This window comes from Mangrovivirga halotolerans, assembly GCF_026241165.1.
Taxonomy (GTDB): Bacteria; Bacteroidota; Bacteroidia; order Cytophagales; family Cyclobacteriaceae; genus Mangrovivirga; species Mangrovivirga halotolerans.
On sequence record NZ_JAPFQN010000001.1, the window covers coordinates 57,672 to 173,014 of the forward strand.

Sequence of the window (115,343 nt, forward strand, 5' to 3'; positions counted from 1 at the left end):
TTTTATTCCTTTGATAATCTGTTCGAATCGAAAGCTATCAATATTTACCTCTTGGCCGAGCTTACCAATATCCCAGCCTACAACTGCAGGGCGATTTCCTGAAATTAATTCCACATCGGATCCCAGGTTATACTTCCAGTCAAGACCGTATAAAATATCATCCTGATGCCCGAACATAATTTGGTCCTTATTCAAGGTTCCCAGAAATACGTACAGGTTTTTAGTTTTTCTAGTAGCTTTCTCATCTATAAGTGATAAGCTTGAAGATTGAGCGAACAAAAGACCACTCGATATAAGTCCAACAAGGAAAAATAATATTCTTTTCATAGGAATTGGTAAGTAAAAGCCAGCTCATTTGAGCCGGCCTTTATATTGATTGTGCATTAACCGAATTTCATTATTTTACTCTATCCACGGTAATTGCTCTAAAGGTCCATCTGTAATGGAAATTGCATCTAAATGAGCTTCGTAGTCACCCATAATAGCCCAGTCCTGTGCCATTAATGCAAATTTGATCATCTGGTGATTATAACTGGTTAATGAAAACTCTTTATCCGTTCCACCCCATGATTGATTTGGAAGCGCCAAACCAGGAATTTCTTCTGCTAAGGTTTCATCGTTACTAAACAATCTAGTTAAGCTTACGCTATACAATTTCCATTTACCATTTGTTGCATCCTGTAGAAAAGTGTGATAAGCCCACTCTCCAACTAATCCATCCTCAAATAGTGTTTGAAAATCAATTGTGAGTGCTGCGCTATCTGCACCTGTATTCAACCAGAAATTTAAATGAGGATCTGCCATTGTAGAAAAGTCTATAAGAGCCTCATTATCATTATCCGGATCACTATCCATAGCAGAAGGCCAGTATTTGAAATCATGCCAGTCTCTGGCCGGATCATCTGCAGCCATAACAAGCGAGATATAACTATCACCTTCAACAGCTTCTATTTCGGTGCTACCATTAAATTCAACTTGTCCAGAAGGATTATAGAAATCAGGTGCGAAAGATTCTGTTCCTGATTCGAAATCAATAACCAGACCAATACCATTTCCAACTCCAAAGTCCTGTGCACACTGTGGATCATCAGGGTTTTCAGTACAGAAGCATTCTGGATTATATTTAAATAAACAACAATATTCTGTATCTGTAGTGCCATTATCTCCTGTGGTACAATAGCAATCTACATCCTGAGTAGGAATACAACACTTATTATCAAATGGGTTTGCATCACAAAACGCATCAGGATCAAAATCAAAACATCTTGCATCTGCTGGATTTTCGGCACAAAATTGTTCCGGGTTTGAATCAAAAGTTAGTGGATCATCATCGTCATCACAAGAATTCAATAAGACCATTGTTCCTAGAACAATTGTCAGACTCATCAATAAGGTTTTAAATTTCAATTTCATGATTTATAGGTTTATTTAATTTGTTACTTATTAATTATATCCGGGATTTTGAAGTATACCCCAATCAGCTACCTCGAAAGCTGGAATAGGAAAAACCGGGATAGGGTTTACAATTGTCAAACCTTCAGTTCTTTCTCCTCCAGAAACAAACGAGTGATCTAGAATTACTGAACCGGGAGTTCCATATTTGTTCTCCATAGTGGTGACGTAACGTCCGGTTCGAACCAAATCCCAAAATCTTAGCTGCTCCATGCCAAATTCTCTTCTTCTTTCCAGATAAATAAAATCAAGCAATTCCTGACCAGATGATGGGATAACAGTATTGTCTAAAGGTGAAAAGCCGGTAGGAGTAAATCCTTCAGGATCATTTGCATCATATCCACGAGGGAAAGTACTTTGGCTTGCACGGTTTCTTATTTCAGTTAGTCGGAGTACTACCTGGGAAGGATCACCAGTATAATAGGCTGCCTCCGCATTCATTAAAAGTATATCGGCATACCTGAATTTTCGCACATTATATTCTGAACCCTTTCTCTTGCCATCTCCACCTGATCCCCAAGTACCTGGAGGTAATATTGCCTTTTTTGGATAGTATCCTGTTTGATTTCTTATACTCTCGATCATTTCAATTCCGTAAGCATGCTCTCCAATTGTCAAAGCAGTATTATGCCTTCTGGGATCGTTAGATTCAAAAGAATTTGCTAAATCATCAGTTGGAGTATTAAATCCCCACCCGCCCATAAATTGGGGATGCTGGAAAATAGACCATTCCGAACCAACATAAGGTCCTTCATTATATGGGTCAATATCATTGTCAATGGATTGAATCTCAAAAATAGATTCATTATTGTTTTCACCTATTGGATCAAACAGCTCTGCATAATTAGACACCAGGGAATAACTACCATACAGACCATCAATAAAATTGTTAGTTAAATCTAAAACTTCCTGCCACGTGTGTTGATTCGTATTATCTGTACCTAGCTGATACATGATCGCTCTGGCTAAATAAGCAGCGGCCGCTCCTTTATTAGCTCTACCAATCTCCCTCACCCCTTTTACTGGAAGTTTTTCAATTGCAAATTTAAGATCCTCTTCTATTTGAAGGTATATTTCATTGATAGGAGTGTTTGTAAAGTCCTTGGCATTAATCTGTTCTGGAGTTACGGGTTTGTCAAATAGCGGAACAGGCCCAAAAATTCTTACCAGCAAAAAATAACTATATGCTCTTATGAATTTTACTTCAGCTTCAAGTTCATCAATAACGGACTGGTCAAGAGGAGCATTTTCAAGATTTTTGAGAACAAAATTTGCCCTGGCGATTGCTACATAGTGTTTACTCCACATGACTGACAAATTGCTCGATCCTGCTCCAGAAGTAAAGTTCTTTAGAAAAGTAATTCCGGGTTGATCGCCATTTGTAGATCCTTTTTCGGAATCATCAGTACATATATCTCCAATTATAAATTCATAGGAATGACCACCAGGACCAAGAATAGAGGATTCCCCCCAACCTAATGGATCATATACTGCATTTACAGCCCTGATTGCATTCTCTTCAGAAGTAAAAAAATCTGACTCTGTTATTTCGGTTGTTGGCTCCTCAACAAGATAATCATCACAAGAAGTAATCAACAACAGAAGAATTAAGAATGAATATATTGCTTTCATGAATATTAAAATTTAATGTTCGTACCAAAAATGATAGTTCTGGCTTGTGGATAATTACCGAGGTCCACACCATTCCCAAAGGGATCGCCATTAAACGCCAGCCCGACTTCAGGATCAAAGCCTGAATAATCTGTAAAGGTTAATAAGTTATCTGCTGAGACGTAAAATCTAACTGAGCTTAGCTTAACCTTATTTGTCATCTGATCAGGTAATGTGTATCCTAACTGAATATTTCTTAATCTTAGAAAAGAACCATCTTCAATGTATCTGTCGCTAAACCAATCATTTTGAGTGACGGACTCTGTTAATCTAGGAGTAGTATTTGTTGTGCCAGGACCTGTCCATGCATTGTCAACTCTGGATTTCAAAAGATTATTATCAACAACATCTGAACCTCCATAGTAATAGGTCATAATATTGGCGATTTCATTTCCCTGACTCCCCATAAAAGAAGCACTGAAATCGAAATTCTTGAATCCTGCATTTAAGTAAAATCCGTATGTGAAATCAGGAATTGGGCTACCGAGTAAAACAGCGTCCTGTACAGTAATTTCCCCATCACCGTTGTGATCCAACCATTTTACATCTCCAGGCATTGCCCTTGGTTGAGCACTATGGGCATCTATTTCTTCCTGAGTTTGAAAAATTCCTTGAGATTGTAGTCCATAAAATGCACCGAATTCCCCACCAACTACAGTTCGAGTAGCCGGTATCTGAGTTTTAGGTTCGTATGCTGCACCCTGAATATTATCTGCAGCTCCTATAGCAGTAACTTCATTATCAATAAATGAAATATTTCCACCTATATTAAAAGTAAAGGATTTAATTTCCTGTCTGAAATCAAGAGTGATCTCAAGACCTTTGTTTGTCATTGAACCTGCATTGGAAGTGGGGGCTTGTGCTCCTGCAAATACAGGGGCAGGAACAAACCGTGAATCAACTAATAAATCTTTAGTATCTTTTATGTAATACTCTGTGGTTAAAGACAACCTGTTATCCAGGAAATAAAAATCCAATCCAAAATTTGTCATTCGGGAGACTTCCCATGTGATATTCTCTGAGGGTATAAAGGTCGGGGCGTAACCCTGATAAGGTGAATTATTATCAAAAGCATATTGCCAACCTGGACTCAAAACAGAATAAAAGGCATATGGTTGAATAGGTTCCTGATTCCCCACTTCTCCCCAGCCTGCTCTTATCTTCAATCCTGTAATAATTTTTGTTTGAGGAAAAAATGGTTCTCTATCTACATTCCAGCCTGCAGAAAATGAGGGAAATGTACCCCATCTGTTTTCTTCAGGAAATTTACTGGACCCGTCCCTACGAATAGTTGCTGTCAGCAAATATTTACTATCGTAAGAATATACAACCCTGGCAAAATATGACATCAAATTAAAAGCTCTTTCCCTGTACGGATCCGCTACTCCTACAGAGTCCGCGAAAACTTGCTCAGTAATGTTACTGGCATCACTTTGATAAATTTCAAATCCCAAAACTGCATTTACACTATGACTATTAATTGTCTTATCATAGGTAAGAGTATTAGAATTTTGCAGAACATTTAAATTATTTGTCTGAACCTGAAGCTCTTCGGTAGTATTTGTTTCTTGTGGATTAATAATTGGAACCCCATTATCATCAAGGTTTTTACTTTCTACAGTTGTGTAAACCGGTGTCAGGAAATTCCCAATGATATCTCTCTTATCCCAGGTAACATTACTTTTGAAAGTAAGCGACTTGGTAATTTCATAGGATAGTCCTAAGGTTGGTTGTATTCTTTCAGATTCCTGAAGCCTAAACTGACTTATGTGAGCTAGTCTGGCAGGATTCTCAATGTCTGTTAAATTCGTTCTATCCCAATTGCCGGTAATAGGATCTATAATTGGATTAACAGGGTCTTTTCTAACAGCAGTACCTAAAATGCTCGTATAAGTACCCTGATTATATACAGTATTTTCGTTTAAAGAATACTTTATTCCTCCTGATAATGTGAGTTTATCAGTAGCATTAAACTCCAATTGAATATTTCCCTGTGATCTCTTTCCATAAGAATTTACCACTATACCTTCTTGATTGAAATAGGTTCCTCCAATGCTGTATCTTAATTTTTTAAAACCACCTCTAACACTTACATCATAAGATTGAATTGGTGCGTTTTGGAGTACTTCCTCCTGCCAGTCCGTCCCTTCATTATTCCCGGATAAAGTTTGCTGAATCCAAGACCTTAAATCTTCAGATTCAATTCCACTCAATTGTCCGCCTTTAAGATCAAGATATGTCTTGGCATATCCCTCTGCATCCAGCAAGTCAATTGTTCTCCAGGCTGTTTGCGTTCCGTAGTATGCATTAAACTCTACCTGAACTCCATTTGACAAGCCTTTTTTAGTTGTGACTATCACCACTCCGTTAGCTCCCCTTGAACCATAAATAGCAGTAGCGGAAGCATCTTTTAATATTTCGATATTCTCTACATCATTAGGGGATATATTACTTATGTCATCAGTTAAAAACCCATCAACAACATAAAGAGGGTTTGAGTTAGAAAATGATCCAACACCACGCACTCTGATACTTGCTCCAGAGCCTGGTGCTCCTGAATTCGTAGTAACTTGTACGCCTGCAACCTTTCCTTGAATAGCTCTGCCTACGTCTACAGTTGCAAGTTTTTGAATTTGCTCAGGGTCAACAGATCCTACTGACCCGGTAAGATCACTTTTCTTAACCTCACCATAGCCAACAACAACTACCTCACTGAGCAATTCAATATTTTCCTGAAGGACAATATCAAAAGACGTTTGATCTCCTACTTCTACTCTTTTAGGATCAAATCCAATATAAGTTATTACTAACACTGATTCCTCCGAAGGCACCTCCAAGGCAAAGCTTCCATCGACTCCTGCTGTTGTGCCAATTTGTGTTCCTTCAATATGAATTGTGGCACCAATCAATCCTTCACCTTGCGAATCCCTGACAGTTCCTGAAATTGATCTTTGAGCCCAAATCATTTGTATTTGGAATAACATTAGAATTATGAAAACAGTGTGTTTAAGTTTCATGTTTATAGGTAATTAATGTAAGCAATTAGGGCAATGACAAGACTTAGACCTATTATGAGTAATTCCAGAAGAAGAAGTTTTCTCAACTTTCTCTTATTTGATGCTTCTGAATTTTTCGAACTATTTTTAATGTCCTTCATTTGCTTTTAATAACTGATACAACAATTATACAATCATATCTTGCCTAAACACGAAGGGCTTTTTCCCAATATTAGAGGGTGTATTTTGCAATTATCCAGAAAGGACAGATTTTACAGAAACTGAAATATTTACCCTTGTAAAAGGACTTAAACCAGACTAAAAAGTATTATCAAAAGAAAAGGATGATAAGTTAAGTGAGCCGAAATTTCCTTTTGAAAGGAGATATGAAATTAGATTATTATCAGTTATAAGAATGTGATACTGATTATTCCTCTACTAAGTGTACTAATGATTGAGGTTCCTATACATTATAATAGATCCAGCAGAGCTTTTAATCAATCACCTTTTTAAAATTCTCTTTTATGAAAAAATATCAGAATGAACTTTACTGACAATAAATATTGCAATAAAAGACGACCAGCTAGATACTGCCTTAATAAAAAAGCCCCACAAATATTGTGGAGCTTAATTTTAATGTGGGCCCTGCTGGGCTCGAACCAGCGGCCACCTGATTATGAGTCAGGTGCTCTAACCAACTGAGCTAAGGGCCCGAAAAGCCTTTGTTACATCAGCTTTGAATTGGGAATGCAATGTTACATATTTGCAGTATAAAATCCCAAACTGATTAAAGAAAAATTAATGATTCAAAACATAATATTTGATCTTGGTGGTGTAATCATCAACCTCGACACCGACTTAACCTACTCTAAACTAGTATCTTATTGCAACGGAGATGTCGATGCAGCTAAATCGAGAATTTTTGATTCCAAAATAACAGAAAGATATGAATTGGGTGAATTAACTGATGAACAGTTCCGAGATGAAATGAGGGAGATACTAAATCATAACTTAAGCGATGAAGATCTGGACTATGCCTGGAATGCAATGTTGCTTGATATTCCACATCAAAGAATATCTCTGCTAGAAAAATTAAAGGATGATTATTCCCTGTATCTCATGAGTAATACTTCGCCAATACACATTTATGGAGTTAATGATGTATTAAAACAAACTTCAGGAGTAAATGATATAAGTTCTTTTTTTGACAAAACGTACTATTCATTTACAATGAAAAAAAGAAAACCTAATCCGGAAGTATTTCAGCAAATTCTTGAAGAAAATGAACTGGAGCCTGCCGAAACATTATACTTTGACGATCTGAAACAAAATATTATTTCCGCGAAACAATTGGGAATAAATGCAATTCATGTAGATGGACCTGAAGTCTTAATTAATTATTTTAATCATGACAGATAATCATTTTTCTGCAAAAGATATACTAAAGCATTTATTTTTATTTTTACTGACTTTTGGCGCTACAATTCTGGCCGGGGTATTCTGGGTGAAAGGAAAACCTGTTAGTATGATTGCTGACTGGACAAAAAATGATTGGTATTCCGGCTTCATGTATGCCTGGCCGTTTCTTCTTTTTCTAACGGTCCATGAATTTGGCCATTTTTTTACAGCCATTAAACATAAGGTAAAAACCACTCTACCTTTTTATATTCCCTTCCCTCCTATACCATATTTACTTCCGATTACTATAGGTACAATGGGAGCCGTAATAAGATTAAAAGGATTAGTAAAAAGTCGTAAAGAATATTTTGACATTGGAGTGGCTGGGCCATTAGCAGGATTTATTATTGCTTTTGGTTTACTTTGGTATGGATATTCTCACCTTCCACCTCAAGAGTATCAATTCGAAATACACCCTGAATATAATGTGGAAGGAAAAGGTTTTAACTTCAGACCAGAATCAGACGAGAATACTATTGATATTTTAGTTGGAGATAATCTTTTATCACTATTCTTCGAAAATTACGTTGTTGATAACCCAGAATTGCTACCAAATAAGCACGAACTTTTTCATTATCCCTTTTTATTTGTAGGCTATCTCGCTTTAATATTTACAGCTCTTAATCTATTACCAATTGGTCAATTAGATGGGGGACATGTCTTATTTGGGCTTTTTGGAAGAAAATTACAGGGGAAACTTTCCCTCACTTTCTTTATTTTATTTATTCTATATGCAGGTATTGGATTTATAAACAGCAGGCAGGCTATTTCAGATCTAATGTTAGCTGTACCACTATATCTACTGTTTCTTTATTTCATAATGGGCAGAGTATCTAAAGACCCTATGACAAAGATCATCATTGCTATAGGGATATACAGCATACAATATTTTATAAACTTTTATTTCCCTGATATAAAGGGATATTCAGGATGGTTATTCTTTGGTCTGATTATAGGGAGGTTTATTGGAATATATCATCCACCGGCCCTATACAATAAGCCTTTATCTCCATGGAGAAAAGTAATTGGATGGCTAGCAATATTTATTTTTATTATTAGCTTTAGTCCTCAACCATTAATCATTGAATAATAATATTACTTTTTATCTTAAGAAATAAGAAGGGCATGGCATCGATTTATGACTATTATCGATATTGACTCCATATTGTATAATAAATTCGTGTGAGCCCCTGTTAAACTGATTGAGATCGCTAAATACATAGTCATAAGCATATCCAAAACTCCATTCTCTGGTAGCCTGGATCTGGAAAAATGTAACCAGAGACCTTCCGGTACGATATGATGTTCCAAGATTAAGCCTTCCGTAAAGCACGAAATTCAGGTTAATATCAGTACCTACCGGTGCCCCTTCCTGAACTCTTAAAAGAACGCTTGGTCTTATCAACAGGTTTTGAGATACAGGAAATACATGACCTCCCGTTAAAAAATAATATCTTCTTTCTATTGATTCAGTAACAGTGCTGATGTCATTTTTATCAAAAGTGTTATTGTGAAGAATATAAGGCACAGATAATCCTACGTATGTTGAATTATTATGCCAGTAAGCACCTACTCCAAAATTAGGATTAAATGAATTGTTTACTCCCTGAAGATTAGGATCTGAAATATCATCAAGAGTTAGCCTTGTATAATCTGAATTCAAATTATTAAAACCAGCTTGTAAACCCATAGACAATGTTCCTCCCATTGTCTTAACTTTATAAGAATAGGCTGCATAAACTCCAATATCCGAATGGATTCCCACTCTGTCATTGGTTATCATCAGACCGAGTCCAATATTCTTTTTCGACAGTTTTGAATCAACTGCAAAAGAAAGTGTTTTTGGCGCACCATCCATATTGATCCATTGATCTCTGTAGGAAGCAATTCCATGAATAGTTTCATGCACACCGGCATAGGCCGGGTTAATGGCCATACCGTTGAACATATACTGTGAAAACACAGGTCTTTGCTGAGCTTTCAATCCCATCATTGAAATGAAAGCTATTGCTAATATTAAAGTTGATTTTTTCATTATAATTGCTGGCATTTTTTTATCTCACTAGTTCCAGATAACCATTTTTAGGTTCAGAACCATCTCCTTTATCTATCACGTAAAAATATGTTCCGATTGGTAACTTTTTACCACCTGCATATATACCACGGTTTCCATTTCCTCTAAAATTATTTCCTAAAGAATCATTTGCTGATTGACATTGTGCTTCAGGATCATAATCATTAGTATAACCGTCTGTTTCGTAAACAAGATCCCCGTATCTATTGAATATCTTAACATTATTATTCTCAAAACACTCTATACAATCAACTATAAAGTGATCATTCTTACCATCTTCGTTAGCAGAAACTCCATTGTACACAAAAATGTCTGGTTCTATAGTTACATCAGTTGAGTCTGCACATCCAAAAACGGTAGTAACTTTTACTTCGTATAATCCGGTAGGAATATTGATCAGATCAGAACCAAAACTATAGACTCCTCCCATATCCCAAAGAATAGACTCCACATCTACATCATTTGTAACTACAGCCCTGGCGAAACCATTACTGTAATCACACTCAGCTGGTTTTGCTCTTGTATAGAATTCAGGATACACTCGTTCATCTGGAACAAAGGCATACACTGCTTCACTTCTGCACGATGTAGCTCTATTAATTGACACTACTGTATAATCACCAATATTAAACATATCGTAAGTCTGCCCTGTGTAGTAATGATCTAATGTATCTAATTCATCAGAACCATCAACCAAATCATACCATTCAAATTGATAATCATCCTGATCGTCTACACCTGGAACATAGGCATTTTGGATACCATCAGGCTCAATACAATTCTCTCTACCTTTAATCAATTCTGGTATGACCGTAGGATATACTCTGGCATCTTCAATAGTTACCGTAGTAGTATTCTGACAATAATTCAAATTATTAGTTGCTGTAACCGTATATGTTGAATCAAGTAAATTATATACTTCAGATCCTCTAGCTACTAGGGTTTGATTTCCCTGCTCATCTTTTATTGTCCATTCAAAAGAATGTGTAAAAATATCTCCATTTGTCACTCTGACCTCAGCTTGACCATTTGGATCTCGAGGACTACATACAGTCAACGGACTCGTAGCCTCCGCAATAATTTCAGGATTTTCTTCCAAGTTATCGACTACTACCTCTTCAGATTTACAGTTGTATGCAGGATTACCATTCTCATCTAATTGAATTAGTGAGACTCTATAATCAGATGGAGCAAGTTGCCTGTATAGGTATGTTTGATTAGTTGGATCTCCTGTATATGGTATTACAATTGAATTTCCTGACTCGTCTATACGCTCTAATCTGTATGTAAATTCAAAAGGATAATTAAATTCAGTATTCACCAGAGAAACTGACACACGGCCACTATCTACAAAGCAAAATGGATCATCATGTTTATTAGTTCTTAAAACATACTCATCAAGGGTTGGAATATCAATGAAAGTAACTACACTATCCTGACAGAGATTATTTGGATTCGTAACAATTGCGGAATAATAACCCGAAGGCTGATTATTTAACTGACTTTGAGTGGTATTATTATCTGTCAGATTAAGATCATTAACCGTTTCATCGTTTTCAATATCACCACTAAACCATTGGAAATTATATGGTTGATTCGAAGTAAGGGTTATTCTACCTTCAGCATTTAAGCAGTTAGCATTTAATATACTTTCATCAATTGAATTTGGATAATCTGCGTCATCATCAACGGGTACGGTATAAGGTTCTGATTCACATTCGAATCCAAAACTTTGCTTAGCCACAATGGTATAGTCTCCAGGCTCCAAACCTAAAGCCTCCATACCAGGACCCGTAGCATTTCCGACAAATTCAAAATCTGCTTCTTCTATTATTTTCCTGTTTGTTCCTTCAAAAACATAAAACACATAATCTGTATGCTCCTTATCTGAAGGCATATTAGTGACGTTTCCTATTATTCTACCATTAAATGGAACACATTGATCGGAAGAGAAAGGATTCGCATTAATTTCCGGTACGATAGCATTCACATCGACTGTATAAGGTCTATAGTCTGAACATCCTGAAGCAGGGTCAATTGCTTCAATGACATAATCTCCCGGAGGAACATTTTCAATTTCATCTCCTGTTGCAAACAATCCATCAGTTGGAGGAATATCATTGCCGAAATACCAGTTAAACTCTGCATCTACCACTGGATAACCATTAGAAGAAAACGTTGCTGTAGCGGTCAGAGGAGTAGCAAAACAATCACCTAACCCATTGTTTTGAGGAATTATATCCATTTCCGGAGTATTATCCTCTACTTCAACAGAATCCATATCGCTACAAAGCGTATTTGGATTCACTACGCTTAGGTAATACATACCGGCTTCTAATTGATCAACATTTTGATTATTGCTGATCAAAGTACTTTCTTCATTAGTCCAGGTAAAGTCATAATCCAAAGGATTTTGATCTATACCACCAATCACACGGCCATTAGCAGGATTACAGACTGTTTGAGGTTCTGAATCCAGGTTTAAATTCGGAATCACACGTTGATCAGAAACCGAAGCACTTGTGATTTCAAAACACCCTGTATTTTTATTTATTACTTTTACAGTATAATCTGATTCATCAATGTTTTCTAGTAATTGACCAACACCAACCAGAGTTGTGTTATCCTGTACAAATTCATCATTGTACCAGTAAAAATCAAAATCATCATCGTCTGCAGTTGGAACAGTTGCTCTAAGAGCACCATTTGGACTTACACAATTAGTCAATGGTGATATCTCTTCGATGTCTGCTGAGAAAAATTCAGCTTGTACACCTATTTCTACTTCTACAGTATCAGACTGACATCCAAATCGATCGTTAATTGCGAAGACACTATACGTTCCTTCAGCCAGATTTGGATATGTTCTTTGAGTAAAATCTGCATTACCAGTCACAGGTGTTGGTCCATCGAACCATCGGTAACTATAACCAGTAGTTTGGACATTTCCATTAATAATTACATTTGCCCTTGCAGCTCCATTATCCGGATATGCTGGATCACAATTAATATTATCTTTCAGTTTTTCTGCTTCAAGAGGGAATGGTAAAGCAGGCACAGGCTGTGCACCTATATTATTTGTATAATCTGTTTCTAATATTATTGTGGAAGGAAAATTAATAGGAATTCCACTTGTACCATTATCATTAATGGCAATGTAAAGATCTACGATTGCTTCTCCCGTACCTTCAACCTGAGCATCATTAACAGTAAATACATCATTTTCATTCAAATTATTTATGGGAACGGAAATCGTATTCAACCTCCGTGCCCCACTCCCCGTCGGATCACCATCATAAAAGGTAATATCAAGATTATCATTGAATGGAATATCTGAAAGATTAGTAATATCAAATGAAACGGTAAAATCAGTTTCGGGACATGTTGGAGCATTATAATTAATCGAATTTTCGTCGATGGCTAAATCTAATGCCGAAATCACATCAACAATAATGAAAACTGTTTCTACTGCACCGATTTCATTAATTATCTGTACTTCGACTGTATCTTTCCCGTAATAAGTTTTGGAAGCAGTATAGGTAAAGCATGAATCAGTTGCTGGCGTGAATTGTACTTCTTCGCCCTTACCTGAAGTCCTAACATCATTTACTAGATTAGGCGGAGCACAACTTTCTCCCCAAATACACATATCCACTGTACTTCCCTGCACAACACCCTGATAACCCGGGGTAGCCAAATCAGAATCAAAATCATAAATTGAGGTATAATCCTTTTCTCCCGTATTATTATAGTGATATGGATCTACAGTTTCGATTTTACTACCAAAACCGGATAAGAAACCATAGGTACCCGTACCACTTGCACCAGTCATATATCCCACTTGTAGGAATTCATCAGAGGTGATTATCAGGTTATCCTGGCTTCTAACGTGCTGAGTCGGAAAAGAAACGGCATAATAGTCAGGCCTACCGTTTACCGGATATACTGAAACTCCTGTATAAGAAGTGTATGATTGTCCATTAAACGTTAATGACGATAACCCTTCCTGAGGAAGAACAATATTTATTCGTTGTTTCTGAGAATAATTTTTAAAAGGAACAAATTCTATGTACTTACTACCCGCACAAAACAATGGAGGAACAATAGCCATACCGACTTCATCTCTTACCCTTCCAGGGTCAGATCCACTAACCTGATAAACATATATTGGATTATTTGAAGTAATATAATGACCTCTTCCAACGTCAGTATAAGGTCCGCCAAGCATAAAGTTATAGTACTCTCCTTCATTAAGAGTTGTAACCGGAGTAGCCGCACCATCTATAAATATCTGAGTATTATCTTCAGTAGCTACGATTATACTGTATTCAAATTCAGGATCATTTTCTCCTCTCATTACAATATATTCATTACCAATTCTTTCAATTGGCACAAGCTGGTCTGCACCGCCTTCTGCAGATGATGCTCCTGGCCCTTCAATCCTGGTATGCTCCGATCCAGAATTAACAACTATGTTTTTACCATTAGTAGAAACCTTTGTTCCGGTTACCTGTTGTAATGGCCCTTCCCCTCTGACGAGGTAAGTTTCGCCTTCATTTAATGTTACAGAATGATTTTTTGTTCCTAACCCGGCAAAATTATAAGGATAGGATGCCGGCAATTCAAAAGTTACTATAGTATTATCTTCTGTAGCCATAACCGAGATAAAGTGATGCTCTTTACCTCTGGCGTATTGACGGTCCATATTTATTGTTTGGGAGCCTGCATAAAATAAAGTACCCAGGGCTTGTTTCCCTTTAAGAGTCACAATATTTTGATTGTTCACTGCTGCAAGTCGATAAGTTACCTGAACAGGATAATCAGACTCAACAATTAATCCTTTAGAATTTTCAACCTGATTCAAATTCAGGGTCATCCCTAATGTCGGACTCAAAGCCATATTTGCGGGTTGTCCGGGTCTGACTACAAAATTTTGATCCACAGCACCATCAACAGTATAAACTCTGACATTTGCTACAGGAAATTTGGTAGTGATTAAAAACTCAGACCTGGCATTAAGATTTGGCTGATTGGCATTCCAGACCGGTGGAAACCACAACTTAGTATCAAATTGAGCATTAGCTGTAAAAGACAAAGAGGCTAACACAAATAAAGCAAATACTTTAATAGTTAGCTGGTTTAAAAAATTGTCTCCTTTGTGTTGATAAAAAATATTCATCGGAGTTAAATATGGTTTGGTCTAAAAGTCTATTTATCTTATATATTTCGGATTCTATCCATAAATATATTCGTTTCATCTAGCAAAGGTAACCAATAATTCTATTAGAAATTGAAATATTTCAATTACCGAACTAAAACGATACTACCGCTCCCCCCTATGTTATCATCTTCGCATTGGATAACATAATAGTAAGCTCCTTTTTCAAGATAATCACCATTATAAGTGCCATCCCAATCGTTGTTGTATGGGTTTGCTTCAAAAAGAATTCTTCCTAATTCATCAAAAATTTTAACACCACATCCCGGGAATTGATCAATACTCTGGATGACCCAGGTATCATTAATTCCATCGCCATTAGGTGAAAGGATTTTATTAGTCTTAAATTCAAACGACCCCTCAACTGTAATTGTTATTTCTGCAGATCCGACACAGCCGTTTGATCCAGTCGAAAATACTGTAAAGGTAGTTGTTTCAGCAGGGAAAGCGTAAGGATTGGATATATCTGGAAAATCAACATATTCAGCAGGTTCCCATAGATAGTCTACTCCTCCACTGGCGGTTAATGTTACTGTATCACCACGAGATATCTCTGTTTGATCAGCAGTAATATCTATTGTAGGAGCAGGTAAAGTATTTAATGTAAAGCTACCAGCTCCCGGGCAACCAGCTCCACTGCTGACAGAGACAGTGGCCTGAGTTCCACTAGTATAATAAGCCTGTCTTCCGGTTGAACCATTCGACCATTCATAAGAACTATATTCAGATACCGTCTGAAGTAAAACAGAATCCCCTTCACAGAAAGGCATAGTTCCTGACACTAATTCAATATTAGCTACTGGAGCATCCTCTACAGTAATCGTCTGAGTGGATACATCCTGACAGGCAGCCCCATAGGAAACAGTTAAACTTACATCATATGTTCCAGCTGTATTAAAAATTTTCGTTGGTTCAAATTCGGTTGAAGAATTACCATCACCAAAATTCCAATTATAGCTTACTGTTTGACTTCCATCAACAGAAGATGTATTTGAGAAACTAAGCGTGGATCCTCTACATAAATTTCCACTTATCGTAAAATCCGAGACAGGAGCTGCAGTAACAGTCACTACCACAGGATCAGACTCTTGAGTACAGCCTGAAGTATTTTCTACTATTACACTATAGCTACCGGATTCAGTCACTGTCAAACTACCTGTAGTAGCCCCGCTAATTACACTTCCATCTTTTTTCCAGGTAAAACCGGTGATCTCTGCAGAAGCTGGTACTTCAAGAACTACGTCATTACCGTCACAAAATGATGTTGGCCCATTTGGTATGATGGATGAAGAGGGTAAATTGGCAAGACCTGCATAGGTTTCTACAGGATCACTTTTACAATCTCCACTTACAGTTTGAACATAATAGTATCCAGCATTTTCAACATTAAACCCAGAAATAACAGGGTTTTGTTCAGTTGATTCAAACCCATTTGGGCCAGTCCACAGATATGTTGCTCCAGAAACTGTCCCTGCAGATAAAGTCAATGTTCCATCAGGACATACTGGCCCATCATTTGAAGCAGCAGGTTCATTCGGAGATGTAGAATTATTTAATACAACACCTAAAACATTCGAAGAAGCATTACAACTTCCTTCAATATGCCTTACTGTATAATTTCCACCAAGAGATACGTCCAGAAAATTATCAGCACCTTGTTTTTGCAATACATTATCTTTATACCAGGCGTATTGGCCCGTTATTGTAGGAGTAGCATACACTCTCCTAACATCTCCAAGACAAATACTCATAAACGAGGGCGGACTCGTTTCAGGTAAAATGCAATTAATATTTTTTAAATAAGCCCAACTATTTGCAGTTCTGGATGTAAAAAATAAATCCGGTCTTGCATTTCCAGTAAGATCTGCTGCCTTAATAGCTAGCCCTGGAGAGGGTACTGTCAGATCATATGTAGTTGTAGTTATAGAGCCCGGTGTACTTGTATTAATAAACACTCTTATCTGAGCTGAAGCTGCACTATTCACAACAACGTCTACATTTCCATCACCGTTAATATCAGCAGCCTCTATACCATAAGTACTGGTTAATGAGGTAAATGAATAAGGAGATGAGAAATTGATATCCCCACCTTCCGATGATGTATTTCTGATTATTGAGATTTGATTTTGAATCTTGGATATTGCAATATCATCAAAGCCATCGTTATCAAAGTCAGCAACCAGGACTCTGGTCAAGTCACCGCCAATTGTAAATGTTTGATAAGGAGAAAAACTAAAATTACCCGGGGTACTATTATTTTTAATAACAAACACCTCGGCACCTAAACTTGCATTCACAACAAGGTCCATTTTCCCATCCTTATTAAAATCACCAATGGCCATGCCACGAGCATTGTCCACTGTTATCGGGAAAGTAGCTGGTGTAGATTCAAAATTTGTTACTCCACCAGAACTTAGATTACGAAATATACTGACCAATTTACTATTGGTTTCGTTAACTACTGCAATATCAAGTCTGCCATCATTATCAAAATCTGCTGCTCTTAAACCGTTTGGATTATTCCCTTCTATACTTAAATTTTGCACTCCGGTAAAACCTCCACTACCATTATTGATCATAACATAAACCAGACTACCCTGACTATTATCCTGAGTAAAAGCAAGGTCCAGGTTTCCATCACCATTAAAATCGGCTTTTTCTACAAACTTAGCAGGCCCGGGAAGTACAACGTCTGATTTTGAAAATGAACCCGTTCCATTATTAAAATAAATTGAAAAATTAGCTTGAGGAGAAGGGTAAACTACTACTACATCATTATGCCCATTATTATCGAAATCTCCACCTAATATATCAAATTGGGGTCCTAATGCACTCTGAATAGATGCAGCTTCAAAACTGGAGGCATTAAGAGGCACTCCAGAATAGCTTAAGTCGAAATATTCTTTTGAATAAGAAATGTTTCCGCTTGATTTTCTAAGTACTGATATAGGAGCATGATGAGCTCCTGCAGGAACTCTAACTCGGATGACATTGGTAGTTACGTCTACTATATTCGCACTAATGCCTCCAAAAGACACATCTAAATCCGAGGATGCAGTTCCAAAACCAGCACCCTGGATAGTCACGATACCATTTACTGTGGTATCAGTTGGAGAAATTGAATTTATTACCGGTATCTGGCCATAAATGTCAGCTCCGATAAATATTAAAAAAAATATAACGATCTGTATCTTTCTCATGTGCTCAATTATTCAACATATAGATAATAAGCATCTTTATAATAACTTATACCTTTAACTCTGTCTCTTTCAATCAATACGTCTTCCGAACTTTCAGTTTTAAAAGTATAGATAATAAATTTCTTTAAGGTTGAACTATAACCATACTGGCCATAAAAACCTCTTTGTCTCATTTTTTCTATATAAGCTTCAACCTCAGCCTCACTATCAAACTGATCTACTACAACATAGTGACCAGGTTTGAGACCATTCGGATCATCACTTTCTTTATAAACCTTATCAGGTTGTTCAATCGGTGGCTCAACAGCCGCTACAGGCTCTGGCTCCGGTTCTGGAACAGGTTCCGGTTCTGGAACAGGTTCAGGCTCCGGTTCCGGTTCTGGAACAGGCTCTGGTTCTGGAACAGGCTCTGGTTCTGGAACAGGCTCAGGCTCAGGCTCTGGTTCAGGCTCAGGTTCTGGAACAGGCTCAGGCTCCGGTTCTGGAACAGGCTCAGGCTCCGGTTCAGGCTCCGGTTCAGGAACTGGTTCCGGTTCTGGTTCGGGTTCGGGCTCTGGTTCCACTTCTACTATTGGAGGTTCTGTAGACTTTGTCTGAACATCCTCTCTTCTGGTATAATACTCATCTAACCAATCAGGCTGAGCTCTTTCCTTCTGTTTCTTTTTAGCTAAACCTTTAAATATATCAATATTATTACCAAACAATACCTGTATTTGTATTTCATGGGTTCCTCCAGGGATACCAACATCTATATTACTTGCAAATTCATATGCATACCCGATTTTGAATTTATCTGGCTGACCAAACCCAACGAGAAGAGAAGGCCCGTAATCTTGTCTGTAACTTCCTCCAAACCACAATATTTCTCTCAGATCAACTACTAAAGCACCTTCATAATAACTCTGACCCGTAGAACCATATCTGTAAATAGCGTAAGGTGTAACCGTGATATCATTGGTTGGAAGCTTAAAATTGTAATAAGCCATGCCATGAAGTACATCGACAGGTTCAAAGGAAAATTGATCAAAATCTTCACTGTTTAAAACATTTTCCTTAAAAAGAGCCGGGAGAGTTAATGAAAGATTTAACCCTTTAATAAAATAATGAACTCCAAATTGAGCCTGGAATGAAACAGTATTTTCACCTAATGCTCCTAAAGCAGGATCAGATAATTGTGAATCATCTAATGATCCATAATCAATACTATTGAAATTTGCTCCCGCTCCAAGGCCAAAACTAATATAGTGATCTCGTTCAAACGGAACAGTATATCCCAAAGTCAGATTTGAAGAAGTGGTATTAAACAAACTGAAGCTTTTATTATATATATTAAGACCAAAAGTCACGCGATTTTCGAATGGCATTTGAAGAGCAAGACTTGCTACTGAAGGAGCTTCATTAATTTTGACCCATTGGCGTCTATAATTAACTTCTACTAACCCACGGCCATAAATTCCTCCCATAGCGGGATTAACAACATAAGGATTCATATAGAAGTTAGACCATGCCGGAGCACGTTGTGCATAAACGTCCGTTGCAAAGACGCATAGAAATAATATAGAGCAAATAATTAGCCTCATGGCATTTCCCTTACTTTCGAAAAGTATTTGATTTAGCTGGTTTCAAAAATTTAAAAAAATAACTTTTACTAGGTTATCCTATAAATAAAAAAACATATATAGTTTAAAAATAATGTCGTAAATTATATAATTAACATTTAAAGTTCAAATAATAATTAAGTTTCACCTTACGTTGGCTTGTAAGAATCACTATTCAACAAGTTGGCAAAGTTTTTGAATGGGTTAAAAAAGACATAAATATCACATAGAATGATTTTTTATTATTTTAATTGTTAAAAATAATTTTTAATATTGATATTTGATGTCGATTAAAAACAGTAACATTTTTTCATTTTAGATTTTTTTGTCGTGAGAAGAACCTCAATAGGAGTACTATTACTAATGATCTCTTTTGTATTGATCTCATTTTCATCTTGTAAATCGAGTCAACCTGCTGCATCTGATAACCAGGTTTCAGTTGATAATACTTCTACTGAACCCGCTGAAAAAGAAAATGTAGTAGAGCAAACTTATGTTGTCCCTAAGGAAACTTACACACGGGTTAACAAAGATTTCAATGAACTTGCTGAACTTAGTGAAACATTCTTCTACGATAAAATAAATGATAAAATAGAAGAGATCTATAGCTATTTTGAAAGTAAAGAAACTCCGGTGTTAACCGTGGTGACTTTTTCAGGTGACAGGCCTGTTTTTGACAGACCTATGACAATTGAACAGTATCTTAATTATTTAAAGGATAAAAAAACTTTTAATCTTAAGATTTATGAGATCACTGTAAATAAAGACGAAAAGATAACTAAGCTAGTGTTATCCAAATAGAAAAAGAAAATGATTAACAAGTCGATATTCATATTTATTTTTATTCTGTTCGCAGGTTCCTTTTTTAATGCGAACGCCCAGGGAGGTCCTGATGATGACAATCTTGAAGCTATAGATTCTTTAGCTCTGGAGAAGATCAGGGACTTAAGTAAGTATATTTCAATTATTGGTAGTAAGGCAACTCCGTTTAGCGAAGCTAACAGGGTAATCGATCGAGCTTTGGAACTATTTGCTGAAGGAAGTGAAGTTGGGGTTAGTTCAGTAAATAGTGACGAGACTATGTATTATGCCATTAAAGAATATTTTGGAAGATTAATGGCTCTGAATTATGACCAGGTAAACATAACTTGGTTTGACATTCAATATATATCCGATTTACAACCTTTACCTAATGGTGAATATGTTGGAGTAATTACCATTTATCAAAAATTCGAAGGTGTTTCCGGAGATAACATTGTGTATAAGGATACTACAAAGAAGGATATCACGGTCTATGTCAAGAAAAAAGAAACTCAAATTGGTGGAGATATAGTAAGCTTCTGGGATGTACTTCTCGGTGATATAATGGTATCTGAAACTATGTAGATTTAAAACATATAATTAGCTAATAATAAAAGACTGGCCTTTATAAGGTCAGTCTTTTTTTGTATCCATTAGACAATTGATATTATAACCTATTTTTCATTTCCTTAATCCAGATCTTTGTAATTAGTTATCCTATACTAATTTTCAGGTTAAGGATCACCATATCTATCAGCCATAAAAACTTAGCCATGATGCTTTTTATCACAATTTTATACTGTCATTTTATAGCTAATACAAATAAAAAAACCGGGAAAAATTCCCGGTTTCAAATTATAATTATATACCTCTAAATTATCACCCTAATTTGGCTGTAATGTAAGCTGAAATGAATTTAAACGCTTCATCAACCATCACATCATCAATCTCGGTTTTCTTCTCTCCGGTTTTGATTTCATCTTCTTCCAACTCCTGATCCAGCATGTCTGAATTGGCTCTTTTCTTATTTTGCTCTTCTATCTCTTTCTTTCTTTCCTGTTCATTTAAAGAGATCGTAGTGCTACTTCTGATATCACGAGCTTCTTTCACGTCATTCACATAATCTTTAAGATTAGAATCAGCATTTAATCGCTTCTTAAAATCAGATCTGTAATCACTTAAAAATCTGTCATTAATCAGAGAAACCTGCTTGTAATCTGCAGATTTTATCTCATCCCAGGGTAAACTATTTTCTAGTGAGCTTTCTCCAAATTTAGAATAGTCATACACACTTGGGAATTCAATATCAGGTATTACACCTCTGTTTTGAGTGCTGTTACCAGAAATTCTGTAGTATTTAGCCTGTGTTAATTTCAATTCACCCAGTTTGCCATCAGGGTTCTTAATAAACCTGGCAAGATCTACCACACTCTGTACCGTTCCTTTCCCATAAGTAACTTCCCCAATGATCACTCCACGCTTATAATCCTGAATCGCACCTGCAAAAATTTCAGAGGCTGAAGCACTCTCTCTGCTTGTAAGCACAGCAAGCGGCCCACCATAAACCAATTCTTCATCGGTATCAGTACCAACTTCTACTGATCCATAACTATTTTTCACCTGTACCACAGGCCCCTTATCAATGAATAAACCAGTCAAATTGATAGCCTCCTGTAAGGCACCTCCTCCATTTCTTCTAAGATCGATTACAATTCCATCTACATTTTTACTTTTGGCCTCCTTTATTAGTTTTTTCACATCATTAGTGGTACTACTAATGTCCTTTTCATTATTTTGATAAGCTTTAAAGTCAAAATAAAATGCAGGTATGTCGATCAAAGCAAAATTGTATTCTTTACCCTGGGTTTTGTAGGGAATCATATCAAGCTTAGCTGATTGATCTTTTAATTTTACTTTATCACGTTCTATTGTAACAGTTTTAGCAACTGCGTTGGCACCTTCAGAGGCTGGTAATACCTTTAATCTCACTAAAGTTCCTTTTGGTCCTCTGATTAATTTTACAACCTCTTCAACCCTCCAGCCAACAACATCGACAAATGGCTCAGACTTACCCTGACCAACGGCTATGATGCGGTCGTTTGCAAAAAGTTCATCAGATTTGTCTGCAGGTCCACCGGGCACGATAGACATAACAGTTGTATAATCATTTATAGTAGCTAATGTTGCTCCAATACCTTCTAAGCTTCGACTCATTTCAATATCAAAATTTTCCTTCGCTCTTGGAGAAAAATAATTGGTATGCGGGTCAAAAGTTGACGTAAATGCATTAGCAAAATACTGGAAAACGTCTTGCCTGTCATATCTTAAAAAGATATTTCTCATTCTTTCGTATCTGCTAATAAGAATTGAATCCGGAGAATCTGTTTCAGCAAGTTTTAAACTTAAATATTGACTCTTAAGAAGTTTTCTCCAGTTTTCATCAAGTTCATCTTCAGAAGTTGCCCATTTTGCATCATCCCTGTCAGCATCATAATACTCGTCTTTACTAAAATCAAATCCATTATTTATAGTTTTAATGTTTTCTTCAACGCGAGAAATCAACTTTTCCCTGAATCTGTTAAACATCTGGAAAGGTAAGTTGAGGTTTCCCTGCATTACGAAATCATCAAAACTGAAACGGAATAAATTATATGGTTCAAGATCCGATGCAGTAAAATACAGTTTATTTGGATCCAGTGAATTCAAATAATTATCATATATTTCTGCAGAAAGTGAATCATCGAGTTTTTCCTTTCTATAATGATGTCTAAGTAATAAAGCAGTCATAATCTGAATTTCTTCAGACTGATCTTTAGACGGCTCTATATTAGATAATGTATCTGCAGAAACCTGAGATGCATGGATATTACCGCTAAAAAGCAGTAATACCATAATGATTAATGCAGTTAGTTTTTTTGATATATTAAGCTCTCGCATACTTTAAATATTGTTACTATTTTATCAATTCAAAAAATATACCATCTTTGTTTTTCAGGCAAAATATAGTCTTTAAAGATAATTAATTGAATGCATGTTTTTCATTCTTTCCAAAGTTTTCTATTACATGATTATGCCGGTTACAATTCTGGCTATTTTAGCAATCTTATCACTATTTGTTAAACGGAAGAAGTTTAAAAAAGTGTTCATAATGTTATTTTCTTCACTTTTTTTAATATTTTCTAACCCTTTTTTAGCAAATAATGCCTTTAGAATGTGGGAGTTACCACCCGTCAAATTCACAGACCTGCAAAAGAATTACGAAATTGGAATTCTTCTTACAGGAATCACTCAATACGATACACCTACCAATGACCGTGTATATTTTAACAAAGGTGCTGACAGATTGTTACATACCATCCAATTATATAAGGAAGGTTATATTGAAAAAATATTGGTTTCCGGTGGTGCAGGCAGTTTGGAAAATGACAAAGAATCAGAAGCATCAAAATTAAAAAGAGTTCTTTTGATGTGTGATGTACCTGAAAAAGACATTATAATTGATAGTTTATCACAAAACACAGCTCAAAACGCTATCTTTTCCACTCAAATATTAGAGAAAAAGAATATATCATCAGAAAATGCTTTACTTATTACTTCAGCTTTTCATATGAGAAGAGCAAAAGCTTGTTTTAATAAAGCCGGTGGAGAAAATATTGTTCCATTTCCTGTAGATTATTATACTAAAGAAAATGATTGGAATCCGGATGATCTTATAATTCCAAGTGTCGACAGCATCTATTTGTGGAGTAAACTTATAAAAGAGTTTGTCGGGTATGTTGCATATTTTTTATTCGGTTATATCTAGTTCTCCGGTCTATAACATTGGCTCCATATCCAGCTGCGACAAGTGATATAGAGGGAGCAACCATGACTCCAATAACAGGTATGAATAACATTAAATTAAACATTATCCCTATACCTACCGCAAAAATCTTATATGCCCAAACAAACTTTCTACTTCCCGATGCAGATAATTCAAAATATTCATTCCTGTAATCAATAAAAGCAAAAGCCAGAAAATACGAACTTATTAAAAATGATAAAGCCGGAGTTATTACAGACAACACCGGGAATAAAATCGTAACAAAAAATAGCACAAAGTAAAGTCCAAATTCAATTATCAAATTAATCACTGCGATAACTATCCCCCTCCATACATCAGAAAAGAAAGAAGACCATGAAAAAGGTCTTTTATATCCAGTCATATACTCCTGAAAAGAATCACTTAGCCAAACAAGGATTGGTGCATATAATATCAACATCAGATATTTATAGAATTTTATAAACAATAAAATCACAAATATTCTGATCGAAATTAAACTCATCCAATAAACAAACCTCCCCCACCAGGAATCGTCGGGCGATAACGACAACATTCCAAAAACCCAGGTTATTACTTCATCTGCATACAAAATAGCAGCAGAAACTACTACCAGTAATAATATGAAGTTTGCTAATGCAGGAATGATCAGCCATTTTGGTTTCTTCGTAAAAACAAAATTCAAACTATAGCTATATGATTTAATAGCTACTCCTAGTTGATTAAATAATTTCCTGATCATAAGTAAGACAGTAAACCTAAACGCTTTGAAGTTTCATTTTGTATTTTCCCTTCAGGATCCAGCTGGAGTTTCACGTTTTGCCACTCTTCCCATTGAGGATACATTTTCCTAAAAACCTCTTTTCCAAGAAAAGCATCTTTTCCAAGATAAACCCTTCCTCCTGCCGATAAAATAAGATCATCAAGCTTTCTAATTAGTGCAGGTAATTTTTTGGAAATAGGAAAATCAATCGCAAGAGTAAACCCTTCCATTGGAAATGATAAATATTTTGATCCCTCGCCCATTTTTTTTAACACATTCAAAAAAGGAGTACAATCACTCGATGAGATCAAATTCATAGCTTCCTTGAGAATTTTATATTCATCATTCATGGGAATTACAAATTGGTATTGTATAAATCCTCTGGTGCCATATCCTCTATTCCATTGTCCTATGGCATCTAATGGAAAGAAAAACTTATCGTAATGAGTTAACTCCGGAGCATTAGCCTGGGAATATTCTATAATTTTATTGAGAATTTGACCGGAAAGTTTATTTAAAGCAAAATTAGGTAGAAACATCGGGAGATCAAGCTTTTTTTGACTGTGAAGCTTTAAAGGATATTTTTGTTTTCCTGAATCAATCTCCCCCAACCTTGCAATGTTCCCTAAAGACAATACTCCTTTTCCCAAGCTTTCGCCTTTAGCTAATGGATCAAACCAAGCTACACTATATCGGTAGTTTTGGTCATATTCGCTAAAAGCATCAATCATTTCCCTGAGATTACTCACTTTCACAGCCTCAGTTTTAAAATAAGATGTCTCTATTTTTTTTAATTGAATAGTTACTGTATCTATCCATCCTAGCAAACCCAATCCTCCAAAAGCGGCGTAGAAGATCTCCTCATTTTCAGATCGGGAACAGATTAGTCTACCCTTTTCAGGGGTTATCATAGTAAACTCAGAAACACAATTCACAAATGTACCGTCTACGTGATGTGCCTTTCCGTGGATATCATTAGCTATTGCTCCTCCAAGTGTAACAAATTTTGTTCCTGGTACGATCGGTGGAAACCATCCTTTATTAATAAAAACCTCAATTATCTCGGCAATAGAAATTCCACTTTCTGCCTTTAATAAACCCGTATCTTCATCAAATGCTATTATTCTTGACATTCTGTTTTTTAGAGTAAAGCCATTAGCTAGTACAGCCTGGTCACCATAACTTCTCCCTAAACCTCTTACAATATTAGGTTCGTCAAAATTCAAGATACTTTCATACTGATCGATCCCGGTCAGTTGCTTAAGTTTAGTTTCTATCATTGGGTAATTACCCCAGCCAGAAATTTTCTTTTTAAGGAAATTCACTTTATTTGTTGTGTGGAATTAATTTACTTACCGAATGTATATTTATTTGTAAAAAATGACAATAAATACTTACGATAATCCAAAAACTTATGTAGTTGGTCAATTTCAATGGCTTGAATTACCTTATTCGTTCAAGCATTTATTTAGCGACCTTGACAATGCAAATATTATATTTGTAATCACCGATTCCAAATTAACAGCAACAGCATATCATCCTTATTCAGCTCATAAAAGAAAAACACTGCTAGAAAAAGCATTTCCCGAATCATTGATTGAGATCATCCCTGATAATCCATCTGATGAAGAATGGTCTGAAGAACTTGATAGCCTGATTAATACGACTGGTGCATTGATTGACAAAATTATTTTCATGTCTGAAGAAGGTAAAGAAGGATATACGGGAAAATATAAACAATTCACCACAGTACAGGAATTAGATAGTTCGGATGAAATTGTATTGCCAGAAAACGAGAATGATTATCTTATCGGTGTGAGAGATGCGTTAGTAAAGCAATACCCGAAGGTATTTCCTACTGTTGATATTGCCTTATGGAAAAACCAACATACAGAATTTCTCCTCGCAAGAAAACCTCAGGAAATATGGTGGAGATTTGTCGGCGGTTTTTCTGATCCTTCCGATGAATCTTTCGAATTTGCTGCACAAAGGGAATTAATTGAAGAAGTTGGTGAAATTAAACATGGCGAACTTAAGTACGAAGGTTCTTTTAAAGTAGATGATTGGCGATACAGGTATGAAAGAGATAAAATTATTACTTCTTTTTATAGTTGTGAATATATCGAGGGTAATATCCATGCCCGGGATGATATAGAGGAATTAAAATGGTTTTCTCTCAATGAAATAAAAAAAATGGAGGCTGGAGATGACATAGCTCCTGAACATAAACCTCTTTTCAATTTGATTTTGAAAAAGTATCTTTGATATAATTAATTAGGCGCTCAAACAATATATAAATGTCTTCCAATTTTAAATTATTCTATACTTCCAATACAGAAAAGTTAGGGAAAGAAGTTGCTTCATTACTTAATGTTCCGGTTGGTAAATTTCATTCTCAAAAATTTTCTGATGGTGAAGTTTTTGTTCGGTTTGATGAATCAGTCCGAGGCCAGACGATCTTTATAATTGCCCAGGCTAATATGCCCTATAGCAACTTATTTGAATTATTTCTTGCTGTAGATGCAGCTCGGAGAGCAAGCGTAGAAGAAATTATTTGTGTTGTCCCCTATTTACCACATAGCAGGCAGGAAAGAAAAGACAAAGACAGAACCTCGATTGCCTCAAGGGTAGTTGCTGATTTCCTTCAGGATGTTGGAGTCAACAGGTTGATTACTATTGACCTTCATACTAACAGTATTGAAGGCTTTTATAAAATTCACGTTGATCATCTGGATACTTCAAAAGTATTTATCCCTCATATTAAAGATAATTTTAAAGATAATTTATGCCTATGCAGTCCTGATTTTGGTGGATTAAAAAGGATTAAGAAATACAAGAATGAATTAAACAGTGATATGGCTGTTATTCATAAGGAGCGACTTAAACCTAATCAAATATCAAACATGGAGATCCTGGGCGACGTATCAGGAAAAAATGTGGTTATAATCGATGACATGGTGGATACAGCAGGAACTTTATGTAAGGCTGCTGACCTTATTATTAAAAGTGGTGCCCTTTCTGTTTCAGCTTATTGTACCCACGCAATATTGTCAGGAAATGCAAGAGAAAAGATTGAAAATTCATCCTTATCAAACCTTTATGTTTGTGATACTTTCCCAAATATTGAAATTAATAATAAAATTAAGGTAATCAGCTGTGCACCTCTTCTTGCCACAGCTATCAGGCATATCAATGAAAACAAAAGTATTAAGGAATATTATGAAGGATAAAAAAAGCCGAAATTAATCGGCTTTTTTCTATTCCTGGTATAAACTTCTTATCACTTCTTCCTTTGGCTTTCCTGCTTCAAGATCTCCACGAACTTTTAAAAGTAGATCATCTATTACTTTTGGATTAATATTCAATTTTAATGCAATCGACTTGCATAAATCTCTTTCTTCATCCTGTATCTTACCATCAGCAATAATCATTGCCACCAGATCCAAAACTTGAAGCATTTTATCATCATAACTTTTAGGAACTACAAAATCTCCTATGTGAGGATTTTCAATAAGATTTTCAAATTCAGACTTACTTATATCAAGATTTTCTGATAGCCTTTTTAATAAATCCAGCTCCTTCTTATCAATTTTCCCATCCACTAAAGCTACTAATATTAAATTCCTAAGATGGCTCTTTTTCTCTTTCGTATCATTACCAAACAATTTTTCTAAAATTCCCATAAGCTGATTAAATTCAAGTAATATAAAAGCAAGCGTGTATTATAAATAGTTCTTATTTGTTTTCTTTATCTTCTGATTCTATAATCTCTAAATCTATCATGACATCTTTCCAGGCGTGGATATGTCCATGCTCTTCTTCATCATGGAGAAAGTTATTTACTTTCTTTTTAAAATTCCACACTGTATTTTTCTGAAGACCTAAAACTCTAGCCATTTCTTCTAAAGACAAGTAGTCTTCATGATTAAGTACAACGTAAAGAATATAAAAAGCTTTCACTAAAGGAAATTTAATTCCATGAAATAATGTATATGCTGTGGCAGATTCGTTATAACCACATTTGCTACACCTTCTGGAATATGGCTTTGATCCTTCCGAATATTTCTTATTATCACATCTTCTGCATTTAAAACCTTCATTCCATTTCATGTGTGCTACCTGGTGCAAACATTTATCGTTTTCAGGAAAAACAGTTGCAAATTCTTCAAATGTTAATTTCTTCATTAACATCCTTCCTTTAACTACACTCTTTAATCTGTTTTTTAACTTCCAGTTTTCGAGGTCAAGTAAATTGTTAATCGTATATATTTCGCTTGCCTGATCTTTAAGTTTGTCGTAGGAAACTTCCAGAAGCTGGTTTTTTTCAAAAAGCTCTTTTGTTCTTTCTGTAACCTTTTTTTCCAACTCCTGGTTTAACTGCTCTTTCATCTGCAGATTATCCTGTTGTTCAGCCATCATTCTTTTTAAGACCTTATCACGATTCCTTTTTAATATTCTTACCCTGTCTGCTAGGGCAAACGAAAGCAGAATCATTTCAATTATAAAAGAAATTCTTAATGAATAATGTAAAAATGTATTAAAGGGTATATCACCCCAAAGAACTAATGCTTTAATGAAAAAACCAACAAATAATACACCATAGGCAACAACAAAAAATCTGGCAGGTAAATATCCTCTCAGCCAAACCATTATACCAGTAAAAAAAATAAATGCCATGATTAGAATATCGAGTATCCGATGATCAAACAAATTTTGATCAAATAGAAGAGTGTATAAAAAGAATATACTTCTGATTATTATCAACGAAATAATTATTGCATTAAGTTCAGGGGCATGAATCCTTGTTACAAGGAATTTTTTACTGAATAATAAAGCAAAAAGAATAATAAAATAGAGGAATACTCCATATGCAATTTCGTTCCACTCCGGAAAATTTGGCCACAGATACTGAAAGGCAATACCATCAACACACATCGCATAAAACCCTACACTTAGAATATAAAAAATGTAGTAGAGGTATTTCTTTTCCTTAATTACCAGATACATTAATAGGTTATAAATACTGATAATCAGAATCATTCCATACAGCAGACCAAAAAGAAAATATTCATTAAGAGAATAATATACAAACCTGTTTACCGACCTTACAGCAATTCGGATATCGGCAAATCTATGCGAGTTAATCTTTATAAAATAACTATAAACACCAGCCTCTGTATGATTAATTAGAACCTCAAAATTTTTATGCTGAAAAGTTCTATCATCAAATTGATTTTTATCGCCCAGTTCAATTTGGGCATAATTAACAGAAGCTAAATTTTTGAAATTCTTACTTTCAGGTTTAAAAACAACTATTTCATCTATGGTTTGATCGTAAAATTCCAAAAGCCAATATTTATTTGAGCTCTCAGGAATTTTCACATCTATTCGTACCCAATAATTATTTCCAGCCTTGAATTTACGTGGAGAGTAATTTCTATCATATTGAAAATATAATAAGGGATTGTCCAGGATATCATTTAAGCTCAATTCTTTTGTACTGTCAACATAAAATGGCAGATCAACTAAAGTAAAAATTTGTTGATCAACCGAGTCAGAAATTTCTATTGGGTGATACCTCTTGTCTCTATCATCAGAATAAGATCCAATTGCACTATACATAGATATTATTAAGATTAAAGCAATCTTTAAATCATCTAATAAATCAATATTGTGCAATTTGAAATACATATTAAAAAGAGCTCATTTTTTTCTTGTTAATTTTTAATATACCATAAAAAAAACAAGTGTTTTTAAATTTTTCGTAGAATACCATCAATTATAGTTATGTTTTTTTTATAAGACAATAAATTCAATAACTAGTTTAAATTTTATATAAATAACCATTTTTTATTGTTTCTATTCTAATACAAATGGCAATCAACGCCTAATTAAGTATTCTAAATAAGTTGATAAAAAATTTTTATAAATGTCAGGAACATGATAAAATAGATGTAACGATATCGTAAAACCGGATATCGAATTCACAAAAAAATCCAAAATAAACATGAAACACTACTTACAATTGCTTTTAGCCACGGCATTTTTGTTGTTTCACTATCAATTGTTTGCACAGTCGGTCACAGTTTCTGGACAAGTTACTGATGTGGTTTCTGAGGAACCCTTGATCGGTGTAAATGTTGTAGTAGAAGGAACACAAAATGGAACCGTTACGGATGTAGAGGGTAATTATACATTAGATGTACCTCCTGATGCAAATCTGGTCTTCAGTTATGTAGGTTACCTGAATGAAGTTGTCCCGGTTAATAACAGAAGTGTTATTAATATTGCCTTAAATCCAAATGTCGAAACTTTAAATGAAGTGGTCGTTATTGGATATGGTACTCAACGAGAAAGAGAACTCACATCAGCAATAGCCACAGTTGATTCAGAAGAGATCACAAAAACACCCACTGCTCAGGCAATGCAATCCCTTCAGGGAAAAGTTGCAGGCGTTCAAATAGTAAACAGTGGAGCTCCCGGAGCTGCACCTACTGTCAGAATAAGAGGAATTGGTTCATTTTCAAATTCAGACCCGCTATTTATTGTAGATGGTGCCTGGGTAGATAATATCGATTTTCTAAACACATCGGATATCAAATCCATCAATATTCTGAAAGATGCGTCAGCATCTGCAATTTATGGTATGCGAGCTGCTAACGGTGTTGTTCTAATTGAAACCAAAACAGGTAGTTACAATCAGTCAGCTGAGATCAATTACGATGGGTATTATGGAGTTCAGGTTGCTCAGAATGTTTTGAAAATGTCTAATTCAGAGCAATTTGTCAGATACATTAATGAAACTGGTGCAGAAGCAGATATTTCATTTATTGAAAATGCGTTTCAACGATTTGGTAGAAGTGAGGTCAATCCAAATATACCTGCTGTAAACACCGATTGGTACAATGAGGTACTAGAAGATTATTCTCCTATTCAAAGCCATACCCTCAGTTTTAGCGGAGGCGGATCACAAGGCAGGTATTATGCCAGTGTAAACTATTTCTCCCAGGATGGTATGATGAGACATACCAGGAACAAGTTTGAAAGGCTTTCCTTTAGAACAAGGCTTGATTTTAATATTACTGAATGGATGACTGTAGGTAGTAATATCAATATTAGTAATTCTCAGCAATATGTTGGTGAAAATGCAGTATGGTTTAGAACATATTTTGCCGTGCCAATTCTTCCGGTTTATGATGAACTAAATACTGATGCTTCACCGATCAATTTATCCAACGCTCAATTACTTGGATATCGTGGTTCTCAAAACCCTTATTATAATTTATTTTATGATGATAACCGGAATAACATTGCCAAGATAATTGGTAATATTTATCTGGATTTTGAAGTAATACCCAATTTGTTAACATTTAAAACTCAATATAATTACCGTTTTGAAAATGTAAATCGAAGAAATGTAGATTTCAGGTACAATGATGGGCAAACCCAATTCCAGTCAGGGATTTTCAAAGATAATGGATCACTATACTGGCAGATCTGGGATAACTATTTGACATTAAATGAAAATTTTGATAAACATAATCTCACAGTAACAGCCGGTTATTCATACAGAGATGAATACAGTGAAGCAATATTTCTTAGAGGAAATGAAATAGATCCTGAACCAACATTTAATAACGAAGAACTATGGTACATAGATTTTAATACCGAAGGAATTGATTCAGATGCATCTGGAGACCGAGGTTCACAGCTATACTATCACTCATTTTTCGGAAGAGTAGCATATAATTATGATGAAAAATATCTGTTGTATGGTACATATAGAAGAGAAGGGAACAATAAATACCAGGAAAAGTGGGGTAATTTCTTCACTATCGGAGCTGGATGGGTACTATCTGAGGAAGAATTTTTCGATGTTGAATTTATAGATTTCTTTAAAATTCGAGGTGGATGGGGACAACTTGGTAATGATGCTGTTGCTCCTTCGATTGGTTCTGCTACCGTTGAAAGAAGGTTTCTCGCTGTTGATGATACACGTACACCGGGAAATGTAGTCCAAACATGGTTCGATTTCGTGGATAGATGGGAAACAGTTGAGGAAACCAATATTGGAATAACCACTAGATGGTTTAATAATAGGTTAGCTTTAGATGCAGACTATTTTATCAGAGATACAAAAGATGGAGTAGTCAACCTTGTACTTCCTCTAGTACGAGCCACAATAAGGGAAAACCAGGCAGAATTTAGAAACAAAGGTCTGGAAGTTACAGCAAACTGGAGTGATAACATAAATGAAAATCTTTCTTATTCAATTGGGGGTAATATAGCTACTCTAGACAATGAAGTTACTTACCTGGGTGGACAGCAATATTTAAACTCAGGTCAGGCCGAATTCAGGCAGCGATCGATAATCGGGCAACCCATAGAAGCATTTTATGGATATGAAGTCATTGGTGTATTCCAGAGTGAAGGCGATATATCCAGCAGTGGACTTACTCAAGAATTTATTGATGAGCAGGGAATTGAACCTGGAGACTTCAGGTATAAAGATCAAAATGATGATGGTTTCATCAATGATCTTGACAGAGTCGTATTAGGTTCATATCTCCCCGATCTTACCTATGGGTTTAATTTTGGTATAAATTGGAGAAACTTAAGTTTCAGCGCTAATTTCCAGGGTCAAACCGGACATAGCATTTTAAACAGAAAACGTGGAGAAATCATATTCACAACTGACACGAATATTGATGCAGAACTTGCCAACAATCTATGGAGAGGAGAAGGCACTTCTAACAAATATCCATCTGCTGCTGGTTTGAGAAAAGGGTATAACCAGGCAATGAGTGATTATTATGTAGAGGATGGATCATATTTTAGAATCCAAAATGTAAGATTAGGTTATACTATCAGAGGTAATGATCCTATCGGAAATAATATTCCGGTTTTTAATATATATGTCACAGCTGAAAGGCCATTAACTGTATTCGACTACAATGGGTTTAATCCGGAAGTTCCAAATGGAATTGACCGTCAGACATACCCTATTCCTGCAGTTTACACCCTTGGCGTAAATGTAAAACTTTAATTGGAGGATTAAGATGAAAAATAAATATATCAAACTAATTAAAATGATAATGGCCGGAGTGATTTTTAGCTCGGCATTCATATCATGTGATAATCTCGACGATCCCTTAGAAGATATAATTCCAGTTGAAGAAACTGATTATACCGACTCAGAGGGTATGACTTTAATGATAAACGGTTCTTATGACCTTCTATATAATTTGCAATGGGAAACGTTCCCTTTGATTTCAGTTCGAGGAGATGATGTAAACGCAGCTGGAGACCAGGTGCCACTTATAGAGACTGATCTATATAACTATGACAGATCATTCTGGATGTATAATTCAACATGGTTGAATCTGTATGATGACATTATTCGTTGGAAAGGGGCAATAAGCGAAATCCGGAAATACCAGGAGTTCCATCCAAACCCGGCTTTGGGAGATCAGTATATTGCTGAAACCCAGGTAATGATCGGATTTGAAATGCTTCAGGCGATCAGATTATGGGGAGATATTATTATCCCTCCATCAGAATTTCCTCAGGATCTGTATGAAGCACCTGTAACCCAGAGAGAGGATGCTTTACAATATATTTCAGACCTAATGGATGAAGCTATACCTAACTTGCCTAACGTCAGACCTAATGAACGTACTGATATACCCGGTGGTGTTACAGCTTATACTGCTATGGCAGTTAAGGCAATGGCTAACCTGGAATTAAAAAACTGGCAGGCAGTTGCTGATGCAACCTCAGATATTATTAATAATGGAGGATTTGTACTTGAAAGCGATTATTATTCTCTTTGGAAAAAGCCAGGAAAATTGAATAGTGAGAATTTATTAGAATTACAATATTCAGATTTTAACCAGGGAGCTGGAGAAAATGAATCTTATTTATATGCATTCTTTGGGCCACAGGGCTGGACACCCGCGGTAGAGGGTGCCAGTGCAGGATGGGGATTCTGGGAACCTTCTGTAAAATATGTAAAATTCATGCTTGACCGAGGTGAGCAGGAAAGACTGGAAACAACGGTTCTTTTTACTCCTGATGGAATTGCAGAAATTGAGTCAGATCCTGATTATGCTACTCTGCCTGATTGGATTGATAACGTAACCCGGGATGGTGATATAATTAATAACTATTCCAGGGCAAATTTTACGAGCGGTAAACACTATTTACCTTCCAATCAATTAACCCCGGGCAGAACTGCCTATGGAACAGGTAAAAACTTTATCGCTATACGCTATTCTGAAATTTTATTAATGCACGCCGAGGCTTTGACTATGGGAGCAACAAGCAGTGCGATGTCGGCTGATGAAGCAGTCAATGAAGTGAGAGACCGGGCTGGATTACTTCCATTATCCGGAGTTACTCTACAAGATGTTCTTGATGAGAAGTTTGCAGAATTTGGTATGGAATGGGGAATAAGATTTTACGACCTGGTTCGCCATGACATGACTCAGGAATTAAATTATGCAGGTAGAAATTACCAAAGCCCTGAAGACAGGTTCATTCCTTACCCACTTGCTCAATTGGATTTGCTACCCCAATTGGATGAATTATAAAATTAAAATTGTAGAGATATGAAATTTTTAAAATATATAAACTTGCTATTTATCCTGTCAATTTTTGCCTGTGATGATGGATACATTGACGACATTTCAAATGTAGATCCGGGCCCTGATGAGGAAGCTCCTGAAGTAACAATTGACTTCCCGGTTGAAGGAACTAAAATACGTGTACTCGAAGACGTGACATCTATTAATATTCGGTTTGAAGCAAGTGATGACATCAGGCTTGAAACTGTTAGCGTAAGCGTTGATGGTAGCGAAATAGCTTCCTTTAGTGAAAGTGATTTTACTGACTATAGAAGGTTTATCGGAGAGGTAACCTATTCTGATTTAGCAAATGGAGAACATACGGTAAGTGTAACTGCAGTTGATGTAAATGGAAAAACAACAACCAATACAGTTAACTTCTCGAAAGAAGAACCTTACCAGCCAATGGACGGAGAGGTTCTATATATTCCTTTTGACAGTGAGATAATTGATCTGGTAACTCTTAATACTGGTGAAGGATCTAATGTTCAATTCGCACAGGGAGTAGCTGGTCAGGCATTAAGTTTAGACGTAGCCAGACAAGCATATGCAATTTTCGAAGCTTCTGATAATGTTACAGGTGTTGAAAACTTCACGCTTTCTTTCTGGGTAAGACCTGAATTTGTTGATTCTGACAATAGTGGCGGAATAGATGGTGTTCTTGGATTAGTCAACTTTTCCAACATCGAAAGATTCTGGGGTAATTTTGACTTCTTTGTTGAAAATGGAAGTAATCCGGATGCAACCCGCATCAGATTGCACATTACTCATAATTCTGCCGATGAAACGTGGATCACTGATGTAAATGATTTATCCGGTTTCTTTGGAGAATGGTCTCACCAGGTAGTTACCTATGATGCATCAACGTCGACCTTTAATTATTATGTTGATGGGGTATTGACTACCACTGCAACTAGCAGTTGGGGTGGACCTCTTAACTTTGAAAATACCGGACCGATGGTTTTTGGAGCAGTTCAATTTCAAACTGATCCAAGTTTAACTTCCGCAACAGGAAATCAACCCTGGGCAAGTTATCTGACTGGTGAACTCGACGAAGTAAGGTTCTTTAACAGAGCGTTTACCCAGGAAGAGGTCACTACTCTTTACGAGAACGAAAGACCATAATAGTATTATCATATTCTAATTAAAACAACCAGGCCGATACCTTTCGGCCGGTTGTTCTATTTTCTACTATGCCCAAATTAAAATATATACTTCTACACTGTTTTTGTTTAATTATTATTTTCTCAAGTTGTTCAGATGACGAAAATTCACCTGAATTAACACTTGAAAATATTTTTATAGGAAACATTGAAATTATACCCGGACAACCAAATGAAAATATCCCTGTAGATCGGTCTATTAATCTGATTTTCAGTAATTCAATTGATGCTACCACAATTGAATCTGCGGTCTCACTGACAACAAATGGATCGCAAGTTGCTTTTAATTATAATGTTGGTTCCCAGGGATCAAATGTGAATATAACCCCGGTTGGTGCCTTGGAAAATAACCAGACATATTCACTTAATATAAATTCTAATTTAAGAGGAAGTCAGGGGCAATCAATTGAATCTGTAACCGTAGAATTCAAAACTTTAATGGGTAATATTGAAATTACAGAGGTATTTTTCGGATCTCAGGATGGTACCTCTGGAGGAACAATTAAAAATATACCACTAAACTTAAATGCTTCAATTAATTTCTCAGATCCGGTAAATCCTTCGGAATTCGAAAGTTCAGTTAATCTATCCGGCCCTTCCTCTCCTGCCCTTACTTTTAATTACAGCAATAATGATCAAACAGTAATGATCACTACAAGTAGTAAATTAAGATACCTTAACCGGTATAATTTCACTATCGAAAGTGGTAATTTAGGATCACAGGGCGAACCGTTTGAAGGCTATAATGTAATTGTTGACACCAAAGTAGATTCCACCCTTAAATATCCTGAAATATCTGAAGAGGAATTATTAACTAAAGTCCAGGCCCAGACTTTTAAATACTTTTGGGATTTTGGGCACCCTAACTCAGGTCTTGCAAGAGAACGAAATACTTCAGGTGACCTCGTGACAATAGGAGGTTCAGGTTTTGGAGTGATGTCAATATTAGCTGGCATAAATCGTGGATTTATAACTAGACAGGAAGGAATTACACGCCTGGGGAAAATTGTTGATTTTCTCAGTACAGCGGATAGGTTTCATGGGGTCTGGCCACACTGGATGAATGGTATTACCGGAAACACAATACCTTTTAGCTCCAATGATGATGGAGGTGATATCGTTGAAACTGCATTCATGATTCAGGGCTTACTAACAGTCAGACAATATCTGGATCCACAAAACCCTGATGAAAAATCAATAATTGATAAAATCACTTTACTGTGGGAAGAAGTAGAATGGGATTGGTATACACAAGGAGAAAATTCTATCACATGGCATTGGTCTCCCAATTATGATTTTGAAAAAAACCTTAAAGTAAGAGGTTGGAATGAAGCGTTGATCGTTTACGTATTAGCTGCCTCCTCTCCTACTCATTCTGTTACAGAAGAAGTTTATCATGAAGGTTGGGCGCGCTCTGGAGGTATTGTAAATGGAAATACCTATTTTAATATCATTTTACCTCTCGGAAATCAGCTTGGAGGACCATTATTCTTTGAACATTATTCATTTTTAGGACTTGACCCAAGAAATTTAACAGATCAATATGCTGATTACAATGAGCAAACAATTGCTCATACCTTGATCAACAGGGCATATTGCATCAGTAATCCTAAAAATTTTGTTGGCTATTCTCAACAAAGCTGGGGACTCACAGCTTCAGATAATCACCTTGGTTACTCCGCACATAGTCCAACCAATGATCTGGGAGTGATAACCCCTACAGCGGCTCTTTCTTCAATACCTTATACTCCACAAGAATCTATGGAAGTCTTAAAGTACTTCTACTTTATTCTGGGGGATCGATTATGGGGAGAATATGGATTTTATGATGCCTTTAACTTTACTGAAAACTGGGTAGCATCTTCGTACCTGGCAATTGATCAGGGTCCAATCATAGTAATGATCGAAAACCACAGATCTCAAATGTTATGGAATCTTTTTATGACTGATCAAGACATTCAAAACGGTTTAAATAAACTTGGATTTAATTATTAGTAATAAATGAAAAAGAACAATCTCTATATTTTCGCAACTGTCTTACTAATTATCATTTCTGTGATATCTAGTTGTCAAGAATCAAAAAACAAGAGCGAAACTTCAAATTCTGAGGACACGGTCTCTTCTATCTCAGATGATTCATTATACAGGCTGATTCATTACCGTACTTTTCAATATTTCTGGGAAGGTGCTGAACCTAATTCTGGCATGGCAAGAGAAAGGCTTCATGTAGATGGTATTTATCCTCAGAATGATGCCCACATTGTTACTACAGGAGGCAGTGGTTTTGGAATAATGGCAATTTTATCAGGTATTGAACAGGATTTCATAACAAGGAAAGAAGGTTTCCAAAGGTTAAACAAAATTGTATCATTTCTTGAATCCGCTGACAGGTTTCACGGCATATTTCCTCACTGGTTAAATGGTGAATCTGGAAAAGTAAAGCCATTCAGTAAATTTGACGACGGAGCTGATGGTGTAGAATCAGCCTTCCTGTTTCAAGGTCTTTTGACGGTTGGAGAATATTTCAAAGAAGGTAATAAAGAAGAAAAAGATCTGGTTGAAAGAATAAACAAACTCTGGGCAGAAGCAGAGTGGAATTGGTTCACAAAGGACGAAAATGTTCTATACTGGCATTGGTCTCCCAATGTTGGCTGGAAAATGAATCACCAGGTCCGAGGGTACAATGAATGCCTGATATATTATATTCTTGCGGCCTCCTCTCCTACTTATAGCATTGATCCCGAAGTCTACCACGAAGGTTGGGCAAGAGGGGGTGACATTAAATCAGACCAGGTAACATATGGATACGAATTACCTCTAAAAAGCAATGGAGCACCTGTATATGGCGGCCCCTTGTTCTGGGCGCATTATTCTTATCTGGGTCTTGATCCCAATGGTCTTGAAGACCAATATGCTAATTACTGGAAACAAAATAAAAATCACACGTTGATTAACAGGCAATGGTGCATTGAAAACCCGGAAAACTTTGAAGGATATGGAGAAAATTGCTGGGGCCTGACTGCCAGTTACACCCGAAAAGAAGGAGGTGAAACAGGCTATAAAGCCCATGCTCCTGGCAGAGATAACGGAACGATATCACCAACCGCTGCATTATCATCAATTCCTTATACTCCAGAATATTCAATGGAAACTATGAGAGGATTTTATGACCAATATGGAGATCAGCTTTTAGGACCATATGGTTTTTATGATGCATTTAACCCCGAACATGACTGGTTCATTCAAAGGTACCTGGCAATTGACCAGGGACCTATAGCTGTGATGATGGAAAATCACAAATCCGGCTTGCTCTGGAAGTTATTTATGCAAAATGAAGACATTCAAAAAGGGTTAAAAAAACTGGGATTCAAAAGTCCTCATTTTGACGATAGTTCAAAATAAAAATATACTGTTTGACATTTAAAAACCGAGAAAATGAAAAAAGTATCATTAATTATAATCGGAATAGCGCTGGCATCTTTCCTGATAGGTGTCCTGGCATTTCAGGATTCTTCTGATGAAGCAGGCCGATATGATGCGAAGATCGATTCACTTATGAACTTAATGACAATCGATGAGAAGATTGGACAGCTAAATTTACCAGCTGCAGGAGATATCAGCACCGGCCTTGCTCAAAGTTCGGGTATTGCTGTAAAAATTAAGGAAGGAAAGGTAGGTGGCTTATTTAATATCAGGGGACTAGATAAAATCAGGGAGGCCCAACGGGTGGCTGTTGAAGAAAGTCGTTTGGGAATACCCTTGATCTTTGCTATGGACGTAATTCATGGTTACAAAACAGTTTTCCCTATACCTATCGGACTATCCTGTACCTGGGATATGGATATGATCAGAGAATCTGCAAGAATAGCTGCCAATGAAGCTACTGCAGATGGTATAGCCTGGACATTTTCTCCAATGGTAGATATCTCACGGGATCCCAGGTGGGGCAGAATTGCAGAAGGCGTGGGAGAAGATCCATATCTCGGATATCAAATATCCTACGCCATGGTTAAGGGGTACCAGAGTGATGACCTGACAAAAAACAATACGATGATGGCTTGTGTAAAGCATTTTGCTTTATACGGTGCTTCTGAAGCTGGCAGAGATTACAACACTGTAGATATGAGTAGAATAAGGATGTTCAATGAATATTTACCTCCCTACAAAGGAGCTGTTGATGCAGGAGTGGGAAGTGTAATGGCCTCTTTTAATGAAATCGACGGTATTCCTGCAACCGGAAATAAGTGGCTGATGACAGATCTGTTAAGAGAACGATGGGGATTTGATGGGTTTATCGTCACTGATTATACTGGGATAAATGAAATGATCGCTCATGGAATGGGAGATCTTCAACAAGTATCAGCATTAGCGCTAAAAGCAGGTATCGATATGGATATGGTAGGCGAAGGTTTTCTTACTACATTGAAAAAATCACTTGAGGAAGGAAAAATTAAGGAAGAAGATATTGATAAGGCTTGCCGAAGAATTCTGGAAGCAAAATATATGCTGGGACTTTTTGATGATCCGTATAAATACATGGATGAGAATCGTTCAAAGACAGAAATCTTCACTGAAGAGAACAGAAAAAAAGCCAGGGAGATCGCTGCAAATTCCTTTGTGCTACTCAAAAATGACAATAATACATTACCATTAGCAAAAGAAGGCACGATAGCTCTCATCGGTCCAATGGCTGATAATAGAGAAAACATGCCAGGAACCTGGAGTGTAGCTGCAGATTTTAAGAATAGTGTTTCTGTCCTGGACGGATTAAAAAATGTTGTCGGTTCCGACGTGGAAATTCTTACAGCCAGGGGAGCTAACTTTGTCAAAGACCCCAAGCTAGATGAAAGGATTAGTGTCTTCGGAAAGCCAACTTACAGAGATTCCCGTTCCGAAGAAGAAATGATTAAAGAAGCAGTGGAAATAGCAGATAAATCGGATGTTATTGTTGCGGCTATTGGAGAATCTTCCGAAATGTCGGGAGAAAGTTCTAGCAGGACATCAATTAAAATACCTAAGACACAAAGAAATTTGTTGAAAGAATTACTTAAAACAGGCAAACCGGTAATTCTGGTAGTATTTACCGGAAGACCTCTAGATTTGAGCTGGGAAGATGAAAATGTTCCGGCAATACTCAATGTCTGGTTTGGAGGAACAGAAACAGGGAATGCGATAGCAGATGTCTTATTTGGTGATGTAAATCCTTCGGGAAAGCTTTCAGTTACCTTTCCAAGAAATATTGGCCAGGTACCTATTTTCTACAACCATAAAAATACAGGTCGTCCTATTACCAAGGAATGGTTTCAAAAATTCAAATCCAATTACCTCGATGTTCCAAATACACCTCTTTACCCATTTGGATATGGCCTCAGCTATACAAATTTTGAATATAGTGATATGTCATTAAGTTCGACTGATTTAACCGGAGATGCTTCTTTGGAAGTCAGCGTTCAGGTAACAAATTCAGGTCCTAAAGATGGCGCGGAGGTAGTACAACTATATATCCGGGATATGGTAGGATCTACCACAAGGCCTGTAAAGGAATTGAAAAAGTTTGAAAAAATTTTCCTCAAAGCCGGAGAAAGCCGTGAGGTAAAATTTAATCTGACAACAAAGGATTTGGAATATTATACTTATCCGGATTCTGATAGTGGAAAGGAGCTTGTGAAAATATGGGAACCAGGAGAATTTGAAATAATGATCGGAACAAACTCAGCTGACACTCAATCAGAAATGATAACCTGGAATAAAAAGAGTTCAAAATAATGGTAGTACAGGGATACCCGATTTGGGTATCCTTTTTTCTAAAAATTCAGGTATTTCCATGAATAAAAAAATTCATATTATTTGCTTATACCTACTAAGCATCTGTTTCTCGGATGTTATAGCTCAGAAAATGCTATTTAATTCCAATTGGATGTTTAGTATTTCCGATACCACAAATTGGCGCTCCGTTCAAATACCACATACATGGAATCGATTGGACCCATATGATGACCAGGAAGGATATTACAGAGGACTAGGCTGGTATAAAAAAACATTTAGCACTGACAGCTTATGGTCGGAAAAATCAATTACTTTACGTTTTGAGGGGGTTAACCAGGTAGCTACAGTCTATCTAAACAATAAAGAAATATATCAACATATTGGGGGATACACATCTTTTAATGTTCCATTAGAAAAACTTAGACTAAAAGAAAAAAATGAACTGCTGATAAAGGTAGATAACTCCCATGATCCTGACATAATTCCTTTAAAAGGGGATTTTAATTTCTATGGTGGAATGTACCGGGATATATGGATCTTATTAAATAATAAGATCCATTTTACAGAATCAAATCTGGGATCAACCGCAGTAAAAATAACACCGGAAGTAGTAAATAAAAGTGGTCTGATAAACTTATCAGGACAGATCACTAATCAATCAAATGAAGCAAAAAACCTTTATTTAATAAGCACTTTAGTTGATCGATTCGGAAAAGAAGTAATTAATAAAAAGCAAAAATTATCAATAATTGTAGGGTTAAATGATTTTTCCGAAACTCTGAAGATAAAAAGTCCGGTTTTGTGGTCTCCTGAAAATCCTTATCTCTATCAACTTAAAACCACAATAACAGATGATAAAGGAAACATTTTTGATGATTTCACACATCCTGTTGGTTTCCGATATTTTAGATTTGATCCGAACTCAGGTTTCTACCTGAATGGCAAACCTGCGAAACTCATTGGGGCTAATCGTCACCAGGACTATTTAGACCAGGGAAATGCTATTAATAACGACCATCATTTCAGAGATTTAAAATTACTTAAAGAAATGGGCGCTAATTTTTACCGAACTGCCCATTACCCTCAAGATCCTGCTGTTCTTGAAGCCTGTGATAAACTGGGACTGATCGTTACAATGGAAATTCCTCTAGATCATGATATAACAGATTCTAAAGAGTTTTATGAAAATTCTGAGCATATGCTTCAGGAAATGATCCATCAGTATTATAACCATCCTAGCATCCTGGTCTGGGCGTATATGAATGAGATGTTTCTGGGAAGGAACCTTAAAAAAGATAGTGCTAAGATTTATCAAATAGTCGATTTTGCCAAAAAACTAGATTCAATCGCCAGAAATACTGATCCAACCAGATACACAATGATTCCAAATCATGGTGACCTGGAAATATATCATTCAACAGGGTTAACTGATATTCCAATGATTGTGGGATGGAACTTATACTATGGTTGGTATGCAGAAGGGTTTGAAGGTTTTACGAAATTTCTTAATAAAGCCCATGCAAAAATACCTGACAAACCCATGATCGTAACGGAATACGGTGCAGGTGCTGATCCCCGGATTTTTTCAAATGATCCGATCCGTTTTGATTTTTCAGTGGATTGGGAAAGTAAGTTTCACTTTTCGCATATTAATCAAATTAAAAACATTCCCTTTTTATCAGGTGCCGCTGTCTGGAATTTATTTGATTTTGGAAGTGAATCAAGGAATGATGCTGTCCCAGGTGTGAACAACAAAGGATTGATGACTTTTGATCGCAAACCGAAAGATTCCTATTTTATTTATCAGTCAAAATTATCAAACCAGCCATATCTTAAAATTCTGGGCAATTCACGAATAAAATATCCCTCCAACCACAAAATCCCTGTTTCAATTGTAACTAACTTAAGTAGCGTTACACTGTATGCCAACGATGAACTTATTAGTACAAAAAATGTGGAAAATGGATTAGTAACATGGGAGTTAGATAAAAAGCCTGCTGGGCGACTTCTTTTGGAAGCAAACTCTATTGCCGGAGATTCAAATATTGTTGACGTTCATCAAATTGAGCTTATAACGACAAATTTTTACGAGGGCGCTAATAAAATTGCAATTAATGCAGGATCAACATTTTATTTTTATGATGACAAAACCGGCGTATTATGGCTTCCTGACCAGGAATACACACCTGATAATGTTTTCGGTTATGTGGGTGGTGAATTTTACAGACCACGTGACAGAGGAATCGGAACAGACAAAAATATAATCAACACCAGGATAGACCCTGTTTATCAAACACAAAATCAAGGTCTTAAAACCTACCAAATCAATTGCCCTGCAGGCTATTACAAGGTAGAATTATTATTTTCCAGATTGAATTCTTCTGACATCCAGAATTTAAATATTCTGGTTAATAACACCCCTGTATTGATAGAAAAAACTAACAAGAAATATTATCCAATCAATGCGGTAACTAATATCTACACAAGGTCTGATATTATTATAAAATTCCCTTCTGATACCAGGGAAGATTCATTTGTAAATGGAATTAAAATAACCAAACTGAACTAAACACTCTAATCATGAAAACTGATTTAATGAAATATTTTACTCTACTGCTGGCTGTAGTTCTTATATCATGTGGAAAATCAGAAACAATAGAGGAGTCTAACGAACCAGGTTCTAGCGATAAGCAAAAAAACTTAACCCTCAACAAAATTGATTCAGTTTCTAAACCCAAAAATGTAGTATTTATTTTAAGTGATGATCACAGATACGATTTTATGGGTTTTACTGGTAAAGTACCTTTTCTGGAAACTCCAAATATGGACAGAATGGGAACGAAAGGAGTGCATTTTAAAAATGCATTTGTAACTACTTCTTTATGCTCACCAAGCCGGGCCTCAATTCTTACAGGCCAATTCTCGCATCATCATGGTGTCGTTGATAATCAGTCTGCGGTAGCTGACTCAGTTACCTTTTTCCCACAATATCTTCAGGAAGCTGGTTATAAGACAGGATACGTCGGAAAATGGCATATGGGGGAACATCATGCAGGTGCCAGACCGGGCTTTGATTACTGGGTTAGCTTTCGTGGACAGGGTGTTTATTACAATCCAACACTAAATGTCAATGGAACAGAAAAAGTATATTCTGATAGTTCATATATCACGGATCTCATTACAGAATACAGTCTGGATTTTTTGAAGGAGCAAAATAACCAGCAACCTTTCTTTCTTTATGTCTCACATAAAGGTGTTCATTCAGAATTTCAGCCGGCAGAAAGGCATGCTGATGAATATGCAGGTAAAGACCCTCAATATCCACCAACCATGAATCCGAAGGTTACCGGATCATCCGATATCTATTACAATTACGAAGATGTTCCGAAATGGGTAAAAGAACAGCGCTACAGCTGGCATGGTGTCGATTACATGTACCATGGTCAAATAAAGTTTGATGATTTTTACAGAAGGTATCTGGAAACACTACTCTCGGTTGATGAAAGCATAGGTGAAATTCTGGATTATCTGGAAGAAGAAGGTTTGTTAGAAAACACAATAGTTTTCTACATGGGAGATAATGGATTTTCATTTGGAGAGCATGGCCTGATCGATAAAAGACATGCTTATGAGGAATCCATCCGAGTTCCTCTCCTATTGTATGGGGCCCAACATATGGGTGAAGAAGGAAAAGATATCGAAAAAATGGTTCAGAATATTGATATAGCCCCATCTATTTTACACATGGCGGGATTAGATAAACCTGAAAATATGGATGGAAAATCATTTGTACCACTTCTTCACGGTCAGGAAATTGATTGGAGAGAAAGAATCTATTATGAATACTTTTGGGAACGACCTTTTCCACAAACTCCTACTACTTATGCAGTTAGAACAGATAAGTATAAATACATCCGTTATCATGGGATTTGGGATATAAACGAACTATATAATCTTGAAGAAGATCCCTGGGAGGCCAACAATTTGATAAGGAATCCGGAATATAAAGAAATAGCTAAAAATTTAAATCAAGACTTGTTCGAATGGTTGAAAGAAACCAATGGTCTTCATATACCTGTAAGAAAAGACTATGGGACTAAAATTGATCACAAATACAAAGGTACCTACTAGTAGGTTGTCACTTATAAGGTGATTTATGTTTATTTAGGTTTAGGATCCCCGGTTTCTCCGGGGATTCTTTAAAAAAATGCATATGAAACATTATTTATCGCTTCTGTTATTTATGATTCCCGGATTTTTAACCGGGATTCAGGCCCAAAAATATTATACTGATAACTTTAATCGAATAGATCGCAACACTCTTACTTATCTTAGAAATAATGAACAAATTCTGGAGCTTGATTATTACGATCCTGTCGAAAACGATGACATGAATAAGCCTTTAGTAGTTTATGTTCATGGAGGGGGATTTGGGGGAGGCATGAGAAATGAACCTAAAATTATTGATTTTTGTGAAAGAATAGCTAAAAAAGGATATGCTGTTGCGTCTGTTAGTTACACATTGATGATGAAAGGAAAAGGCTTTGGTTGTGACCAGCCTGCATCAACTAAAATGAACGTTTTTTATGAAACAGCAAAAGAAATAAACCATGCTATAAAATTCCTTATAGAAAAAGGTGATTCACTAAATATCAATTCTGAAATGATCATTTTATCTGGCAGTAGTGCTGGCGCTGAAGCAATTGTAAATTCGGCATACTGGAAAAAAACTCAGGAGGGTATATTAGATGAAGACTTTAAATTTGCCGGAGTAATAAGTATGGCCGGGGCTATTCCAAATATTGATTGGGTCAATGATTCAACTGCTATTCCCACTCAATTATTTCATGGCACTTGCGATAATCTTGTCCCCTATGATGAAGCTCCTCATCATTACTGTGGCGGCAATCAACCCGGATACCTGATGCTTTATGGCAGCTATTCCATCATGAAAAAACTACAAAGCCTGGGGAAACCATTTTATATGGTAACTGGTTGTGGAGGTGGCCATGAATGGAATGACAGACCATGGACAAGTGAATTCGATGATGTAATAGAGTTTTTATACCAAGATGTTTACCTAGGTAAAAACAGACAAATACACATTATCAATATGGAAAAAAACAATAATAACAATTGTGTTAATCCAAGGCATTTTAATTTTTGTAATAAATAAAAAAAGTCCGGTGATATACCGGACTTAAGATTTTAAAGAAGTTCATTCACATTTTCAGGAGGTCGCCCAATTACAGCCTTATCTCCTTTAATTACAATTGGCCTTTCTATCAGCTTAGGATATTCAACCATAGCATCTATCCATTCTTCATCAGATAGATCCTTACCCTTAAAATTCTCTTTATAATCAGCTTCACCTTTTCGGATAATTTCCTGTGGCGAAACCCCTAGCATATTTATAACTTCTTTCAATTCTTCTTTTGAAGGTGTTTCCTTGAGATATTCAACAATTTCAGGCTCTACACCCTTTTCTTTGATGATCTTTAGTGTATCACGACTTTTTGCACACCTTGGGTTGTGATAGATCTTCATAGTTCTAATAATTTAGTCTAAGGTTTCTAAGATAATATTATGATTAGTATAGATACAAATATCGGCAGCAATGGTTAGAGATTTTTCAACCATTTCTTTTGCTGATAAATTAGCTGCATTTTGCTTTAATGCTAATGCAGCAGCTTGGGCATACATGCCTCCGGAACCTATACAAGCAATTTGATGGTCAGGCTCGAGAACATCACCGGTACCTGAAAGGATTAATACATTTTCCTTGTCAGCAACGATAAGCATAGCCTCCAACTTTCTAAGGTATCGGTCAGTTCGCCAGTCTTTTGTAAGCTCAATAGCAGCTCGTTTAAGGTTCCCGTTGTAGTTGCCTAGTTTTTCATCAAACCTTTCCAATAAAGTGAAGGCATCTGCAGTTGAACCTGCAAATCCGGCAAGAACTTTACCGTCATTTAATCGACGCAGCTTCTTAACATTGCTTTTTGCTACTGTGTTACCTATTGTTGCCTGTCCATCGGCTCCAATAGCTATCTGTCCATTGTGATTTATCGCGACAACCGTTGTCGATTTTATTTTTTCCATATCTATAATATCGTTATAAAAAATTATCCCGTCTGAATTGCAAACGGGATAATTTTAAAATCGTTATTTTCTTAAACAAGAATTCTGACAGGATCTTCAAGCAAGCTCTTAAGAGTTTGCAGGAATGCTGATCCAACTGCACCATCAACTACTCTGTGATCGCAAGAAAGCGTTACTTTCATCACATTACCTGGCACTATCTCACCATCTTTTACAATCGGAGTTTGTTTGATTCCTCCAACAGCTAAAATACATGCATCAGGTGGATTTATAATTGCAGTGAATTCTTCAATTCCAAACATTCCGAGATTTGATACTGTGAATGTATTTCCTTCCCAGTCTGCTGGCTGAAGTTGTTTATTCTTAGCTTTTCCTCCCAGATCTTTAGTTTCTGCTGCGATTTGTGATAATGTCTTGTTATCAGTAAACCTGATTACAGGTACAAGCAAACCTTCATCAACTGCAACAGCCATACCCACGTGAATATGATGATTTATTCTTATGGTATCTCCCAGCCATGAAGAATTCACCTGTGGATGTTGTTTCAATGCAGCTGCACATGCTTTGATTACCATATCGTTGAATGAAATCTTAACAGGAGAAATCTCATTCAGGCTTTTCCTTGCTTCTATTGCTTTATCCATGTTGATTTCCATGGTTAAATAGAAGTGCGGTGAAGTAAATTTACTTTCAGCAAGCCTCTTGGCAATTGTTTTTCTCATTTGAGAAACCTTTTGTTCCTCAAAGCTCTCTTCACCTACAGAAGCAGGCATTGGTGTTGAAGCTTTAGACGCAGCAGCTTGTTGTGGAGTATGATTTTCCACATCGCGTTTTACAATACGTCCACCTTCACCACTACCCTTTATGGTGCGGATATCATATCCTTTATCTTCAGCTAATTTTTTAGCAAGTGGAGAAGCTTTCAATCTACCACCTTCAGTTCTAGTATCTGATGTTCTTTGAGGTGAAGGAGTACCAGATGTTTCTTTTTTACTTTCAGACTTCTCTTCTTTCTTATCTGATGATTCTGATTTTGACTCTTCTTTTTTCTCTTCCTTTTTTTCTTCTTTCTTATCTCCCGATTTTTGCTTTGAAGCTTTCAACAGCTTTTCATAATCAGCACCTTCTTCACCAATTACAGCAATAACGCCATCTATCTCTACAGAATCTCCTTCTTCAACACCGATGTAAAGCAAAGTACCATCTTCATATGCTTCTAGCTCCATAGTAGCTTTGTCCGTTTCTACTTCAGCTAATATATCTCCAGACTCTACTTTGTCACCAACTTTCTTATTCCATGAAGCAATAGTACCCTCTTGCATTGTATCACTCATCTTTGGCATACGAATGATCTCTGCATTGATATCTGAAGTATCAATATCTTCATCAGAAGAATCAGAGTCTTCTTCTTTATCCTCTTTTTCTTCTTTATCCTTTTTATCTCCGGAATCATCATCAGATTTATCTTCTGAATCAGAGGAGCCTCCATCTTCGTTTTCTACTTCTTTAAGTAAATCATCAATATCTTCCCCTTCTTCTCCGATTATTGCGATGATACCATTCACAGGTACAGCATCTTTTTCATCAGCGGCAAGATATAGTATTGTACCATCTTCATATGATTCCAATTCCATAGTTGCCTTGTCAGTCTCAACCTCTGCAAGGATATCGCCAGATTCTACTTTATCACCTTTTTTTACCAACCATTGAGCAATAACACCCTCTTCCATGGTATCGCTCATCTTTGGCATTTTAATAACTTCAGCCATAATTTATTTTATTTTACAGGGAGCTAAGTTTGAACTCAGACCCAAAAATAATGTTTCAATATCTCAACAAGTAATTTTTTACTGATTTTATTTAAATCTAACCATTAAAATACAAATGTATTCAAAACTAAGTTATATGACACATTTTTGGTATCAGGTCTGTAATTAATATCCACTCCAATAACTATATCTCTTCTTAACCTCATAATATTCAGGTCTGTTTTAATAATTCCACCATAACTTTCCTGATTCATAACGAAATTATTCTCATTGTTTACACCCTTTCCCCTGTCGTAATATATACTTCCACGAAATCGTTTGAAGTAAATAAAGGGACCTATTTTTATATCAGGATACCACAATGGTAGACTATATTCCAACGAAAACATTCCATAATTACCAAATAATCTATTAGAATACCCTCTCACTAAAGGAACTCGGTTACTAAAAATATATAAACTTTCTCCCGTTAGCTGCTGCCAGTATCCGGATCCCCTTAATTTAAAACTATGGTGCTTAAAGAATCCAGGCAGAAATATATCTCCCCAACCATAAACCTGAGAGGCCGAAAAGTCATCGTCATCCAAACTGATTCTGTTACCTGCATTTACCTGAAAACCCCAACGAGGTAAAAAATCTCTGTGTGAGGTTTTTAAAATATGGCTAAACCTTAATGTCAGATCTGTAAATTGAAATGTCCCATTACTTAATTGATCTAAAAACCTGATATCTTGATTATAATTTTCAATAATGGCCTGATTAAATGAAGCTCCTAACAAGAAATTATTAAAATATTTCCCGCTGGTAAAATTCAATGGCAATCTTAATCCGGCAGAAATAATTTCTTCATTCCAGTTAAAATTGACAGTACTCCCTTCAATTGTTCTATCAAGGTTTCTTTGGAGATTTTCATATTCGAAATCGAGAATAACAGGCAATGACTGGTAACTGAATCGGGAAAACCAACCTCTTTCGTCCAAATCAGAAGAAATTCTGTACCCTCCTGTTACAGAATACCTCATTAGGGCATCTCTTGCTCTAAGACCAATGGACATATCCAGGTCGTCATTTAAAACCTCAACACCCCAGGCAAAAGGCATTAAAGCTCCTGGAGATTTATTCTTTGTCTCATTTTTTCTATCCGATTCTGTAAAGGAATTTTTTTGTTGAAGTTGACTATCAAAATCATTTAAACCAAAGGGTTTTATTGGAGTAAGCTCAATTACAGGAAACTGATCTAAATTGTTTACATTCTTTTGGGCAACATTTCTTCCTGCTGCTGTGAGAACATTATAAATCATTTGACCATCCTCTATATAAGGAAAATAATTCCCGTGCCCGGCATTTGTTATTTGCCTGATCTCTCCATTTGCTCTATTAATCGCAATGATGTGATCAATATTATCTATAGGATAAGAAAAAAAGATATGACCTTTGTAACTTTGAGCAGGTCCTGGGGTTCCATTACCTACATTTAATTCCTTTCGAAATCCATTTGTTATATTAATTATCACCAGAACATATTGATTTCCATTCTGTTCAAAAAAACCAATGCGATTTTCATTCACCCAGAATGGAGATATCCACTGCTGATCCAGATCAGATTCTATTTCAAATAATACTTTTTCTTTTTGCAAATCATGAACTTTCAGTACCTGTCCCTGATCATGAAAATAATGTAATGTCAGGCTTCTATCTCTCGTATTGGAAAATAAAAAATTGGTTACACCCTCTCTTTTCATGATCCTTTTTGTCCTTCCCGATTCGATATCGAGAATTCTTACCTGCGTATTGGTCACTTTTTGCCATCTTCTCCCAGGTAGATATTCTACCCATGCAAGCTTATCACCGGCCAATGAGGTTTGATTATTTTGATAAATCAGACCTGCTGTCTTAACCTTTCTGGTTTTATCATTTCTGGTAAACACTACCTGGGAAATATCACCGATGCCATTTCTTACTGATAAAATTCCGTTATTATAATATTTAGGATAATCATAATTGGTATAACGTTTAATATTATTTTTAAACACTAAACCTTCAACTGCATTTTCTTCAGGAATCAGAGATTTATAGTAAGACGACATTTCTTCATAATTCTGATATAAGTTTTTTCCCGTTTTCTTTTTTAATGCCAGGCCATATGAAAAAGGAAAAAACCAATTTGTGCCTGAATTGACCATAGTAGATCCGACAGTTTCATAATCGTAGTTTGAATATAGATATGCAGACATCAGATACCCAAAAACATAATGATTTGGAATATTGTGTTTATATGAACCAAGATATTGTTTTTCGTAATATTTATCTCCGAGCTCTTTAAGGTTTAATAACCATGGCTGATAAAAAGCAGGTAATCTCCCTCTTCCACCCGGGGTAAGCATAGTTTCAATAAAAACGGCATCCCCTTCTGTAAACCAGTCTGGAATTGAAATGGTCCGGATACCAGCAAGAACCTGGTCACCAAATAAAACATATAAAAACTTGTTAAACCCTTTATTAATGGCATCCAATTGAACTACGTGGCGATACTCATGGATTGACACCATATTTAACCAGGGGGCATTACCACTAAGAGAAAAATCCTGAGATGGAGGTGTTTGAATTTCTGATCGCCATGGAAAGAAAGTCACAAAACCATTACTTACCATAGTTTGATTATTATAAATTAACCGAATATGCCTTGGCTTGTGGCCGATCCCTGTATAAATACTTGACTTTAAAGAATCTAAAACTAAAAAGCTTCTTTTTAGTGTTTGACTATGTGCCGAAGGAAATACATAAGTAATATTACCCCGATTTTCAGCTTGCCACTTCTGACCCGGTTTATGCTGCTCCAGTATGGGTTCTTGTGCTAAAAGAAAATAGGGTTGAGTTAAAAATAAAAAGCACAATAACTTGAAATAATTGCCCATTTCGGATTTGATTTTGGATGTTAAATTAATAGTTTTGAATTATACAAAAAAAATTCTTAATGAGCGGTAGATATTCACTGATATCAAAGAAAGAAAAACTTGAAGTTAGGTTTAATGTAGAGTTTAAAAAAGACTTATTAGCAGCATACAATGTTGCGCCCACTAAACTCATGCCTGTTATAACTTCCGGGAAAGAAAAAGGTATCAGTTGGTTTTATTGGGGAATCACACCAGACATGGCTAAGAATAAATCTGTTAGCCATAAATTATATTCTGCTTCAGATAAAGACCTGACTGAAAAATTCAGTTTTAAAAAAGCTTTATCCGAAAGAAGATGCATCATTCCCGCAGATGGATATTACGAATGGAAGAAACTCGGAAAAAAAAGTCAGATTCCTTACCGGGTTATCAGATATGATAATGAACCTTTTTCATTCGCGGGAATATGGGATGAATATGAGGCTGATAATGGAGAAATGGTTCATACCTTCAGAATAATCACAACTAATTCAAATGATGATATTTCAGAGATCAGCAATTCAATGCCTGTAATTTTCAATAAAGACCAGGAAAAAATCTGGCTTGACCCTGACTCTACCACTGATGAACTAATTGATTTATTAAAGGCTCCTGAAGAAGAACTTCTTTCTTTTTATTCAATTGCTCCTTTAATCAATTCCCCAAATAGTGATGGCCCTGCCTTAATTGAACCTGCTCCTCCTGTTGATCAGAATGGAAATTATACTCTTTTTCAATAATTAATTAGATTTTTCAAATTATTGGATTTAACCAAGGGTAATTAAAATGCTTTTTTACCCTAATTTGATTAATTTGAAAGTTAATTTTTAATTAAATTGACATTAAAAGAATAAACATGAAAAACTCAAGAATAGCAGGAGTCGGTCACTACGTCCCCGAAAAAGTAGTAACCAATGATGATCTTGCAAAACTAATGGATACATCTGATGAATGGATCAGAGAAAGAACCGGCATCAGAGAACGCCGTTACTATAACCCCGATATAGACACGACAGCAAACATGGGTGTTAAAGCTGCCAGAATGGCTTTGGATGATGCTGGACTTCAACCTTCGGATATAGATTTCATAGTATTTGCAACATTATCTCCTGACTATTTCTTTCCTGGCCCTGGAGTTACTGTTCAGGAAGAGCTGGGCATTGATACCATAGGGGCATTGGATGTAAGAAACCAATGTTCAGGATTTATATATGCTTTATCAGTTGGTGATAATTTCATTAAAACAGGCATGTATAATAATGTTCTGGTTATCGGTTCTGAAATTCACAGTAGTGGATTAGATTTTAGCAATGAGGGAAGAAGTGTTTCAGTTATATTTGGTGATGGAGCAGGTGCTGTTGTATTAAGTCCATCGGAAAATAACGAAAAAGGAATACTTTCAACGCATTTACATTCAGAAGGCAAATTTGCAAAAGAGTTATGCGTAGTGGCTCCAAGTAGTTCTGGACATGAAAGACTTACTGAAGATATGATGAAGCCAGGAGGATTGATTTATCCGATTATGAACGGAAACTACGTTTTTAAGCACGCAGTACAGCGATTCCCGGAGGTAATCAGTGAAGCTTTGAAACATAATGGATATTCTCCTCAGGATATAGATGTACTTATACCACACCAGGCAAATTTAAGAATCACAAAATTTGTTCAGGAAACAATGAAGCTATCAGATGAGAAAGTCATAAGTAATATTCAAAAATATGGTAATACTACGGCTGCATCTATTCCAATAGCACTAAGCGAAGCAAAACAAGAAGGTAAAATAAAAGAAAATGATCTGGTATGTCTTGCTGCATTTGGCAGTGGTTTTACATGGGCATCCGCTTTGATCAGATGGTAAATTATTCAGGGAGGGATTTATTCCCTTCCCATTTTTTAAACCCGACCAGAACAATGAAAACATCAAAATACAATCCAAGCGTACTTGAGGTAAAGATTGCTGAAGCTATTTCAAATCTAAAAAATGAGATAGCCAAAGAAATTGGTATCGATGAAGAAATTCATATTACAGAAAATACCGAGATCGATAATCCAACAGTTACTCTCCATCTTACTGACGAAGATGGTGATAAACACGAGGTGGTTATTAAAATAATCCAAAGACCAGACCAACATCATTAATGAGCCTTAATTTATCAGAAAATGAAATAAAATGTTTAAAAGAAGTTGAATTTTGGCGTCTCTCAAAGGAGGTAAATAAAAAACTGGAGGTTTTTCTCTATGATATTCAACACGAATATGAAGCTATTTTGAATGACTCTTCTAATCAAAATATTCAATTTTTGTCGTCTAGTCACAGAAAGGTTTCCAAAGGAAATAATTATAAAGGCCTTCCCTATCTCGTGCTGGATTATCCTGCAATTTTTGACCGTAAAAATATCTTTACTATCAGAACTATGATATGGTGGGGAAAATTCATTAGTCTCCACTTAATTCTAAAAGGAAAGCCATTAAACGATCTGAAAAGTGCAATAAAATCCAAAAAAAGTTTTCTATCTGATAAAAACTTCTATTTTTGTATTGATAAAACTCCGTGGAACCATGATTTTTCTCCGGACAAACATATACAATATGAGGTTTTAACCGATGAAATTTTTGATAAACAATCGGAAAACTTTATAAAAACAGGTAAATATTGTGATGTAATAGGTTTTGAAGATTGGCAGGATTTCTGTACTACTAACTTCAAAAATTTAATATATACCTTAAAGTAATTTTTTTTATGGGGACTTTAAGAATTTTAATCGGAACATTAGTGCTATTTATTAGTTTTTCATTGTCGGCCCAATCTAACTGGAATTGGGGTAAAGATGAAGCACAGGCAAAAAAGGAATGGAAATCATTCAATCAGGCCTTAGTTAACAAGGACTGGGCTGGATCGAAGCCGCATCTCGAATGGCTGTTATTTTATGCCCCAAAACTAAATGAGGAATTATATGACAAGGGTCAACTTGTTTATCGTTTATTATCGTTAAAAGCTCCGAGCGAAGAAAAAAAAGAAGAATACAAGCAAAAGGTTAACGAACTTTCGATTTTAAAATCAGACTACTTTGGTCAGGATCAACATTTTTTTGTTGTCAATGAAAATGTTACAGCATCAAACGAATCTGAAAAGGAAGAAGAATCATTTAGTGTTAACGAATCCGAGGAACAGGAGGAAAATGATGAACAGTCTGAAACTACCCCTGTAGAGGTTAAGGAAGAAACAACTGTGACAGCAGAAAATAATTCTGCAGAGGATAAGGAAGAAACAACTGCGCAATCAGAAAATGATTCAGAAGAAGATATTGAAGTTGCAATTGGTACGGTTGATTTATCAATTCAACTTGAAGATGATAATTCTGTTCACATCACAGCAGAGGAGAAGGCACAATTCGATGGTGGACCTGAGGCTTTTGGCAAATTTTTGAGAAAAAATTTAAGTTACCCAAAAGAAGCTGTTAAAACCAAAACTCAAGGAAAAGTGTATGTTAGCTTTATTGTTGAAAAAGATGGTTCTTTAAGCGAATTAAATGTACTCAAAGGACTCGGTCATGGTTGTGATGCAGAAACTATACGAGTAATGTCTAAATCACCAAATTGGATTCCTGCCAGGAATAAAGGAATAACAGTAAGACAACAAGTCACTATACCAATAGTATTTAGAATGGAATAATTAAATAGATAGTTAAATAAAATTTAAAACAGGTAGAACTCTTCTACCTGTTTTTTTTGTTTCTTTGTGGTATGGTTGATAAAAATTCTATTACAAACTGGTTCACCTCTTTACAGGACGAAATATGTGATATTCTGGAAAACACAGATGGAAGAGGTAAATTCATTGAAGATGCATGGGAACGACCTGGTGGTGGTGGCGGTAAGACACGTATTATAGCTGATGGTAATATCATTGAAAAAGGAGCTGTAAACTTCAGTGCTGTTTATGGCGAAACACCAAAGAAAATACTGGATGCCTTAAATCTTGCAAATGCTGATTTTTATGCAACTGGTGTTTCAACTATTCAACATCCTTTTAATCCCTTTGTGCCAATAATACATATGAATGTGCGATACTTCGAAATGAGTGATGGCACATGGTGGTTTGGTGGTGGAATAGATCTTACTCCTCATTATGTTAATATAGAAGACGCAAAGGAATTTCATACTGAATTAAAAGCAATCTGCGATAATCACGACCCGGATTACTATGATAAATTTAAAACCTGGGCTGATGACTATTTTTATGTAAAGCATAGAAAAGAAACCAGAGGTGTGGGAGGTATATTCTTTGATCGGTTAAACGATAAGCCAAAGGAAGAGATTTTTCAATTTGTAAAGGATGTAGGAAGAATGTTTGCTCCTTTTTATAAGAAAATGATGGAGAGACATCATCAGGATAACTTTAATGAAAATAATATTAAGTGGAGAAATCTCAGACGTGGAAGATATGTCGAATTTAACCTGGTCTGGGATAAAGGCACAAAATTTGGTTTAGACACTGATGGTCGGACAGAATCAATTCTCGCAAGCCTTCCTCCTTACGCAATGTGGCCATATAAATATGAACCAGATAAAACCGAGCAAAAAACTATTGATTTGCTTAAAAAAGATATTGACTGGATAAATAAAAAGGCCTGAGATCAGGCCTTTTTCTATTTCAATATATTTAATCTTTTCATGAAGCTTTCCTTATAGCTAGCTCCTACTGGAATATATTTATCTTTAATAACGATATTGAGATCTTCAAGAGATTCAATTTTCTTGGTGTTTACTATATAAGATCGGTGTACCCTTACAAACATACTCTGAGGTAGCCTGTTGATCAATCCCTTCATCGTACTGTGAACAATATATTTCTTATTCGCAGTATTGATCATAACATAGTCAGCCAGAGCTTCAATAAAATAAATTTCCTCAAGTTGTAACCTGACCAACTTCGAATCAGATTTGACGTAAATTTCATCAAACCGTTCATTTCGTTGTCTAAAAGCATCAATATTAGCTTTAGCCTTATTAATTGCTTTTATAAAACGACTGTATTCTATTGGTTTAACAAGGTAGTCTGTAGCACTATTCTCAAATGCCTCGATAGCATAATTCTCATCCCCTGTTATCAATATAACCTGGTAATTCTCATCCAGACTTTTCATGAGCTCCATACCAGTCATTTCCGGCATGTTGATATCTACTAATAGTATATCAACATCATCTTCCTGGAGAACATTTATTGCTTCGATAGCACTACTACATTCTTGAGTTAATGTTAAGCCCTTTGTTTTTTCGACGAAATTTTTAGCTATACCTCTTGATAAAGCCTCATCGTCAACAATCATACACCTATAATCCATATAATAAAAAATCTTCCGACTAGTTGAACGCTTTTACAATATAATGTTTCAATATTGTTAGCGGTAATATTCTGTTAATTTTTTTACGTATTTTCCTATAATATCAAATTCTATATTTACATCATCGCCTTTATTAAGTTTACCCATATTGGTATGCTCCATGGTATAAGGAATTATAGTAACCTTAAAAGATTGGGTAGTCACATCAAAACAGGTAAGACTTATTCCATTGACAGTAACTGATCCTTTTTCTACCATTAAAGGTGAAGGCTCACTTAGATTAAAAGTAAAAACTGTACTTCCCTCGGCATTTTCAATCTCATAAACTACGGCTTTCTGATCGACATGTCCCTGAACTACATGTCCATCAAATCTACCTTTAGCAGACATTGCCCTTTCCAGATTGATCTTATCCCCAGGTTTCCAGTTACCAAGATTTGATTTCTTTAATGTTTCATTGACAGCAGTCACCTTGTGAGTGCCATTTTCAACATCTGTAACTGTAAGACAAACACCGTCGTGACTCACGCTTTCATCAGCACTTAACTCATTGCTGATTTCACTTTCAACTACAAAATGTTTATTCAAACCTTCAGTCTGAATTTCAATGACTTTCCCCAGAGTTTCTATGATTCCTGTGAACATATATCCAAAACTATATCTAATGAGTTAACTTTACTGTAAATATTTACAATAATACTAAATATCCGGAAAAGTGTTTGCTGCAGTATTTGAAGATAACTACCGTACAAAAGGTTTAAGAAGAAATCTTGTAAAACAAATTGAAAACAAGGGTATTCGGGACACCAGGGTACTCGAAGCAATTAATAATGTCCCAAGACATTATTTTTTCGACCAGGCTTTACTCGAACACGCTTACCAGGATAAGGCATTTCCTATTGGTGAAGGCCAAACTATCTCTCAGCCATATACCGTTGCTTTTCAGACAGAACTTTTGGAAGTTGAGCCCGGGAACAAAATTCTTGAAATTGGAACCGGAAGTGGCTACCAGGCTTGTATTTTACTGGAATTAGGAGCTAAAGTCATTACAATTGAATACCAGAAGAAACTGTACGAACAAACAAGAAAAGTTTTACCAAAAATGGGTTACAATGCAACATTTTTACAAGGTGATGGTTCTCAAGGTGTGCCCCGGCATGCACCTTTTGACCGCATAATTGTAACGGCAGGTGCTCCAATTGTTCCAAAACCATTGATAGAACAATTAAAAGTCGGAGGTATTTTAGTTATTCCTGTCGGGGATAACCAAAGGCAAAAGATGGTAAAAGTTAAAAAAATTGAAGAGAACAAAATCTCGAAAAAAGAATACGATTTATTTAGTTTTGTACCTTTAAAAGGAAAACACGGTTGGGGAAATTAAAAAACACAATGGCTAAAAAGCAGAAATTTGCTAAAGAATCAGCAGTAACAATGACTGAAATGGTTCTTCCAAACGATACCAATACATTAAACAACCTTATGGGAGGAAGATTAATGCATTGGATGGATATTGTATCGGCAATTGCCGCTCAGAAGCATTCTAACAGGGTAGTTGTTACTGCTTCAGTAGATAATATTTCATTTAGAAAACCTATAAAGCTAGGTAATGTCGTTTCGCTAAAAGCACAGGTCACCAGGGCTTTTAGTTCTTCCATGGAGGTATTTATTGAGGTTACTGCTGAGGATATTCCGGCAAATAAACGTTATACTTGTAATAGTGCCTTTTTTACTTTTGTTGCCGTTGATCAAAGTGGGCGTCCTATTGATGTTCCGGAAGTGGTACCGGAAACAGAAGAAGAAAAAGAACATTATGCAGGAGCACTTAGAAGGAGGCAATTACGTTTGGTTTTAGCAAAACGGATGAAACCTGCTGAGGCTACAGAATTGAAGGCTCTTTTTGAAAATTTAGAACCATTAAAAGAAGATTAAATATGGATAATCAGGAAAATGATCACCTTCCCCTGGTATTTGATGATATTATTTTTTTAAAGGAGGATGATATTGACTTCCATCTGACTTCCGGTGAAAATAAAGTTCCTGATATTCCAGAAGAATCAGATGATTCGATTACCGAAGAAAGTTCAAGTGTTGAATCTACTGAACCAGAAACTCAGGAATCCGTTGAAAGTATGGCTTCATCAGAAGAAATTGTTGTCGAAGCAGAACAAACCTCACCAGAAATTCCGGAGGCTGATAGCCCTGCACTATACGAAGGAGGAAATAAAAAGGCTGTAAGTATTTATGCATCTCAATTATCAGATCCTGAAAAAGCCTTTTTAATCAAGGTAATAAGTGCGGTAAACTTAAATATGGAAGATATCGCACTTACTACAGAAATTGATTCATTATTTATGATTGAACCGCAGGAGGTAGTAATCAGTTTTGGTAGTGAAGAACTTCTACAGGGACCATTTGCAGGCCAAAACTTATATGAAGTGGATGACGTTGGTGATGTGAAATCCTTGTTGTGCGACAAGCTGGAAACTGTTGCAGCTAATAAAGAACTTAAAATGAAACTCTGGCAAGGGTTGAAAGAAATATTCAATTAAAAAAAGGTGAGAATATTCTCACCTTTTTAATTATATCTTTATTTTGAATACACCTGTTTCCTCCACAAATTCATATTCTACATTAGAAATAACCACCTCGTTATATTCAGTGTAGCTACAACAATCATCATTTTTTCTTACCGCATCTACTTTAAGTTTAAACAGCTCATTACCGGAATGATCAAACCGATAATTGACAATTTCTGTTTCCCATCCAATTGATTTTAATTGAATAATATTGATATTATTTTCACTGATGAAATCATATTCAATAGTAGATTCATCCACGATATTTATAATTTGTATTTGGTCAAGTTCATACGTTCCGTTGGAAAATAAATTTTCGCCGGTTTCTTTATCGACTAATTCAAAATTAAATGGCTCGGGAGGAGTAAAACACGTTGGGCAGTCATTCTCTAAACTACAGGATGATAAACCTGTAAGAAAAAGAAAAATGAAACCAGGTAGTAATAAAAATCTCATAACTCAATATTTACTAGTTGAAAATAAATTAGATTTTTAAGGCTTCAAAAATAATGCCACTAACTAATTTTAGTTGTCTTATTTACTATAAAATTGGCCATGTCAATTGCTAAAATCTTATATGTGAATTCTGTAGGATGGACGCCATCACTAAAAAACTGAATATCAGTTTCAAGATAATTTCTATATTTTCTTTCCCACTCACTAATTTTAATTTCCTCTTTATTATAAAATACGTTATCAAACTCTTTTACAGTATCATTTAATACGTCCCCTAATATTTCAACAAGATTTCCAAAAGTAAATTTTAATGATGTGGTAAAAGCAGGAAACTCTTTTATCGGTGGCATATTGTTAAAGTAAATCGGGGTTGTTGGATATTTAATCCTGAGATTTTTTATTAATAATCGTAGTTGATTTCTCCACCTGAAGGGTGAATTAAACTCAAAAGCATCATTTGCACCAAGCCCAACAACTATAATGTCTACTTTTTCTTCTTTTATTTTAGGAATCAATTCTCTATTTACGTCTCTGACAGTATATCCGCTTTTTGCGAATACTTTCCAGTTTACATTTGACTGATAAATTTCAGCTAATTCCTTTGCCAATATTCCTGTAAATCCTTGTGCATTACTTCTAGAACCTACACCTGCTATTGTACTCTCTCCTATTGCAATTAAATTTATTGTCTTTTCAAAATTCCTGTCTATAAAACCGTTTAAATCCTTGGCTTCAGGAAGTTGTGGAATTGTCCTCTTGATTTTGTATCCATCAAAAATAAGAAAAGGAAAAAGTGGCAATGATAAAACTGAACCAATGATATACTTTATGTTCGGATTAAGCTTCATCTTATTGATTATCTGTTATATTATTAAAATTCAGCTTTTTCTCCTGTTAATTCCCAGGCTGCAAGAGTCATCGGGATATTCCCAATAGAATTAAGGGTATCAAAAAACTGTTTTAATCTAAAGTCCTCTCCCCCAATTTCTTGTTGCAAGGCATATTCCATCATTGCTTTTTCAGCAAGATATTTACCGGTAATATAGCTTGTCCCATATCCCGGTTGACGCATATAAAGATGCTGTTCAAAGATCATTAATTCCTTTTCTGTTTTCATCCACCCTCTCGGGGTATATTCAGTATGGATGCCACCAGCATCTTCCATTGACATCATGTTTGCATGAGCGTACAACGAGCCCAATCCCCTGGCAGCTCTCTGGGCGATCATAATATAAACTATTTCTCTAACTCTCGGATCATCATCATATAATCCGGCATCCATAAACATTTCTTCCACAGCTGTAGCCAGACCTTCATTTCTCGAATCAAAAATATTGTAAAGTAACGGACCTCTCCGAATAATACTTTCATTAGGCTCTGAATCCATCCTTGCAAGTTCAAACCAATGATAGAAATGTGAATACAGTGGTCTGGGATCATAATGAGCCCCTATCCAGAAAAAATGACGTTTATCTTCCGGAACAAATTTACCAAGTTGAGCTTCCAAAGCCGGTTTAAAATATTCTTTGACAGTAACTATCTCGTCATCTTCTAAAAAGGTTAGTAAACTTTCAGCCGAACGTTGAGCAAGTTCAGTATAATCAGCTTTAGTATTGACAGCATCAAGTTTTGGCAGGCTCCTATTTCGATGTTCTTCAAGTTTTAGTGAAGACCATGCCCTTGCCAGTTCTCTTTTCATAAGCATGACCTCATCCTCCCAGGTTAAGGGAACAAGGTGGACGTTTTGTAAATACCAGGTATAATTTTCTTTTCCAATTCCTGAAGGTCCGTTCTTGTTTTCTGCTTCAGCTTTTAACCATTGAGAAAAATCCTTAGTTGATACAATTGCTTCCTCAATTACATTTATCAATTTCTTATCATTTTTTACTCCCGGAAGCTCTTTAATACTTTGCAGGTCTATTATTTGAGTTTCTATATCCCTGATTCCTGTAATCCACAAATCTTTTGCATTTCCCGTCAAGTTTTCTTTTGCTTGTTTATTAAGGATGGGGATAACTTCAAGATCATTAATAAGACCCTTTTTATCCCCCTTATTCAAAGGGAATTCATACGACCATAGTTCTGTAGTTCTATGATGCGTAGGCCCCTCATGGGCTGGCACATCGCTCCTGGCCATCCATAAAGTCTTATAAAAGGCAGGATCCCTCACCCATGGCTTTAGGATGTTATAATTGAAATCGTATCCATTCATTTCAGCAAAGACGATATGCCAGTCTACTTTTTGGGAAACAGACCATCCAGTTGTATCAATTGCCATTAACTTATCCTTAAGTAATAGAAAGTCAGGCCACCTTTTATCAAAAGTGCTTCTGCTATAATCTGGAGCACCATTTTTTAAAGGAGGCATTTCAAATTCTCTCCACTCGATAAATAGATTTTCAAGAGCTGAATAGTCAGTCAATTGATTAGTTTCAACATTAGATTGAGCACGGAAACCATTATTTATAAAAAGAATAATTGCTGCAAAATATAATACTCTCATCTAATAAAGATAAAATATTATATCTATGATCCGAATAGCTTTGTAAATTTCCTGGGTAGATCGATCTCTAACGTTAATTTTTCATTAGTGACCGGATGGTTAAATTCTAATTTATTAGCACATAAAAAAAGCCCCTTCCCCCTATCAAATCCATGGTATAATTTATCCCCTACTATCGGAAATCCACTATTTGAGCAATGGATCCTTAACTGGTGTGTTCTACCAGTTAGTGGTGATAATTTTAAGAGTGAAAACCTGGAATCTTTAGATGTACCAATCCTTTCATAAATTGTTTCTGCATGCTTACCTTCGATTCCCTCTTCTATTTTCCCACAATCATCGGGGGTTCCGGTTACTACAGCATGGTATATTTTATTTACTTCTCTGGATTTTAATAATTCCCCTAGTTTTATCCGGGTAATTTTATCTTTAGCAACAATCACAAGACCACAAGTTGCACTATCTAATCGATGGACAGGTCTGGGAAGATAGTCCTTATTACAATTCAGGTTAACAGGTAATGCATTTTCAAGAGATTTAAAGACATTACCACTAGTGGATAATCCTCCGGGTTTATTCACTACTGCAAGATATTCATCTTCATAGACAACAGGAATATCTATCGAATATTGAGGCCTTGTAGGGGTATTTTCTTCAAGCAGAGAGATAACCATTCCTTCCTTTACCCATACACCTGTTGTTGCAATATCACCATCGATTAAAAGCCTGTTTTTAGTTATTGCCTTTTTAACGCTTTTCCTGGAAGGCAGATCATTAAAAACCCCCACTGCATAATCACTTAATCTTTGCAGGGGCGCATAATTTTGAACATAGTGATTTTCGATGATTTCAGGCATTATATTAAATTATGCCGTTAAGTTAATCATTACTACTCTTTAATCTTAACAGGTACAGTAGTATAAAAGAAAGCACTGCGGTCAACTTCCTCCAGACGAACCTTTAGTTCATCCGAGGTATTAATATCCGTTATGTTGACATCTAATTCTTCACTGTCCACTATCCTAACATCAATAGTTCCATTTTCATTGACAGGAACTGTAGTAAACTGAGTTGAAGTCGGATTAGGACCTTCAGCATAAGCTTTATCGAATAAGTTTATATTTTGAAACGATATGAATGTCAAATTCAGGGCGATGATGGTTAATAGTACCTTCGTGTAATTATCCGTTTTCATGGTTTTAGTTTTTATTTCACCAATGCTCTAACAAATTTTATTCCACCTTAAAAACATATTTTATTCAAAAGAGATAAAGCACAAAAAAAGGTGGAGTTCTCACCCCACCTTCACATCTAAATTATATTCTTTGTTATTCCGTATCGTATATCTCTGAAAGCTTATCGTGAAGTGATTGTCCACGAAGATTTTTAGCCACAATCTTTCCTTCCGGATCAACTAAAATACTAAATGGTATTCCTGTAATATTATACAAATCAGCAACTTTTGATTGTGTTGCAGACAATTCAGAAACCTGTGTCCAGGTCAAATTATCTTCTTCTATTGCCTGCAGCCATTTATCTCTGCTTCTGTCTAATGAAACTCCAAGAATCTGAAATCCTTTACCCTTATATTTATCATAAGCAGCCACAACATTTGGATTTTCCATCCTGCATGGCTTGCACCATTGAGCCCAAAAGTCTACTAGCACGTATTCTCCTCTGAAATCACTTAACCTAACAGTATCACCATCTGGCGTTGGTAATGCAAAATCAGGTGCTTCAGCTCCAATTGCGAGTTTAGCTTCCTTACCCACCTGGTCCTTAAATGGCATGTAGAAATCAGCATCAGGATAGGCCTCTTCATATTTGGCCACTAAATTTCTCATGAAATCCACATTTTCACCAACAGGTAATAATCTTGCAGCTTCAATACCTACGATTGAAGGAAGGATATCATTTATCTTATTTTTTAATTCTTCTTGAAATCCCTTTTGCTTCTTTCTAATAACTTCAGCTAGAGAATCAGCTGCTTGCATATTTTTCTTTGATGCATTCTTTTGATAAGCCAGCATGAGATTCCTGTTTTCCATCTGGAAGTTTTTGACCATCTCACTAACCTCATTATAATAATTATAGTCGTCTGAGCCTTCTATCTTAACTGATTCTTTTGGATTATCCATATCGATAGACATTTCTATATCATCACCATCGTATGGAATAAAAACTTGTTCGTTATTACCAAAATTAAAAGCAACAAAAGCAGGTTGAGATACTGTCAATGTTCCTTCGAAATTACCATCTTCATCAACTTGCAGAGTATCGATTACAATGAATCTGTTATTCTCCTGCCTTGAAACAGTAACCTGTGCAACAGCACTTCCATTTATTATCTCTCCCTGTACTTTCCCTGAATATTTACCGTTTGATTCTTCAGTATCATTTCCGGTTTCATTACAAGAAATTATTGCAGTTAATAAAAATAGAATAAAACTAAATTTTAATAGCTTCATAAGTTGTTTATTGATTTTTCAATTGTTCTTCTATCAAGGAAATTGTTTGTCTGGGATCAGCTTTACCTTTGCTTTTCTTCATTACTTCACCCATAAAAAATTTTGACAAGCCCTTTTTGCCATTTTTCCAGGCTGTTACTTTTTCAGGATTTTGAGAAATAGCTTCATTGACCCAATCTAATAATTCATTTTCATCAGATTCAATAAGTAAACCTTTCTCCGCAGCCAACTTCTCAGGCTTAGTGCCATTTACCATCACCTCTGGTAAAAGTTCTCGCACTGCTACATGCTGATTTACTTTACCAGAAGTACTTAATTCGATTAACGAGCTAAGAGCCTTTGGGTTTATATTTTCAAGCTTGATTTCGCTATTTTGATTTATAAAACCTTTCACCGGTCCAACAAACCAGTTTGAAGCAACCTTTGGATCTATATTTTCCTTCAACATTGATTCAAAAAATTTCGCCTGAGATATTTCTTCACAGATTATCCGAGCTTTTTCCAACTCAATGCCATATTCGTTTATAAATCTTTGTTCTCTTTCTTCAGGCAATTCAGGCATTGCACTTTTAATCTCATTAATAAAGCTATCTGAAAGTTCGATTTCTGAAAGATCAGGGTCCGGAAAATAACGATAGTCGTTTAATGCTTCCTTGGTTCGCATGGCTCGCGTCTGATTCTTTTCAAGATCATACAACCTTGTTTCTGAGATTACAGTTTCACCTGATCGAATAAGCTCTGCCTGCCTTTTTATTTCAGCATTAATCGCTTTCTGGACATTCCTGACGGAATTCATATTTTTAATTTCGACCTTGTTGCCAAGCTTTTCAGATCCCACCGGTTTAATCGACACATTAGCATCGCAACGCAATGAACCTTCTTCCATATTGGCATCGGAGATATCCAGCCATCGAACGAGTCTTCGTAAGTAGTTTAAAAATAAGGCCACTTCTGCTGAAGTGGACATACATGGATTAGTTACCACTTCTAACAAAGGGGTTCCGGCCCTGTTGAGGTCGATCTTTGAGAAATCTTCTCCTTCAACATGAATCGATTTCCCGGCATCTTCCTCCATATGAATCTTATCGAGCGAAACAAATTTGTCACCGGATTCCGTTTTTATATTAACACCACCGCCTTTACAAACAGGAGTTCTGTCTTGAGTAAGCTGATAACCTTTTGGAGAATCAGGATAAAAATAATTTTTCCTGTCAAAATACATTTTTTGAGCAATCTTGCATTCTAAAGCCAGGCCTAACTTTACTGCTTTACCCAATACAGCCCTGTTTACCACGGGTAAAGTACCAGGATGGGCCAGAGAAACCGGGCTCACTAATGTATTCGGATCAGCACCGTATTTCACCGGATCATCACAAAATATTTTACTTTTTGTGTTCAACTGAACATGGACCTCAAGTCCGATCACAGGCTCATATTGTTGTCCGGAAATCTCCATAAGAATTATATTTTTTCCTGAATCAGTTTTTTGGCTTCATTTACAGCATTATCCAACCCACTGACATCCTTTCCTCCGGCTGTAGCAAAAAATGGCTGTCCGCCACCTCCACCTTTGATATTTTTAGCTAATTGACGGACCCACTGGCCGGCGTTTCTTTCATCATTAGTAAGTTCTTCACTGATCACAACAGCGATCTGTGGCTTACCGGCAATATCTGCAGCGATCACAGCTATGATAGGTCCGTGTTCATTTTTAAGTTGAAAAGCCAGATTCTTTAAAGAGTCAGCATCAGGTAATGAAACCTTCTCAGTAAGAATATTCATTCCGTTCTTCTCTTCGATCTTCTCGAAAAGTTGTTTTTTAACTAATTGGGCTTTCTCCTTATTAGCTTCTTCCATTGCTTTTGAAAGCTTGTTCCTTTCTTCGATCACATTTGTCAATCCCTGAACGAGATTCTTAGGATTTTTAAGCAACTCTCTTACTTCATTTAAAAGTTGAAGTTCCTTTTCTATATATTCCTGAGCTGCAGAACCAGTAATCGCTTCTATCCTTCTTACTCCTGCTGCTACTGAACCTTCTGATATGATCTTAAAAAGTCCGATCTGTCCTGTAAATGGAACGTGTGTTCCACCACAAAGCTCTACTGAATAATCTTTATCAAAAGTAATGACCCGAACAAAATCACCGTATTTTTCACCGAACAACGCCATAGCACCGGCTTCTTTAGCTTCTTCTATCGGTACATTTCGTTTTTCGCTTAACTCAATATTTGCCCTGATCTTATCATTGACAATTTTCTCAATCTCACGAATTTCTTCATCTGTTACTTTTTGAAAATGAGAAAAATCAAATCTTAATACCTCTGGCGATACTAATGACCCACGCTGTTGAACGTGATCTCCCAGAACTTTTCTTAAAGCTGCATGTAGCAAGTGTGTAGCGGAGTGATTATTCATTGTCTTCACTCTTTTTTCTCTATCCACTTTAAGTTCGAATTGCGCATTAAGGTTTTCAGGAAGCTTTTTAGAAAAATGGATAATCAGATCATTTTCCTTTTTCGTATCAAAAATAGGGATCTTTTCATCAGCACCAATTGCGATACCCTTATCTCCTACCTGTCCACCAGACTCAGCATAAAACGGAGTCTTTTCAAATACCAATTGATATATAGTATTCTTTTTATCTTTTACTTCCCTGTATCTTAATAATCTGGATGTCGTTTCGAGTTCTTCATAACCGGTAAAAGTTACTTCCTCTCCTTCTTCTACCACCATCCAGTCACCTTTTTCCTGTACTGCAGCTTGTCTTGATCTATCCTTCTGGATCTTCATCTCAGCCTCAAATCCAGGCTCATCAATAGAATAACCTTTTTCTCTTGCGATCAAAGCTGTTAAATCAACCGGAAAACCGTAAGTATCATAAAGCTCAAAGACCGCCTTTCCACTGATAACATCACCTTTATTTAGACTGGAAGTTATTTGCTCCAGACGCTTAAGGCCATTTTCAAGTGTACGAAGAAAATTTGCTTCTTCTTCTTTTACCACTTTACTGACAAAAGCCTTTTGTTGTTCAAGCTCTGAAAAAACTCCTTTAAATTGCTCTGCTAAAACATCTACTAGCTCAAACAAGAAAGGAGATGAAAAATTAAGGAAAGTATAACCATATCGGACCGCTCTTCTCAATATTCTTCTGATAACATATCCTGCCTTATTATTTGAAGGCAACTGTCCATCAGCGATAGCAAACGAAATTGCTCTGATATGGTCAGAAATAACCCTTACAGCAATATCTGTTTTTTCATCAGAACCATATTTCACACCGGCTTTTTTCTCCAAATGATTAATAAGTGGCATGAAGACATCGGTATCGTAATTTGAAGCTTTGTTCTGAATCGCCATACAAAGTCTTTCAAATCCCATCCCGGTATCAATATGTTTATTAGGAAGATCGACAAGGGAACCGTCAGCTTTCCTGTTAAATTCCATGAAAACCAGATTCCATATCTCCACAACCAAAGGATGGTCTTCATTAACTAGTTCCTTGCCTTCCTTTTGTTTTCTGTCATCATCAGATCTCAGGTCTATATGAATTTCAGAACATGGACCACACGGGCCAGTATCTCCCATTTCCCAGAAATTATCTTTTTTTCCAGCTGAAAGAATTCTGTCCTCGCTTATCCAATCCTTCCAGTGATCAAAAGCTTCTTTATCAAAATCAAGGTTATCATCTTTATCTCCCCCGAAAACAGTGACGTAAAGTCTGTCTTTTGGCAGTTTATAAACTTCGGTCAGCAATTCCCATGCCCATGCAATGGCCTCCTTCTTGAAATAATCTCCAAAAGACCAGTTACCAAGCATTTCAAACATGGTATGGTGATAGGTATCCATACCGACTTCTTCCAGGTCATTATGCTTTCCTGATACTCTTAAGCACTTTTGGGTATCAGCTACCCGTTTATCCTGAGGATCTGTATTTCCCAGAAAGTAATCTTTAAACTGGTTCATCCCCGCGTTAGTAAACATCAAGGTAGGGTCATTTTTTACTACCATTGGTGCAGAAGGAACTATTTTATGCTGCTTTCCCTCGAAAAAATTTAAAAATTGCTGCCTGATTTCTGCGGAATTCATGAATTACCTTTAATTTTTTATAAAATCGTACATTAATAGATTTTTGGCAATAATCTAATTTAATATTTCATTATTTTTTACCGATATTTGCCGTTACCGTTAATTGACCAACGATTCTGTTAATCATTATTTAACATGTCGGGCAAAAATACAAGTTTTAAAATTGTATACGACAAATGGCTAGAATAAAATATTATTACGACACAGAAACTTGTAAGTATGAGCGTGTGAAAGTGTCAACATGGGATGTGGTGCTGAATTTTATGGGTTTCATGTTCGTTTCAGTATTGATCGCTTTTGGACTCGTACTAGCATACTTTTTTATCTTTGACTCTCCTAAAGAGCAAATTTTAAAGCAGGAAAACCGTGCTTTGAGGGATTCTCTGACTAATTGGCAGAGAGAAATAAGCCTGCAAAGAGACTATGTGGCTTACCTGCAACAGAGAGATGAAAGAATTTACAGGCAGATTATGGAAGCCGATCCGCTACCATCTTCAATCCGTGAAATGGGAATGGGTGGTGCCGATCGATATAAAAAATACAGAGAATTAGATCTGCCGGATGTACTTTCAAATACCAGAAAGAAGATTGATAAGCTTAATAAGGAAATGTATGCGCAGTCCCTGTCTTTCGATGAGATTGAGAAACTTGCAGAAAATAAAAATAAAATGCTGGCGAGTATACCCGCTATACAGCCAATCCGAAACCAGGAACTTACAAGGCTTGCATCAGGATATGGTTTGAGAATGCACCCGATTTATAAAGTTCGTAAAATGCACTGGGGAATAGACTTCTCTGCTCCACGAGGCACCCCTATTTACTCCACAGGCGATGGAAAAATATCCAGAGTCGTGCGATCAAATAAAAGAACCGGTTATGGTAATTATGTTGAGATCGATCACGGATATGGATTTAAAACCCGATATGCCCATATGCAGACAATTTCTGTAAAAGTGGGCCAAAAAGTGATTAGGGGAGAAACTATCGGGAAAGTTGGTAATACCGGTGGTTCAACAGCTCCACACTGTCATTATGAAATCATGAAAGATGGTAAAAAAGTCGATCCGATCTTATATATGATCATGGATGTAACCGACGAAGAATATCAAAAATTACTTGACCTTGCATCTATCGAAAACCAGTCACTTGGGTAATAGATAGTCAAATACAATATTTTAAAGCAACACACCTTTATTTAATGTGTTGCTTTTTTTTAAACTCATTCAGCATCAAATTATGAAAAACCAGCTTTTAATAATTTTTACAGTTCTTATTGTTTTATTATCATCCTGTGCAGGAAGTAAACGAATTACACCTCCTGCACCCATAGTGAAAAAAGATCTGACCGAGACTCCGTTTCTTCTTGGCAACTTAGCACTGAACAATAACGAGGCTCTAATAAAAGCTCAGTATGCAGCTAATGAGATCAATGTTCTTCTCGACACAATTAGCGTCATTGGTGTAGGTGATATCATGATCGGCACTAATTTTCCAAAACCAGAATATCTCCCTTCTGATAGCGGAAAATATCAATTGGCTTATGTCAAAGAATATCTAAAGGATGCGGATATTACTTTTGGAAATTTAGAAGGTGTATTACTTGATGAGGGTGGTGAACCTAAATATTGTAAAGATCCGAGTATATGCTACCTTTTCAGATCTCCGGAATATTATGCTCAACATTTTGTCGATGCAGGTATTGATGTGATGAGTACCGCCAACAACCATGCTGGTGACTTTGGTAATACCGGTCGATTGACTACAATGAAGACACTTGATCAATATGGAATACATCATGCAGGTCAGTCTGTGAAACCGTATACTATGTTTGAAAAAGATGGCATCAAATATGGCTTTGCTGCATTTGCCCCTAATACTGCTACTCAGAGCATAACTGATTATGAAGCTGCCGCAAGAATAATCCAACATCTCGATAGCCTTAATGATATTGTCATTGTAAGTTTCCATGGTGGAGCTGAAGGGTCAAAACACGAGCATGTTACCAGGGAAACTGAAACTTTTTATGGAGAAAACCGAGGCAATGTTTACAAATTTTCTCATTGGGTAATCGACAATGGGGCTGATATAGTATTTGGTCATGGCCCACATGTTACCAGAGCACTAGAAGTATACAATAATCGATTCATTTCTTATTCTCTAGGAAACTTTGCTACTTACAATCGATTCAATCTCAGAGGAGTAAACGGAATAGCCCCATTAGTAAAAGTTTACACAACCAGGAATGGGGAGTTTTTATATGGCGATATCGTTCCAATAATTCAGGAAGGCCGGGGAATTCCAAAGATAGATCCAGACAAACGAGTAATCAGAAGGTTACAGCAACTAACGGCAGAAGATTTTCCCGAATCAAAAATATTCATTGATGATTCAGGAAAAATTACTTATTTTGGATTTTAGAAACCGGATAAAAAGATCTTCAAATAGTGCCGTATAAGGAAAAAGAAATAGAAAAAAAATATTTTTCAATCGGAGAAGTTGCTGAAATAATCAATGTAGCACCTTCCCTCATTCGATTCTGGGAATCTGAATTTGACGTGATCAAGCCTAAAAAAAACAAAAAAGGCAACCGGATTTTCACTAAAAAAGATATAGAAAGCATTAAAATGATCTATCACCTTGTAAAAGAAAAAGGATATACCTTGCAAGGGGCAAAAGATGCTTTAAAAAATAACAACCAACAAATAGTTTCCAAATTGGAAGTGATCGGAAAGTTGAAAGACATTCGTGAATTTCTAACTGAATTAAAAAGGAAACTGGATTAAGATTTATTGACTAAAGTAATTTTTATTTATGAAGGATAACCTGCAATATGTTATTGCATTGCAGTATATCCCTGGTATCGGTTCAAAAACAGCTAAACTATTAATCAGCTATTTGGGTTCTGCTGAGAAGTTGTTTTTTATGCCTAGAGGCAAACTAAAAAGCATACCCGGGATAGGTGACGCATTTATTAAAAGGATTACCACCGAAGCGAAAGAAAATGCCCTTAAAAAAGCTGAGGATCTAATTTTAAAATGTAATAAACTGAAAATTGGGATTTGTTCTTTTTATGACGATGACTATCCTCTCAGATTAAAAGAATGCGTTGATGCGCCATTAATTCTATATTATAAAGGCAACTTCAATACCCTTAAAAGTAAAAAAGCCCTTGCAGTTGTCGGAACAAGAAATGCTTCTTCTTATGGTCTTCAAATAACAGAAAAAATTATCAGGGAACTTGCCGGCCAAAAAGGAATATTAACCATCAGTGGATTAGCCAAAGGTATAGATGCTAAAGCACACAAAGCCTCTATGACCAACAATATACCTACGGTTGGAGTTTTAGGCCATGGCCTGGATATGATCTACCCAGCTTCTCATAAAACGTTAGCCAAAGATATGATTAAAGATGGGTGTCTGTTATCAGAGTATCCTCCGGGCACTCTTCCTGATCATCATAATTTCCCTATGAGAAACAGAATAGTAGCTGGTATCGCTGATGCGGTTTTAGTTGTGGAAGCTGCTGCTAAAGGTGGAGCACTTATCACAGCAGATCTGGCTCAGGGTTATAGCAGGGAAGTTTTTGCTATACCGGGAAACCTTACTTCAAATTATAGCACAGGATGTAACGAATTAATCAGAAAAAATACTGCAGCAATAGTCACGAAAGCTACTGATATAATCGAAGCGTTAAATTGGGATATTAATGAAGTTCAAAATAAAATTATTCCTGAAGCAATTGACCTTTCCTTATTTAGCTCTGAGGAAAGACAACTTATTAAGGTTCTTCAAGACAATCCGGATGGATTGCATGTAGATGCACTAAGCTGGATGAGTCAGGTTCCTTTACCCAAAATGGCTTCTATATTATTATCTCTGGAATTACAGGGAGTCATTAAAGCACTCCCCGGAAAAACCTTCACCCTTTAAAATACAAAAGCCGCTATAAAGCGGCTTTTGTTTATACTGAATTACAAATTACTTTATTTGTTACATTTTTCTCTGATCACTTCATAAACGTTGAAGTCACCAAGTTCACCCGCCTTACTTAAATCAAGACATCCATCCTCTTTCTGCCCATATTCTACTCTAAGAACACCTCTTAGATAATAAGCATCCGGGTTTTTTGGTTCCATCTCGATAATTCTCGAGCAGTCATTTATTGCATCTTTATAAGCTTCAAGCTCAAGTTTGGCCTGACCTCTCATATAGTAAGCATCAACAAAACTCGGGTTTAACTCAATTGCTTTCGTGAAATCAGCAATAGCGCCGTAGTAATCCTGCATTTCAAATTTAACACCACCCCTTTCATAATAGGCTTCATGTGCTTCAGAGTTAATATCAATTACCCTGTTAAAATCAAGCATCGCTCCTTTATAATCCTGAAGAATTTTCTTAACCTTTCCACGATTAAAATATGCAGGATCATAATTCTCATCCACCTCGATCGCTTTATTAAAAAGTTTTAAAGCCTCTCTGTAATTGCGGGCTTCAAAATACTTCATTCCTTCTTCAGTGATTTCTTTAGCGCTATTATTTCTTGCCTGAAGGCTAAACGCAGTTAGAACGATTATTAAAAAGTAAGTTAGTCTTTTCATAAAAAAGTTTGTTTTATTGACCAGGTACAAGTATATACCTTTAATATACAAATAGTGACCTAATGTTATAAAACGATGATGTAAGGTTAAAGTGCTTCTACTAACCTTTTATATAAATATCTTACTCGCCATTGCTTCTGAAGCCTGAAACTGAGTATGGTCGATATTTATATCCACGTCATTTTTATCAATAAATTTCATTAAAGTCTCTGTAGCGATGTTGCCTGTAAGGTCGTCTTTAGCCATGGGACACCCTCCAAATCCCTTCATTGCTGCATCAAATCTTCGACATCCGGCATCATATGCTGCTTTAATTTTCTCTTCAGCATTATCAGGAGTACTATGAAAATGTGCTCCAAAAATAATATCAGGAAATGAATTGATCGTGTTCTTAAATGCAAATTCAATATCATCAGGCTTCGCACTTCCTACAGTGTCAGCTAAACTAACGATTTCAACTTCTATCTCACTTAATTCTTCTGTGAATTGCAATAAATAATCTGCATTATAAGGGTCATCATAAGGATTCCCAAAGCCCATAGATAAATAAGTCACCAATGTTTTATCGGTTTTCTTACAAATATCCTGAATCTCCCGAAGGCTATCTTTAGCTTGTTGAATAGTCTTATTTGTATTCCTTAATTGAAAGGTTTCTGATAAAGATAAAGGAAATCCGAGGTAATCAATCTCCTCAAATTCCGCCGCATCATTTGCTCCCCTCACATTTGCTACAATAGCCAGAAGCCTTGAACTGGTGTCTGACAGATCCAATTGTGACAAAACCTCTTTTGTATCTTTCATCTGAGGTATTGCCTTTGGGGAAACAAAACTGCCGAAATCAATAGTATGAAATCCAACCTTTAATAATTGGTTTATATATTGTATTTTTTTCTCCGTAGGGATAAATGAATGCCAGCTTTGCATGGCATCTCTCGGGCACTCTACAATTTGCATTTTTTCTTTCTAAAATAGCATAAGCAATTTCAACCTACAACCATACTGACTAAAATAAAGCTGAAGCGATCCTTCTTACCGGTTCTGCCTTACCCATACTATAAAAATGCAAACTGGGAACTCCGAATTCCAATAATTCTTTCGATTGTTGAATAGCCCATTCTACCCCTACTTCCCTGACATCGGCATTATTCTTACATTTTTCAACTTCATTTACCAGGTCATCCGGTAAATCTATATAAAAATGTCTCGGTAATGAACTCAGGTGATTTAAGGTAGTAATTGGTTTTAACCCTGGAATAATAGGAACATTAATACCCATTTTCCTACAATCCTCAACAAATTTGAAATACTTCTTATTATCAAAAAACATTTGAGTGACGATATATTGAGCACCCATATCCACCTTTAATTTGAGGTATTTTAAATCTGTGGCCATATTTGGAGCTTCAAAATGCTTTTCCGGGTATCCTGCTACACCAATACAGAAGTCAGTATGCTCTGCATTAGTCAGGTCTTCGTCAAGGTAAATGCCATCATTCATATTTTTAACCTGCTCCAATAACTCAGAGGCGAAATTATGGCCGTGCTCTTCAGCTCTAAATTTTGGTTCACTTGACATTGCATCACCGCGAAGCACCAAAACATTATTTATACCTAAAAAATGAAGATCTATCAATGCATTTTCAGTTTCTTCTTTTGAAAATCCACCACAAATCAGGTGAGGCACCGTATCTACATTGTATTTATTTTTTATCGCAGCACATATACCTACCGTACCAGGTCGTTTTCTGATCACTTGTCTTTCAAGAAGTCCATTTTCTCGCTTTTTATAAGTAAACTCCTCTCTGTGATAAGTAACATCGATAAATGGAGGCTTAAATTCCATCAGGGGATCTAAATGATCGTAAAGCTTTTGTATATTCTCTCCTTTTAGTGGCGGTAGAATTTCAAAAGTAAAAAGTGTTTTATCAGCCTTCTCAAAATGCTCAGTAACTTTCATATTGTATATGTAAAAATGCCTTCAGTTTAATTTTGTATAACCAGTTTTTCCGGATCATAATTTAAATTTGGTGCCAACCACTTTTCGGCGGTTTCTATATTCCATCCCTTCCTTTTTGCATATTCTTCAACCTGATCTCTTTCGATCTTCCCAAGACCAAAATATCTTGATTCAGGATGACTGAAATAATAACCAGAAACCGCAGCAGTAGGATACATAGCCATACTTTCGGTCAAAGTAATGCCGGTATTTTCTGGCACTTTGAGCCAATCAAAAAGCTTGATCTTTTCAGTATGATCGGGACAAGCCGGATATCCTGGAGCAGGTCTTATCCCTATATATTTCTCCTTTATTAGCTCCTCATTTTCAAAACTCTCTCCAACTGCGTAGCCCCAAATTTCTTTACGGACTTTTTCGTGTAAATATTCAGCAAAAGCCTCAGCAAGTCTGTCAGCTAATGCTTTTATCATTATTTGTTTATAATCATCTAATTCGTATTCCTTAATAAGATCTTCAATTCCATCACCAGCTGTAACGGCAAATCCACCGATATAATCAGTCTTACCGGCTTCAGAAGGAGATATAAAATCTGCTAATGATAAATTAGGCAATCCCTTACCCTTTTGACCTTGCTGACGCAGAAATTCAAAATCAAAATGAGGCTTTCCTGATTCATCCATAACACTGACCGTATCTGCAGCGGTTCTGATGGCAGGATATATACCAACTACACCATGAGCCTTCAGGCCCCGGTTTTCAATTACTTCTGCAAGCATATCCTGGGCATCAGAATACAGTTTAGAAGCCTCGACACCAACTACTTCGTGATTTAATATTTGCGGAAATTTGCCTTTCAGCATCCATGCAGAGAAAAAAGGCGTCCAGTCAATATATGGAATCAACTCTTCAAGATTGAGATCATTAAACACAAATGTGCCGATTTTATTTGGCTGGGGAGTTTCATATGCTTCCCAATCCTGCCGTTCTGCATTCAGAATTGCTTCCTCATAAGAAATGTATTTTTTGATCTGTTTTTTACTGGCATGGTCAGCTCTTGCTTTTGCGTATTCTTCTTTCAGGTTCTGCTTAAACTCGTCTTTCCTTTCATCGGAAAGAGCATTGCTACATACTGAAACACATCGGCTTGCATCCAGCACATGAGTAACAATACCTGAATAATGAGGGTCGATCTTCACAGCCGTATGGATTCTGGAAGTTGTTGCTCCGCCGATTAAAAGAGGCATATCAAAACCTGACCTTTCCATTTCCTTGGCGACGTGAACCATCTCATCCAATGAAGGAGTAATAAGCCCGCTTAGGCCGATTGCATCTACTTTTTCATCAATTGCTGCCTGAAGAATTTTTTCAGCAGGAACCATCACTCCCAGATCAACTACATCAAAGTTATTACAGGCAAGTACAACACTAACTATATTTTTACCAATATCATGCACATCTCCTTTTACTGTGGCCAAAAGGATTTTTGCCTTAGGCTTCTGATCAGGATTGGCCTTTTTTTCTGCTTCGAGGTAAGGTGTTAAATAGGCAACGGCCCTTTTCATAACCCTTGCACTCTTTACTACCTGCGGAAGAAACATTTTACCGGAACCAAATAGGTCTCCAACTATATTCATTCCGTCCATTAAAGGCCCTTCAATAACTAATAAAGGTCTGCCAAGCTTCTGATAAGCTTCTTCTGTATCTTCTTCGATATGATCGATTATCCCTTTTACAAGAGCATGAGATAACCGTTCTTCTACCGTTCCGGAACGCCACTCTTCCGCTTTTTTATCTTCTCTTTTATCGTTTTTAACAGTCTCTGCAAAATCAAGTAACCGCTCTGTTGCATCTTCCCTCCTGTCAAGTAAAACATCCTCAACTCTTTCCAGAAGGTCATCGGGTATTTCATCGTAAACTTCAAGCATTGTAGGATTCACGATTCCCATATCCATTCCATGCTTAATTGCATGATATAAAAAAGCAGCATGCATAGCTTCCCGGACTTTATTATTTCCCCTGAAACTAAATGAAACATTACTGACTCCTCCGCTCACTTTCGCTCCGTGCAAATGTTGCTTGATCCATGCTGTAGCTTCAAAGTAATCTAAAGCATTTCTCCGGTGTTCTTCCATACCCGTAGCTACCGGAAAAATATTCGGATCAAAAATTATATCCTCTGCTGGAAAATCAGCTACTTCAGTAAGCAGCTTATAGGATCTTTCGCAGATCTCAATTCTCCGATGATAATTGTCTGCTTGTCCATCTTCATCAAATGCCATAACAACTACAGCAGCACCATATTTTTTAATCAATCTGGCCTGTTCTAAAAATTGTTCTTCCCCCTCTTTTAATGATATGGAATTCACAATGCCTTTTCCCTGGATACATTGCAAACCAGCCTCAATGATCTCCCATTTAGAAGAATCGATCATTACAGGGATCCTTGCAATTTCCGGCTCCGATGCCATGAGATGTAAAAATTTGACCATCGCGGCTTTCCCGTCAATCATGGCTTCATCCATATTGACATCTATAACCTGGGCTCCTCCTCTTACCTGATCAAGGGCAACATCCAGCGCTTCTTCATATTTATCCTCCCTGATCAAACGAAGAAATTTCCTGGAACCAGTCACATTCGTCCTTTCTCCAATATTGACAAAATTAGCATTCGGAGTAACATACAATGGCTCCAGGCCACTTAATCTCAATGGCTTATATGTAAAATTATTTTCACTCATTAAACAGGTATTTTTTCTTCACTTCCTTTTCTTGGCTGATATTTTTCAGCTAATAAAGCAAGTTGTTTTATATGTTCGGGCGTTGTGCCACAACAACCTCCCAGAATATTCAGGAGGCCTTCCTTTAAAAATACTTCCACTTCATTTTTCATCGATTCCGGAGTCTGATCGTAAGCGCCGAATTCATTAGGTAATCCTGCGTTAGGGTGTGCGCTAACGGCAAAAGTCGATTCTTTGGCCAATATCTGTAAATAAGGACGTAATTGTTTGGCCCCCAGAGCACAATTAAGGCCTATTGATAAAAGGTCAACATGAGAGACAGATACAAGAAAAGCCTCAGTGGTCTGACCGCTCAATGTTCGTCCTGAAGCATCGGTTATCGTTCCTGAAACCATTACTGGAACAGTTCTTCCTCCATCATCAAAATAGTCTTGAGCAGCAAATAGGGCTGCTTTGGCATTAAGAGTATCAAATACTGTCTCGATTAATAAAACGTCAGAACCACCTTCAACAAGACCTTTAATTTGTTCTTTATATGCTTTAACAAGATCATTAAAAGAAACTGCCCTAAAGCCCGGGTCATTAACATCAGGAGAAAGGCTGGCTGTTTTATTAGTTGGCCCTACTGACCCCGCCACCCAACGGGGTTTTTCAGGATTAGCCCTGGTAAATTCATCTGCAGCGGTTTTAGCTATTTTCGCTGACTCATAATTAAGTTCGTAAGCAATCTCACTAAGGTTATAATCATCCTGGGCGATCGAAGTACTACTAAAAGTATTAGTTTCTAAAATATCGGCTCCAGCTGCAAGGTACTCCTTGTGAATGGTTTCAATTATATCCGGACGGGTAATGCTTAAAAGGTCATTATTACCTTTTAATGAAGATTTGTGATTCTTAAACCTCTCGCCTCTGAAATCTTCTTCATCGAGGTTATATCGCTGAATCATGGTACCCATGGCTCCATCGAGAATCAATATTCGTTTTTTTAATGCTAGTTTTATATCCACTCTTTCTTATTTAAAACTTAGTTATCAAGAAAGAGTTTCAGGCAGGCTTGAAACTTATCTTTTCCCGGTCTGGCCGAGATGGGAAGTAGCACCAAGTTTAACCAAGGTTGCTAAGACTTCGCAGGGCCCAATCCCTCAGTCTTTCTTGATAAGCAATAACAAAATAAACAAATGATAAGGAAATAATAAAACTTTTAAGAGATTTTTAATGCCTTAGTCATTCTATTAAAATCATTAATAACAATTTTTTATATTTTTAAGGCCATTTCTTCCTCAAAATATTTATCGATCAACTTTTGAATCATTCCATCTTTAAGCCCTACTGTAGGTACGACCATTTGATCAGCACCTGACCATTCCATTGCAGCCAGGTAAATATCAGCAGCCGGTAAAATCACGTCAGCACGATCTTCGTTGAGATTCAACAAATACACTCGTTCTTCATAGGTCATTTCAGAAAGTCTGGATTTAACTTCTTTGATTTGATCGGTAGTTACAAATCCTTTTTCACCACCTTCTGAAATATCCCTTATCTTATTAATATTCCCTCCTGTGCCTACTGCTGAAACAGGAAGACCTTTTTTATTATAATTCTTTAGTTGAGCCCCAATCCACGAGTGTATCTTTTCCCATGTTTTCGGATTATCATGATGGCCTAGACTACGAACTGAACCTAGTTTAAATGAATGTGCAACTATCTTTTTCCTGTTTTTATATATATTCAACTCGGTACTACCTCCACCAACATCCACGTGAATTACCATGCCATCTGCAATATATTGCTTTAAAGCATTATTGATCATGGATGCCTCTTCATCACCATCGATTATTTTTATCTTCAAACCCGAAGTTTCCTTCACTTTTTTTGCAATTTCAGGTCCGTTATCTGCTTCCCGCATAGCTGATGTTGCACAGATCATATGATCATCTACTTCGTACAGATCCATCAGGCTTTTATATACAGACATCAACTCTACGAATTTTTCAACTTTCTTTTTTTTAATCCGGCCATGTTTGAACACATCCTTTCCAAGGCGCAAAGGAAACCTGACATACTCAAGCTTCTTACTATAAACTAAACCGCGGAATACCTTGGCAGTATTCACCTGGAAACGGATTGCATTTGAGCCTATATCAATTACAGCTAATTTCATATCAAATACTCAACAAGTCTACTTCCTCAAGCTTTTCTTCGGTTAGATTATAAAAAGCTTCATGAACACTTATTATTTCTTCTTTATCTGAAGGCTGCTTCATAATGTAAGTACCATCGCTGTTCATTTTATATGAGTTGACATTATCAATCAAATTATAATACAGAACATTAATAAGGTAATTTTTTATCACATCATCCTTGATAAGGAAAAGCGATTCTAACCTCCTATCAAGCGACCTTACCATTACATCCGCACTACCACCATATAACTTAGGATCCCCTGAATTATGGAAATAGTAAATTCTAGAATGCTCCAGATAATTACCTACTATAGAAATTACTTTAATATTATCTGATAAACCTTTCACTCCAGGCTTCAGACAGCAAATACCTCTCACAATTAATCGAATAGGCACTCCTGCTTTTGAAGCTTCATAAAGCTCATCTATTATAACATCATCCTGCAGTGAATTTATTTTGATAACGATGCCTGATTCACCACCTTTTTTAGCATTTTCAGCTTCATTGCGTATCAATGATATTAACTGTTCCCTCATGTCTCTCGGGGCTGTTAACAGAGTTTCATAACCGCCAGGTACCGAATGTCCTGTAATCACATTAAAGAATTCAGATACATCATGGGCATATTCATTTTTCGTTGTTAAAATACCTATATCAGTGTATAAAGTGGCAGTATCCTCATTATAATTACCACTGGCAAGATGGACATAGCTGGTTACTTTCTTACCTTCCTGGCGGACAATATTTAATAATTTTGTATGGGTTTTAACGGCACTCAGACCATATATAACATAACATCCTGCTTTTCTAAGCCTGTTAGCCTGCCTGATATTGTTTTCTTCATCAAATCTTGCTTTAACTTCGAAAAGGACAGCAACGTTTTTCCCATTCTCTGCTGCTTTTAATAAGGCTTCAACTATCCGGCTGTCTTTAGCAAGACGATATATTGTCATCTTAATAGACAGTACCTGAGGATCCTCGGCCGATCGTTCAAGTAATTCGATCAACGGACTTATACTATTATATGGATGATGCAACAGAACATCTTTTTCCTTAAGTACTTCCATCAGATCCTCATTTTCACGTGCATGATAGTTGATTGGATCCCTTGGAGGTGGTGATTTCGGAAGCAGATGCTTAAACTCGTTATGCTTTATGATCTGCCAGAAACTAGTGAAATCTATTAATCCTCCGGCAGGAGCTTTAAAAATATTAAAGTCCTCCAGATTCCATCTTTTCTTAAGAAATCTAAGTAAATTCTTATTATACTTCGCCTCCACCTCAATTCGAACTACCCTCCCGGTTTGACGGGTTTTAAGCTTACTCTTTAATTCATCTAAGAAATTGGTTTCAATATCATCGCTTTCCTCAAGTGTGAAATCACCATTTCGAGTTAACCTGAACAAGTCAGCCGAAATGATCTCGACATTTCTGAATAGCCAGCTAATATGTTCTCTGACAATCTCTTCTATTGGAATAAAAACGATCTCCCTTTCTCTTCTGATCTCAAAAAAACGTGGCAGGTTATTCGGTATCTGGATAAAAGAAATTTTACTTCGTGAAGTATTCTTTTTACTCATTTGAATACCATTACCACTACTTTGAGTCACCACTCCAAAGATCAGAACCTTATTCATGAGGATAGGAAAAGAATGCATACCATCATAGGTCATCGGAGTTAACATTGGAAACACCGTTTCCTTAAAGTAATCAGTCACCTTTTCCTTTTCTTTTTTATGGAGCCCGTTAAATTTGAGAACTTTTATGCCATAATCTTTAAAATTCGGGGCTAATTCTTTAGTATAAGTCTTCATCTGAAGATTAAAGAACTTATGAGATTCATCGAATAATTTATCTCTGAAAGGATATTCGCTTAATCCGGAATAATCAATTCTTTCCTTCCCGAAGTCTATATAATTGTATAAACTCCCAATCCTGATCATAAAAAATTCATCAAGATTCGAACTGGTTATTGCCAAAAATTTCAAACGATCAATCAGGGTTCTATCATCCTTTCGGGCTTGATCCAGAACTCGATAATTAAATTGCAGCCAGCTAAGGTCGCGGCTGATATATTTAGATTCCTGTATTAACTCTTCAATCTTTTTAGAATGAATAGTTGCCATTGGTAGGTCGGGTTTCAGTGAACAAAAAAAAGCCCCATTTGAGTGGGGCTTTAAATTACGAATTAATGTCTTATTTTCATCAATTATACATCGAGATTAGCATATTTAGCATTTTTCTCGATAAACTCTCTTCGAGGAGCTACTTCATCGCCCATTAATACACCAAAAAGGTGGTCAGCTTCTGCTGCTGAATCAATGGTAACCTGGTTTAACGCCCTATTATCAGGATTCATGGTAGTTTCCCAAAGCTGCTCCGGATTCATTTCACCAAGACCTTTATAGCGCTGAACTCCTACATTTTCTTCCTTACCGTTACCTGCTAATTCCTGAACGATCTGAACTCGTTGTTCTTCAGACCAGCAGTATCTAACATCTTTACCTTTTTTCAGCTGGTAAAGTGGTGGAAGTGCAATATAGAGATATCCCTTTTCGATAAGATCTCTCATATATCTGAAAAAGAAAGTAAGGATAAGTGTTCGGATGTGCGAACCATCAACGTCGGCATCCGTCATGATGATAACCTTATGATACCTTAATTTCTGCATATTCAGCGCTTTTTTATCCTCTTCCGTTCCGAACGATACACCAAGCGCTGTGATAATATTTTTAATTTCTTCGTTTTCGTAAATTTTATACTCCTGAGCTTTTTCCACATTAAGAATCTTACCTCTCAACGGTAGAATTGCCTGGAATCCCCTGTCACGACCTTGCTTAGCCGAACCACCTGCAGAATCTCCCTCCACAAGGTATAATTCACATATAGTAGGATCTTTTTCAGAACAGTCGGCAAGCTTACCAGGAAGGGCGGTAGAAGTAAGTACATTCTTCCTTTGTACCATTTCCCTTGCTTTTCTAGCGGCCTGACGAGCTTGTGCAGCAAGAATAACTTTCTGAACAATAGCTCTTGCTTCCTTTGGGTTTTCTTCCAGATAATCAGAAAGAATTTGAGAAACAGCACTATCTACAAATCCCGACACATCTGAGTTACCAAGTTTTGTTTTAGTCTGTCCTTCAAACTGAGGCTCTGCAACTTTCACAGAAACAACAGCTGTTAATCCTTCACGGAAGTCATCACCTGTAATCTCAACCTTTGCTCTTTCAAGAAGACCTGATCGGTCAGCATAACCTTTTAAAGTTCTTGTTAAAGCTCTTCTGAAACCGGCAATATGAGTACCACCTTCAATCGTGTTAATGTTATTCACATAAGAAATAACATTTTCAGAATAAGAAGTATTATAACTTAGAGATACTTCAACTGGCACCTCTCCGTCTTCTTTATTGATATAAATCGGAGCAGGGATAAGTTTTTCCCTTGACTCATCAAGATACTCAACAAACTCCTGAAGGCCGCCTTCAGAGAAATACTCGCTATGAAGGTAATTACCATCGTCATCAGTTTCTCTCTCATCAGTCAATTGAAGCTTGATACCTGCATTCAAGTACGCAAGTTCTCTCAGACGTGATGCAATTGTTTCGTACTTATATTCCGAAACAATAAAGATATCCGTATCAGGCTTGAACCAGATGGTAGTACCTGAAAGCTCCGTATCTCCGATAGACTCAACCTGTGTTTTAGGAACCCCACGCTCGTAGCTTTGAGTGTATATCTTATTATCCCGATGAACAGTCGCCTTGAGGTTTGCCGAAAGTGCATTCACACAAGACACCCCTACCCCATGAAGACCACCGGATACTTTGTAAGTGTCTTTATCGAATTTACCACCTGCGTGCAATACAGTCATTACAACCTCTAGCGCAGACTTATTTTCTTTTTTGTGAATATCCACAGGAATACCACGCCCATCATCTTCGACGGTGATACTATTATCTTTGTGAACAGTAACTGATATATTTTTCGCGTACCCGGCTAACGCTTCATCGATCGAGTTGTCTACAACCTCCCAAATCAAATGGTGAAGACCTTTTACACCAACGTCACCAATGTACATCGCTGGTCTTTTTCTTACAGCTTCCAGTCCTTCAAGAACTGTAATATTACCGGCCGAGTAACTATTTCCTTTTTCTGCCAAAATTATATAAATTTTGAATTATACAAACGTTCAAAAATACGTAATAAAGTGCTAAAAACAGATTTATTCAAACTATATTTTCAAAAATAATAATTATGCCTTTCAATCAAAACTGACCAGTTGACAACATAACAAGCGTACAGGCCTCAACAGGTTCAATTCCAGCACTTTCGGCCTTCTTATAAAACTCATAATTTTCCGTACCTGGATTAAAAATTATTCTTTCAGGCTTTAAAGAAATTATATAATCCATCCATTCATCCTGATGTCGCGTACCAATATACATGGTCACAGTATGAACATCATCAATATCTGGTTTTTGTCTTAAATCTCTAATTGATTCTCCAAAAACCTCTCCCTTTTTAATGCCTACGGGTACAAAAGGAACTTCATGTCCATTGAACATATCTGCAGCTTTGAAGGCAAAGCGGGCAGGATTTGGTGTCGCTCCTATTATTACTGTTTTCTTGTTTTTCTTATCCATAAGATTCAATTAGTTTTTCTACACACCTTTCTCCATCCATGGCAGCTGACATAATTCCACCGGCATACCCGGCTCCTTCTCCACATGGATACAGTGCCTTGATCTTTATATGCTCTAACGTATCTCTGTCTCTAGGGATTCTAACTGGTGAAGATGTACGGCTTTCCACTCCTATTAATTGAGCACTATTTGTGAAATATGCCGGCATCTTACGTTTAAAATTCAAAAATCCCTGCCTTAAAGACTCGCTTACAAAATCAGGGAGATATTCTCTCAGATCTGTGGAAACAAGTCCCGGCTGGTATGATGTATCTCTTAATGTAGTGCTTACTTTTCTATTCACAAAATCCACCATTCTTTGAGCTGGGGCTTTTTGACTTTCTCCGCCGGCAGTAAATGCTTTTTTCTCTACTTCAGACTGAAAAACCATTCCTTTTAATGGACCATATTCTTCATACGCCCTGAGGTCGTTTTCCGATACAGTTACGACCATACCTGAATTAGCGTATTGCCCGTCTCTTCGGCTGGGACTCATTCCATTTACCACTTGTTCTCCCGGAGAAGTGGCAGACGGAACTATAAATCCACCCGGACACATGCAAAAGCTAAATACACCATGTCTGCCTGATTTAAGGTCAACCTGTGTTTTGATACTGTATGCTGCGGGAGGTAAATAAGGTCCTCTGCTTTTTGCATGATACTGCATACTATCTATCAATTCCTGGTCATGTTCTATTCTGACCCCTAAGGCAAATGGCTTAAATTCTATGTCTACATTTCTTCTGTTCAACAGAGTAAATACATCCCTGGCAGAATGTCCTGTAGCAAGAACCACTCCTATTCCCTCAAAAGATTCTTCCTTATCGGTAACCACTCCTTTCATTCTTCCTTTTTCAAGAATAAAATCGGTAACCTTGGTTTCAAAATGAATATCTCCACCAGCTTTTAAAATGCTTTCTCTTAAAGAGGCTACTAATGGAGGTAGTTTATTAGTTCCAATATGAGGATGTGCTTCATAAAGAATGTTTTCTCGAGCTCCATGAGCAACAAGGATCTCGAGAATTCTCATAATATCACCTCTTTTTTTACTTCTGGTATATAACTTGCCATCAGAATATGTTCCAGCCCCACCTTCTCCGAAGCAATAATTACTTTCTGGATTAACAATATCGTGTTTGTTAATAGCAGCCAGGTCACGTCTTCTGGATCTGACATCCTTTCCTCTTTCAAAAACGATTGGTTTAAAACCTAATTCGATCGCCCTTAAAGCAGCAAACAGACCTGCTGGTCCGGCACCTACAATTATAACTTCAGGCTTTCCGGAAACATCCCGATATTCTTTTGGCTCTGGTACCGGATTGGGTGCGGGTTCATTAATATAAACTTCCAGGTTTACATTGATGACAATTTGTTTTCTTCGGGCATCAATTGATCTTTTCCTGATCAGGAATTCAATATTTTCAATTCCATACCCTGTTTCTGATGAAACAATTCTTTTTAACTCCTCCTCCTGATATGCTAAATGAGGTGGTAGTTTTAATGATAATTCTTTAACCATGATGCTGTAAGGGAGTTATCCTTAAAATCAAATGCAAAAATACACATAGTATACTATATAAATTAGTGGATGAAAGAATATTAAGACTAACCACTATTCAATTTATTCATTTAATATGTTTTAGCGCAAATAGATCACTATGATTGACTTTTTATATTGAAGAATATCTTTGAAATAAAAATGTCTTTGTAAATTTGATGAACTTGATAAACAACAAACCTTAAAACGCATGAATACCGAAACAACTGCAGAAAACAAAAAAGCAGTAAAACAGGATCTGTTTGAATCACCTGATTTTTACAACATCGACGATTTGCTAACTGAAGAACACAAGCTTATCAGGTCTTCTATCAGGGATTTTGTTAAGAAAGAAATTACCCCTTACATCGAGGATTGGGCGGAAAGAGCTCATTTCCCTTACGAAATAGTAAAGAAATTTGGAGATATTGGTGCTTTTGGCCCTACCATACCAGAAGAATACGGTGGTGGCGGACTAGACTATATCAGTTATGGCCTGATTATGCAGGAAATAGAAAGAGGTGATTCTGGAATGCGGTCAACAGCATCTGTTCAGGGATCTCTTGTCATGTATCCTATATATAAATTTGGATCTGAGGAACAAAAAAAGAAATTTTTACCTAAACTGGCTTCTGGTGAAATGCTCGGTTGCTTTGGATTAACTGAGCCTGACCATGGTTCTAATCCAAGTGGCATGGTCACAAATTTTAAAGACATGGGCGACCATTACCTTTTAAATGGTGCTAAAATGTGGATTTCTAACTCACCAAAAGCAGACGTTGCCGTTGTATGGGCAAAAAATGAAGAAGGAAGAATTCACGGCCTTATTGTAGAAAGAGGTATGGAAGGGTTTACAACCCCTGAAACGCATGGAAAATGGAGCCTCAGAGCATCAACTACCGGAGAATTGGTTTTTAATGATGTAAAAGTTCCAAAGGAAAATCTTTTACCTGGTAAAAGCGGACTTGGTGCTCCAATGATGTGCCTTGACTCTGCCAGATATGGCATTGCATGGGGAGCAATTGGTGCTGCTATGGATTGCTACGATTCGGCTGTCAGATATTCTAAAGAAAGAATTCAGTTCGGCAAACCCATTGGTGGTTTTCAGCTGACTCAGAAAAAGCTTTCTGAAATGCTTACAGAAATTACAAAAGCACAGCTTCTGAATTTAAGATTAGGACAATTATTCAATGAAGGTAAGGCAACTACTGCACAGATTTCTTTAGCTAAAAGAAACAATGTGGATATGGCATTGAAAATTGCACGAGAAGCACGACAAATTCATGGTGGCATGGGAATTACAGGTGATTACCCAATAATGAGGCATATGGCAAACCTCGAATCAGTAATTACCTATGAAGGAACCCATGATATTCACCTTCTGATACTTGGAAAAGAAATCACCGGTATTCCGGCATTCGAATAAAAATTAAGTCCCGTTTTTAGCGGGACTTTTTTTATTATAAACCATTCACCCGCCCCTTTTTAAACCTTCTAACAAAAAGGCGGGAAGCGGAAACAAGCTTGAGCATATATTAAAGGTTTGGATAATACTCTTTAAAACATCAAAAAGTTATATTGAAGACTAATTCCAAAAGAGGATTATTTTAAATTTTCCTACGTTGTTTAAACAATGGTAATTAAATTTGACTATACATAAACAAAATTAATAATGGACATAAAGGAAATATTTAAAAACAACGAATCCTGGATAAAGGAAAAATTAAATGTTGATTCTGATTATTTCGATAATCTTGCAAAAGGCCAAAGCCCTGAAATTTTATATATAGGTTGTTCAGACAGTCGTGTTACTGCTGAAGAACTTATGGGATTAGGCCCCGGAGATGTGTTTGTTCATAGAAATATAGCTAACGTAGTGTCCAATCTAGATATTAGCAGTGCTTCAGTTATAAATTATGCCGTTTCACACCTGAAGGTCAACCACGTGGTAGTATGTGGTCATTATTATTGCGGAGGTGTTAAGGCTGCTATGGATTCAGCTGATCTTGGAATACTGAACCCATGGTTAAGAAATATTCGCGATGTTTACAGACTTCACCAGGAAGAACTGGATGGCATAGAGGACGAGGAAGAAAGATACAAACGCCTTGTTGAATTAAATGTTCAGGAACAATGTGTTAATGTACTAAAAACTGCTGATGTTCAGGTTGCAAGTAAAGAAAGAGGTATTCAGGTTCACGGTTGGGTTTTCGATATTAAGACCGGAAAACTTATCGATCTGGAAATTGACTTCAAAAAAATCCTGGATGATATAATGCAAATTTATAATCTGGACTAAAAAGATATTAAAAAGGGCTTCGGCCCTTTTTTTTGTCTCATATTTACCTTCCTTACATAGCAAATCTTAAAGACTTATTTATTAATTTAAACTCGCTCCCTTCTATATAAAATTGAAAAGCTATGTTCGAAAAGATCCGTAATTCATTTAATGAGCAAATCAGCATCTACTCTGATGAATTGATAGAAATTTTTCCAAAACTTACTGTAGCAATAGTTCTCTTTCTGGTATTTTATTTCATTGCAAGGGGAATAAAAAGTCTTATTGGTCCCAGGCTTCAAAAGCGAATTCAGGATTTTGTAATGGCTAAGTTTATCACTGACATTATCTTTTACACAATTTTTCTTGTTGGTATCCTCGTTTTTCTGCGAGTGATGGGTTTTGGTAATGTAATCGTGGGTATTTTTTCAGGAGCAGGTGTAGTGGCTATAGTTTTCGGATTTGCTTTTAAAGATATCGGAGAAAATTTTATAGCAGGACTAATAATGGCCTTTAACCGTCCATTTAAGCATGGAGACCTTATCCAAATTGGTGATCAAAAAGGCCGGGTTCAGGAAATGAGTTTAAGATTAACCCGTATCAAAACCTATGATGGCAAAGATGTATATATACCTAATGCAAGAATTATTAAAGACAATCTCACTAATTACACTGTTGACGGATACCTCAGATATGAAATCCCTTTAGGAATTGATTATGGTTCCGATCTTGGTAAAGTAGCGGAGATAATCCTCAAAACCCTTGAAGATGTGGATGGGGTTCTTAAAGAACCAAAGCCTACAGTTTATCTAACAGAATATGGATCAAACACAGCAAATCTGAATTATACTATCTGGGTTGATCTTTTTGACACCCAATATAGAAGGTTTGACATTAAAACTGATGCGATGAGAAAAGTATGGAATGCGCTCAATGATTCAGGATATAATATGCCTGGCAATATTCTGGAACTAAAAAATTATAATTCTCAGCCCTTTGAACTTAAGACTGGAAACTCAGACAAATAAACATAATATCTAAACAGACAACCAGGCGACAATTCATACAATAATTTAGATGATCTCTCACCTTATCTGTCATTATTTCATACCTTGATAGACAGGGAAATGTAAAACTCCTGTGATAGAACTGTGATACATTTTATTTTCCTTTATAGCAATGAAAAAGGTATTGGTAATTGAAGACGATCCTGAGATAGTCAATTTACTTGAAATACATCTCAAAGACCTCAATTGCGAGGTATTAAAAGCCTATGATGGTAATACAGGCGTCGATATAGCTTTGTCTCATGATCCTGATCTGATCATTCTTGATTTAAGCCTGCCAGAAAAAGATGGTTTAAATGTCTGCAGGGAGGTCCGTGCCCGGCAAGGAACTCCAATTATAATGCTTACCGCTAAATCAGAAGAAATTGACAGAGTACTCGGGCTGGAAATGGGAGCTGACGATTATATCACCAAACCTTTTAGCATTCGTGAGTTCATTGCCAGGGTGAAAGCGATATTTCGCAGAACCAAAATGATCGAGGACAGAATCACCAGCCCGGAGTCTAAAACGTTTCGATTTGAAGAGTTGACTATCGACATTGAAAAACGAAAAGTAATTGTTAGGAATGATAAGGTTGAACTATCACCTAAAGAATTTGAACTTCTGACCCTAATGGCTGCTCACCCAGGCAGAAGTTATTCACGGTCTGACCTTTTAAAGCTAATCTGGGGTTATGATTTTGATGGCTACGAGCATACAGTTAATTCCCACATAAACCGATTACGAGCCAAAATCGAACCGGACATGAACAACCCGAAATATATAAAAACAACATGGGGTATCGGTTATAAATTTAATGAAGAAGTAATCATCTGAACATGAATATCAAAGACACACTTTCCATTCAATTCATTAAAAAATTAATGTTGACATTTTTCTTCCTTATCATTCTAATGGGAAGTATCTACATCTTTTTTTCTTTTTATTTTACTTCTAAGCTTTATCATGAAACTACCCAGAAGCTAAATGCGAACATTGCTAATCATCTGATTGAAGAGAAATTTAAAAATGAATCTCCCTATTTAGAAGATGGAAGTGTAAATAAAGAACTATTTGGAGACATCATGCATGATATGATGGCAGTTAACAGGTCTATTGAAGTTTATCTTCTGGATAAATCAGGTGCCATCCTGTATTCAGTTGTCCTTGATCATTCCGATCCCGATGCACCCACTCAAAAAGTTGACCTACAACCAATTAAAAAATTCATAGAATCTAAAGGAAATGACTATATCACGGGGGATGATCCAAGGGATAAAAATGAAAAGAAAATTTTTTCTGCCGCTGAATTTAATGTAGATGGACATCAAGGATATATTTATATAATACTTGAAGGCCATGAGCAGGAGGCAGTATATACTTCGTTGTTTACTTCCTATTTCACCCGGATGAGTATAGGTGCTACAATTATCACAATGATTTTCACCCTGTTAATAGGCTTTGCTGCTTTATATTACCTAACCAGAAACATTAGAGATATAACCAGTACCGTTAAAAGATTCTCTGAGGGTGACTACAATATAAGGATCCAAAATGCTGAAAATTCTGATCTTTCTGTTCTCGCCACAAATTTTAATGCAATGGCAGATACAATTGTAAGACACATGGAGGAAATTAAATCTGTGGATAATTTGAGACGTGAACTAATTGCAAATGTATCACATGATCTGAGAACGCCGCTTTCGATTATGAAAGGTTACGTTGAAACATTACAGATTAAAAAAGAATCGCTAAGCGACTCTGATAAAGAAAACTACCTGACAATAATTCAGGAAAGCTCAGAAAAGCTTTCAAATCTTATTTCTCAACTTTTTGAATATTCAAAACTTGAATCCAGACAGATCGAGCCAGAAAAAGAACCCTTTGGTATCACCGACCTTGCCATGGATATTATCAATAAATTCAAACTCAAAGCGGAAAGTAAAAACATTGAAATTTCCATTGAAAAAACTGCAGATCAATTACCTATGGTTTTTGCTGACATTAGTCTGGTCGAACGAGCTATTCAAAACCTGATAGAAAATGCTCTTAAATTCACACCAGAAAATGGGCAGATCAAACTATTACTTTCAAGATCAGATGATGGAGTAAAAGTAACAATAGCTGATTCCGGACCGGGTATGACCGAAAAAGAACAAGCTATTGTTTTTGACAGATACAGACAAACAGAAAACCATATAAAGCAGGAAGGTGCCGGATTAGGCCTTGCAATAGTTAAAAAAATCATGGAATTACACGATACGGCCATAAGTATAAATTCAGGCCCTGGAAGAGGCAGTGCCTTCAGCTTTAATTTAAAATCATATCATCAGATATCAGGTACCTGACTCCTATATTCTTAAGTTTAATGATTAAATTAAGTCATTAAACATATAATCACGCTATGGCTAAAAAAATAATGGTAACAGGGGGAACCGGTTATATCGGTTCATGGGTTGTTAAAGAGCTTCTTGAAAGAGGACATATAGTTAAACTAACGGTAAGAGATAAATCAAATGAAGAGAAATATAATTTTCTGCAGGATATAGCAAATCAGAGTCCGGGTGAGTTGGAAGTTTACGAAGCAAATCTTTTAAGGTTCGGATCGTATGATGAAGCAATAAAAGATTGTGACACAGTAGTACATATGGCCTCTCCTTTTATTCTTGATGTAAAAAATCCGATAGAAGAACTTGTTAAACCTGCCCTTGAGGGTACTGAAAATGTATTGTCATCAGCATCAAAAACTGCCACAGTAAAAAAAGTTGTTCTCACTTCAAGTGTAGCTGCAATTTATGGTGATGCAAAAGATATGCAAGATCAGGGACTCAATGAATTTACAGAAGAAAACTGGAACACAACAAGTAATAAAGACCATCAGCCATATCCATATTCCAAAGTTCTTGCAGAGAAAAAAGCGTGGGAGCTACACGATAAACAGGAACAATGGTCTTTAGCAGTAATTAATCCCAGCTTTGTGATGGGACCTTCTCTTACCAAATTTTCCAATTCAGAAAGCCTCAAGTTTATGGGTGAAATGTTGAGAGGTAAATTGCAATTTGGAGCACCGGACCTGATATTCGGAGTGGTTGATGTCAGAGATGTAGCTATCGCTCATGCTAATGCTGTTGAAATGGAAAACGTTTCTGGCAGACATATTCTATCCAATAAAAGTGTTTCGGTTCTGGAAATGGCTGAAGCTGTAAGAATTGAATCTGACAAGAAATATAAACTCCCAAAATCCTTAAGTCCTAAATGGCTTTTATACATAGTGGGGCCATTATTTGGAATTAATTCTTCTTTTGTCAAGAAGAATATCGGGTATCCATTGCGATTTGATAATTCAAAAAGCACTAAAAACCTAAAAATAAATTACAGACCATTCAATATAACTATTAAAGATATGGTGCAGCAAATGGAAAAAAGTAATATGATCAAAAATTAAACTTGTTAAATCTACGTTTTGAAGGTAATTTGCCGACATTTCCGCTCAGAACGGATCATATATTTTCATAAAATCTGCCTTACATGAATGTTCATATAATAAACAGTTATAAACTTTTAAACAGATTGCCTAAAGAGGCATCTGGTAAAAAGATAGTGATTAAAGAAGCTTTATCTCAAGGTCCGGTTTCCAATGACACCTTACCAAAGTTATTTGAAGAAAGAGCACAGTTTTTTAAAGATGCCTATGGGATTTCCGAAGAAGTCTACTATGGTGAATCAATGCCAGAGATAATGAAAATCCCTGCCATTAAGAAGTTTTCAAAGGTGAATCTGTGGTTCGAACATGACATTATGAGTCAGGTGAACCTTTGGTTTACATGTTCCTTAATAAATTTTAATATTATCAAAGAATTATCGTTGGTACTACCCTCTGTAGGACACCAAAATGGTTTTGAGAACATGAATAAGCTTCAAATAGCAAAGACATTCAAGAATAAAATAAACTTAACTTATCATCAATTTACTACCCTGCAAAATCTATGGGTTGCCTATTGCGAGAAAAATTTTGCAGCTATGCATAAATTATCACGGCCTCTTTCTTCAATACTTCCTCTTCTGTCTGAAGTAATAAGAGTAATTGAATCAGATTACAATGGTTTTACCTATGCTAAAAAGGTTCTCAATAAAATACAGAAAGATAAAGAAAAAGATGAACTAAAATTAATTGAGAAATTTAAAAGTGCAGCCCCAATTTATGGTTATGAAGAAGCACAGGTAGCTTATCTATTAGAGATTATTCAACAATGAAAAGGTTAATATATACTTTTACCTTTCTCATTATAATAATTTCTTCATGTGCGAAGGATGAATCAAATGATAACAATTCATTTGTTGATCTGAAAAACACCCTGGATTCCTTAACAGAAACCGGGATTATACCGGGCATATCAATGAGTGTTTTTACTAAAGATTCAATTTTAATTGTTCATACATCCGGATATGCTGATTTAACTGATTCCATTGAAGTTGATAGAACAACTAAGTTTGAAGCCGCTTCTCTGTCAAAACCCATAGTAGCACATATTTATCTAAAAAACTTTCAAAATAAACTCCCTCTTGATACGTCACTGCTTAGCTTTTATGATCAAGCAGTAACTAATAATACCAATTACCTGGAAAAAGTATCACCTTTTCTTATTCTTAGTCATCAATCCGGACTTCCAAACTGGAGAGCAATGCCAAATACTATGGCAGGTTCTCTTTCAGAAGTGTTTAACAAAACAGATAGCCTGAACTTCAGGTTCGAACCGGGAAGTGAATTCGGTTACTCCGGAGAAGGTTATTTATGGCTCCAAGGTGCTATTGAAAAAGTATCCTCCAAACCTTTCCAGCAAATTGCTTCGGAAACAATATTTGGCACTGCAAATACCGAAAACTCCACTTTTATTTATCCGGAAATTGATAAAAACACCTCCTCGCCTTATGATGAAAATAATGAGAGAGTAAGTAAGCAAATTATCAATATAACATTAGCTTCGGCATCATTACATTCTAATGCACAAGAATACGCCAGGATGTTTCAGCAATACCTAAAGGATAAATCAACTATTCTGGATCCTGTAGTCAAAGTAGACACGGTGAACAACTTCGAAATTAAATGGGCTCCGGGAATAGGAATAATGAGTAATAATGAAGATGAAAATTATTTATTTCACTGGGGAGATAATGGTTCCTTTAAATCTTATGTGATTTATGATGCTAATAATGATCTTGGTTTTGTGTATTTCTCCAATTCTTCTAATGGATTAAAAATCAGGAACATAATTGTCGATAAAGTCTACAATAAAAAGATCCCGATGTGGCCGGGAGATTACGAACAATTAAAATAACTTTATCATCTTCTAATTATTAAAAGACAAATGAAATATTTCTATTACTTTTCTATTTCTATAATTTTCTTTTTTGGCTGTAAGACCAGCGAAAAAGCAGGTGAAAAAGTTTCTGAAGAAGATATTTTAGCAACATGGGTTGGTACTATTGATTGTGAGGAATGTAGTGGAATTGATTATGAACTTACCCTTCTTGATAATAACAAATTTTACGAGTTGATTGTCCATCAAGATAAGGCAGGAAATGAATTAATCAAGAAAGGTAACTGGAGTTTAAAAGATAATATATTAAATCTTTATACTGCGGACGATCAAAAGGAGTATAAAAAACTAAAAGTAGTTAATGGGAAATTACTATTAACAGATAATAATTCTAAAATCGGCTCTCTTGAAAAATCATCAAAACCTCGTACATCAAGCTATTATATTAACAAAGCAATAAAGGGTATTGATTTCACTGGTTCCGGACATCACCCTAAATGGGAAATAGATATAGATTTTGATGGCAATATCCATATTAGGTATCCGGATAAAAAAATAGATTATACAACCCCTGTTCCTAAAAATGTTGCTGACAACAGTGGGAACACACTGATTTATGTAATTGAATCTGAGAAGAGTAATTTAACCCTGACATTAAATAAGCAGGAGTGTTTTGATGATCAATTAAAAGAAACTTTTGATTACTCGGTTACAGCAACACTAAAATTAATTAGTATGGATGAACCTGTTACTCTTGAAGGTTGTGGCAGATTTTTAGGTGACTACAGGCTTCATGACATTTGGGTTTTAGCTGCGATCAATGACAAACCTCTTGATCCGGGCATAGTCTTTAAACAATCACCATTTTTAGAATTGAATCTCACTCAAAGGCATCTGACAGGATTTACTGGATGTAACAGAGTAAAAGGAAAGTTAAGCTTTAACCAATCCTCACTAATAGTAACAGATATATCGGGTACAAAAATGAAATGTCAGGCTGAGAGTCTGGAATCCCAATTCCTGGAAATCCTTACTTTTGGCGTGTTAGACTACACTTTTGAGAAAAGAAAAATGACCCTTCAAAACAAAAGGGGAAAACTATCATTTAAAAAAGTGGATTAAAAAAAGCAGCGAATTAATATCCGCTGCCCAATCATCGGTTTTAAATTTTTATTAGTCTTCTTTTACTACAAGATCGCAATCTTCAGTAAGCTCTAATTCTTCAATATTAAAAGCACTTGTAGTATCCGCAGAGTGATACATTTCTATTCTAACACCACTTGGAGTATATAAAATATTAGATAATGTATCCGAAGATGGAGACACTTCACCTCCCTCATCTTTTTCGGGATACCAATTTAAAACTCCGGCTTCAAAATTTTTGTTTACAGTAACTAATCCGATCTGAGAACGAGTGCCGGCAAGAGTCTTAAATGCCAGAAGCCTGCAATCTCCCATATCCTTCAATGCTATTATTTTTACAGACTCTATATCTGCAGCATTTGAAATTGATGGCCCAACCTCCTCAAGAAATTCATCCAGAGATAAAGATGATCCGCCTTCATTTTCTATTTTATAAACATCAACATCCTGGATTGTCTTCTCCCAGAAATTAGGTTCCTCAGTTTCCATTTCAGGAACTTCTATTTCTGCCTCACTATCCTCTGAAGCTTCATCTCCTGAATTACCTCCACATGCTGCAAAAACAAATGCAGTTATAAAAAATAATAAGATCGAGTTAAATTGATTTTTCATTTTTAGCCTTTTATAAGTTTGCGATAGCCTTATTTACGCAAATTGTAGACAAAATTCAAGCGAATACAATAAAAAAAGGCCTTACAATAAGGCCTCGTGCTAATAATATCTCTATATCAATCACTAATTATCAATTTTAGCCTTTATAGTTACCTGTAAAGTGCTTTTACGTGGATCATTACTAAAAATAGTGAGGTTTTTGGTCAGATACCCCACTCTTCCCTCACTGTCTAATACTACTTTAACAGTCGTATTTTGTCCTGGCTTTATCTTTTCCTTTTTAATTTCAGTTGTAATACAACTGCAATTGGCAAGGATTTTTCTAATCACCAATGGTTCTTTCCCATAATTAGAAATTGTGAATTCATATTCAGAAGTTTCTCCTTCATTCAAGGCACCGAAATCGTGCTTACGATCAGATACAGAAATTTTAGGTGCACTTGCGAGTTCTTCCTCTGTCATAGGAGGAAAATACTCTTTAATAAAGGTAGTAACATATAAAGTCTTCAAACTATCGGAATCCTCAGTGGTCACAAATTTTACAGGCTCAGTAAAATAACCAAGATCATCCTTCTTCTTAGTATCGTAAGCTACTATCAGCTTACCTCGTTGCTTAGAAGCAAGATTTGAAGGATTAAATGAAATCGTGATGTGCTCTGGAGACTCTATTAAATTCGGATCAAAAACTATCTCTTCCTCACCCTGGTTGTAAATCTCAAATTCTTTTGTCACCACACCTTGATTTGTAATATTACCTAAAGGGAGGGCACGATATTTCACTCTGAGATCTCCCATCGGGGTTGGGAAATCATCTTCAGGCCCCTTTGGTTTAGGTTTTACCCTGCCACTAATTTGTAATGTAGTTACTTGCTTTTCAGCATTTGAACTTACTGTAAGTGATTTGTTAAACCCTCCGGGTCTGTTAAAAGGATTATATTGAGCTATAACATATCCTGTATCTCCTGGAAGAATATTTTGTTTAGTCCAGGCTGGAGTGGTACAGCCACAACTAGCCCTGACATTATTTATCTTCAGTGTATCATTACCGGTATTTTCAAATACAAAAGTGTATTTTACTGGTCCTCCCTCCTCTTCTATCTCTCCAAAATTATGTTTTGTATTACGAAATTCTATTTGGGCCTGGCCTAACATTTCCAAACCTAAAAAGATCGTGAAACACAATATAATAATTAACCTATTCATATTTGAAAAATTTAAAATCATCGTAAATCTAATCATTAATACCAAAAAGAACCTTTAATTAACAATTGTTAATAAAAAACAAATTACATTTTTAAATAATCCTTAGTTATCTTTGGCACCTTTAAATAACAATAGAAGATAATATCATGCCAAGAATATTAACAGGAATCCAAAGCTCGGGAAAACCTCACCTCGGCAACATTTTAGGTGCGATCAAACCCGCTATTGCACTATCAAAAAAAGAAAATAACGATTCTCTGTTTTTTATAGCAGACCTGCATTCATTAACCTCTATTAAGGACGGGGAAGAACGAGTAAAAAATGTCGATGCCGTTGCTGCAGCATGGCTTGCATGTGGGTTCGACACTGACAAAAATCTTTTCTACAGACAATCAAGAATTCCCGAGGTATGTGAATTAACCTGGTACATGAACTGCTTCACGCCTTTTCCGATGCTTGCAAATGCACATTCATTTAAAGATAAGTCAGATCGGCTAAGTGATGTAAACGCAGGATTATTTACTTATCCGGTATTAATGACCTGTGATATTATTTTATATGATGCTGAATATGTGCCTGTCGGAAAAGATCAAAAGCAACATCTTGAAATGACAAGGGATATTGCCTCTTCCTTCAATGCAAAATACGGAGAAGTATTTGTATTGCCTGAAGCAATAATCGATGAAAAAGTAATGACAATCCCAGGTACTGATGGTCAGAAAATGAGTAAATCATATGGTAATACAATCGATATATTTCTGCCTGAAAAGCAATTAAAAAAACAGGTGATGTCTATTATCACTGACAGTACTCCGTTAGAAGAGCCAAAAGATCCTGATAGCTGTAACGTTTATGCCATTTACAGTCTTTTAGGTACTGAAGAAGAAACTAAACAATTAAGAGAAAAATACCTTGCCGGAAATTTTGGTTATGGCCATGCTAAAAAAGAACTGCTGGGATTAATATTGGATAAGTTCAGCGAAGAAAGAGAAAAATATAACTACTATATGGAGAATCTCCCTCAACTTCATGCCGAACTGGAAAAGGGAGAAGAAAAAGCCCGGGAAATAGCCAGACCAACACTCGATAAAGTAAGGAAAGTATTAGGTTATAAATAAAGAAAGGGGCTTTAATCAGCCCCTTTTTTATTTAAACTTTTTCCTCGTCCATATGCCAGGCAACGACTGTTGGCTCGCCTTCGACTCTTAATTCTATACGTGCCGGGGATGGTAAAATAACTAAACGACATTCTTTTCCATTAAAATCATCTACCTGAACTTTTAAGCCCTGGTCATCAGCAGCAGTGTATTTACCACCATCACCTATTGTATATTCTTCAGCAAAGTATTTTATTGGACTCCAGACTTCATTGTCCGGACAAAATTCATCATGTACGTGATATAGGATCTCATTCATGTCGGCATAAAAATTCTCTTTAAATTCCGCTTCTAAATGGTCAAGATCATTTTTTACAAGATCATACCGGTCATCACCTTTCTTGAGTTTTGTCAGAGCAGCCCTTTTTTCGGCTATCTCTGTAATCGCCTCATTTAGCTTTTCTATTTCCATGATTTTTGGGGTTTATCTTATACAAACTTCCTCATTGAGCCTGACTAACGCAAGAAATAGTAAGATATTTTAGCAACCTTTTCTTACCTGTAAAATATAATATTATGTTCTGTTATATTTCTAAAGTGAAGTGTTATTGTAAAGCTTTAAATTCTATCACAAAAGACTTAAATTTGTGTGACATTAACCAATAAATAAATATGAGTAACCAGGAAGATTTTCTACCGATTAATGGTACAGACCACGTAGAATTTTACGTAGGTAATGCAAAACAAGCCGCTGTTTACTACCAATATATGTTTGGATTTGATTTAGTTGCTTATGCCGGCCCCGAAACAGGCGTAAGAGACAGGGCTTCATATGTACTTCAGCAGGATAAGCTAAGATTTGTTTTTACATCAGGTTTTCATCCTGACTCTCCAATATGCCAGCACGTTTTAAAACATGGTGATGGAGTAAAAGTTATGGCTCTTTGGGTTGATGATGCCGAAAAGTCATATTACGAAACGATGAAAAGAGGTGCTAAATCATACGCTGAGCCAAAAACTCTTAAGGATGATAATGGTGAAGTAAAAACTGCTTCTATTCACACTTATGGAGAGACAATTCATACGTTTGTTGAAAGAAGCAATTACTCAGGTCCATTCATGCCTGGATTCGAGCCAAAAGAAAGCACTGTTGAATCTAAAGGTGTTGGATTCAAATACATTGACCATGCCGTTGGTAATGTAGAATTAGGAAAGATGAACGAATGGGTGAAATTCTATGAGGATGTATTAGGATTCAACTTATTAGTTACTTTTGACGACAAAGATATCAGCACCAAGTATACTGCTTTGATGTCTAAAGTGGTTTCTAATGGTAATGGATATGTTAAATTCCCTATCAATGAACCTGCAGATGGTGTTAAAAAATCTCAAATAGAAGAGTATCTTGATTTCTATCACGGAGCTGGTGTTCAGCACCTTGCTATTGCTACAGATGATATCATCGAAACAGTTGGTGAACTTAGAAAAAGAGGACTTGAATTCCTTGAAGTTCCTGCTACCTATTATGATGATTTACTTGACAGAGTCGGATCGATAGATGAAGATATTAAGCCTTTAAGAGACCTGAATATTCTTGTTGACAGAGATGATGAAGGATATCTTCTTCAAATATTCACTAAGCCTCTTCAGGATAGACCAACTCTTTTCTTCGAGATAATCCAAAGAAAAGGCGCTAAGTCTTTCGGAAAAGGAAATTTCAAAGCTTTATTTGAAGCAATTGAAAGAGAACAGGAATTACGAGGGAACTTGTAATTTTTAAATAAAAATTTTACTATTTTAAAGACAATCTGTTAATTTCAGGTTGTCTTTATTTTTTTAGATTAAATTATTTCTATGGAGCAGTCAATTCAACAAAAAATAGATCATTGGTTAAAAAGTGACATTGATCAGGATCTAAAATCCCAGATCGAAAAACTGATGAGTAATGGTAATAATGATGAACTTGTAGATTCATTTTACAGAGACCTGGAGTTTGGAACAGGCGGACTCAGAGGTGTAATGGGTCCCGGCACCAACCGGATGAACAAATATACCATCGGAATGGCCACCCAGGGACTAGCCAATTACCTGAAACAGAATTTTGATGATCAGGAAATTAAAGTGGCCATTGCGCACGATTCAAGAAACAACAGTCGGAAATTTGCTGAAATTACTGCTAATGTTTTCAGTGGTAACGGTTTTAAGGTTTATCTTTTTGAAGACCTAAGACCAACGCCTGAATTGTCATTCGCTATAAGGGAATTTGGTTGTCAAAGTGGTGTGGTATTAACTGCCTCTCATAATCCAAAGGAATATAATGGTTATAAAGCTTATTGGGACGATGGAGCCCAGGTTATTGCACCTCATGACAAGAATATTATCGCAGAAGTAAATAAGATCACTGATTTTAACCAGGTTAAATTTGAAGGAAATCCGGATCTGATAATTCCAATCGGAAAAGATGTCGACAACAAATATCTTGATCAAATAAAATCATTGTCATTAAATGAAGAGGCCATTAAAAGCAATTCAGAAATGAAAATTGTTTATTCGCCTCTGCACGGAACCGGCATTACCCTTGTCCCGGAAATTCTGGAAAGGTTCGGTTTTAAATCAGTTCATATTGTGGAAGAGCAAGCAAAGCCTGATGGCGACTTCCCTACCGTTGTCTATCCAAATCCGGAAGAATCAGAAGCTCTTTCAATGGGCCTTAATAAGGCTAAAGAAATTGATGCTGATCTTCTAATGGCAACTGACCCTGATAGTGACAGAGTAGGTATAGCTGTAAAAAATCATAATAATGAATGGCAACTACTAAACGGCAATCAAACTGGGGCTCTTTTGATATATTATGTCCTTCAGGCTTACAAAGAAAAAAATGGTTTTGAAGGAAATGAATTTATTGTCAAAACAATCGTAACTACCGAATTAATTAAAGATATAGCCGATGGCTTTGGTGTCCAATCATATGATACTCTTACAGGATTTAAACACATAGCTGCTTTAATCAGAAAGCTTGAAGGTAAAGAAAAATATCTTGTCGGTGGTGAAGAAAGTTATGGTTACCTTATTGGAGATGCAGTAAGAGACAAAGATGCTATTGCATCATGTGCATTGATCGCTGAAATGACTGCTTGGGCTAAAAGTAAAAATAAATCACTATTTGATTTATTACTTGAGATCTATAAGGAATTCGGACATTATAATGAATATTTATTTTCCTTAACGAAAAAAGGAAAGTCCGGTGCAGAGGAGATCAGTAAAATGATGGAAGATATGAGAATGAAAGCTCCTGACTCATTAGGTGGCATCAAAGTAACAAAAGTAAGTGATTATCTCACTCAACAAGCTACAGATCTGGCTAGTGGTGATACTACTTCGATCGATCTGCCCAAATCAAATGTACTTCAGTTTTTCTTAGCGGATGGGTCAAAGGTATCAGCTCGACCATCTGGAACAGAGCCTAAAATAAAATTTTACATCAGTGTTAAAAAAGACCTGGCAGAAATATCTGAGTTTGATAATTCGCTTGATTCATTAAACCAGAAAGCGGAAAAAATAAAAAAGGATCTCGGGTTATAAATCTGATAAAAGATAAAAATATAAAAAGAGAGGCAACCATGTCTCTCTTTTTTAATGTGATGACTGCAATTTTTCTTATAATTGCGATTGATATACTAAGATATGATCAAGATCAGAGAAAAGGCAGATTTAAAAAACTACCACACTTTTGGAGTACCGGCTATCGCTGAATATTTAACAGAAATACATTCGATAGAAGAAATCAGAGAGGCAATAGATTATGCCAGGTCTCATAATCTACAATTAAATGTATTTGGTGGGGGTAGTAATGTTCTTTTCAAAAACAACCCTCAGGGGCTCACCGTTGTAAATAAAATTACAGGAATTGAAGTAGTACAGGAAACAGACAAAGAAGTTGAATTAAGTGTAGGTGCCGGAGAAATATGGCATGACTTTGTACTGTATTGCCTTGATCATAAATATTATGGCATAGAAAATCTTTCTTTGATCCCAGGAACAGTCGGAGCAGCTCCTATGCAAAACATTGGTGCTTATGGAGTTGAAATAAAAGAAGTTTTCAAACACCTAGATGCTGTTCACAGAGAAACAAAGGAATTGGAAAGGTTCAATAACGAGGAATGCCAATTCGGATATCGAACCAGTGTTTTTAAAACTTCCCAGCGTGATAATTACATAATTGCCAGGGTTAATTTTATTCTCTCAAAAGTTCCTGCACCAAATATTTCTTATGGAGCTATCTCGAACACTCTTGAGGAAATGGGAATATCCTCTCCTACTCCCAGGGATGTTAGTAATGCAGTTATCCAAATCAGAAGCTCAAAACTCCCTGACCCAAAACAGATCGGTAATGCAGGTAGCTTCTTTAAAAACCCCAGTATTCCATCTGAGGAGTATGCCAGATTAAAAACTAAATTCCCTGAAATCCCGGGTTACTCCCAACCAGATGAAACTGTAAAAGTTCCTGCTGGATGGTTAATAGAACAATGTGGATGGAAAGGTAAAAAAGTCGGAAATACCGGTGCACACAAAAAGCAAGCCCTTGTTCTCGTTAATTACGGAAATGCAAAAGGACAGGAAATTTATGATCTGTCGGAACAAATTTTAAAAAGTGTCCACGATAAATTCGGTATAGATTTAGAACGTGAAGTAAATATCATCTAGATCATATGAGTAACATTACTCAGGTTTCCACTATATTGCTCTGTTTCAACCCCGAATTTGCTTAAAAAATCCACCCCTTCATCAGTTGGCAGGCCTTTATATTCTGCATAAGATTTTAGGAATATCACTTTTCTGATACCCATACTATAAATAATTCTTGCACAAGCAATGCAAGGTGACAGAGTAACATAAAGCGTAGATCCCGATACAGAAGCATTATTCTTTACAGCATAGATTATAGCATTTTGCTCTGCATGCAAGGCTAAGGTACAACTACCTTTACTATCTCTCCCACACCCTTTATCCGGAAATTCTTCATCACAGTTGTGTGTTCCTGCAGGCGGACCATTATAACCAATACTTATTATTCTGGTTTCTTTAACCAGTACTGCTCCGACATGTCGCCGGATACAATGAGAACGTTTTGCCAGATTAACAGCAAGTTCCATAAAAATATCATCGAATTGTGGTCGTTCCATTTATATAGATTTGGAAATTAAGCACATTTATTGTGTATATTTGGCAATATTAAGAATAAATACAAAAACAAATGAACCAATTAACCACTGTCTTTTTAATCTTTTTATTTTCTTCGACCCTGAACGTGTTTGCTCAGGAGGCTGTCACTCCAAGATTGAGCCCTCTGGAGGTCAAAACAGTAAAAAATGAAGATTCATATGTAAAGGTAACTTATTCTCGTCCCCATAAAAGAGACAGAGTAATATTTGGCGACCTGGTACCTTATGGTAAGGTCTGGCGATTAGGTGCTAATGAAGCAACTGAGATCACGATTACTGAGGATATTAAAATTGCAGGAAGAGACCTTGAAGCAGGAACATACTCTTTGTTTGCTATTCCGCAGGAAGACAAGTGGAATATAATTGTAAATAAAGAACTTGGTCTGTGGGGAGCTTACAATTATAATAAAGAAAATGATGTGATGAGGTTTGATGTACCAACAGCAGAAACTAAAGAAACATGGGAAGCATTTACAATTGATTTTGAACAAAGACAGGACAAGACATATATGACTATGACCTGGGACAAAACAAAAGTGAGCATCCCGATCGATTTTCAAATTTCAGAATAAAAAAAACAGCCCGGTATAACCGGGCTATTTTTTTATCCCTCTTTGTTATACGAAACTTTATATATCGTTCCTGAATAATCATCTGATATCATCAGGGATCCGTTTTCTAATTCAATCACATCGACAGGCCTTCCCCATACGGTTTGCTCTTCCTCATTTAACCATCCGTCAATAAAAGGCTTGTAGCTAGTACCTTCTCCGTTTTTAAGATCGACCATAGTTATTCGATAACCTATTTTCTTACTACGGTTCCAGCTTCCGTGCTCAGCAATGAGTGCCTTTCCTTTATATTCTTCCGGGAAATCCCCTCCTGAGTAAATAGTTAATCCTAAAGGAGCCACATGAGGTCCTAGATTTTGCGCTGGTCTGACAAAATCAGAGCAAGGCCTTCGCTCCCCAAATTCCGGATCAGCAATATCTCCACCATGACAATAGGGGTATCCAAAATGCATTCCTTTTTCGGGAGCATAATTTAATTCACATGGAGGATAATTATCACCAAGATGATCCCTGCCATTATCTGTGAAATACATTTTTTTTGTTTCAGGATGCCATGTAAATCCCACAGTATTTCTTACCCCCTCAGCGTAAATTTCCATGTTACTACCATCAGGATTCATTCTCGTTATTGTCGCAAAAATTTCATCCTCACTTTTACAAATATTACATGGTGCCCCTACCGGTACATATAATTTATCATCAGGACCAAAAGCTATATATTTCCATCCATGATGTGTTTTTTCAGGGTAATCATCATAAACCACTTCTGGTTCCGGTGGGGTTTCCAGGTTATTCAGAATATCCGGATACTTTAAGATTCTGTTAATTTCTGCTACATAAAGATCCCCTTTCCGGAAGGCCACGCCGTTTGGCTGCCATAGGTCTTCATCAATAATATGGACAGTTTCACCATAGCCATCATTATCTTTATCTTCCACGGCATAAACTTTCTCGGCGTTTCTGGACCCCACAAATAGAATGTTATTATCAGCCATATCAATTGACCTCGCATTTTCTACCCTGGCATAAACTGAAATTTCAAATCCTTCAGGTAAATTTAATTCATCCATTTTCAAACCATCATCATTAGCCCATTCATCCGGAGCATTTACTGTGGCCTCAACGGTATCCTCCTTTGCTTCTTCATCATTACTACAAGAAAAACTACCGAGTAATACTACTGCTATAAATATGTTGTTAAATAGTTTAATTTTCATGGTAACATTATTTTAATCGACTAGCATATTATAATCTATTAAACTCTTTCGAATGATTATTGTTCCATATGCGCTAATTAATGTAGTTTTGCAAAATGATTTCAATTTCGGAACTATCTTATTTTCTCGGAGACAGAGCTTTATATAAAAATTCTTCATTACATATCTATTCAAAAGATAAAATAGCCCTGGTCGGGCTTAATGGTACTGGTAAATCAACATTGCTAAAGTTAATCAATGGCGATCTGACCCCAGACGAAGGCTCTATTTCTAAAAGTAAGGAATGTACAATTGGATATCTGAACCAGGATTTGCTTTCATTTATCAGTGATGATCCAATTCTTGATGTAGCCATGCAGGCTTTTAGTGATTTGATCCATGTTAAACATAAAATGGATGAATTAGCTAAAAAAATGGAGACGGATTACAGTGAAGAAGTACTAAATGAATACAGCAAGTTACAGGATATATTTGAAAGCAATAATGGATACTCATTACAGTCATCTGCCGAAGAAGTATTAGAAGGAATTGGTTTTAAAACTTCAGATCTTCAACGGCCTCTCAAGGAATTCTCTGGAGGTTGGAGAATGAGAGTTATGCTGGCAAAATTGCTCCTGGAGAAACCATCACTATTGATGTTGGATGAGCCAACAAACCACCTTGACCTTCCTTCAATTCAATGGCTGGAAAATTATCTGATGAATTATTCAGGTGCTGTAATTATCGTTTCCCACGATAGGGAATTTCTGGATAGGGCCACCAGCAAAACCGTTGAAATATCTCAGCAACAGTTAAATGTTTATAATGGTAACTATTCTTTTTTCCTCGAAGAAAAAGAACAACGCAAAGAGCTCCAGCAAAATGCATATGAAAATCAGCAGCAAAAAATAAAGCAAACAGAGAAGTTCATCGAGCGCTTTCGAGCCAAAGCTACTAAGGCCAAGCAAGTGCAATCCAGAGTTAAGGCTCTAGAGAGAATGGATATGATCGAGGAAGTTCAGGATGAAACAGTCGATATAAACTTTTCATTTTCTTTATCAAGACCATCTGGTAAGCAGGTAATGACATTTAATGAAGTAGAAAAAAGCTACGGAGATAAAGAAGTGATCAAAGATGCAACTCAGCATATTCTAAGAGGAGACAAAATAGCTTTGATCGGAGCCAATGGAAAGGGAAAATCAACAATGCTTCGCATCATAGCAAATGATGAGAATTTTGATGGTGAGAGAATCGAAGGCCATAATGTACACTTATCCTTTTTCGCCCAGCATCAACTTGAGGCACTCAACTTAAGAAACACCATTATACAAGAATTAATGGAGAGTGGTAGTGGTAAGAGTGAGTTAGAGTTAAGAAATTTATTAGGATGTTTTTTGTTTACTGGTGATGATGTTCATAAGCCAATCAAAGTTTTATCAGGAGGAGAAAAATCAAGGGTAGCATTAGCTAAAACTATCATTTCAGAAGCCAATTTTCTACTACTGGATGAACCTACAAACCATTTAGATTTCTTTTCTGTAGATATGTTGATCCAAGCCTTAGATCAATACAAAGGTACTTTTGTTACTGTTAGTCACAACCGACACTTTATTAAATCAGTTGCAAACAAAATATGGTACATAGATCAGGGTATTTTAAAAGAATATCCTGGTACTTATGAAGAGTTTGAACTTTGGCTAAAAGAAAATGACATTACTCTTGATAAGGATGCTAAACCTTCGCCATTAGAAAAGAAAAAAGTTGAGAATAAAAAAGAGAAACAAAAGACCACCGATCAAGATGTCTTTAAGGAGAAGCAAAAATCGTTAAAAAAGCTTCAGAAAGAAGTAGATGATGTTGAAAAAGAAATCTCTGTTCTGGAATCTGAAAAGGAAAAACTAGAAAGCGAATTAGCAAAACCGGAAACTTTCTCTGATGAAGAAAAGTCAACAGCGTTAACAGAGCGATACGAAGAAGTTAAAGATAAACTACAGTCGCTAAGTGATACCTGGCTTGTATTAGTTGATGAGCTAGAAAATTCGGATGATATATAATTAAATTTCTTCATTGAAATTATTTTTTTCCAAGTGTAATCTATACACTATTTCGTCTAATGTTCTTTCCAACACAAAAAGTGTGCCCGAGTTTATCCTTTTGAAGGATCCATCAAAAACATGACTTACATCACTTACTTCACCAATAGAATTAATAAACTTGATTTTATCATTTATTAACCGGTATTTACCATCAGCAATTTTTTTACCTTCAATAATCAACTCATAATTTCCTGAGTTGAACGATACTTCAAAAGTTTCCTCTTCAGATTTATCCTCACCATCAACTTTATATAATACTCCGGTGTAAGTGCCATATTCCGGATATGTCTTTGCCGATGTTAAATTAAATATCGCATCTAATATTATAATTAGAAAAACTGCCGCCACTATTGCCGTAAAACCTTTTTTCATTGTGAATTGTTTGCTAAAACCATAAAATGTGATTTTATGGATAAAAAATTATAATTAACTAATCACATCCATTAAACTATGGACACACATAAGAAGAGAATAGTTGTAAACTTATTTAAATTTGTATTTCAAACCTGCTGATAACATTAGCGAATAAGGGTTTGAATTAAGACTAGTGCCTACTTTGGTATAAGATGAAATAGCATGGGTGTATTGAGGCTTTAATAAAAGCCTTAAATTACTTTTCAAGTCATAAGATAACATCAGAGCACCCGAAGCTCTGAAATTAAAAGAATTATATGGAGATTCTCCATCGTTCCCAAATCTAGTAACTTCATACAGACCATGACGGGCTGTGACCTTACCAGCCATAAATACATCAGTAATTACACCTGCATTTCCTGTGATAGAAAATCTTTTATCTAATAAAATATAGCCTGCTTCTAGAGGAAAACTAAGGTATTCATAGGCAGTGGTTAATTCGGTATCAGGAATATACGACAGTTCAGTAGTATTTCTTTGTTCCTTTAAGTCCCTAATATTTGTTATGTTCAAAGTTTCAGAAACACTATTGAGATCTCTTGAAAAAGCTACATTTGAGGAACTTATTGCCTCCTGATATAAGTAATTCAATCCGCCTTGAAGAACTACCCTATCGGTGAGTTTACCACCTAGTTCAAGGCCTGCAACATAACTAGGTCCCGGTATTGCATCAGTATTAAAACCAGATGTTTCAGTCAAGACCATAGGTTCAATCTCTTCTTCCATTAACTCAGCTAACGTCAGCTCACTTTGAGAGAAATTCTGATTCACTGACCCAGATCCCATATTAAATCCTAACCAAATGTTTTCAGCTCTTTTGCTATTTGGTTTTCTAATGCTTTGAGGTTTTAATCTGGTAACTTTATCCCAATCCAAAACAATAACTCCATTTAGTTCCGGATCTTCAGTATTAACTTCCAGATTATATGCAAATGCTCTTCCGGAAAGGAAGTCAAGCTGTTGCTCATTCTCATCTTGAGAATATAAAAATTTATCTACCTTAGGATCATTGTCCTGGGTATTAACAAAGGTACTTGCAAAAGTATTTCCGGAGTTTTCTTCTGTAAAATATTGAGTAGCATCCTTATTTCCTTTTGAAGGTAAAGACTGGTCAGTAATTTTCAGATCTTCATCTTTTACCCTGTTTTTTAGGGAACTCTCCTTAAGTTCTGTTCCGGCAATTAGTGGAGAATATTCATCATTTCCGGAAATCTCAATATTTTGATTTTTCTTGTTACTCGATTCAAAAGGATTTATTTGATTGCCCTGTTTTTCAAATTCTGTATTTGAAACTGCAAATTGAGTTTGTTCAGAACTTAAATTTGCTATTTCATCTTTTAGTTCAGAATTCTGATTAAACAAATAACCTCCTAATCCTCCGAGACCTATTAATAGTAATAATAAACTAGCTGCAATTCTTCTGTAAAAACGGGCAGTATTTTTGTATTTGGAGGCTCTGTCAGCATCCATAGCAGACTTAACACCTCTCCATGCTGATGGTGGGGGTGTTACTTCCAGATCATTGAGTCTATTTACCCAATATTCTTTGGTATGGTCGCTATCTTGCTCTTTCATTTTTAAAAATATCTCTCTGCCGAGCCATTTCTCTTAACAATTGTCTGGCCCGTGCAAATTGCGATTTGGATGTTCCTTCAGAAATTTCAAGCATTTCTGCTATTTCACTATGTTTATATCCTTCAACAGCATATAAGTTAAAAATCACTCTACATCCATCAGGCAATGACTTTATCATTTTCAGCAAGTCCTGATGATTTAGATTATTTAAAGCATCAATTCCTGGCATAACAATATTTGCATCAGCCACATCTACCATCGGAAACATATAAAGTTTGCTACGCTGACTATTAATCGCTGTATTTATAACAATTCTCTTAATCCAATATCCGAGGGAAGACTCTCCTTTATAAGTTGAAATCTTCCTGAAAACTTTTATAAATGCTTCCTGTAAAATATCTTCAGCTTCTAACGTTGACTTACTATATCGAAGACATACGGCATACATGCTCGGAGAAAATTGCTGATACAATTCCTCTTGAGCTTTTGGATCTTGCCTTTTACAAGCTTCAATAAGTAATTTTTCGTTAGCCATGCGTTAGTACTAAGACACTAAAATAATAATTATGGTTGTAACTCTAAAACAAATATATAACACAATCTTCTCTAATCACCTAATACTGTTGATTTTAATCATATTTCCAAGGCCATTTAATTTGCTTGGTAATGATATAGAAATATATGAAAATAAAATTTATGACAGTAAAATTCGTACAGCGAACATTTATGCTGTTCAAAATAATGTTTACAATCCAACAGCCCCTCCAGTAATAAATATTAATAGTCGCTCGAAACTATTTTTAGAGTTTGATGAACTTACATATGATGCAGGGTATTTATATGTAAAATTAATCCATTGTAATGCAGACTGGACTCCTTCAGACTTTTTTGAAAGAGATTATTTAAATCAATACAATGAATGGTTAATTGAAGATTTTGACTTTTCAATGAATACAAAAGCTCCATATGTCCATTATAGTTTTGAATTGCCACGAGTAAAATTACCCGGCAATTATGCTGTCATAGTTTATCGTGATCAGGATCCTGAAAAAATTCTTTTCACCCACCGGTGCATAATTTATGATGAAAAAACATCTATCGGAGCCAACCTGGAAAGAAGTAATTCTGTTGTTGGGAGGGCAAAAAATCAACGATTAAACTACATTGTTAGTTACGGAGGACTTAATGTTCAAAACCCTGCAAGTGAGTTAAAAACAATAGTCTTACAAAACCAAAGATGGGATAATATGAAATATAATATTTCTCCGACTTTTATCAATGAAAATGCCAAACAGCTCAGGTTTGAATCAGTAGATGAAAAAAATGAGTTTCTGGGATGGAATGAATTTCGATTTATAGATTTAAGGGGGCTTCAGGTTACTCATGATGGCCCTGAAGGAGTATTCCCTAAAGTAAGACTACTCCCGGCAGAAAGAAGATCGAATTCTGCTTATGCCCGACCGGTATACGATGATCTCGATGGTCAGTTTTATATCAGTAACAGTCTCAGAGATGAAACATCATTAACTTCTGAATATGCTGAAACAGTTGTTACCCTTGAATCAAACAAAATAGAGGGTAAAATATATATTATCGGTGCTTTCAATTATTGGAAAAAAGATCAGAGTTCGGAGATGATATATAATCCGGCAAAAGGAGTGTATGAAAATACTATACTTTTGAAGCAAGGTAGATATAACTATTTATTCTATGTAGAGGACAAAGAAAAACCCTCATATTATTACGAGGGTAGTTTTTTTGATACAGAAAATGATTATCAAATCCTGGTATATTATCGTCCTCCTGGAGGAAGAGGAGATCTTCCTGTAGGTTATCAATCTTTTAAAGTAAATGACTGATCAGCTAGCTGGAGTTGATTTTCTTTCCTCAATATTTTTATGGTGATATTTAGTAGTCCTTTTTGATGGATCATGATTTGCCAAATCCAGCATTCCGAAACCTTTAAAGGTGAAATGTCCAATGCCATGAATGAAAAGGAATTCCTGAACATCAGGGTGTGCATATAAGGTAAAAGGGAAAGTATAACCCCTGACTTCATATTTAACATCCTGATCAAAAGCAGGATAGATCCTGGCAAACTTTTTCTGAGATTCATTGATCTTCCTGATATAATTCACATCTGGAACGACCTGAAATTTAAAATAGTCTTTGAATTTTTCTGCTGGAAACTGATTTGAAGCTTCCATTCTTGCCATTGTAGAATCATAAAGAAGATCAGACACAGTTTCATCCATTGGATTAATGAATTTTTTGCTTTCTCTATAATCTAAAGATGGTGGGATGATCAACATTGGAGAAATACATATGTATTTCATCTCCTCTTCAAAATCAGGCTTTGCTTCCAATTCAGCCATCTCAGGGGTTAAATGAAGATTTCCGACTTCAATCTGCTTTTCTGTAAAGAGGACAGAAAGAAAATAATCCAGAAATTCTTTTTTTCCAGAGGCAAGAACTAAAGTTACCCTCGATGAATAGAAATGAAGACCATTTCTACTAATCTTGGTTTGCCCTTTTAACCCGGAGAAATTGTAATCCTGGAAATCTACATACTCCTTCTTACCACCTTTCAACAACAGACCTTTGATCAATTGTGCTAAAAGGTATTGATGGTGGAATGGAACAAATCCTCCACGGTTCTTAAGTAAAAAAACTATACGAATTCTCAAAGCTCAAAAAAATAAAGTTTACGGTTACGGCTAAAAACTACTATTAAGTCAAATATGGTAATTGCAATAATGAAATAATAATAGATCGTGTTTAACTAAAATACACAAAAAAATTTTATCGCAGCAAGATAATATAATTTTTTTAAGAAAAAATTTAAAATTAATTATCGAGGACCTTGCTATAACGGTTTACGACATGGTTTTTAAACCATCTAATGCTCAAACATAAAATAAAAAAACAGCAATGCCAAATAAATTATATGTCGCATTGCTGTTAAATTTTATGAATGTAAAATAATTATCAGACGTTAAATCTAAAATTCATTATATCTCCATCCTTTACAATATAA

92 protein-coding genes, 1 tRNA gene and 1 riboswitch (2 of these 94 cut by a window edge) are annotated in these 115,343 nt (G+C 36.1%); of the genes, 45 read left to right on the forward strand and 48 right to left on the reverse strand.

All coding sequences use genetic code 11. The features are described from left to right. From OO013_RS00245 to OO013_RS00265, 5 genes are all read right to left on the reverse strand, one after another. Window positions 1-327: the 5' portion of a glycoside hydrolase family 26 protein gene (locus tag OO013_RS00245; RefSeq protein WP_266054503.1), read on the reverse strand. 804 nt of this gene lie to the left of the window's left edge; only the first 327 of its 1,131 coding nucleotides appear in the window; the start codon lies at window positions 325-327; its stop codon lies off the left edge, out of view. A 75-nt stretch (window positions 328-402) separates the two neighbouring features. Then, on the reverse strand, window positions 403-1,413 hold the full coding sequence (locus tag OO013_RS00250; RefSeq protein ID WP_266054504.1) for a hypothetical protein: 1,011 nt from the start codon (window positions 1,411-1,413) through the stop codon (window positions 403-405). Between the two features lie 30 nt (window positions 1,414-1,443). Next, a complete protein-coding gene (locus OO013_RS00255) occupies window positions 1,444-3,084 on the reverse strand; it encodes a RagB/SusD family nutrient uptake outer membrane protein (RefSeq protein WP_266054506.1) in 1,641 nt (546 codons plus the stop codon). Between the two features lie 5 nt (window positions 3,085-3,089). Continuing rightward, a complete protein-coding gene (locus OO013_RS00260) occupies window positions 3,090-6,140 on the reverse strand; it encodes a SusC/RagA family TonB-linked outer membrane protein (protein WP_266054507.1) in 3,051 nt (1,016 codons plus the stop codon). Window positions 6,141-6,758: 618 nt separating this feature from the next. Next, window positions 6,759-6,832, reverse strand: a tRNA-Ile gene (locus OO013_RS00265). A gap of 88 nt (window positions 6,833-6,920) precedes the next feature. On the opposite strand from OO013_RS00265, the gene OO013_RS00270 reads away from it, so the two are divergent. Both OO013_RS00270 and OO013_RS00275 read left to right on the forward strand, forming a co-directional pair. Further along, window positions 6,921-7,538: an HAD family hydrolase gene (locus OO013_RS00270; protein WP_266054508.1), complete on the forward strand. Its 618-nt coding sequence runs from the start codon at window positions 6,921-6,923 to the stop codon at window positions 7,536-7,538. Then, on the forward strand, window positions 7,528-8,667 hold the full coding sequence (locus OO013_RS00275; RefSeq protein ID WP_266054509.1) for a site-2 protease family protein: 1,140 nt from the start codon (window positions 7,528-7,530) through the stop codon (window positions 8,665-8,667). Before OO013_RS00270 ends, OO013_RS00275 begins: the two co-directional genes overlap by 11 nt. 12 nt (window positions 8,668-8,679) lie before the next feature. On the opposite strand, the gene OO013_RS00280 is transcribed toward OO013_RS00275, so the two are convergent. The 4 genes from OO013_RS00280 to OO013_RS00295 form a co-directional block, all read right to left on the reverse strand. Then, complete coding sequence (locus tag OO013_RS00280; RefSeq protein WP_266054510.1) at window positions 8,680-9,612, reverse strand: PorP/SprF family type IX secretion system membrane protein; 933 nt, start codon at window positions 9,610-9,612, stop codon at window positions 8,680-8,682. A 19-nt stretch (window positions 9,613-9,631) separates the two neighbouring features. Further along, on the reverse strand, window positions 9,632-14,830 hold the full coding sequence (locus OO013_RS00285) for a gliding motility-associated C-terminal domain-containing protein (protein WP_266054511.1): 5,199 nt from the start codon (window positions 14,828-14,830) through the stop codon (window positions 9,632-9,634). 125 nt (window positions 14,831-14,955) lie between these two features. Next, on the reverse strand, window positions 14,956-18,069 hold the full coding sequence (locus tag OO013_RS00290) for an FG-GAP-like repeat-containing protein (RefSeq protein ID WP_266054512.1): 3,114 nt from the start codon (window positions 18,067-18,069) through the stop codon (window positions 14,956-14,958). A gap of 8 nt (window positions 18,070-18,077) precedes the next feature. Then, window positions 18,078-19,649: a PorP/SprF family type IX secretion system membrane protein gene (locus OO013_RS00295; RefSeq protein ID WP_266054513.1), complete on the reverse strand. Its 1,572-nt coding sequence runs from the start codon at window positions 19,647-19,649 to the stop codon at window positions 18,078-18,080. Window positions 19,650-19,997: 348 nt separating this feature from the next. On the opposite strand from OO013_RS00295, the gene OO013_RS00300 reads away from it, so the two are divergent. Continuing rightward, entirely contained in the window at window positions 19,998-20,468 is a 471-nt protein-coding gene (locus tag OO013_RS00300; protein ID WP_266054514.1) for a hypothetical protein, read from the forward strand. 9 nt (window positions 20,469-20,477) lie between these two features. After that, entirely contained in the window at window positions 20,478-21,053 is a 576-nt protein-coding gene (locus OO013_RS00305) for a hypothetical protein (protein ID WP_266054515.1), read from the forward strand. A 294-nt stretch (window positions 21,054-21,347) separates the two neighbouring features. On the opposite strand, the gene OO013_RS00310 is transcribed toward OO013_RS00305, so the two are convergent. Further along, entirely contained in the window at window positions 21,348-23,405 is a 2,058-nt protein-coding gene (locus OO013_RS00310; RefSeq protein WP_266054516.1) for a carboxy terminal-processing peptidase, read from the reverse strand. A 274-nt stretch (window positions 23,406-23,679) separates the two neighbouring features. Between OO013_RS00310 and OO013_RS00315 the strand changes: the two genes are divergently transcribed. Beyond that, window positions 23,680-24,273, forward strand: a complete 594-nt coding sequence (locus OO013_RS00315) for a YdcF family protein (protein ID WP_266054517.1) — start codon at window positions 23,680-23,682, stop codon at window positions 24,271-24,273. Here the strand turns inward: OO013_RS00315 and OO013_RS00320 are convergent. Together OO013_RS00320 and OO013_RS00325 are read right to left on the reverse strand one after the other, a co-directional pair. Then, complete coding sequence (locus OO013_RS00320; protein ID WP_266054518.1) at window positions 24,221-25,030, reverse strand: EI24 domain-containing protein; 810 nt, start codon at window positions 25,028-25,030, stop codon at window positions 24,221-24,223. The two genes, OO013_RS00315 and OO013_RS00320, sit on opposite strands and share 53 nt — an antisense overlap. Further along, the gene (locus tag OO013_RS00325; RefSeq protein ID WP_266054519.1) at window positions 25,027-26,331 is read right to left on the reverse strand and encodes an FAD-binding oxidoreductase; all 1,305 of its coding nucleotides are present in this window, start codon (window positions 26,329-26,331) and stop codon (window positions 25,027-25,029) included. Before OO013_RS00325 ends, OO013_RS00320 begins: the two co-directional genes overlap by 4 nt. Window positions 26,332-26,431: 100 nt before the next feature. Between OO013_RS00325 and OO013_RS00330 the strand changes: the two genes are divergently transcribed. Further along, window positions 26,432-27,316, forward strand: coding sequence for an NUDIX hydrolase (locus OO013_RS00330; RefSeq protein WP_266054520.1), 885 nt, complete (start codon window positions 26,432-26,434; stop codon window positions 27,314-27,316). Between the two features lie 32 nt (window positions 27,317-27,348). Continuing rightward, the gene (locus OO013_RS00335) at window positions 27,349-28,281 is read left to right on the forward strand and encodes a ribose-phosphate diphosphokinase (protein ID WP_266054521.1); all 933 of its coding nucleotides are present in this window, start codon (window positions 27,349-27,351) and stop codon (window positions 28,279-28,281) included. 27 nt (window positions 28,282-28,308) lie between these two features. Here the strand turns inward: OO013_RS00335 and OO013_RS00340 are convergent, their stop codons facing one another. Both OO013_RS00340 and OO013_RS00345 read right to left on the reverse strand, forming a co-directional pair. Beyond that, window positions 28,309-28,734: a TerB family tellurite resistance protein gene (locus tag OO013_RS00340; protein WP_266054522.1), complete on the reverse strand. Its 426-nt coding sequence runs from the start codon at window positions 28,732-28,734 to the stop codon at window positions 28,309-28,311. 52 nt (window positions 28,735-28,786) lie between these two features. Continuing rightward, window positions 28,787-30,673: a 7TM diverse intracellular signaling domain-containing protein gene (locus OO013_RS00345; protein ID WP_266054523.1), complete on the reverse strand. Its 1,887-nt coding sequence runs from the start codon at window positions 30,671-30,673 to the stop codon at window positions 28,787-28,789. A gap of 385 nt (window positions 30,674-31,058) precedes the next feature. Here OO013_RS00345 and OO013_RS00350 point away from each other — a divergent pair, with 385 nt between their 5' ends. The 9 genes from OO013_RS00350 (at window position 31,059) to OO013_RS00390 (ending at window position 47,781) form a co-directional block, all read left to right on the forward strand. Beyond that, window positions 31,059-34,097: a SusC/RagA family TonB-linked outer membrane protein gene (locus tag OO013_RS00350; protein WP_266054524.1), complete on the forward strand. Its 3,039-nt coding sequence runs from the start codon at window positions 31,059-31,061 to the stop codon at window positions 34,095-34,097. 13 nt (window positions 34,098-34,110) lie between these two features. Further along, window positions 34,111-35,643, forward strand: a complete 1,533-nt coding sequence (locus OO013_RS00355; RefSeq protein ID WP_266054525.1) for a RagB/SusD family nutrient uptake outer membrane protein — start codon at window positions 34,111-34,113, stop codon at window positions 35,641-35,643. An 18-nt stretch (window positions 35,644-35,661) separates the two neighbouring features. After that, a complete protein-coding gene (locus OO013_RS00360; RefSeq protein WP_266054526.1) occupies window positions 35,662-36,801 on the forward strand; it encodes a LamG-like jellyroll fold domain-containing protein in 1,140 nt (379 codons plus the stop codon). A 68-nt stretch (window positions 36,802-36,869) separates the two neighbouring features. Further along, the gene (locus OO013_RS00365; RefSeq protein ID WP_266054527.1) at window positions 36,870-38,834 is read left to right on the forward strand and encodes a glucoamylase family protein; all 1,965 of its coding nucleotides are present in this window, start codon (window positions 36,870-36,872) and stop codon (window positions 38,832-38,834) included. Window positions 38,835-38,840: 6 nt separating this feature from the next. Next, complete coding sequence (locus tag OO013_RS00370; protein WP_266054528.1) at window positions 38,841-40,241, forward strand: glucoamylase family protein; 1,401 nt, start codon at window positions 38,841-38,843, stop codon at window positions 40,239-40,241. 33 nt (window positions 40,242-40,274) lie between these two features. Then, window positions 40,275-42,605: a beta-glucosidase BglX gene (bglX, locus tag OO013_RS00375; RefSeq protein WP_266054529.1), complete on the forward strand. Its 2,331-nt coding sequence runs from the start codon at window positions 40,275-40,277 to the stop codon at window positions 42,603-42,605. A 151-nt stretch (window positions 42,606-42,756) separates the two neighbouring features. Next, on the forward strand, window positions 42,757-45,174 hold the full coding sequence (locus tag OO013_RS00380; protein WP_266054530.1) for a glycoside hydrolase family 2 protein: 2,418 nt from the start codon (window positions 42,757-42,759) through the stop codon (window positions 45,172-45,174). Between the two features lie 11 nt (window positions 45,175-45,185). Next, window positions 45,186-46,736, forward strand: coding sequence for a sulfatase family protein (locus OO013_RS00385; protein ID WP_266054531.1), 1,551 nt, complete (start codon window positions 45,186-45,188; stop codon window positions 46,734-46,736). A gap of 82 nt (window positions 46,737-46,818) precedes the next feature. Further along, window positions 46,819-47,781 (forward strand): alpha/beta hydrolase fold domain-containing protein, encoded by a 963-nt coding sequence (locus OO013_RS00390; RefSeq protein ID WP_266054532.1) that lies wholly within the window; start codon window positions 46,819-46,821, stop codon window positions 47,779-47,781. Window positions 47,782-47,813: 32 nt separating this feature from the next. Here OO013_RS00390 and arsC read toward each other — a convergent pair whose 3' ends face one another. The 4 genes from arsC to OO013_RS00410 form a co-directional block, all read right to left on the reverse strand. Continuing rightward, a complete protein-coding gene (arsC, locus tag OO013_RS00395) occupies window positions 47,814-48,152 on the reverse strand; it encodes an arsenate reductase (glutaredoxin) (protein ID WP_266054533.1) in 339 nt (112 codons plus the stop codon). Window positions 48,153-48,164: 12 nt separating this feature from the next. Continuing rightward, on the reverse strand, window positions 48,165-48,704 hold the full coding sequence (gene hslV, locus OO013_RS00400; RefSeq protein ID WP_266054534.1) for an ATP-dependent protease subunit HslV: 540 nt from the start codon (window positions 48,702-48,704) through the stop codon (window positions 48,165-48,167). Between the two features lie 71 nt (window positions 48,705-48,775). Next, entirely contained in the window at window positions 48,776-50,473 is a 1,698-nt protein-coding gene (locus tag OO013_RS00405) for a pyruvate dehydrogenase complex dihydrolipoamide acetyltransferase (RefSeq protein WP_266054535.1), read from the reverse strand. A gap of 104 nt (window positions 50,474-50,577) precedes the next feature. Beyond that, window positions 50,578-53,388 (reverse strand): BamA/TamA family outer membrane protein, encoded by a 2,811-nt coding sequence (locus OO013_RS00410; RefSeq protein WP_266054536.1) that lies wholly within the window; start codon window positions 53,386-53,388, stop codon window positions 50,578-50,580. A 59-nt stretch (window positions 53,389-53,447) separates the two neighbouring features. Between OO013_RS00410 and OO013_RS00415 the strand changes: the two genes are divergently transcribed. The 6 genes from OO013_RS00415 (at window position 53,448) to hemF (ending at window position 58,041) form a co-directional block, all read left to right on the forward strand. Then, entirely contained in the window at window positions 53,448-54,146 is a 699-nt protein-coding gene (locus tag OO013_RS00415) for an SOS response-associated peptidase (RefSeq protein WP_266054537.1), read from the forward strand. Window positions 54,147-54,262: 116 nt separating this feature from the next. Beyond that, complete coding sequence (locus OO013_RS00420) at window positions 54,263-55,264, forward strand: 3-oxoacyl-ACP synthase III family protein (RefSeq protein ID WP_266054538.1); 1,002 nt, start codon at window positions 54,263-54,265, stop codon at window positions 55,262-55,264. Window positions 55,265-55,317: 53 nt separating this feature from the next. After that, window positions 55,318-55,545, forward strand: a complete 228-nt coding sequence (locus tag OO013_RS00425; RefSeq protein ID WP_266054539.1) for a hypothetical protein — start codon at window positions 55,318-55,320, stop codon at window positions 55,543-55,545. Further along, window positions 55,545-56,138 (forward strand): hypothetical protein, encoded by a 594-nt coding sequence (locus tag OO013_RS00430; RefSeq protein WP_266054540.1) that lies wholly within the window; start codon window positions 55,545-55,547, stop codon window positions 56,136-56,138. The genes OO013_RS00425 and OO013_RS00430 overlap by 1 nt, the downstream gene beginning before the upstream one ends. Before the next feature lie 8 nt (window positions 56,139-56,146). Beyond that, window positions 56,147-57,079 carry an energy transducer TonB gene (locus OO013_RS00435; RefSeq protein WP_266054542.1) on the forward strand — a complete coding sequence of 311 codons (933 nt, stop codon included), beginning with the start codon at window positions 56,147-56,149 and terminating at the stop codon, window positions 57,077-57,079. Window positions 57,080-57,150: 71 nt separating this feature from the next. Continuing rightward, complete coding sequence (gene hemF / locus OO013_RS00440; RefSeq protein WP_266054543.1) at window positions 57,151-58,041, forward strand: oxygen-dependent coproporphyrinogen oxidase; 891 nt, start codon at window positions 57,151-57,153, stop codon at window positions 58,039-58,041. A 14-nt stretch (window positions 58,042-58,055) separates the two neighbouring features. Here the strand turns inward: hemF and OO013_RS00445 are convergent, their stop codons facing one another. Together OO013_RS00445 and OO013_RS00450 are read right to left on the reverse strand one after the other, a co-directional pair. Next, window positions 58,056-58,751 (reverse strand): LytR/AlgR family response regulator transcription factor, encoded by a 696-nt coding sequence (locus OO013_RS00445; RefSeq protein ID WP_266054545.1) that lies wholly within the window; start codon window positions 58,749-58,751, stop codon window positions 58,056-58,058. A 57-nt stretch (window positions 58,752-58,808) separates the two neighbouring features. Next, window positions 58,809-59,396 carry a riboflavin synthase gene (locus OO013_RS00450; protein WP_266054546.1) on the reverse strand — a complete coding sequence of 196 codons (588 nt, stop codon included), beginning with the start codon at window positions 59,394-59,396 and terminating at the stop codon, window positions 58,809-58,811. Window positions 59,397-59,466: 70 nt separating this feature from the next. Between OO013_RS00450 and OO013_RS00455 the strand changes: the two genes are divergently transcribed. From OO013_RS00455 to OO013_RS00465, 3 genes are read left to right on the forward strand one after another with little or no spacing between them, the layout of a single operon-like run. After that, a complete protein-coding gene (locus OO013_RS00455; protein ID WP_266054547.1) occupies window positions 59,467-60,132 on the forward strand; it encodes a protein-L-isoaspartate(D-aspartate) O-methyltransferase in 666 nt (221 codons plus the stop codon). An 8-nt stretch (window positions 60,133-60,140) separates the two neighbouring features. Further along, window positions 60,141-60,680, forward strand: a complete 540-nt coding sequence (locus tag OO013_RS00460) for an acyl-CoA thioesterase (RefSeq protein WP_266054548.1) — start codon at window positions 60,141-60,143, stop codon at window positions 60,678-60,680. A 2-nt stretch (window positions 60,681-60,682) separates the two neighbouring features. Beyond that, a complete protein-coding gene (locus OO013_RS00465; protein WP_266054549.1) occupies window positions 60,683-61,300 on the forward strand; it encodes a hypothetical protein in 618 nt (205 codons plus the stop codon). Between the two features lie 30 nt (window positions 61,301-61,330). Here OO013_RS00465 and OO013_RS00470 read toward each other — a convergent pair whose 3' ends face one another. The 8 genes from OO013_RS00470 to alaS all read right to left on the reverse strand — a co-directional run bounded on the left by OO013_RS00470 (window position 61,331) and on the right by alaS (window position 70,840). Further along, window positions 61,331-61,783, reverse strand: a complete 453-nt coding sequence (locus OO013_RS00470) for a hypothetical protein (protein WP_266054550.1) — start codon at window positions 61,781-61,783, stop codon at window positions 61,331-61,333. A 59-nt stretch (window positions 61,784-61,842) separates the two neighbouring features. After that, entirely contained in the window at window positions 61,843-62,631 is a 789-nt protein-coding gene (locus OO013_RS00475; protein ID WP_266054551.1) for an SGNH/GDSL hydrolase family protein, read from the reverse strand. 23 nt (window positions 62,632-62,654) lie between these two features. Continuing rightward, the gene (locus OO013_RS00480; protein ID WP_266054552.1) at window positions 62,655-64,286 is read right to left on the reverse strand and encodes a DUF885 domain-containing protein; all 1,632 of its coding nucleotides are present in this window, start codon (window positions 64,284-64,286) and stop codon (window positions 62,655-62,657) included. A 23-nt stretch (window positions 64,287-64,309) separates the two neighbouring features. Continuing rightward, complete coding sequence (locus OO013_RS00485) at window positions 64,310-65,143, reverse strand: RluA family pseudouridine synthase (protein WP_266054553.1); 834 nt, start codon at window positions 65,141-65,143, stop codon at window positions 64,310-64,312. A 32-nt stretch (window positions 65,144-65,175) separates the two neighbouring features. Further along, complete coding sequence (locus OO013_RS00490; RefSeq protein WP_266054554.1) at window positions 65,176-65,481, reverse strand: hypothetical protein; 306 nt, start codon at window positions 65,479-65,481, stop codon at window positions 65,176-65,178. A 133-nt stretch (window positions 65,482-65,614) separates the two neighbouring features. Beyond that, entirely contained in the window at window positions 65,615-66,754 is a 1,140-nt protein-coding gene (locus tag OO013_RS00495) for a peroxiredoxin family protein (protein WP_266054555.1), read from the reverse strand. A gap of 7 nt (window positions 66,755-66,761) precedes the next feature. After that, entirely contained in the window at window positions 66,762-68,210 is a 1,449-nt protein-coding gene (gene gatB, locus OO013_RS00500; protein WP_266054556.1) for an Asp-tRNA(Asn)/Glu-tRNA(Gln) amidotransferase subunit GatB, read from the reverse strand. Between the two features lie 5 nt (window positions 68,211-68,215). After that, complete coding sequence (gene alaS, locus OO013_RS00505; protein WP_266054557.1) at window positions 68,216-70,840, reverse strand: alanine--tRNA ligase; 2,625 nt, start codon at window positions 70,838-70,840, stop codon at window positions 68,216-68,218. Between the two features lie 176 nt (window positions 70,841-71,016). Here alaS and OO013_RS00510 point away from each other — a divergent pair, with 176 nt between their 5' ends. The 4 genes from OO013_RS00510 (at window position 71,017) to dprA (ending at window position 74,770) form a co-directional block, all read left to right on the forward strand. Further along, window positions 71,017-71,994 carry a M23 family metallopeptidase gene (locus tag OO013_RS00510; RefSeq protein ID WP_266054558.1) on the forward strand — a complete coding sequence of 326 codons (978 nt, stop codon included), beginning with the start codon at window positions 71,017-71,019 and terminating at the stop codon, window positions 71,992-71,994. Between the two features lie 82 nt (window positions 71,995-72,076). Continuing rightward, on the forward strand, window positions 72,077-73,258 hold the full coding sequence (locus tag OO013_RS00515; RefSeq protein WP_266054559.1) for a CapA family protein: 1,182 nt from the start codon (window positions 72,077-72,079) through the stop codon (window positions 73,256-73,258). A gap of 26 nt (window positions 73,259-73,284) precedes the next feature. After that, window positions 73,285-73,623, forward strand: coding sequence for a MerR family transcriptional regulator (locus tag OO013_RS00520; RefSeq protein WP_266054560.1), 339 nt, complete (start codon window positions 73,285-73,287; stop codon window positions 73,621-73,623). 28 nt (window positions 73,624-73,651) lie between these two features. Next, window positions 73,652-74,770 carry a DNA-processing protein DprA gene (gene dprA / locus OO013_RS00525; protein WP_266054561.1) on the forward strand — a complete coding sequence of 373 codons (1,119 nt, stop codon included), beginning with the start codon at window positions 73,652-73,654 and terminating at the stop codon, window positions 74,768-74,770. A 53-nt stretch (window positions 74,771-74,823) separates the two neighbouring features. Here the strand turns inward: dprA and OO013_RS00530 are convergent, their stop codons facing one another. From OO013_RS00530 to OO013_RS00575, 10 genes are all read right to left on the reverse strand, one after another. Further along, entirely contained in the window at window positions 74,824-75,438 is a 615-nt protein-coding gene (locus OO013_RS00530) for a tetratricopeptide repeat protein (protein ID WP_266054562.1), read from the reverse strand. A 108-nt stretch (window positions 75,439-75,546) separates the two neighbouring features. After that, the gene (locus OO013_RS00535; RefSeq protein ID WP_266054563.1) at window positions 75,547-76,392 is read right to left on the reverse strand and encodes a hydroxymethylglutaryl-CoA lyase; all 846 of its coding nucleotides are present in this window, start codon (window positions 76,390-76,392) and stop codon (window positions 75,547-75,549) included. A gap of 49 nt (window positions 76,393-76,441) precedes the next feature. Continuing rightward, a complete protein-coding gene (gene metF / locus OO013_RS00540; protein WP_266054564.1) occupies window positions 76,442-77,395 on the reverse strand; it encodes a methylenetetrahydrofolate reductase [NAD(P)H] in 954 nt (317 codons plus the stop codon). A 26-nt stretch (window positions 77,396-77,421) separates the two neighbouring features. Then, entirely contained in the window at window positions 77,422-80,133 is a 2,712-nt protein-coding gene (gene metH / locus OO013_RS00545; RefSeq protein ID WP_266054565.1) for a methionine synthase, read from the reverse strand. After that, window positions 80,133-81,089, reverse strand: coding sequence for a homocysteine S-methyltransferase family protein (locus OO013_RS00550; RefSeq protein ID WP_266054715.1), 957 nt, complete (start codon window positions 81,087-81,089; stop codon window positions 80,133-80,135). Before OO013_RS00550 ends, metH begins: the two co-directional genes overlap by 1 nt. Window positions 81,090-81,191: 102 nt before the next feature. Continuing rightward, window positions 81,192-81,295, reverse strand: a riboswitch (SAM riboswitch). Window positions 81,296-81,388: 93 nt separating this feature from the next. Further along, on the reverse strand, window positions 81,389-82,294 hold the full coding sequence (locus OO013_RS00555; protein WP_266054566.1) for a Ppx/GppA phosphatase family protein: 906 nt from the start codon (window positions 82,292-82,294) through the stop codon (window positions 81,389-81,391). A gap of 1 nt (window position 82,295) precedes the next feature. Continuing rightward, a complete protein-coding gene (gene ppk1, locus OO013_RS00560) occupies window positions 82,296-84,443 on the reverse strand; it encodes a polyphosphate kinase 1 (protein WP_266054567.1) in 2,148 nt (715 codons plus the stop codon). An 83-nt stretch (window positions 84,444-84,526) separates the two neighbouring features. Continuing rightward, window positions 84,527-86,473 (reverse strand): DNA topoisomerase (ATP-hydrolyzing) subunit B, encoded by a 1,947-nt coding sequence (gene gyrB, locus OO013_RS00565; RefSeq protein WP_266054569.1) that lies wholly within the window; start codon window positions 86,471-86,473, stop codon window positions 84,527-84,529. A gap of 106 nt (window positions 86,474-86,579) precedes the next feature. Then, window positions 86,580-86,957 (reverse strand): CoA-binding protein, encoded by a 378-nt coding sequence (locus OO013_RS00570; protein WP_266054570.1) that lies wholly within the window; start codon window positions 86,955-86,957, stop codon window positions 86,580-86,582. Further along, window positions 86,950-88,515: an NAD(P)/FAD-dependent oxidoreductase gene (locus OO013_RS00575; protein ID WP_266054571.1), complete on the reverse strand. Its 1,566-nt coding sequence runs from the start codon at window positions 88,513-88,515 to the stop codon at window positions 86,950-86,952. Before OO013_RS00575 ends, OO013_RS00570 begins: the two co-directional genes overlap by 8 nt. A gap of 229 nt (window positions 88,516-88,744) precedes the next feature. Between OO013_RS00575 and OO013_RS00580 the strand changes: the two genes are divergently transcribed. From OO013_RS00580 to OO013_RS00620, 9 genes are all read left to right on the forward strand, one after another. After that, window positions 88,745-89,959: an acyl-CoA dehydrogenase family protein gene (locus OO013_RS00580; protein WP_266054572.1), complete on the forward strand. Its 1,215-nt coding sequence runs from the start codon at window positions 88,745-88,747 to the stop codon at window positions 89,957-89,959. Window positions 89,960-90,205: 246 nt separating this feature from the next. Continuing rightward, entirely contained in the window at window positions 90,206-90,832 is a 627-nt protein-coding gene (locus OO013_RS00585) for a carbonic anhydrase (protein WP_266054573.1), read from the forward strand. Between the two features lie 122 nt (window positions 90,833-90,954). After that, window positions 90,955-91,839, forward strand: a complete 885-nt coding sequence (locus tag OO013_RS00590) for a mechanosensitive ion channel family protein (protein WP_266054574.1) — start codon at window positions 90,955-90,957, stop codon at window positions 91,837-91,839. Window positions 91,840-91,990: 151 nt separating this feature from the next. Further along, window positions 91,991-92,695 carry a response regulator transcription factor gene (locus tag OO013_RS00595; protein WP_266054575.1) on the forward strand — a complete coding sequence of 235 codons (705 nt, stop codon included), beginning with the start codon at window positions 91,991-91,993 and terminating at the stop codon, window positions 92,693-92,695. 2 nt (window positions 92,696-92,697) lie between these two features. Continuing rightward, window positions 92,698-94,206 carry a sensor histidine kinase gene (locus OO013_RS00600; RefSeq protein WP_266054576.1) on the forward strand — a complete coding sequence of 503 codons (1,509 nt, stop codon included), beginning with the start codon at window positions 92,698-92,700 and terminating at the stop codon, window positions 94,204-94,206. Between the two features lie 56 nt (window positions 94,207-94,262). After that, window positions 94,263-95,303 (forward strand): NAD-dependent epimerase/dehydratase family protein, encoded by a 1,041-nt coding sequence (locus OO013_RS00605; RefSeq protein ID WP_266054577.1) that lies wholly within the window; start codon window positions 94,263-94,265, stop codon window positions 95,301-95,303. 83 nt (window positions 95,304-95,386) lie between these two features. Beyond that, entirely contained in the window at window positions 95,387-96,112 is a 726-nt protein-coding gene (locus OO013_RS00610; RefSeq protein WP_266054578.1) for a DUF1835 domain-containing protein, read from the forward strand. After that, window positions 96,109-97,194: a serine hydrolase domain-containing protein gene (locus OO013_RS00615; RefSeq protein WP_266054579.1), complete on the forward strand. Its 1,086-nt coding sequence runs from the start codon at window positions 96,109-96,111 to the stop codon at window positions 97,192-97,194. Before OO013_RS00610 ends, OO013_RS00615 begins: the two co-directional genes overlap by 4 nt. Before the next feature lie 30 nt (window positions 97,195-97,224). Next, window positions 97,225-98,298, forward strand: coding sequence for an META domain-containing protein (locus OO013_RS00620; RefSeq protein ID WP_266054580.1), 1,074 nt, complete (start codon window positions 97,225-97,227; stop codon window positions 98,296-98,298). Between the two features lie 51 nt (window positions 98,299-98,349). Here the strand turns inward: OO013_RS00620 and OO013_RS00625 are convergent, their stop codons facing one another. Continuing rightward, window positions 98,350-98,931, reverse strand: coding sequence for a hypothetical protein (locus OO013_RS00625; protein ID WP_266054581.1), 582 nt, complete (start codon window positions 98,929-98,931; stop codon window positions 98,350-98,352). Window positions 98,932-99,054: 123 nt separating this feature from the next. Next, window positions 99,055-100,134 carry a DUF1573 domain-containing protein gene (locus OO013_RS00630; protein ID WP_266054582.1) on the reverse strand — a complete coding sequence of 360 codons (1,080 nt, stop codon included), beginning with the start codon at window positions 100,132-100,134 and terminating at the stop codon, window positions 99,055-99,057. Window positions 100,135-100,280: 146 nt separating this feature from the next. On the opposite strand from OO013_RS00630, the gene trpS reads away from it, so the two are divergent. Further along, window positions 100,281-101,252, forward strand: a complete 972-nt coding sequence (gene trpS / locus OO013_RS00635; protein ID WP_266054583.1) for a tryptophan--tRNA ligase — start codon at window positions 100,281-100,283, stop codon at window positions 101,250-101,252. Window positions 101,253-101,283: 31 nt separating this feature from the next. Here trpS and OO013_RS00640 read toward each other — a convergent pair whose 3' ends face one another. Further along, window positions 101,284-101,703 carry a hypothetical protein gene (locus OO013_RS00640; RefSeq protein ID WP_266054584.1) on the reverse strand — a complete coding sequence of 140 codons (420 nt, stop codon included), beginning with the start codon at window positions 101,701-101,703 and terminating at the stop codon, window positions 101,284-101,286. 200 nt (window positions 101,704-101,903) lie between these two features. Here OO013_RS00640 and hppD point away from each other — a divergent pair, with 200 nt between their 5' ends. From hppD to murB, 3 genes are all read left to right on the forward strand, one after another. Further along, the gene (gene hppD, locus OO013_RS00645; protein WP_266054585.1) at window positions 101,904-103,004 is read left to right on the forward strand and encodes a 4-hydroxyphenylpyruvate dioxygenase; all 1,101 of its coding nucleotides are present in this window, start codon (window positions 101,904-101,906) and stop codon (window positions 103,002-103,004) included. A gap of 81 nt (window positions 103,005-103,085) precedes the next feature. Next, window positions 103,086-104,813 (forward strand): phospho-sugar mutase, encoded by a 1,728-nt coding sequence (locus tag OO013_RS00650; RefSeq protein WP_266054586.1) that lies wholly within the window; start codon window positions 103,086-103,088, stop codon window positions 104,811-104,813. Window positions 104,814-104,915: 102 nt separating this feature from the next. Next, entirely contained in the window at window positions 104,916-105,935 is a 1,020-nt protein-coding gene (gene murB, locus OO013_RS00655; protein WP_266054587.1) for a UDP-N-acetylmuramate dehydrogenase, read from the forward strand. Here murB and OO013_RS00660 read toward each other — a convergent pair. Next, on the reverse strand, window positions 105,932-106,414 hold the full coding sequence (locus OO013_RS00660) for a deoxycytidylate deaminase (protein WP_266054588.1): 483 nt from the start codon (window positions 106,412-106,414) through the stop codon (window positions 105,932-105,934). The two genes, murB and OO013_RS00660, sit on opposite strands and share 4 nt — an antisense overlap. Before the next feature lie 71 nt (window positions 106,415-106,485). Between OO013_RS00660 and OO013_RS00665 the strand changes: the two genes are divergently transcribed. Further along, window positions 106,486-107,025, forward strand: a complete 540-nt coding sequence (locus OO013_RS00665; RefSeq protein ID WP_266054589.1) for a DUF2911 domain-containing protein — start codon at window positions 106,486-106,488, stop codon at window positions 107,023-107,025. A 32-nt stretch (window positions 107,026-107,057) separates the two neighbouring features. Here the strand turns inward: OO013_RS00665 and OO013_RS00670 are convergent, their stop codons facing one another. After that, entirely contained in the window at window positions 107,058-108,242 is a 1,185-nt protein-coding gene (locus tag OO013_RS00670) for a PQQ-dependent sugar dehydrogenase (protein ID WP_266054591.1), read from the reverse strand. 95 nt (window positions 108,243-108,337) lie between these two features. On the opposite strand from OO013_RS00670, the gene abc-f reads away from it, so the two are divergent. Beyond that, window positions 108,338-110,275: a ribosomal protection-like ABC-F family protein gene (gene abc-f, locus OO013_RS00675; RefSeq protein ID WP_266054592.1), complete on the forward strand. Its 1,938-nt coding sequence runs from the start codon at window positions 108,338-108,340 to the stop codon at window positions 110,273-110,275. Here abc-f and OO013_RS00680 read toward each other — a convergent pair whose 3' ends face one another. The 3 genes from OO013_RS00680 to OO013_RS00690 all read right to left on the reverse strand — a co-directional run bounded on the left by OO013_RS00680 (window position 110,276) and on the right by OO013_RS00690 (window position 112,841). Further along, window positions 110,276-110,689 (reverse strand): hypothetical protein, encoded by a 414-nt coding sequence (locus OO013_RS00680; protein ID WP_266054593.1) that lies wholly within the window; start codon window positions 110,687-110,689, stop codon window positions 110,276-110,278. A 111-nt stretch (window positions 110,690-110,800) separates the two neighbouring features. Continuing rightward, a complete protein-coding gene (locus OO013_RS00685; protein WP_266054594.1) occupies window positions 110,801-112,306 on the reverse strand; it encodes a hypothetical protein in 1,506 nt (501 codons plus the stop codon). After that, window positions 112,290-112,841, reverse strand: a complete 552-nt coding sequence (locus OO013_RS00690) for an RNA polymerase sigma factor (protein WP_266054595.1) — start codon at window positions 112,839-112,841, stop codon at window positions 112,290-112,292. Before OO013_RS00690 ends, OO013_RS00685 begins: the two co-directional genes overlap by 17 nt. An 88-nt stretch (window positions 112,842-112,929) precedes the next feature. Here OO013_RS00690 and OO013_RS00695 point away from each other — a divergent pair, with 88 nt between their 5' ends. Further along, entirely contained in the window at window positions 112,930-114,165 is a 1,236-nt protein-coding gene (locus OO013_RS00695) for a type IX secretion system plug protein (protein ID WP_266054596.1), read from the forward strand. Here OO013_RS00695 and OO013_RS00700 read toward each other — a convergent pair whose 3' ends face one another. Both OO013_RS00700 and ychF read right to left on the reverse strand, forming a co-directional pair. Further along, window positions 114,166-114,993: a CRISPR-associated endoribonuclease Cas6 gene (locus OO013_RS00700; protein WP_266054597.1), complete on the reverse strand. Its 828-nt coding sequence runs from the start codon at window positions 114,991-114,993 to the stop codon at window positions 114,166-114,168. A 301-nt stretch (window positions 114,994-115,294) separates the two neighbouring features. Next, window positions 115,295-115,343: the end of a redox-regulated ATPase YchF gene (ychF, locus tag OO013_RS00705; protein ID WP_266054598.1), read on the reverse strand. It continues 1,049 nt past the right edge of the window; the window shows 49 of its 1,098 coding nt (coding positions 1,050-1,098); its start codon lies beyond the right edge, outside the window; its stop codon occupies window positions 115,295-115,297.

Bases quoted from the DNA above. Each gene is read 5' to 3' on its own strand.
- OO013_RS00295 (WP_266054513.1), bottom strand. From the start codon at position 19,649: ATGAGGCTAATTATTTGCTCTATATTATTTCTATGCGTCTTTGCAACG.
- murB (WP_266054587.1), top strand. From the start codon at position 104,916: ATGATCAAGATCAGAGAAAAGGCAGATTTAAAAAACTACCACACTTTT.
- OO013_RS00600 (WP_266054576.1), top strand. From the start codon at position 92,698: ATGAATATCAAAGACACACTTTCCATTCAATTCATTAAAAAATTAATG.
- metF (WP_266054564.1), bottom strand. From the start codon at position 77,395: ATGAAAGTTACTGAGCATTTTGAGAAGGCTGATAAAACACTTTTTACT.
- OO013_RS00250 (WP_266054504.1), bottom strand. From the start codon at position 1,413: ATGAAATTGAAATTTAAAACCTTATTGATGAGTCTGACAATTGTTCTA.
- OO013_RS00275 (WP_266054509.1), top strand. From the start codon at position 7,528: ATGACAGATAATCATTTTTCTGCAAAAGATATACTAAAGCATTTATTT.
- OO013_RS00385 (WP_266054531.1), top strand. From the start codon at position 45,186: ATGAAAACTGATTTAATGAAATATTTTACTCTACTGCTGGCTGTAGTT.
- ppk1 (WP_266054567.1), bottom strand. From the start codon at position 84,443: ATGGCAACTATTCATTCTAAAAAGATTGAAGAGTTAATACAGGAATCT.
- bglX (WP_266054529.1), top strand. From the start codon at position 40,275: ATGAAAAAAGTATCATTAATTATAATCGGAATAGCGCTGGCATCTTTC.
- OO013_RS00340 (WP_266054522.1), bottom strand. From the start codon at position 28,734: ATGGGAATTTTAGAAAAATTGTTTGGTAATGATACGAAAGAGAAAAAG.
- OO013_RS00425 (WP_266054539.1), top strand. From the start codon at position 55,318: ATGAAAACATCAAAATACAATCCAAGCGTACTTGAGGTAAAGATTGCT.
- OO013_RS00585 (WP_266054573.1), top strand. From the start codon at position 90,206: ATGGACATAAAGGAAATATTTAAAAACAACGAATCCTGGATAAAGGAA.
- OO013_RS00650 (WP_266054586.1), top strand. From the start codon at position 103,086: ATGGAGCAGTCAATTCAACAAAAAATAGATCATTGGTTAAAAAGTGAC.
- OO013_RS00270 (WP_266054508.1), top strand. From the start codon at position 6,921: ATGATTCAAAACATAATATTTGATCTTGGTGGTGTAATCATCAACCTC.
- OO013_RS00580 (WP_266054572.1), top strand. From the start codon at position 88,745: ATGAATACCGAAACAACTGCAGAAAACAAAAAAGCAGTAAAACAGGAT.
- OO013_RS00550 (WP_266054715.1), bottom strand. From the start codon at position 81,089: ATGGGTACCATGATTCAGCGATATAACCTCGATGAAGAAGATTTCAGA.
- OO013_RS00420 (WP_266054538.1), top strand. From the start codon at position 54,263: ATGAAAAACTCAAGAATAGCAGGAGTCGGTCACTACGTCCCCGAAAAA.
- trpS (WP_266054583.1), top strand. From the start codon at position 100,281: ATGCCAAGAATATTAACAGGAATCCAAAGCTCGGGAAAACCTCACCTC.
- OO013_RS00610 (WP_266054578.1), top strand. From the start codon at position 95,387: ATGAATGTTCATATAATAAACAGTTATAAACTTTTAAACAGATTGCCT.
- OO013_RS00380 (WP_266054530.1), top strand. From the start codon at position 42,757: ATGTTTAGTATTTCCGATACCACAAATTGGCGCTCCGTTCAAATACCA.
- OO013_RS00325 (WP_266054519.1), bottom strand. From the start codon at position 26,331: ATGATAGAAACTAAACTTAAGCAACTGACCGGGATCGATCAGTATGAA.
- OO013_RS00515 (WP_266054559.1), top strand. From the start codon at position 72,077: ATGAAAAACCAGCTTTTAATAATTTTTACAGTTCTTATTGTTTTATTA.
- OO013_RS00405 (WP_266054535.1), bottom strand. From the start codon at position 50,473: ATGGCTGAAGTTATTAAAATGCCAAAGATGAGCGATACCATGGAAGAG.
- hppD (WP_266054585.1), top strand. From the start codon at position 101,904: ATGAGTAACCAGGAAGATTTTCTACCGATTAATGGTACAGACCACGTA.
- OO013_RS00350 (WP_266054524.1), top strand. From the start codon at position 31,059: ATGAAACACTACTTACAATTGCTTTTAGCCACGGCATTTTTGTTGTTT.
- OO013_RS00490 (WP_266054554.1), bottom strand. From the start codon at position 65,481: ATGAAAACGGATAATTACACGAAGGTACTATTAACCATCATCGCCCTG.
- OO013_RS00345 (WP_266054523.1), bottom strand. From the start codon at position 30,673: ATGTATAGTGCAATTGGATCTTATTCTGATGATAGAGACAAGAGGTAT.
- OO013_RS00435 (WP_266054542.1), top strand. From the start codon at position 56,147: ATGGGGACTTTAAGAATTTTAATCGGAACATTAGTGCTATTTATTAGT.
- OO013_RS00320 (WP_266054518.1), bottom strand. From the start codon at position 25,030: ATGATCAGGAAATTATTTAATCAACTAGGAGTAGCTATTAAATCATAT.
- OO013_RS00590 (WP_266054574.1), top strand. From the start codon at position 90,955: ATGTTCGAAAAGATCCGTAATTCATTTAATGAGCAAATCAGCATCTAC.
- OO013_RS00370 (WP_266054528.1), top strand. From the start codon at position 38,841: ATGAAAAAGAACAATCTCTATATTTTCGCAACTGTCTTACTAATTATC.
- OO013_RS00630 (WP_266054582.1), bottom strand. From the start codon at position 100,134: ATGAATAGGTTAATTATTATATTGTGTTTCACGATCTTTTTAGGTTTG.
- OO013_RS00535 (WP_266054563.1), bottom strand. From the start codon at position 76,392: ATGCAAATTGTAGAGTGCCCGAGAGATGCCATGCAAAGCTGGCATTCA.
- OO013_RS00305 (WP_266054515.1), top strand. From the start codon at position 20,478: ATGATTAACAAGTCGATATTCATATTTATTTTTATTCTGTTCGCAGGT.
- OO013_RS00575 (WP_266054571.1), bottom strand. From the start codon at position 88,515: ATGGTTAAAGAATTATCATTAAAACTACCACCTCATTTAGCATATCAG.
- OO013_RS00495 (WP_266054555.1), bottom strand. From the start codon at position 66,754: ATGAAGCTATTAAAATTTAGTTTTATTCTATTTTTATTAACTGCAATA.
- OO013_RS00415 (WP_266054537.1), top strand. From the start codon at position 53,448: ATGAGCGGTAGATATTCACTGATATCAAAGAAAGAAAAACTTGAAGTT.
- OO013_RS00310 (WP_266054516.1), bottom strand. From the start codon at position 23,405: ATGCGAGAGCTTAATATATCAAAAAAACTAACTGCATTAATCATTATG.
- OO013_RS00620 (WP_266054580.1), top strand. From the start codon at position 97,225: ATGAAATATTTCTATTACTTTTCTATTTCTATAATTTTCTTTTTTGGC.
- OO013_RS00285 (WP_266054511.1), bottom strand. From the start codon at position 14,830: ATGAATATTTTTTATCAACACAAAGGAGACAATTTTTTAAACCAGCTA.
- OO013_RS00605 (WP_266054577.1), top strand. From the start codon at position 94,263: ATGGCTAAAAAAATAATGGTAACAGGGGGAACCGGTTATATCGGTTCA.
- gatB (WP_266054556.1), bottom strand. From the start codon at position 68,210: ATGGAGATTTCCGGACAACAATATGAGCCTGTGATCGGACTTGAGGTC.
- OO013_RS00355 (WP_266054525.1), top strand. From the start codon at position 34,111: ATGAAAAATAAATATATCAAACTAATTAAAATGATAATGGCCGGAGTG.
- OO013_RS00260 (WP_266054507.1), bottom strand. From the start codon at position 6,140: ATGAAACTTAAACACACTGTTTTCATAATTCTAATGTTATTCCAAATA.
- OO013_RS00445 (WP_266054545.1), bottom strand. From the start codon at position 58,751: ATGGATTATAGGTGTATGATTGTTGACGATGAGGCTTTATCAAGAGGT.
- OO013_RS00315 (WP_266054517.1), top strand. From the start codon at position 23,680: ATGTGGGAGTTACCACCCGTCAAATTCACAGACCTGCAAAAGAATTAC.
- abc-f (WP_266054592.1), top strand. From the start codon at position 108,338: ATGATTTCAATTTCGGAACTATCTTATTTTCTCGGAGACAGAGCTTTA.
- OO013_RS00290 (WP_266054512.1), bottom strand. From the start codon at position 18,069: ATGAGAAAGATACAGATCGTTATATTTTTTTTAATATTTATCGGAGCT.
- OO013_RS00390 (WP_266054532.1), top strand. From the start codon at position 46,819: ATGAAACATTATTTATCGCTTCTGTTATTTATGATTCCCGGATTTTTA.
- OO013_RS00430 (WP_266054540.1), top strand. From the start codon at position 55,545: ATGAGCCTTAATTTATCAGAAAATGAAATAAAATGTTTAAAAGAAGTT.
- OO013_RS00450 (WP_266054546.1), bottom strand. From the start codon at position 59,396: ATGTTCACAGGAATCATAGAAACTCTGGGGAAAGTCATTGAAATTCAG.
- OO013_RS00595 (WP_266054575.1), top strand. From the start codon at position 91,991: ATGAAAAAGGTATTGGTAATTGAAGACGATCCTGAGATAGTCAATTTA.
- OO013_RS00685 (WP_266054594.1), bottom strand. From the start codon at position 112,306: ATGAAAGAGCAAGATAGCGACCATACCAAAGAATATTGGGTAAATAGA.
- OO013_RS00680 (WP_266054593.1), bottom strand. From the start codon at position 110,689: ATGAAAAAAGGTTTTACGGCAATAGTGGCGGCAGTTTTTCTAATTATA.
- OO013_RS00530 (WP_266054562.1), bottom strand. From the start codon at position 75,438: ATGAAAAGACTAACTTACTTTTTAATAATCGTTCTAACTGCGTTTAGC.
- OO013_RS00475 (WP_266054551.1), bottom strand. From the start codon at position 62,631: ATGAAGCTTAATCCGAACATAAAGTATATCATTGGTTCAGTTTTATCA.
- OO013_RS00330 (WP_266054520.1), top strand. From the start codon at position 26,432: ATGACAATAAATACTTACGATAATCCAAAAACTTATGTAGTTGGTCAA.
- hemF (WP_266054543.1), top strand. From the start codon at position 57,151: ATGGTTGATAAAAATTCTATTACAAACTGGTTCACCTCTTTACAGGAC.
- alaS (WP_266054557.1), bottom strand. From the start codon at position 70,840: ATGAATTCCGCAGAAATCAGGCAGCAATTTTTAAATTTTTTCGAGGGA.
- OO013_RS00510 (WP_266054558.1), top strand. From the start codon at position 71,017: ATGGCTAGAATAAAATATTATTACGACACAGAAACTTGTAAGTATGAG.
- OO013_RS00460 (WP_266054548.1), top strand. From the start codon at position 60,141: ATGGCTAAAAAGCAGAAATTTGCTAAAGAATCAGCAGTAACAATGACT.
- OO013_RS00255 (WP_266054506.1), bottom strand. From the start codon at position 3,084: ATGAAAGCAATATATTCATTCTTAATTCTTCTGTTGTTGATTACTTCT.
- OO013_RS00555 (WP_266054566.1), bottom strand. From the start codon at position 82,294: ATGAAATTAGCTGTAATTGATATAGGCTCAAATGCAATCCGTTTCCAG.
- OO013_RS00410 (WP_266054536.1), bottom strand. From the start codon at position 53,388: ATGGGCAATTATTTCAAGTTATTGTGCTTTTTATTTTTAACTCAACCC.
- hslV (WP_266054534.1), bottom strand. From the start codon at position 48,704: ATGGAAAAAATAAAATCGACAACGGTTGTCGCGATAAATCACAATGGA.
- OO013_RS00670 (WP_266054591.1), bottom strand. From the start codon at position 108,242: ATGAAAATTAAACTATTTAACAACATATTTATAGCAGTAGTATTACTC.
- OO013_RS00625 (WP_266054581.1), bottom strand. From the start codon at position 98,931: ATGAAAAATCAATTTAACTCGATCTTATTATTTTTTATAACTGCATTT.
- OO013_RS00465 (WP_266054549.1), top strand. From the start codon at position 60,683: ATGGATAATCAGGAAAATGATCACCTTCCCCTGGTATTTGATGATATT.
- OO013_RS00690 (WP_266054595.1), bottom strand. From the start codon at position 112,841: ATGGCTAACGAAAAATTACTTATTGAAGCTTGTAAAAGGCAAGATCCA.
- OO013_RS00335 (WP_266054521.1), top strand. From the start codon at position 27,349: ATGTCTTCCAATTTTAAATTATTCTATACTTCCAATACAGAAAAGTTA.
- OO013_RS00480 (WP_266054552.1), bottom strand. From the start codon at position 64,286: ATGAGAGTATTATATTTTGCAGCAATTATTCTTTTTATAAATAATGGT.
- dprA (WP_266054561.1), top strand. From the start codon at position 73,652: ATGAAGGATAACCTGCAATATGTTATTGCATTGCAGTATATCCCTGGT.
- OO013_RS00470 (WP_266054550.1), bottom strand. From the start codon at position 61,783: ATGAGATTTTTATTACTACCTGGTTTCATTTTTCTTTTTCTTACAGGT.
- arsC (WP_266054533.1), bottom strand. From the start codon at position 48,152: ATGAAGATCTATCACAACCCAAGGTGTGCAAAAAGTCGTGATACACTA.
- OO013_RS00640 (WP_266054584.1), bottom strand. From the start codon at position 101,703: ATGGAAATAGAAAAGCTAAATGAGGCGATTACAGAGATAGCCGAAAAA.
- OO013_RS00660 (WP_266054588.1), bottom strand. From the start codon at position 106,414: ATGGAACGACCACAATTCGATGATATTTTTATGGAACTTGCTGTTAAT.
- OO013_RS00280 (WP_266054510.1), bottom strand. From the start codon at position 9,612: ATGAAAAAATCAACTTTAATATTAGCAATAGCTTTCATTTCAATGATG.
- OO013_RS00485 (WP_266054553.1), bottom strand. From the start codon at position 65,143: ATGCCTGAAATCATCGAAAATCACTATGTTCAAAATTATGCGCCCCTG.
- metH (WP_266054565.1), bottom strand. From the start codon at position 80,133: ATGAGTGAAAATAATTTTACATATAAGCCATTGAGATTAAGTGGCCTG.
- OO013_RS00615 (WP_266054579.1), top strand. From the start codon at position 96,109: ATGAAAAGGTTAATATATACTTTTACCTTTCTCATTATAATAATTTCT.
- OO013_RS00570 (WP_266054570.1), bottom strand. From the start codon at position 86,957: ATGGATAAGAAAAACAAGAAAACAGTAATAATAGGAGCGACACCAAAT.
- OO013_RS00360 (WP_266054526.1), top strand. From the start codon at position 35,662: ATGAAATTTTTAAAATATATAAACTTGCTATTTATCCTGTCAATTTTT.
- OO013_RS00665 (WP_266054589.1), top strand. From the start codon at position 106,486: ATGAACCAATTAACCACTGTCTTTTTAATCTTTTTATTTTCTTCGACC.
- OO013_RS00365 (WP_266054527.1), top strand. From the start codon at position 36,870: ATGCCCAAATTAAAATATATACTTCTACACTGTTTTTGTTTAATTATT.